98 protein-coding genes, 1 tRNA gene and 1 pseudogene (2 of these 100 running past the window's edge) are annotated in these 114,903 nt (G+C 69.3%); 53 read left to right on the top strand and 47 right to left on the bottom strand.

From position 1 onward, the window contains the following. The 4 genes from H4F99_RS00960 to H4F99_RS00945 form a co-directional block, all read right to left on the bottom strand. Nucleotides 1-64: the start of an ABC transporter permease gene (locus H4F99_RS00960; protein ID WP_182667840.1), read on the bottom strand. 1,262 nt of this gene lie to the left of the window's left edge; 64 of the gene's 1,326 nt are visible here — the first part of the coding sequence; its start codon is at nt 62-64; the stop codon falls past the left edge of the window. A 10-nt stretch (nt 65-74) separates the two neighbouring features. Continuing rightward, the gene (locus tag H4F99_RS00955; RefSeq protein WP_182667839.1) at nt 75-803 is read right to left on the bottom strand and encodes an ABC transporter ATP-binding protein; all 729 of its coding nucleotides are present in this window, start codon (nt 801-803) and stop codon (nt 75-77) included. A 79-nt stretch (nt 804-882) separates the two neighbouring features. Next, nucleotides 883-1,116 (bottom strand): hypothetical protein, encoded by a 234-nt coding sequence (locus H4F99_RS00950; RefSeq protein ID WP_182667838.1) that lies wholly within the window; start codon nt 1,114-1,116, stop codon nt 883-885. A 4-nt stretch (nt 1,117-1,120) separates the two neighbouring features. Next, nucleotides 1,121-2,398: an efflux RND transporter periplasmic adaptor subunit gene (locus H4F99_RS00945; RefSeq protein WP_182667837.1), complete on the bottom strand. Its 1,278-nt coding sequence runs from the start codon at nt 2,396-2,398 to the stop codon at nt 1,121-1,123. 194 nt (nt 2,399-2,592) lie between these two features. On the opposite strand from H4F99_RS00945, the gene glmS reads away from it, so the two are divergent. The 11 genes from glmS (at nt 2,593) to H4F99_RS00890 (ending at nt 9,527) form a co-directional block, all read left to right on the top strand. Then, nucleotides 2,593-4,425, top strand: coding sequence for a glutamine--fructose-6-phosphate transaminase (isomerizing) (glmS, locus tag H4F99_RS00940; protein WP_182667836.1), 1,833 nt, complete (start codon nt 2,593-2,595; stop codon nt 4,423-4,425). A gap of 238 nt (nt 4,426-4,663) precedes the next feature. Next, a complete protein-coding gene (locus H4F99_RS00935) occupies nt 4,664-4,972 on the top strand; it encodes an FAD-binding monooxygenase (RefSeq protein ID WP_182667835.1) in 309 nt (102 codons plus the stop codon). A 147-nt stretch (nt 4,973-5,119) separates the two neighbouring features. Further along, nucleotides 5,120-5,440: a R body protein gene (locus H4F99_RS00930; protein WP_182667834.1), complete on the top strand. Its 321-nt coding sequence runs from the start codon at nt 5,120-5,122 to the stop codon at nt 5,438-5,440. Nucleotides 5,441-5,476: 36 nt separating this feature from the next. Then, nucleotides 5,477-5,965: a RebB family R body protein gene (locus H4F99_RS00925; RefSeq protein WP_182667833.1), complete on the top strand. Its 489-nt coding sequence runs from the start codon at nt 5,477-5,479 to the stop codon at nt 5,963-5,965. 64 nt (nt 5,966-6,029) lie between these two features. Continuing rightward, nucleotides 6,030-6,383, top strand: coding sequence for a hypothetical protein (locus H4F99_RS00920; RefSeq protein ID WP_182667832.1), 354 nt, complete (start codon nt 6,030-6,032; stop codon nt 6,381-6,383). Next, nucleotides 6,380-6,724 carry a hypothetical protein gene (locus H4F99_RS00915; protein ID WP_182667831.1) on the top strand — a complete coding sequence of 115 codons (345 nt, stop codon included), beginning with the start codon at nt 6,380-6,382 and terminating at the stop codon, nt 6,722-6,724. Before H4F99_RS00920 ends, H4F99_RS00915 begins: the two co-directional genes overlap by 4 nt. Next, complete coding sequence (locus H4F99_RS00910; protein ID WP_182667830.1) at nt 6,711-6,914, top strand: Ras family protein; 204 nt, start codon at nt 6,711-6,713, stop codon at nt 6,912-6,914. The genes H4F99_RS00915 and H4F99_RS00910 overlap by 14 nt, the downstream gene beginning before the upstream one ends. Nucleotide 6,915: 1 nt before the next feature. Beyond that, nucleotides 6,916-7,155 carry a hypothetical protein gene (locus H4F99_RS00905; RefSeq protein WP_182667829.1) on the top strand — a complete coding sequence of 80 codons (240 nt, stop codon included), beginning with the start codon at nt 6,916-6,918 and terminating at the stop codon, nt 7,153-7,155. Next, nucleotides 7,152-7,856, top strand: a complete 705-nt coding sequence (locus H4F99_RS00900) for a hypothetical protein (RefSeq protein ID WP_246371177.1) — start codon at nt 7,152-7,154, stop codon at nt 7,854-7,856. Before H4F99_RS00905 ends, H4F99_RS00900 begins: the two co-directional genes overlap by 4 nt. Nucleotides 7,857-7,962: 106 nt before the next feature. Beyond that, entirely contained in the window at nt 7,963-9,075 is a 1,113-nt protein-coding gene (locus tag H4F99_RS00895) for a hypothetical protein (RefSeq protein WP_220480978.1), read from the top strand. Beyond that, on the top strand, nt 9,072-9,527 hold the full coding sequence (locus H4F99_RS00890; protein WP_182667828.1) for a hypothetical protein: 456 nt from the start codon (nt 9,072-9,074) through the stop codon (nt 9,525-9,527). Before H4F99_RS00895 ends, H4F99_RS00890 begins: the two co-directional genes overlap by 4 nt. Nucleotides 9,528-9,554: 27 nt before the next feature. Here H4F99_RS00890 and H4F99_RS00885 read toward each other — a convergent pair whose 3' ends face one another. Continuing rightward, nucleotides 9,555-10,313 (bottom strand): hypothetical protein, encoded by a 759-nt coding sequence (locus H4F99_RS00885; protein ID WP_220480977.1) that lies wholly within the window; start codon nt 10,311-10,313, stop codon nt 9,555-9,557. A gap of 238 nt (nt 10,314-10,551) precedes the next feature. Here H4F99_RS00885 and H4F99_RS00880 point away from each other — a divergent pair, with 238 nt between their 5' ends. From H4F99_RS00880 to H4F99_RS00860, 5 genes are all read left to right on the top strand, one after another. Further along, entirely contained in the window at nt 10,552-11,256 is a 705-nt protein-coding gene (locus H4F99_RS00880) for a response regulator transcription factor (protein ID WP_182667827.1), read from the top strand. 8 nt (nt 11,257-11,264) lie between these two features. Then, the gene (locus H4F99_RS00875) at nt 11,265-13,118 is read left to right on the top strand and encodes a sensor histidine kinase (protein ID WP_182667826.1); all 1,854 of its coding nucleotides are present in this window, start codon (nt 11,265-11,267) and stop codon (nt 13,116-13,118) included. 154 nt (nt 13,119-13,272) lie between these two features. After that, nucleotides 13,273-15,156, top strand: a complete 1,884-nt coding sequence (locus H4F99_RS00870; RefSeq protein WP_182667825.1) for a YadA-like family protein — start codon at nt 13,273-13,275, stop codon at nt 15,154-15,156. Nucleotides 15,157-16,218: 1,062 nt separating this feature from the next. After that, nucleotides 16,219-17,769, top strand: coding sequence for an arylsulfatase (locus H4F99_RS00865; RefSeq protein WP_182667824.1), 1,551 nt, complete (start codon nt 16,219-16,221; stop codon nt 17,767-17,769). A gap of 86 nt (nt 17,770-17,855) precedes the next feature. Then, complete coding sequence (locus H4F99_RS00860; RefSeq protein ID WP_182667823.1) at nt 17,856-18,278, top strand: YidH family protein; 423 nt, start codon at nt 17,856-17,858, stop codon at nt 18,276-18,278. 45 nt (nt 18,279-18,323) lie between these two features. On the opposite strand, the gene H4F99_RS00855 is transcribed toward H4F99_RS00860, so the two are convergent. The 7 genes from H4F99_RS00855 to H4F99_RS00825 form a co-directional block, all read right to left on the bottom strand. Beyond that, the gene (locus H4F99_RS00855) at nt 18,324-19,268 is read right to left on the bottom strand and encodes a formylglycine-generating enzyme family protein (protein WP_246371176.1); all 945 of its coding nucleotides are present in this window, start codon (nt 19,266-19,268) and stop codon (nt 18,324-18,326) included. 60 nt (nt 19,269-19,328) lie between these two features. Continuing rightward, complete coding sequence (locus H4F99_RS00850; protein ID WP_182667822.1) at nt 19,329-20,009, bottom strand: MarC family protein; 681 nt, start codon at nt 20,007-20,009, stop codon at nt 19,329-19,331. A 34-nt stretch (nt 20,010-20,043) separates the two neighbouring features. Next, nucleotides 20,044-20,421 carry a DUF1622 domain-containing protein gene (locus tag H4F99_RS00845; protein ID WP_182667821.1) on the bottom strand — a complete coding sequence of 126 codons (378 nt, stop codon included), beginning with the start codon at nt 20,419-20,421 and terminating at the stop codon, nt 20,044-20,046. Between the two features lie 143 nt (nt 20,422-20,564). Then, nucleotides 20,565-21,698 (bottom strand): zinc-dependent alcohol dehydrogenase family protein, encoded by a 1,134-nt coding sequence (locus H4F99_RS00840; RefSeq protein WP_182667820.1) that lies wholly within the window; start codon nt 21,696-21,698, stop codon nt 20,565-20,567. Further along, on the bottom strand, nt 21,695-22,138 hold the full coding sequence (locus H4F99_RS00835) for a thioesterase family protein (RefSeq protein ID WP_182667819.1): 444 nt from the start codon (nt 22,136-22,138) through the stop codon (nt 21,695-21,697). Before H4F99_RS00835 ends, H4F99_RS00840 begins: the two co-directional genes overlap by 4 nt. Next, entirely contained in the window at nt 22,135-23,514 is a 1,380-nt protein-coding gene (locus tag H4F99_RS00830) for a hypothetical protein (protein WP_182667818.1), read from the bottom strand. The genes H4F99_RS00835 and H4F99_RS00830 overlap by 4 nt, the downstream gene beginning before the upstream one ends. 40 nt (nt 23,515-23,554) lie before the next feature. Further along, a complete protein-coding gene (locus H4F99_RS00825; protein WP_182667817.1) occupies nt 23,555-24,373 on the bottom strand; it encodes an IclR family transcriptional regulator in 819 nt (272 codons plus the stop codon). Nucleotides 24,374-24,622: 249 nt separating this feature from the next. Here H4F99_RS00825 and H4F99_RS00820 point away from each other — a divergent pair, with 249 nt between their 5' ends. From H4F99_RS00820 to H4F99_RS00810, 3 genes are all read left to right on the top strand, one after another. Then, nucleotides 24,623-25,405 (top strand): SDR family oxidoreductase, encoded by a 783-nt coding sequence (locus H4F99_RS00820; protein WP_182667816.1) that lies wholly within the window; start codon nt 24,623-24,625, stop codon nt 25,403-25,405. Nucleotides 25,406-25,407: 2 nt separating this feature from the next. Beyond that, nucleotides 25,408-26,301, top strand: coding sequence for an SDR family oxidoreductase (locus H4F99_RS00815; protein WP_182667815.1), 894 nt, complete (start codon nt 25,408-25,410; stop codon nt 26,299-26,301). A gap of 206 nt (nt 26,302-26,507) precedes the next feature. Next, nucleotides 26,508-29,027, top strand: coding sequence for a TonB-dependent receptor (locus tag H4F99_RS00810; RefSeq protein ID WP_182667814.1), 2,520 nt, complete (start codon nt 26,508-26,510; stop codon nt 29,025-29,027). A gap of 160 nt (nt 29,028-29,187) precedes the next feature. Here the strand turns inward: H4F99_RS00810 and H4F99_RS00805 are convergent, their stop codons facing one another. The 4 genes from H4F99_RS00805 to H4F99_RS00790 are packed head-to-tail and all read right to left on the bottom strand — an operon-like array spanning nt 29,188 to nt 33,977. Continuing rightward, entirely contained in the window at nt 29,188-30,834 is a 1,647-nt protein-coding gene (locus tag H4F99_RS00805) for a long-chain-fatty-acid--CoA ligase (protein WP_182667813.1), read from the bottom strand. 51 nt (nt 30,835-30,885) lie between these two features. After that, on the bottom strand, nt 30,886-31,881 hold the full coding sequence (locus H4F99_RS00800; RefSeq protein WP_182667812.1) for an NADPH:quinone oxidoreductase family protein: 996 nt from the start codon (nt 31,879-31,881) through the stop codon (nt 30,886-30,888). Between the two features lie 28 nt (nt 31,882-31,909). Beyond that, nucleotides 31,910-32,728: an IclR family transcriptional regulator gene (locus tag H4F99_RS00795; protein WP_182667811.1), complete on the bottom strand. Its 819-nt coding sequence runs from the start codon at nt 32,726-32,728 to the stop codon at nt 31,910-31,912. A gap of 22 nt (nt 32,729-32,750) precedes the next feature. Further along, on the bottom strand, nt 32,751-33,977 hold the full coding sequence (locus H4F99_RS00790) for an acyl-CoA dehydrogenase family protein (protein ID WP_182667810.1): 1,227 nt from the start codon (nt 33,975-33,977) through the stop codon (nt 32,751-32,753). A gap of 192 nt (nt 33,978-34,169) precedes the next feature. On the opposite strand from H4F99_RS00790, the gene H4F99_RS00785 reads away from it, so the two are divergent. The 8 genes from H4F99_RS00785 to H4F99_RS00750 are packed head-to-tail and all read left to right on the top strand — an operon-like array spanning nt 34,170 to nt 43,865. After that, nucleotides 34,170-34,892 (top strand): 2-phosphosulfolactate phosphatase, encoded by a 723-nt coding sequence (locus H4F99_RS00785; RefSeq protein ID WP_182667809.1) that lies wholly within the window; start codon nt 34,170-34,172, stop codon nt 34,890-34,892. Further along, entirely contained in the window at nt 34,889-35,944 is a 1,056-nt protein-coding gene (locus H4F99_RS00780) for a phosphotransferase family protein (protein WP_182667808.1), read from the top strand. Before H4F99_RS00785 ends, H4F99_RS00780 begins: the two co-directional genes overlap by 4 nt. A 43-nt stretch (nt 35,945-35,987) precedes the next feature. Next, nucleotides 35,988-38,069, top strand: coding sequence for a 3-hydroxyacyl-CoA dehydrogenase NAD-binding domain-containing protein (locus tag H4F99_RS00775; protein ID WP_182667807.1), 2,082 nt, complete (start codon nt 35,988-35,990; stop codon nt 38,067-38,069). 19 nt (nt 38,070-38,088) lie between these two features. Then, entirely contained in the window at nt 38,089-39,267 is a 1,179-nt protein-coding gene (locus H4F99_RS00770; protein ID WP_182667806.1) for an acetyl-CoA C-acyltransferase, read from the top strand. A gap of 7 nt (nt 39,268-39,274) precedes the next feature. After that, nucleotides 39,275-41,095, top strand: coding sequence for an acyl-CoA dehydrogenase (locus tag H4F99_RS00765; RefSeq protein ID WP_182667805.1), 1,821 nt, complete (start codon nt 39,275-39,277; stop codon nt 41,093-41,095). Next, nucleotides 41,095-41,571, top strand: a complete 477-nt coding sequence (locus H4F99_RS00760) for a MaoC family dehydratase (protein WP_182667804.1) — start codon at nt 41,095-41,097, stop codon at nt 41,569-41,571. The genes H4F99_RS00765 and H4F99_RS00760 overlap by 1 nt, the downstream gene beginning before the upstream one ends. A 25-nt stretch (nt 41,572-41,596) precedes the next feature. After that, the gene (locus tag H4F99_RS00755; RefSeq protein WP_182667803.1) at nt 41,597-42,757 is read left to right on the top strand and encodes an acyl-CoA dehydrogenase family protein; all 1,161 of its coding nucleotides are present in this window, start codon (nt 41,597-41,599) and stop codon (nt 42,755-42,757) included. Between the two features lie 7 nt (nt 42,758-42,764). Further along, entirely contained in the window at nt 42,765-43,865 is a 1,101-nt protein-coding gene (locus H4F99_RS00750) for an acyl-CoA dehydrogenase family protein (protein WP_182667802.1), read from the top strand. 21 nt (nt 43,866-43,886) lie between these two features. On the opposite strand, the gene H4F99_RS00745 is transcribed toward H4F99_RS00750, so the two are convergent. Both H4F99_RS00745 and H4F99_RS00740 read right to left on the bottom strand, forming a co-directional pair. Next, nucleotides 43,887-44,246 carry a TfoX/Sxy family protein gene (locus tag H4F99_RS00745; RefSeq protein WP_182667801.1) on the bottom strand — a complete coding sequence of 120 codons (360 nt, stop codon included), beginning with the start codon at nt 44,244-44,246 and terminating at the stop codon, nt 43,887-43,889. Then, complete coding sequence (locus H4F99_RS00740; protein ID WP_182667800.1) at nt 44,243-44,728, bottom strand: GAF domain-containing protein; 486 nt, start codon at nt 44,726-44,728, stop codon at nt 44,243-44,245. The genes H4F99_RS00745 and H4F99_RS00740 overlap by 4 nt, the downstream gene beginning before the upstream one ends. 39 nt (nt 44,729-44,767) lie before the next feature. Here H4F99_RS00740 and bioD point away from each other — a divergent pair, with 39 nt between their 5' ends. Then, nucleotides 44,768-45,466, top strand: a complete 699-nt coding sequence (bioD, locus tag H4F99_RS00735; RefSeq protein ID WP_182667799.1) for a dethiobiotin synthase — start codon at nt 44,768-44,770, stop codon at nt 45,464-45,466. Nucleotides 45,467-45,559: 93 nt separating this feature from the next. Here bioD and H4F99_RS00730 read toward each other — a convergent pair whose 3' ends face one another. Continuing rightward, nucleotides 45,560-48,715 (bottom strand): efflux RND transporter permease subunit, encoded by a 3,156-nt coding sequence (locus H4F99_RS00730; protein ID WP_182667798.1) that lies wholly within the window; start codon nt 48,713-48,715, stop codon nt 45,560-45,562. Between the two features lie 83 nt (nt 48,716-48,798). Next, entirely contained in the window at nt 48,799-49,989 is a 1,191-nt protein-coding gene (locus H4F99_RS00725; protein ID WP_182667797.1) for an efflux RND transporter periplasmic adaptor subunit, read from the bottom strand. A 339-nt stretch (nt 49,990-50,328) separates the two neighbouring features. Here H4F99_RS00725 and H4F99_RS00720 point away from each other — a divergent pair, with 339 nt between their 5' ends. The 3 genes from H4F99_RS00720 (at nt 50,329) to H4F99_RS00710 (ending at nt 55,316) form a co-directional block, all read left to right on the top strand. Next, a complete protein-coding gene (locus H4F99_RS00720; RefSeq protein ID WP_182667796.1) occupies nt 50,329-51,570 on the top strand; it encodes an efflux RND transporter periplasmic adaptor subunit in 1,242 nt (413 codons plus the stop codon). A gap of 8 nt (nt 51,571-51,578) precedes the next feature. Next, nucleotides 51,579-54,749, top strand: a complete 3,171-nt coding sequence (locus H4F99_RS00715; protein WP_182667795.1) for an efflux RND transporter permease subunit — start codon at nt 51,579-51,581, stop codon at nt 54,747-54,749. Between the two features lie 168 nt (nt 54,750-54,917). Beyond that, complete coding sequence (locus H4F99_RS00710) at nt 54,918-55,316, top strand: phasin family protein (protein ID WP_182667794.1); 399 nt, start codon at nt 54,918-54,920, stop codon at nt 55,314-55,316. A gap of 114 nt (nt 55,317-55,430) precedes the next feature. On the opposite strand, the gene queD is transcribed toward H4F99_RS00710, so the two are convergent. The 7 genes from queD to H4F99_RS00675 form a co-directional block, all read right to left on the bottom strand. After that, entirely contained in the window at nt 55,431-55,784 is a 354-nt protein-coding gene (queD, locus tag H4F99_RS00705; RefSeq protein WP_182667793.1) for a 6-carboxytetrahydropterin synthase QueD, read from the bottom strand. Between the two features lie 4 nt (nt 55,785-55,788). Further along, nucleotides 55,789-57,006 carry a 2-methylaconitate cis-trans isomerase PrpF gene (gene prpF / locus H4F99_RS00700; RefSeq protein ID WP_182667792.1) on the bottom strand — a complete coding sequence of 406 codons (1,218 nt, stop codon included), beginning with the start codon at nt 57,004-57,006 and terminating at the stop codon, nt 55,789-55,791. A 1-nt stretch (nt 57,007) separates the two neighbouring features. Continuing rightward, complete coding sequence (gene acnD / locus H4F99_RS00695) at nt 57,008-59,623, bottom strand: Fe/S-dependent 2-methylisocitrate dehydratase AcnD (protein WP_182667791.1); 2,616 nt, start codon at nt 59,621-59,623, stop codon at nt 57,008-57,010. Nucleotides 59,624-59,965: 342 nt separating this feature from the next. Continuing rightward, complete coding sequence (locus H4F99_RS00690; protein ID WP_182667790.1) at nt 59,966-61,405, bottom strand: sodium:solute symporter family protein; 1,440 nt, start codon at nt 61,403-61,405, stop codon at nt 59,966-59,968. A gap of 5 nt (nt 61,406-61,410) precedes the next feature. Continuing rightward, on the bottom strand, nt 61,411-61,794 hold the full coding sequence (locus H4F99_RS00685; RefSeq protein WP_182667789.1) for a RidA family protein: 384 nt from the start codon (nt 61,792-61,794) through the stop codon (nt 61,411-61,413). Then, nucleotides 61,791-63,260, bottom strand: a complete 1,470-nt coding sequence (locus tag H4F99_RS00680) for an N-acyl-D-amino-acid deacylase family protein (RefSeq protein ID WP_182667788.1) — start codon at nt 63,258-63,260, stop codon at nt 61,791-61,793. The genes H4F99_RS00685 and H4F99_RS00680 overlap by 4 nt, the downstream gene beginning before the upstream one ends. 11 nt (nt 63,261-63,271) lie before the next feature. Next, nucleotides 63,272-64,135, bottom strand: a complete 864-nt coding sequence (locus H4F99_RS00675; protein WP_182667787.1) for a MurR/RpiR family transcriptional regulator — start codon at nt 64,133-64,135, stop codon at nt 63,272-63,274. A gap of 117 nt (nt 64,136-64,252) precedes the next feature. Between H4F99_RS00675 and H4F99_RS00670 the strand changes: the two genes are divergently transcribed. The 4 genes from H4F99_RS00670 to H4F99_RS00655 all read left to right on the top strand — a co-directional run bounded on the left by H4F99_RS00670 (nt 64,253) and on the right by H4F99_RS00655 (nt 70,796). Further along, nucleotides 64,253-65,479, top strand: coding sequence for an amino acid deaminase (locus H4F99_RS00670; RefSeq protein ID WP_182667786.1), 1,227 nt, complete (start codon nt 64,253-64,255; stop codon nt 65,477-65,479). Between the two features lie 82 nt (nt 65,480-65,561). Beyond that, on the top strand, nt 65,562-66,215 hold the full coding sequence (locus tag H4F99_RS00665; RefSeq protein ID WP_182667785.1) for a DUF4136 domain-containing protein: 654 nt from the start codon (nt 65,562-65,564) through the stop codon (nt 66,213-66,215). A 366-nt stretch (nt 66,216-66,581) separates the two neighbouring features. Then, complete coding sequence (locus H4F99_RS00660; protein WP_182668114.1) at nt 66,582-69,125, top strand: glycoside hydrolase family 3 protein; 2,544 nt, start codon at nt 66,582-66,584, stop codon at nt 69,123-69,125. A gap of 111 nt (nt 69,126-69,236) precedes the next feature. Further along, nucleotides 69,237-70,796 (top strand): sodium:solute symporter family transporter, encoded by a 1,560-nt coding sequence (locus H4F99_RS00655; protein ID WP_182667784.1) that lies wholly within the window; start codon nt 69,237-69,239, stop codon nt 70,794-70,796. Nucleotides 70,797-70,857: 61 nt separating this feature from the next. On the opposite strand, the gene H4F99_RS00650 is transcribed toward H4F99_RS00655, so the two are convergent. The 13 genes from H4F99_RS00650 to H4F99_RS00590 form a co-directional block, all read right to left on the bottom strand. Next, complete coding sequence (locus H4F99_RS00650) at nt 70,858-71,868, bottom strand: LacI family DNA-binding transcriptional regulator (RefSeq protein WP_182667783.1); 1,011 nt, start codon at nt 71,866-71,868, stop codon at nt 70,858-70,860. Nucleotides 71,869-71,986: 118 nt separating this feature from the next. Then, complete coding sequence (locus H4F99_RS00645; protein WP_182667782.1) at nt 71,987-73,501, bottom strand: tryptophan halogenase family protein; 1,515 nt, start codon at nt 73,499-73,501, stop codon at nt 71,987-71,989. Nucleotides 73,502-73,503: 2 nt separating this feature from the next. Beyond that, complete coding sequence (locus H4F99_RS00640) at nt 73,504-74,523, bottom strand: cupin-like domain-containing protein (protein WP_182667781.1); 1,020 nt, start codon at nt 74,521-74,523, stop codon at nt 73,504-73,506. Next, on the bottom strand, nt 74,507-75,208 hold the full coding sequence (locus tag H4F99_RS00635; protein WP_182667780.1) for a SapC family protein: 702 nt from the start codon (nt 75,206-75,208) through the stop codon (nt 74,507-74,509). The genes H4F99_RS00640 and H4F99_RS00635 overlap by 17 nt, the downstream gene beginning before the upstream one ends. Nucleotides 75,209-75,219: 11 nt before the next feature. Continuing rightward, nucleotides 75,220-76,773, bottom strand: coding sequence for a tryptophan halogenase family protein (locus H4F99_RS00630; protein WP_182667779.1), 1,554 nt, complete (start codon nt 76,771-76,773; stop codon nt 75,220-75,222). 122 nt (nt 76,774-76,895) lie between these two features. After that, entirely contained in the window at nt 76,896-79,916 is a 3,021-nt protein-coding gene (locus H4F99_RS00625; protein ID WP_182667778.1) for a TonB-dependent receptor, read from the bottom strand. 378 nt (nt 79,917-80,294) lie between these two features. Beyond that, nucleotides 80,295-81,590: a glycoside hydrolase family 2 TIM barrel-domain containing protein gene (locus tag H4F99_RS00620; RefSeq protein ID WP_182667777.1), complete on the bottom strand. Its 1,296-nt coding sequence runs from the start codon at nt 81,588-81,590 to the stop codon at nt 80,295-80,297. Then, complete coding sequence (glk, locus tag H4F99_RS00615) at nt 81,587-82,606, bottom strand: glucokinase (protein ID WP_246371174.1); 1,020 nt, start codon at nt 82,604-82,606, stop codon at nt 81,587-81,589. The genes H4F99_RS00620 and glk overlap by 4 nt, the downstream gene beginning before the upstream one ends. A 225-nt stretch (nt 82,607-82,831) precedes the next feature. Continuing rightward, a complete protein-coding gene (locus tag H4F99_RS00610; RefSeq protein ID WP_182667776.1) occupies nt 82,832-83,731 on the bottom strand; it encodes a 2-dehydro-3-deoxygalactonokinase in 900 nt (299 codons plus the stop codon). Next, complete coding sequence (locus H4F99_RS00605) at nt 83,728-84,630, bottom strand: SMP-30/gluconolactonase/LRE family protein (protein ID WP_182667775.1); 903 nt, start codon at nt 84,628-84,630, stop codon at nt 83,728-83,730. Before H4F99_RS00605 ends, H4F99_RS00610 begins: the two co-directional genes overlap by 4 nt. A gap of 4 nt (nt 84,631-84,634) precedes the next feature. Further along, complete coding sequence (gene dgoD / locus H4F99_RS00600; protein ID WP_182667774.1) at nt 84,635-85,783, bottom strand: galactonate dehydratase; 1,149 nt, start codon at nt 85,781-85,783, stop codon at nt 84,635-84,637. Then, nucleotides 85,780-86,412 (bottom strand): 2-dehydro-3-deoxy-6-phosphogalactonate aldolase, encoded by a 633-nt coding sequence (locus tag H4F99_RS00595; RefSeq protein ID WP_182667773.1) that lies wholly within the window; start codon nt 86,410-86,412, stop codon nt 85,780-85,782. Before H4F99_RS00595 ends, dgoD begins: the two co-directional genes overlap by 4 nt. Then, nucleotides 86,405-87,142, bottom strand: a complete 738-nt coding sequence (locus H4F99_RS00590; RefSeq protein WP_182667772.1) for an SDR family oxidoreductase — start codon at nt 87,140-87,142, stop codon at nt 86,405-86,407. Before H4F99_RS00590 ends, H4F99_RS00595 begins: the two co-directional genes overlap by 8 nt. A gap of 285 nt (nt 87,143-87,427) precedes the next feature. Here H4F99_RS00590 and H4F99_RS00585 point away from each other — a divergent pair, with 285 nt between their 5' ends. The 9 genes from H4F99_RS00585 (at nt 87,428) to H4F99_RS00545 (ending at nt 103,875) form a co-directional block, all read left to right on the top strand. Then, nucleotides 87,428-88,384 carry a LysR family transcriptional regulator gene (locus tag H4F99_RS00585; RefSeq protein ID WP_182667771.1) on the top strand — a complete coding sequence of 319 codons (957 nt, stop codon included), beginning with the start codon at nt 87,428-87,430 and terminating at the stop codon, nt 88,382-88,384. 310 nt (nt 88,385-88,694) lie between these two features. After that, complete coding sequence (locus H4F99_RS00580; RefSeq protein ID WP_182667770.1) at nt 88,695-91,703, top strand: TonB-dependent receptor; 3,009 nt, start codon at nt 88,695-88,697, stop codon at nt 91,701-91,703. A gap of 147 nt (nt 91,704-91,850) precedes the next feature. Further along, a complete protein-coding gene (locus tag H4F99_RS00575) occupies nt 91,851-94,079 on the top strand; it encodes a beta propeller repeat protein (protein WP_182667769.1) in 2,229 nt (742 codons plus the stop codon). Beyond that, nucleotides 94,076-95,989 carry a sialate O-acetylesterase gene (locus H4F99_RS00570; RefSeq protein WP_182667768.1) on the top strand — a complete coding sequence of 638 codons (1,914 nt, stop codon included), beginning with the start codon at nt 94,076-94,078 and terminating at the stop codon, nt 95,987-95,989. Before H4F99_RS00575 ends, H4F99_RS00570 begins: the two co-directional genes overlap by 4 nt. Before the next feature lie 26 nt (nt 95,990-96,015). Continuing rightward, a complete protein-coding gene (locus H4F99_RS00565; RefSeq protein ID WP_182667767.1) occupies nt 96,016-97,719 on the top strand; it encodes a DUF5597 domain-containing protein in 1,704 nt (567 codons plus the stop codon). Between the two features lie 55 nt (nt 97,720-97,774). After that, nucleotides 97,775-100,645, top strand: coding sequence for a TIM-barrel domain-containing protein (locus H4F99_RS00560; RefSeq protein ID WP_182667766.1), 2,871 nt, complete (start codon nt 97,775-97,777; stop codon nt 100,643-100,645). A gap of 3 nt (nt 100,646-100,648) precedes the next feature. Continuing rightward, complete coding sequence (locus tag H4F99_RS00555; protein ID WP_182667765.1) at nt 100,649-103,063, top strand: glycosyl hydrolase family 95 catalytic domain-containing protein; 2,415 nt, start codon at nt 100,649-100,651, stop codon at nt 103,061-103,063. 153 nt (nt 103,064-103,216) lie between these two features. Beyond that, nucleotides 103,217-103,519, top strand: coding sequence for a type II toxin-antitoxin system HigB family toxin (locus H4F99_RS00550; protein WP_182667764.1), 303 nt, complete (start codon nt 103,217-103,219; stop codon nt 103,517-103,519). Then, on the top strand, nt 103,516-103,875 hold the full coding sequence (locus H4F99_RS00545) for a helix-turn-helix domain-containing protein (RefSeq protein WP_182667763.1): 360 nt from the start codon (nt 103,516-103,518) through the stop codon (nt 103,873-103,875). Before H4F99_RS00550 ends, H4F99_RS00545 begins: the two co-directional genes overlap by 4 nt. 200 nt (nt 103,876-104,075) lie before the next feature. Here H4F99_RS00545 and H4F99_RS00540 read toward each other — a convergent pair. Continuing rightward, nucleotides 104,076-104,152, bottom strand: a tRNA-Met gene (locus H4F99_RS00540). A 132-nt stretch (nt 104,153-104,284) separates the two neighbouring features. Between H4F99_RS00540 and H4F99_RS00535 the strand changes: the two are divergent. From H4F99_RS00535 to bfr, 3 genes and pseudogenes are all read left to right on the top strand, one after another. Continuing rightward, a pseudogene (locus tag H4F99_RS00535) lies at nt 104,285-104,738 on the top strand (RNA pyrophosphohydrolase); the annotation flags it as partial. A 284-nt stretch (nt 104,739-105,022) separates the two neighbouring features. Beyond that, on the top strand, nt 105,023-105,223 hold the full coding sequence (locus H4F99_RS00530; protein ID WP_182667761.1) for a (2Fe-2S)-binding protein: 201 nt from the start codon (nt 105,023-105,025) through the stop codon (nt 105,221-105,223). Nucleotides 105,224-105,355: 132 nt separating this feature from the next. Continuing rightward, complete coding sequence (gene bfr, locus H4F99_RS00525) at nt 105,356-105,826, top strand: bacterioferritin (protein ID WP_182667760.1); 471 nt, start codon at nt 105,356-105,358, stop codon at nt 105,824-105,826. 4 nt (nt 105,827-105,830) lie between these two features. Here bfr and H4F99_RS00520 read toward each other — a convergent pair whose 3' ends face one another. Further along, nucleotides 105,831-106,406: a DUF4126 domain-containing protein gene (locus H4F99_RS00520; RefSeq protein ID WP_182667759.1), complete on the bottom strand. Its 576-nt coding sequence runs from the start codon at nt 106,404-106,406 to the stop codon at nt 105,831-105,833. Nucleotides 106,407-106,481: 75 nt separating this feature from the next. On the opposite strand from H4F99_RS00520, the gene H4F99_RS00515 reads away from it, so the two are divergent. The 6 genes from H4F99_RS00515 (at nt 106,482) to H4F99_RS00490 (ending at nt 111,030) form a co-directional block, all read left to right on the top strand. Further along, the gene (locus tag H4F99_RS00515) at nt 106,482-107,276 is read left to right on the top strand and encodes a DUF6776 family protein (RefSeq protein WP_425487983.1); all 795 of its coding nucleotides are present in this window, start codon (nt 106,482-106,484) and stop codon (nt 107,274-107,276) included. Between the two features lie 2 nt (nt 107,277-107,278). Continuing rightward, on the top strand, nt 107,279-107,695 hold the full coding sequence (locus H4F99_RS00510; protein ID WP_182667757.1) for a bactofilin family protein: 417 nt from the start codon (nt 107,279-107,281) through the stop codon (nt 107,693-107,695). A gap of 185 nt (nt 107,696-107,880) precedes the next feature. Beyond that, nucleotides 107,881-108,639 carry a DUF6776 family protein gene (locus H4F99_RS00505; protein WP_182667756.1) on the top strand — a complete coding sequence of 253 codons (759 nt, stop codon included), beginning with the start codon at nt 107,881-107,883 and terminating at the stop codon, nt 108,637-108,639. 48 nt (nt 108,640-108,687) lie between these two features. Beyond that, nucleotides 108,688-109,077: an iron-sulfur cluster insertion protein ErpA gene (erpA, locus tag H4F99_RS00500; RefSeq protein ID WP_182667755.1), complete on the top strand. Its 390-nt coding sequence runs from the start codon at nt 108,688-108,690 to the stop codon at nt 109,075-109,077. Between the two features lie 12 nt (nt 109,078-109,089). Beyond that, complete coding sequence (gene nudC, locus H4F99_RS00495) at nt 109,090-110,028, top strand: NAD(+) diphosphatase (RefSeq protein WP_182667754.1); 939 nt, start codon at nt 109,090-109,092, stop codon at nt 110,026-110,028. A gap of 63 nt (nt 110,029-110,091) precedes the next feature. After that, entirely contained in the window at nt 110,092-111,030 is a 939-nt protein-coding gene (locus H4F99_RS00490; protein ID WP_182667753.1) for a hypothetical protein, read from the top strand. A gap of 35 nt (nt 111,031-111,065) precedes the next feature. Here H4F99_RS00490 and H4F99_RS00485 read toward each other — a convergent pair whose 3' ends face one another. The 5 genes from H4F99_RS00485 to H4F99_RS00465 all read right to left on the bottom strand — a co-directional run. Then, on the bottom strand, nt 111,066-111,344 hold the full coding sequence (locus H4F99_RS00485; RefSeq protein WP_182667752.1) for a CD225/dispanin family protein: 279 nt from the start codon (nt 111,342-111,344) through the stop codon (nt 111,066-111,068). Between the two features lie 24 nt (nt 111,345-111,368). Then, entirely contained in the window at nt 111,369-111,788 is a 420-nt protein-coding gene (locus tag H4F99_RS00480; protein WP_182667751.1) for a DUF2752 domain-containing protein, read from the bottom strand. A gap of 69 nt (nt 111,789-111,857) precedes the next feature. Next, the gene (locus tag H4F99_RS00475; protein WP_182667750.1) at nt 111,858-112,142 is read right to left on the bottom strand and encodes a CD225/dispanin family protein; all 285 of its coding nucleotides are present in this window, start codon (nt 112,140-112,142) and stop codon (nt 111,858-111,860) included. A gap of 106 nt (nt 112,143-112,248) precedes the next feature. Further along, nucleotides 112,249-114,216 carry an MFS transporter gene (locus tag H4F99_RS00470; protein ID WP_182667749.1) on the bottom strand — a complete coding sequence of 656 codons (1,968 nt, stop codon included), beginning with the start codon at nt 114,214-114,216 and terminating at the stop codon, nt 112,249-112,251. A 322-nt stretch (nt 114,217-114,538) separates the two neighbouring features. Further along, a protein-coding gene (locus H4F99_RS00465; protein WP_246371173.1) for a hypothetical protein crosses the window boundary here: on the bottom strand, nt 114,539-114,903 show its 3' portion. Its footprint extends 133 nt past the window's final position; the window shows 365 of its 498 coding nt (coding positions 134-498); its start codon lies off the right edge, out of view — the gene reads right to left on this strand; the stop codon is at nt 114,539-114,541.

The raw sequence follows: 114,903 nt of genomic DNA, 5'->3' as shown, positions 1-114,903 counted from the left end.
GCGCGGTCAGCACCTTGTTGCGCCTGAAGCTGCGCAGGGCGAGGTCGAGGTAGTAGGCGAACATGGCAGTGCCCTCAGGCGTTGCTGGCGGCTTCGTCGCGGGCCGCGCGGGCGACCCGCGCCAGGCTCGGCTCGACCGACACGTCGGTGGCCATGCCGTCGACGATGTGCACGTTGCGCTGCGCGCGGGCGGCCAGCTCGGGGTCGTGGGTCACCATCACGATGGTGGTGCCGGCGGCGTTGATCTCCTCCAGCAGCTCCATCACCCCGCGCGCCATCTGCGAGTCGAGGTTGCCGGTGGGTTCGTCGGCGAGCAGCAGGCGCGGGCTGCCGGCCAGCGCCCGGGCGATCGCCGCGCGTTGCTGCTGGCCGCCCGACAGTTCGGCCGGGTAGTGCTTCATGCGCGAGCCCAGGCCGACGTCGGCCAGCGCCTTCTCGATGCGCTCGCGGCGCTCGGCGGCGGGCATGCCGCGGTAGCGCAGCGGCACGTCGGCGTTGTCGAACAGGTTGAGGTCCGGGATCAGGTTGAAGCTCTGGAAGATGAAGCCGATCTTCCGGTTTCGCAGCTTGCTGCGGGCGTCATCGGACAGGTGGCTGACGTCCTCGCCGTCGAGCAGGTAGGTGCCGCCGGTGAAGGTCTCCAGCAGGCCGGCGATGTTGAGGAAGGTGGTCTTGCCGGAGCCCGACGGCCCGGTGACCGCGACGAACTCGCCGTCCTTCACGTGCAGGTCCAGCGAACGCAGGGCGTGGGTTTCGACGAGTTCGGTGCGGTAGACCTTGGTGACGGCTTGCATGTGCAACATGGCGGGCTCCAACGGATTCAAGGGGCGGTGCGCCGGGGCGCGAGGCGGTGTCGGGGGAGGGGCATCGCGCCCCGGCGGCTCAACGGATGCGGAATCGCTCGGGCAGGGTGCTGGCGGTCGCGTAGCCGGCGCGCGCGTGGCGCCGGAACGAGACCGCCCGGTTGGCGGCGGGCTGCACCAGGTCGGCGAGGCTGCAGACCTCGCCCAGGGTGTCGACCAGGCGCAGGCGGGTGGGCATGGCGGCGGCGAGCTGGTCGGCGTCCCAGTGGAGGCCGAACGGGAACGCCGCGTGGGCATCGATGCGGGGGATCATGGCGTTACTCTCCAGAGATGCGGATCTGTTCGGCGTCGCCGAACTGGTCGGTTCCGGAGACCACGACGCGGTCGCCGGGCTGCAGGCCTTCGAGGATCTCGACGGCGCTGAGGCTGCTCACGCCCAGGCGGACCGGGCGGCGGACGGCGGTGCTGCCGTCCATGACATAGGCGGTGCGGCCACCGCCCTGGTCGACGAAGGGGCCGCGCTCGACCTGCAGCACGTCCTCGCGGGTGTCCAGGGTGATGCGCGCGGACAGGCGCTGGTTCTGGCGCAGGCCGGCCGGTTGTTCGTCGCTGAAGCGGATGCGCGCGGTGACCTCGCCGTTGACGACTTCCGGCGACACCGCCGCCACCTCGGCCGGCAGGGGCTGGCCGCTGCCGCTGGTGACCTGCGCCGGCATGCCGATCGCGAGGTCGCGGGCGAAGCTCTCCGGCACGCGGATCTCGACCTCGAAGCGGGTCAGGTCGACCACGCTGAGGATGGGCGCGTCGTCGGCGACGTTGGCGCGCTGCGCGACCTGCACCTGGCCGACCTGGCCGTCGAAGGGCGCGCGCAGGGTCAGCAGGTCGACCTGGCGCTGCACCTCGTCGACCACGGCCTGCTGGCGGTCGGCCAGCAGCCGCTTGTTGCGGGTGTCGAGGCCGGCGCCCTGGCCCTGCAGCTGGTATTCGCGCTCGGCCTGGGCCAGGCCCAGCTCGGCCTTCTTCAGCTCGTCCTGCGCACGGGCGACGTCGACCTGGGCGACCGCACCGCCTTCGAAGGCGCGCTGGTTGCGCTCCAGGTCGCGCAGCGCCGCGGTGCGGTCGATCCCGGCCTGGTCGAGGTTGCGCCGCGCCTGCGAGCGGGCGATGCGGGCGTCCAGACCGGCGCGGCTGGCCTCGGCTTCGAGGCTCGCCAGGGTCGCCTGCTCCTGCGCCAGTTGGCTGCGCAACTCGGGACTGTCGATCTCGGCCAGCGCCTGGCCTTCCTCCACCGCGTCGCCCGCGACCACCGCCAGCGTGACCGTACCGCCGGCGACGGCGTACAGGGTCGGGCTGTTGGCGGCGATCACCCGGCCGTCGGCGCGGATGTCGCGGACCAGGTCGCCGCGGGTTACCTCGGCGATGCGCACCCGGGCACCGTCCACCGAGCGGCCCCCGGTGCTCCAGCCCACCACCAGCCAGGCCGCCAATACCAGCACGGCGGCGCCCACGCCGATGGCGATCAGCCTGGGGCGGCGCTGGCGGGTGGGGGAGGCGCTGACCTGGCGGTCCTGGCCGGAGGTGTCGCGGATGCTCATGCGGGCGGGGTCTCGGAGAACGGGAAGCTGCCCCTCATCACGCATGAAGCGTGCCAACCATCAAGTGGCTGATTTTCCAATGGTTCTGCGTTCTGTCGTGGGTGTCCGCAACGTCCGGGCCGTGTCCGCCGGACGCTGTCCGGTCCGGTGTGCCGGGCTACACTTACCCCCTTGGTGTCGAGGAGTTGAACTGCATGTGTGGAATCGTCGGGGCGATCGCCGATCGCGACGTGGTACCGGTCCTCGTCGAGGGCCTGAAGCGGCTGGAGTACCGGGGCTATGACTCCGCCGGCATCGCCGTGTTCGATGGCAGCGACGTGCGCCGCGTGCGCCGCACCGGCCGCGTGGCCGAGATGGAGGCGGCGGCCAGCGCCGAGGGCCTGAGCGCCGGCATCGGCATCGGCCACACGCGCTGGGCCACCCATGGCGGCGTCACCGAGGCCAACGCCCATCCGCACGTGAGCTTCAACGAGCTCGCTGTGGTCCACAACGGCATCATCGAGAACCACGACGCCCAGCGCGAGCGCCTGACCGCCGCCGGTTACGTGTTCGAATCGCAGACCGACACCGAGGTCATCGCCCACCTGGTCCACCACCACCAGGCGCAGGGCGCCGACCTGCTGCAGGCGGTGCAGCGCGCCGCGAGCGAGCTCGAAGGGGCCTACGCCATCGCGGTCGTCAGCAAGCACGAGCCCGAACGCCTGATCGCCGCGCGCATGGGTTGCCCGCTGCTGGTGGGCCTGGGCCAGGGCGAGAACTTCGTCGCCAGTGACGTGTCCGCGATCATCCAGGCCACCCGCGAGGTGATGTTCCTCGAGGAAGGCGACACCGCTGAAGTCCGCCGCGACGGCGTGCGCGTGTTCGACGGTGAGGGCCGCGAGATCGAGCGCGAGGTGCACGTCTCGGACGTGTCGCTGGCGTCGCTGGAGCTGGGCCCGTACCGCCACTTCATGCAGAAGGAGATCCACGAGCAGCCGCGCGCGATCGCCGACACCATCGAGGCGGTGATCGACGAAGGCGGCTTCTCGCCGGCGCTGTTCGGCGCCGATGCCGCCGAGGTGCTGGACGGCATCGAGGGCGTGCAGATCCTCGCCTGCGGCACCAGCTACTACGCGGGTCTCACGGCGCGCTACTGGATCGAAGCGATCGCCGGCCTGCCGTGCTCGGTCGAGATTGCCAGCGAGTACCGGTATCGCGCCGCGGTGGCCAACCCGAAGCACCTCGTCGTCACCATCTCGCAGTCGGGTGAAACCCTCGACACGATGGAGGCGCTGAAGTACGCGAAGTCGCTCGGCCACGACAGGACCCTTTCCATCTGTAACGTGCCCGAGAGCGCGATCCCGCGTGCGAGCCGGCTGGTCTACTACACCCGGGCCGGTGCCGAGATCGGCGTCGCCTCGACCAAGGCCTTCACCACCCAGCTGGTTGCGCTGTTCACCCTCACCGCGACCCTCGCCCGGCTGCGCGGCCGCTTGACCGCGGAAGACGAAGCGGGCCACCTCGACGCGCTGCGGCAACTGCCCGGCAGCGTCCAACACGCCCTCAACCTGGAACCGCAGATCGTGGGCTGGTCGGAGCGTTTCGCGCCGAAACAGCACGCGCTGTTCCTCGGCCGTGGCGTGCACTATCCGATCGCGATGGAAGGCGCGCTCAAGCTCAAGGAGATCTCCTACATCCATGCCGAGGCCTACCCGGCCGGCGAGCTGAAGCACGGCCCGCTCGCGCTGGTCGACGCCGAGATGCCGGTGGTGGTGATCGCGCCGAAGGACAGCCTGCTGGAGAAGGTGAAGTCCAACATCCAGGAAGTCCGCGCCCGCGGCGGCGAGATGTTCGTGTTCGCCGACCTCGACAGCCACTTCGGCGAGTCCGAGCAGGTGCACGTGATCCGCACCCCGCGCCACGTCGGCGTGCTGTCGCCGATCGTGCACGCGATCCCGGTGCAGCTGCTGGCCTACCACGCCGCCCTGGCCCGCGGCACCGACGTCGACAAGCCGCGCAACCTGGCCAAGTCGGTCACCGTGGAATAAGCGCGGGGTAGGGGCCGGCACCCGTCGTCCGGCCATCCGCCGAACGAGGCCCGTTCGCTGGATGGCCGGTCGCGCCAGCGCGCCAGCGCGTGCGTGGCACCCCGCCCCGCCGTTACCGCAACACCACCGCGCACGTTGCGGTAACGATACTTACCGGCGGGTGCGCCGCCGCCTAGCCTGTGTCCATCGAAGCGAAGGGCCGACCGGTTCGGTCCTCGCCAGTCCAAGGGAGGGACAGATGGCCGGTGAACTTCCAGAAGATATCGTCCAGGCAATCGCGATCTCGAATGCCAAGTCGATCGGCGAGCAGCCCGCCATCCTGGCGAACCTCGCGCTTGCCCAGCAGATCTTCAACCAGAACATGCAGCAGCAGATCAGCCTGGGCCAGCAGCAGGCCATGAACCAGGTGCAGATGGCCGCGGCCGCGCGCTGCGTGACCATGATCGAGAACGCAGGCGGCTGCAAGAACCAGGAGGCCATCGAGAAGATGGCCCGCGACCTGGAGAAAGTGATCAGCGACATCGGCGCCTGGAAGCCCAGCGGCTGAGCGTCACGTACATGCGCGGCCGTTGCCCCATGCCGGCCGCGCCCGGATCCCACGCGTCCGACCGGACGCGCCGGATGCCCCGACACGGGGCGGTAAGCCAAGCAGCACCCTTACGTACACACCATCCTCAAGGAAAGGAGAAGAACCATGGCTGCACTGCCAGAAGACGTGGTGAGCGCCGTTGCGATCGGCAACCTGAAGGCCATCTCGGAACAGCCCGCGATGCTGTCCAACCTGGCCTACTCGAACACGGTGGCCAACACCAACCTGTCGCAACAGAACGCGGTGGCGAACCAGCAGGCGATGAACGAGCTGGGCATTTCCGTCGTCGCCAAGGCGTCCAACACCGTCAGCAACCTCGGTCCGCTGGAGGCGCGTTCCGCGGTCGACATCCTGACCAACGACGAGCTCGCGCAGACCATCGCCGACATGAAGGCCACGCTCCAGGCCTTCACCACCCGCCAGTAAGCCCGCTCCCGCGGGCATTGAACCGGAGGTCTCGACATGCTTGACCCATCCGTAGTCGGAGCAGTGGTGATCGGCAATCTGAAGGCGATCTCGGAGCAGCCGGCCATGCTGTCCAACCTGGCCTACTCGAACGTGGTGTCCAGCAACAACATCGGCCAGCAGAACGCGGTATCGAACCAGCAGGCCGGCAACCAGCTGGGGACCCCGCTCGTCGCCAAGGCCGTCAACCTGGTCAGCGACATGGGGCCGCTGGCGGCACGCTCGGCGGTGGACGTGTTGTCCAACAACGAGCTGTCCCAGACCATCGCCGACCTGAAGTCCAGCGTGCAGGCCTTCGCCGGCCCGCAGGGTCCGTCACGGCTGCGGCGCCTGCTCGACCTGGGCCTGGAGATCGATGCGAAGGGCCAGCTGGTGGTCCATCCCCCCGTGCCCGCCATCTTCATCCCGGGGAAGGTCGCCCGGGAGGACATCGAGATCGTGCTCAGCGATCAAGGCGTCACCGTCAAGGTGAAGAAGGTCGGCTGATCGGCCAGCAAGGTGAAGGCGGGGCCGGTCCCTGGCCGCCCCGCCTTCACGCGGAGTGCAACGCATGGAAACCGAAACCATCGATATCCGCGTCGAGGATCGGCGCGACACGGGCCATCCCGTCACCGCGGCGATCGCGATCGGCAGCCTGGCCACGATGCAGCAGCCGGCGCTGCTCAGCGACCTGGCCTTCTCCAACCACGTGGTCGGCAACGACCTCGGGGCGAAGTCGCAGCTGGCCCACCAGGACGCGATGAACCGCCTGCGCCAGGGCATCGTCGCCGGTGCCGTCGCACGCGTGCAGGGTCCAGGCCCGGGCACCGCGCGGGCCGCGGTGGACGTGTTGACCGGCAATGCGCTGGCGCAGGAGATCGCCGATCTCAAGGCCGCCGTCGATGCCTTCGGTACGCGGCCATGAACTGGGCGCCCACGTCCTCCCGCGAAGCGGACGACGAAGCGCCGATGGCGCGCTACAACCGGCAGCTCGCCGCGCGCATCGACGCGCAGTTGCAGAGCGGGCTGGAGGCCAGCCTGCACGGGGCGAAGCATTGCGTGGTCAGGACCGGCGTGAACGCGGTGCTGACGGTCCTGCCTGCGGCCACCGGCGGCGACGCCGGGGACGTCGTGTTCGGCCCGGCCCCGTTCGCGGCCTGCATCGCCTACGTCAACACGAACCTGGTGGATCGCGAGGCCCGGCCGCACCGGCCGCCGCATCCGCACCCGGCACCCCAAGGGAGAACGCATGATGAAGACGCCTGAATCGATGGCGCGGATGGGCGAGGTGGTAGAGGACATCGCCGCGTCGATGACGCGGGTGGCCACCCATGTCGCGATGCTCGGTGTCCAGGGCGATGCCGATGAGCAGATGCGGATCATCACCGAGGAGAACAACAAGGTGCTGGACCGGATCCGCGAACTCTACGACCTGCCCCCGGCCCCGGAGCGCTGACGTGGCCGCCACCGGCGCGATCGTCGAACGGCCGCTCGCGACGGCCGCGGCCCTGAACGCGACCGCGCTGCCGATGGCCGAGGCCGGCTACACCTTCATGGTCGAGATCCTCGGCAACGATACGACGCCGCTGATCGTCGGCTCGCTCGCGCTCAGCGCGACGGCGATCTTGGAAGGGCTGGCCGCTTACGAGGCCACCGCCGCCCTTGGCGCGGGCACGGGCGCGGGCACGGGCACGTGACGGCCATCGCCACCTCCGCAGTCCGACTGCGTCCGGTGCCGGAGCGGATCCGGCTGCTGGCCTTCCCCGATGCGGGCACCCGGGATGCGTCCGGGGCCGGCGCGGCGGCAGACCCGGGCGCGTTCTTCATCGTCCAGGCGGACTGCACGGATGTCCGCCTGCCGCCCGACGTGGCCGACTGGCTCTCGCTTTCGCCGCCGACGCCGATCGCCACCGGTCTCAGCCGCGTCGACTACCGGGCGGACGACAACGTGCGCGCCGCCCGGCGGGCGCCGGTCACGCTGACGGTGCGCGGTCGCCCGTACACCGTCACGTTCGAGCAGCAGCCCGGTGACCTCGTGCAACTGGAACTGGTGCGGACGCTCGGATGCCCGCTGAACCTCGACGTGCTGGTCGCCGTCGGCTTCGTCGCCGGATTGATCCAGAAGATCCCGGTGCCCCCGGTCCGGCTTCTGGTCCTGGTCGTGGCGATCCTCGCGCTCATCGCGCTGGGCTTCGTGGTCGCCGCGGTGCGGCACGGGTTCGCGGCGGTGCCGGAACCGCAACCGCTCTCCACCGATACCGGCGGCCTGCCGGTCACCGTTATCCCCGGCGTGGCGCTGGCCCGCGGCCTGCCGCTTCCAGGCGTGGCCGCGGAAGACCAGACGATCGCTTTGCAAACGCTCAAGGCGATCTACTGGCTGATCAAGCAGGTCGCGTGATTCCGCGGAGCGCCCCGCGGCGGGCGAGGCGTTCCGCGCGTGCCCTGCGCCCCGGCGCAGGCACGGATGCCACCCCCGCCGCCACATGTCATGGAGAACACAGACGATGAACATCACAGACGATGTACTGGGACAGGCGCCGTACACCCGCCTGCTGCCGCTGGGCTACATGGTCCCCACGTTCTATCCCACGCCGTCGGGCACCGTGCAGGCGCGGTCCGGTGCGCCGCAGGTGACGTTGCAGGATCCTGACCTGCAGGCGCGCGCCCAGCGCCTGCTCAACGTCCTCTACTGGACCGCCGATGCCTGCAAGGACCAGCAGGGCATGGACGACGCGTCCACCCTGAAGGTCTTCATCGCGCCGGAGTTCTACTTCCGCAAGGCCTCGGCCGACGAGGTCAGCGGCGGTGGTTTCTCGCGCTCCACGAGCTTTGGTGCCTACCCCGAACGCGCACGCCAGGAACTGGCCGAGGCGCTGTACGGGGCCATCCACGACTCGCCGCTGTTCAAGGACTGGGTGATCGTGGCCGGCACGCTCTGCTCGGCCCTCCCGTTCGACCTCTCGGGCCGGATGAACCTGCTCAATACCGCGATCATGCTGCGCGGACAGCGTGCCCAGCCGGATGCCAGCGTGCCGTACATCTTCATGGAGAAGCACTACATCTCCAACATCGACGGACCGGACGGGCGGGACCATGCCAACCTCGACCCGACCACCACGTATTCGTTCCGGCTCAACCCCGACCAGCACCTGGACAACCTCGTCTACTGGGACGGCATGAGCGTGGGCCTGGAAGTCTGCCTCGACCACAGCGAACAGGTGGTCGCCAACGCGATGAACCTGCTGCGCCAGACCCTGGGCCCGCGCGCGGCGTCGCTCGAGCTGCAGCTCGTCACGTCCTGCGGCATGTCGATCGTCCAGCAGGCCGTCGCCGTCGCCGACGGTGCGTTGGTGATGCTGGTGGACGGTTACTCGCACGTGGATTCGGGGCTGCGCGAACCGATCTTCCAGATGGGCCGCCATGACGCCGCGACCGGTTCCACGCACGCCGTGCCCGCCACCAGCTTCCAGCTGAAAGCCCTGCCTGACGGCGCGGACTACCGCGTGACCTACGCTGGCGGGCTGTACACGGGGCGCCAGGGCGTCTGGACCAGCACGCAGCCGCTGGCCTTGAACGCGACGAAGACGCAGGCGACATCGGCGGCGGTCTCGCCATGAACCTCCACGACGTGATGGCCGTGGTGAACACCGAGGCCGCGGCCACCCTCGCCCTGAGCAAGGGCGGCTGGGAAGGCTGGGTGCAGTGCGAGCTCTGGCGGCACCTGACGGTGGTGAAGGGCGAGCCGGCCGAACGGGAGTATCCCTATCCGCGACCCTACCAGCGGCAACGGTGCGACCTGGTCGCCCGGGGCGATGACGGCAGGCCGCTGTGGACCGAGATCAAGGCCTACGGCATCTTCAGGGAAGGGGATGCGGACCGCTTCCTCGACGGCATCGGCGTGGACCTGATGAAGCTCGAAAACCGCCCGCGCGGCACCCGGGCGCTGTCCCTGGTCGTGGTGCCCAAGGCGATCGAGGAGAGCTTCCTGTGGGCCCTGCGGCAGCGCAAGTGGCTCGGCTTCAGCGTCACCAATGGGACCGTGGTGTCCGTCTTCCACATGACGTTCTGAAGCAGGGACGGGGCGGTGGGCCCGGCGTCAGGCCGGGACCACCGCCTTCAATGCGTTGCAGATGGACGCCGCGAGTTCTTCCTGCTCGCGGATGCCGAAACGCACCGAGCGGTCGAACTGCCCGGCCCAGGTGACCCGGCTCAGCGAGGCATCCACCAGCCGGATCGACGTGCGGATCCGCTCCGCGTCGACCCGCACGCTGCCCTCGACCCGGTGCCGCGGCGCCGTGCGTCGGGCATCGCCGTCCCGGCGCTCGGACCCGTTCGCCGCGAGCGAGGTGGACATCCGCATGAATACGTCGTCGAACGACGAGAACAACTGGTTCAGAAGCTCCTCGTACAGTCCATGCGCGAAGGCCTGCCCCTCGCCGTAACCGGCGATATGGCGGATCGGTTCGATCACCAGCGCGCCGCCTCCCGGCGCCGGCGCCACCGGCGGCTCCCCCGGCGAGGAGGCGCGCCGGAACGCCAGCCGGTGCTGGCCCACCGGGATGTGGACCTCGATGCCGCCATGTCCGCGGCGGTCCGCGTAGTAGCGCGCGAGCCGCTGGCGCAGGCGCCCCACCTGGACCCGAACGATCGGATCCTCGGCGGCATAGTCGGTCGGGCGCCGGTCGAACACTTCGATGCCGATGACATATTCGCTCACGTTCCCGGCGTCGCCCGCGAGGGCCTGGTCCACCAGGAACCGGAGCAGGCGCCGCATCCGGTGGGCCTTCTGGAAGTCGCTGCTGCCGAGAATCGCGTCGCAGGCGTCGCGGATCTCGTCCGCATGGAATCCGTCCATGCACCGGGCGTCCTTGTTCACCGTGCGCTTCCCCATCCGTGTCGTTACACCTTCCCTGCGAACGCGTCCTGCGCCCCCGGGTGCCCACCCGATGGACCGGCGATGCCGGCGTCCGCCCGGCGTCCAGTCTCCGCGATCCGCGCTAAGGCCGCGTGCAGGCGGGCGCGAGGAGGGCGGCGCCGGAACGGCCATGCACCTGCGTGCGACCTCTCCTACACTGGCCGGCAGGAGGGATGCCATGGATGCCGAGCCAATCGCGCTGTCGCCCACGCTGGTCGTCGAGGACGACCCGGCGACGCGCCTGCGCCTGCAGGGACTGATGGCTGGCGTCGCGGATGACGGTGCGCGGGTCGCGGCCGTCGGCGACCTGGCGACCGCGCGCGAACGCCTGCGTGAAGGCGACTTCGCGCTCGCGCTGGTCGACGTGCAACTGCCCGACGGCAACGGCATCGGGCTGATCGACTGGATGCAGGTGCATGCACCCCGCACGCAGGCCGTGATCGTGTCGGCCTATGCCGGCGAAGACACCATCCTGGCGGCGCTCCGGGCGGGTGCGGCCGGCTACCTGCTCAAGGATCGAGACGACATCGAGCTCGTGGTGTCCTTGAAGAGCCTGCGCCGCGGGGGCGCGCCGATCGACCCGTCGATCGCGCGCCGCATCCTCGCCCTGCTGCCACCCGGGCCGACGCGCGGCGGGGTGGCCACCGCGGTAGCGGGCAGCGACGGGCCGGGGTCCGGGGCGCCGCCAGTGCCGCTGTCGGAGCGGGAAAGCGAGATCCTCGCGCTGGTCGCGCAAGGGTTCAGCAACCGCGAGATCGCCGAGATGCTGTCGCTGTCGCGCTTCACCGTCGAAGTCCACGCGCGCAACATCTACCGCAAGCTCGCGGTCGGTTCGCGCACCGAGGCGGTATTCGAGGCCCGTGCGATGGGCCTGCTGCGTTGATCCGCCGCATGGTGCGGGGGCTGGCGGTGCTGCTGCTGTCGCTGCTGGCGACGGTGGCCCCGGCGTCGGAGTCCCCGGGTCAGGCCTCCGCCCCCCAGCTCACCACGACGCTCGTGCACGCGGAAGCGGTGCGTTCGGACTGGAACGCCACCGAGCCCCCGGCCACCGGCTGGGTCCCGGTCACCCTGATGGACCAGTGGCAACAACGCTGGCCCGACCACGATGGCGTCGTCTGGTACCGCGTGCGCTGGCGGCAGGACGGCCCGGGCCCCGTGGGGCTGATGCTGGACTACACCTGCCTGGCCGCGGCGGTGTACGTCAACGGCAGCCTGGTCGACCGCGATCCCTCGCTGGTCGAGCCGCTGTCGCGTTACTGGCACAGCCCGCGGTACTACCTCGTCGACGCACCGCTGCTGCGCCCCGGCGGGAACGAACTGCTGGTGCGGGTGTCCGGCCTGGTGGCCTACCAGCCCGCGTTCGGCACCGTCACCGTCGGCGCGCCCGATGCCGTGCAACGCGCCTACCGGGGCGCCAAGCTGGCGCGCCACGACCTGCAGCTGCTCGATGCATCGATCGGCCTGGTGCTGGCGGCGGTGTTCGGCCTGATCTGGCTGCTGCGTCCGCGCGACACCACCTACGGCTGGTACGCGCTCAACGGCCTGTTCGGCATGCTGTACGCCTCCAACTACATCGTCACCCGGCCCTGGCCGTTCCCCACCACGCACGGCTGGCAGGCCTTCATCGCCGCCTGCTTCGTCGCCGCGGCGGTGACCTACGCGCTGTTCCTGCTGCGCTTCGCCGGCCTCCGCTGGCCGCGCTTCGAACGGAGCCTGCTGGCGCTGGGCGCGCTGGTGTTCGCAGCCGCCCTGCTGTTCCCCGGCTGGATGGGCCCGCACCGCAACGCGTACGTGGTGCCGATGATCGGCTTCGCCTACCTGATGAGCCTGGCGTTCGCGGTGTTCGCGTTCCGCCACGGGCGCGCGGAACACAAGGTGCTCGCACTGTGCGCGCTGGTCCCGGTGCTGGTGTCGCTGCACGACCTGTCGGTGTACCTGGGCTGGTTCCGCGGCTCGGCCTACCTCGGCGCGTTCGGCTCGCCGATCACCCTGCTGGGCATGGGCTTCGTGCTCGCCTACCGGTTCGCCAGCACCATGAAACGGGTCGAGGGCTTCAATGCCGAACTCAGGCACGAGGTCGAGGCCGCCACCACCCGGCTGGCGGACACGCTGGGCCGGCAGCATGCGCTGGAACTCGCGCACGGCCGGGCCGGCGAGCGCCTGCAATTGGTGCGGGACCTCCACGACGGCTTCGGCGGCACCCTGGTCGGCGCCATCGCGCGCCTGCAGCAGTCGCCGGCCGACATGCCCAACGCGCGGGTGGTCGACCTCCTGCGCGAGATGCGCGATGACCTGCGCCTGGTGATCGACTCCACCGCACGCGAGCATGCCGACCTCGCCGAACTGCTGGTGCCGCTGCGGCACCGCGCGACCCGCCTGCTCGAGGCCGCCGACATCGACGCCCACTGGCACCTCACGGGACTGGAAGGCGTCGACCTGGGCAGCGGCCGCAGCCTCGACCTGCTGCGCCTGCTGCAGGAGGCGCTGACCAACGTGTTCAAGCACAGCGGTGCCGGGCGCGTCGATGTCCACGTCCAACGCGACGGTGCCGTGCTGCGCGTGGGGGTCCGCGACGACGGCGTGGGGCTGCAGGCCGGCGAGGCGGCACGCGCGGCAGGCGGCGAGTGGGGTACCGGCCTCGCCAGCATGCGCCTGCGCGCGCAGCGCCTCGGCGGCCGGCTGCAGGTCGAGACGGCGTCCGACGGCGGAACCGCCCTGCGCCTGGAACTGCCGCTGGCGGCCTGAGGGCGACGGCGCGACGCCCGCCACCCGGTGCTCGCCACTACCTGATTTCAGGGATACGTCCTCCCCGGAGCTTGCTTGACACTGCGCACATTCCGCTTGGGGGGCGGACGGACCTCCGGGCCTCCCGACAGCGGCTTGCCGAGAGGACCTCTCCATGTCGAACCGAACCGCCCTGCCGCCACGCCCGCTTGCCCTGGCCGTCGCCCTGTGCGTGGCCACTGCCGCCCTGCCAACCGTCGCCGCGCCGCCCTGCGACGACGCGGATGCCGTCGACGCTGCGGATGCGACGAACGCTCCGGAGCACACGGGTGCCGTACGCGCGACGACGACCAGGATCGGCGACGCGGATGCGCTGGCCGATGCGGCCTGCCTGCAGGACGGTGCCGCCGACGCTACCGCCGCCAACGCTCCTGCGGCCACCGAATCCTCGTCTCCGTCGGCGGCGTCCCTCCCGGCATCGGCGAAGGCCCCGGCATCCACGCAGGCCGCGGACGTGGTCGCCGCGGGCGCCGAATCCCTCCCCTTCGTGGCCGTCAGTCCCGCGGCAGCGGACATCGGCACCCAGGATGCGCAGGCGCCGCGGCTGGGCTCGATCGCCATCGGCAGCAACGCGATGGCCAACACCACCGGCAACAACTACGGCATCGCGATAGGCGCGGGGGCCCAGGCGCAGGGCTACAGTTCGGTCGCCATCGGGCCGGTGGCGACGACCGGTTCCGCCGCATTCGGCTCGGTCGCGCTCGGCCTGTACGCGGTTGCCAATGAGAGCGGCGTGGTCTCCTTCGGGTACGGCGCGGGGGACTCGGTCCTGCTGCCGGGCACCAACCAAACGGTCACCTTCACGACCGAACAGACCCGCCGCCTGATCCACGTCGGTGCCGGCCGTGCCGACACCGACGCGGTCAACCTGTCGCAACTGCATCCGTTGGCCATCGCCCTGGGCGGCGGTGCGAGCTATACAGGCGGGGTGTTCACTGCGCCGGCGTATGGAATCCAGGGGGGCAGCTACGCGACAGTGGGCGATGCCTTCGCCGCGGTGGACGTGCGCCTGGACCAGTTGCAGGCCAGCATAGATGGCATCGCGCTGACGCCCGGCCCGGCGGGTCCAGAGGGTCCGGCGGGCCCCGAAGGTCCGGCGGGCCCCGAGGGTCCGGCGGGTCCCGAGGGTCCGGCAGGCCCGGAAGGTCCGGCAGGCCCGGAAGGTCCGGAAGGTCCGGCAGGTCCGGCAGGCCCGGAAGGTCCGGCAGGCCCCGAAGGCCCCGAAGGTCCGGAGGGCCCCGAAGGGCCGGCAGGTCCAGATGGCCCGGCAGGTCCAGACGGCCCGGCAGGTTCGGGCAGTGACCTGGCGGTGGAGTACGACGGCCACGATGCGGATGCGATCACCTTGGCAGGCGACAACGGCACGCGGATCGCCAATGTCGCCGACGGTGTCGATGCCGGCGATGCCGTCAACAAGGGCCAGATGGACGCCGGCGATGCCGGCACGCTGCGCGCCGCGACCACCCACGCCGATACCGGTGATGCCGCCACTCTGGCCGCCGCGACCGGCCACACCGATGCCCGCGAAGCGGCGATCCGGGGCGACATGGCGGCGGGCGATGCTGCCACGTTGCAGGCGGCGAACACGCACGCCGACGCCGGCGACGCGGCCACGCTGCAGTCAGCCCGCAGCTACGCCGATCGCACGGCGGCATCGACGCTGGACTCGGCACGCGCCTACACGGACCAGGTCATGGCCTCGTTCGGGGCGGACCTGGAGGCGTTCCGCAGTGATGTCGACGACCGCTTCCACCAGCAGGACCGGCGTATCGACCGCCAGGGGGCGATGGGCACGGCGATGATGAACATGGCGATCAACGCGTCCGGGACCCAGAGCCCGCGCGGGCGCATCGCGGTCGGCGCGGGCTTCCAGGGCGGTGAGCAGGCGCTCTCGATCGGCTACGGCGTGAAGGTCGGCGAGCGCGCATCCTTTTCGCTGGGCGGCGCGTTCAGCGACGGCGAGAGCTCCGCCGGCGTGGGCTTCGGCTTCGACCTCTAGGGCGCGCGCCGTCGGCTGGGGAAGCCGAGGTGTCGAACTCGAAGCGTCGGGGTTCGAGCTCCGGGCGTCGAGGTCTTTACCTCGAAGCGTCGAGGTTTGAGCTCCGGGCGTCGAGTTCACCACCCTGAAGCGTCGAGGTTCAAGCTTCGGGCATGGAGGTCTCTCACTTGAAGCGTCGGGGTTCGAACTCCGGGCGTCGAGGTCTCCCACTCGAAACGCCAAGGTTTGAGCTTCGAGTATCGAGGTCTTCACTCGAAGCGTCGAGGTTCGAGCTCCAGGTGTCGAGGTCCATACCTCGAAGCGTCACGTTTCCGACGGGAGTGTCTGATTTTTCGTGTGCAGGGCGATGGTCAGCTGCCTGCTGCGGCGGAGCTGGGGATGCCGACGTCCGGTGCCCTCGGGGGCGAATGTCCCCCGGCCTCGGCCAGGCCGAGGCCTCCTCCTTGATTTCGCCCCCAAGGGCACCGGACGTCGGCATTGCCCGAGGCCAGCGGTGTCCCGGCACTCTTCCTTTGCACCCTCCACCTGCACGATCCGACGGCGTCGGGGTGGCCGGGTAGGCTTCGGGGCGAAATCAAGGAGGAGGCCGCCGCAGGCGGCCGGGGGACAGTCGCCCTGGAGCCTGCCGGGTCGCCCCGGCGCAGCCCCACCCGGCCGACGCCCCCAACGCCCACCGACGCGCCCCAATGCCCACCCCGACGTCGCGTGCGACACGCCCCCATGCGGGATTCAATGCCCACTCGCTTCCTGCTCGTCGCTGACATCGCGCACGCTGTCCGGGCGGCTCTGCTCACGAGCAACAGACATGCCTGCATGCATCGCATTGTCTCCCCTTTCTTTGCGTCGCCCCGCGTCGCGTTGCGCTGCAGCAATTCATCAAGCCGACTTCCCAGCTGCACGGAACGTTAACGGATGCGGGTCTAGGTTCGACGTGGGCCGTCGCAACGACGCTCCCTTCGTATTCCTGCTACTCGAAGCCGACCTTCACGGGGGAGGGATCACCTGTCTTCGAACGCCGGATTTGCAGTCGAACCGATACAGACCCTCACACCGGAGTGGATCATGGCAAAGGCAGCAGCAAAAGAAGACAAGACCGCGAGCAAGAAAGGCACGAAGAAACAACCGAACTTCCTGATCCTCTGGGGCGATGACATCGGCCAGTCCAATCTCAGCGCCTACACGCACGGGCTGATGGGCTACAAGACGCCGAACATCGACAGCATCGCCCGCGACGGCGTGATGTTCACCGACTACTACGCCGAGCAGAGCTGCACCGCCGGCCGTGCCTCCTTCATCACTGGCCAGTGCGGCCTGCGTACCGGCCTGACCAAGGTGGGCCTGCCGGGCGCCGAGCTGGGCATGCGCGCCGAAGACCCGAACATCCCGGAGCTGCTGAAGGAGCACGGCTACGCCACCGGCCAGTTCGGCAAGAACCACTTCGGCGACCGCGACGAGCACCTGCCGACCATGCACGGCTTCGACGAGTTCTTCGGCAACCTGTACCACCTGAATGCCGAGGAAGAACCAGAGCTGCCGGACTATCCGAGCGACAAGGACTTCCCGCAGTTCAAGAAAAAGTTCGGCCCGCGTGGCGTGATGCACTGCTGGTCGGACGGCAAGGGCGGCCAGAAGATCGAGAACACCGGTCCGCTGACCAAGAAGCGCATGGAAACCTGCGACACCGAGTTCCTCGCCGCGGCCAAGAAGTTCATCAAGAAGGCGAACAAGGAAGGCAAGCCCTTCTTCGTCTGGTTCAACACCTCGCACATGCACTTCCGCACGCATATCGAGGACCGCATCCGCGGCCAGGCCGGGCGCTGGCAGTCCGAGTATCACGACTGCATGATCGAGCACGACAAGCACATCGGCGAGATGCTGGCACTGCTGGAGGAGCTGGACATCGTCGACGACACGATGGTCATGTACAGCACCGACAACGGGCCGCACATGAACTCCTGGCCCGATGCTGGCATGACCCCGTTCCGCAACGAGAAGAACTCGAACTGGGAAGGCGCGTTCCGCGTGCCGTGTATGGTGCGCTGGCCGGGCGTGGTCGAGCCGGGCACGGTCTGCAACGAGATCGTCAGCCACCTCGACTGGTTGCCGACCATCGTGGAGGCGGCGGGCGACGCGGACGTCAAGGAAAAGCTCAAGAAGGGGCACAAGGCCAACGGCAAGAAGTTCAAGGTGCACCTGGATGGCTTCAGCCTGGTCCCGTACTTCACCGGAAAGGCCAAGAAGCACGAGCGCAAGGGCTTCTTCTACTTCACCGACGATGGCGACCTTGCGTGCCTGAGGTACGACAACTGGAAGGTCGTGTTCATGGAACAGCGGTGCGCGGGCACGCTGCAGATCTGGGCGGAACCACTGGTGACCTTGCGGGTGCCGAAGATCTTCAACCTGCGCACCGACCCCTACGAACGTGCCGACATCACGTCGAACACCTATTACGACTGGCTGCTCGATCACGTGTTCATTCTGGTCCCGGCGCAGAACGGCGTGGCGGAGTTCCTGGGTACCTTCAAGGAGTTCCCACCGCGACAGAAGGCGGCGAGCTTCGGGATCGACGAGGTCGTGGCCAAGATGGAGACGGCGGCCGCCGGCGGCGGCTGATCGCGCAGCGGGGTGAAAGCGGCCGCGCATCGGAGTGATCCCGGTGCGCGGCCTTCATGTTGGATGGAAGCCCACGAGGGAATACCTTGAATACCAGCGTCGATGCCACCGGCCCGGACCACAGCACCCAGTTGTCGGAAAAGCGGACCACACTTTCGCTCGAGCGCAGCTTCCTGTCGTTCGAGCGCACCCTGATGTCGTGGCTGCGGACCTCGCTGTCGCTGATCAGCTTCGGCTTCACCCTCGCCAAGTTCTTCCAGTACCTGTCGGAACAGCGCGGCGAGCCGGTCCGTGGCGCCTTCAACCAGACCTGGGCCTCGGATACCGTCGGCCTGGCGATGATCACCATCGGCACGACCGCGCTGTGCATGGCGGTGGTGCAGCATCGGCGCCGGGTGAATGCGCTGCGCGAGATGGGCCTGCAGGGTCAGTGGAACCTCGCGCTGTGGGTCTGCGGGATGGTCGCGATCCTGGGCGTGTTCGCGTTTGTCAGCCTGGTGATCTGGTAACCGTCGCCGAGCCGCCGTCCGCGCGGTGGCCCCGCTTCGCGGCGCTCAGTCCGCCACGCACCTGAAGCCGAGGTGGCAGGTCGAGGTATCGACCGGCTGCGCCATGCGCGCCGCGGGGCGATAGCGGCGGCAGTAGTTCGGCGCGCACAGGTGGGAGCCGCCCTTCATGACGCGACGCGGGATCCTGACCGCCGGGTTGCGCGGGTCGATGCTGGCCTCGGCGGTGCCGCCGCGCGGGTTTTCCAGCGTGCAGCAGGCGTGCTGTGGAATCGCGGTGTGCTCCTGGTACCAGTCGGTGGTCCACTCCCAGACATTGCCGGCCATGTCGAACAGGCCGTGTCCATTCGGCGGGAAGCTGCCGACCGGCGCGGTCCCGGCATGGCCGTCTTCCTCCAGGTTCTGCCACGGGAACTCGCCCTGCCACGTATTGGCCATGTGCGCGCCGCCGGGCACGAAGTCGTCGCCCCAGCAGAACTCGGCGGCATCCAGGCCGCCGCGCGCGGCGAATTCCCATTCGGCTTCGGTGGGCAGGCGCTTGCCGGCCCAGGCGGCATAGGCGGCGGCGTCCTCGAAGGCGACATGCACCACCGGGTGGTCGCCCTTGCCGTCGACCGAGCTGCCCGGACCGTGCGGGTGGCGCCAGTCGGCGCCGGCCACGTAGTGCCACCAGTGGTAGTGGTTGCGCAGGTCGACCGGCCCGGGCGTGGGGATGAAGACGACGGAGGCGGGCGCCAGCAGGGCCGGGTCGGCGCCCGGGTAGTCGGCGGGATCGGCCGGTTGCTCGGCCTTCGTCACGTGGCCGGTGGCCTCGACGAAGCGCGCGAACTCATCGTTGGTCACGCAGTGGCGGTCGATCCAGAAGCCGCCCACCGAAACCCGGTGCGCAGGCGCCTCTTCGGGGTAGTGCTGGTCGGAGCCCATCAGGAAGGCACCGCCCTCGATCCAGGCCATGCCCGGACGCTCGGCCGTGGGGGAAGTCTCGTTCTGCATCGTCGGGGACGGGTCCTTGGGCGGAAGGTCCACTCTACGCGAGCGCGTCTTCAGCCGGGGTCAGGGCATGGCGCGGAGCATCTGCCCGACCGCATCGATGATGAGCTGCGTGGCCAGCGCGACCTGCAGGATGCCGAGTACCGCGCTGACGATCTTCAGCGGGACCGGTCCGATCCACTTCATGATGAAACGAACGCCAAGGAACGCCAGCAGGTCCAGGACCATCACCGCGACCGCGAGTCCCAGCACGGACGCCGAGCGCGAAGCGTCCTGGCTCAAGGCCATCGCGGCGATCACGGCGGCAATGCCGTACGGCGTCACCGTGACGGGGAATACCAGGTGCATCAGCGGCGACGAGGTGGCCTGCTCCGGCGACGGGGCCGCCGGTGCGCGGTACTGCACCAGTACGAGCTGGATCGCCACCAGGAAGAACACCAGCCCCGCCACCAGTTGCATGACAGCAACGTCGATCTGCCATTTGGCCAGGATCGCCGCGCCGATGCTGCCGGCCAGCAGGATCGCGATGACGCTGAGCCCGAACATCTTCAGCCCCAGCCGGCGCACCGCCGGGGCGTCGAGCGTGCGGGTCGCGGCGAAATAGGCCCCCATCGCCTTGAATGGCCCCAGCATGATGAAGAAGAGCAGGAACAGCTCGTCGTAACCGAACCGGTAGCCCGTGCCCGCCAGCGGCAGGCCCGGGGCGGCGGCGATCAGCACGACGGCGAGCGGGACGGTCTGCATGGCGACACCTCCTTCCGGTGGGGCGGCGGTGGGTTCAGGACAGCTCGGCCGGCACCGGCTCGACCTTCTTCTTCTCGTCCATCTCCTCCGCGGCATCGAGGTCGCGTTCGAGGAAGTAGTTGAGGAAGGTGCGGATGACCGCGATCGCGGCCAGTTGGCCGATGTCGTTCCAGTCGGGCGAGATCACCGTGCGGACGATGTCGGCGGCGAGCATGAACTCAAGGCCCAGCAGCAGCCAGCGGGCGAGGCTCAGCCAGGCCGCGCGCCGCGCGCCGTGGCTGCCGCGCCGAACGCGCAGTGCAGGGGCCATGCGGAGCAGGGCGTCGATCGCGCCGACGAGGACCGTGAGCACGGAAAGGGCTTCCAGTGCGAGGGCGATGTATTCGCTGGCCTCGCGGAGCATCTCTTCCATCATCCACCTCGCTGTTGGCGACGCCGGCCCGCGGCCGGGTCATGGACGGTGGCCGAACGGCCGTGGGCCGCTGCGGCAATCCCCGGCGCCACTCTGAAGGTCGCCTGAGGAAGACCTTGTGAAGAACGTGCGACGGTCCCGGGTCAATCCGGCGCGAGTTCGACCACCTGGCGGATCGCCTCGCCGCGCGCGAGGCGGTCGAAGCCGGTATTGATCTCGTCGAGCGCCAGCGTGTGGGTCAGCAGGCGATCCACCGGCAGCCGGCCCGCGCGGTACAGGTCGATGTAGCGCGGGATGTCGCGCGAGGGCACCGCCGAGCCCATGTACGAGCCGCGCACGCTGCGCTCTTCGGCCACCAGGCTGACGGCCGGCACGCTGAACATGCGGTCCGGCGGCGGCAGGCCCACGGTGATCGTGCTGCCGCCCCGTCGCGTCGCCGCATAGGCCTGGGCCAGCACGCGTTCGTTGCCTACCGACTCGATGACATGCAGGGCACCGCCGCCGGTGGCCTCGCGGATGGCCTCGACGGGGTCGCCATCGCGGGCGTCGATGCAGTGGGTGGCACCCAGTTCGCGCGCGAGCGCCAGCTTGTCGGGCTGCACGTCCACCGCGACCAGCGGGTGCGCCGAGGCGGCCACCGCGCCAATCAGCGCCGCCAGGCCGACCCCGCCCAGGCCGAACACCGCCACGCTTTCGCCCGGCCGCACGCGCGCGGTGTTGACCACCGCGCCGACGCCGGTCATCACCGCGCAGCCGAACAGCGCGGCGGTGCGCGGCGGCAGGTCGGCGTCGATGCGCACCGCCGAGCGGGCCGACACCACGGTGGCCTCGCTGAAGCAGGACACGCCCAGGTGGTGGTGCAGCGGTCCGGTGCCGTCGCGCCAGCGCAGGCCGCCGGCCAGCAGCTGGCCGCCGGCATTGGCCACCGCACCCGGCTCGCACAGCGCCGGGCGCCCTTCGGCGCAGGGCGCGCAGTGGCCGCAGGTCGGCACGAAGGAAAACACGACGCGGTCGCCGGGCTGGAAGCCGGCTGTCCCAGGTCCGACGTCGATCACCTCGCCGACTGCTTCGTGGCCCAGCACCATCGGCATCGGACGCGGGCGCGTGCCCTCGATCACCGACAGGTCGGAGTGGCAGAGGCCGGCGGCGAGGACACGCACCCGCAGCTCGCCGGGGCCCGGGTCGGCGAGTTCGAGGGTTTCGATGCGCAGCGGCCGGGATTCGGCATAGGGGGCGGGGAGGGCCATCCCGCGCAGCACGGCGGCGCGGACCTTCATGTCGAACTGCCTTCGTCGGTCGCTTCGATACGGATGCGCTCCAGGCAGTCCCGGATGCGTTGCGGAATCGGCTGCGACCGGCGTGTCTCGCGGTCGACGAACACATGCACGAACCAGCCCTCGGCGGCCGGTGCTTCGCGCCCTTCGCGGAACAGGCCGATGCCGTAGCGCACGCTGGAATTGCCGAGGTGCTCGACGCGCAGGCCGGCCTCCACGGTTTCCGGGAAGGCGATCTCGCTGGCGAAGCGGCAGTGCGATTCCGCGCACAGGCCTATCGTGTCGCCGCGGTGGATGTCGAGCCCGCCTTCGCGGATCAGCCAGGTGTTGATGACGGTGTCGAAGTAGCTGTAGTACTCGACGTTGTTGACGTGGCCGTAGACGTCATTGTCCTTCCAGCGCGTGGGGATCGGCAGGAAGTGCCGGTAGGCGTCGCGGCTCACGGGGCCTCCGGGGTGGACGCGGGGGTCGGCGGGGTCTCGCGCCCGACCAGCAGCACGCAGGCGGCGATGCCGACCAGCAGACCGACCCAAGGCGCGAACAGCGCCAGCGCGGCACCGGTCAGCAGCGCCGCGCCGCGGGCGATGTTGTCGCGCGGGATTGCCATGCCGATGTAAGCGCAGGCGAAGCCGGTCAGTACGAGCGTCAGCGACAGCGCGATGCCGAGCAGCGGCTTCAGCGCGGTCAGCAACGGCAGCAGGAAGTAGATGAAGGGCAGGCCCATCAGGTAGTAGGACATCAGCCCGCTGTGCAGGTCGCGCATGGCGCGCGGTCCCTGCTTCCAGCGGTTGGCGACGATCACGTGCACGCCGGTCCACAGCGTGCCCTGGGTGGTGAAGAACGGCGCGACCAAGGCGGACGCGGCGTTGCGGATCGCCAGCACCAGGTGCGAGCGGCCCGGGTTGATGTCGACCGGATCATCGGGGCGCGACGGCTGGGCCTCGCGCAGCACTTCGTTGCCGGTCACCCAGTCGCCGAACTGGATCACATAGGTGATCAGGACCAGCGGCAGGCCGGCGAGGTACATCTCCATCGGCGGCCAGCCGATGCTGAAGGGCGACATCTTCGCCACCGCGTCACCGACCGGCGGCAGCAGGAGGCCCCATTCGACCTCGTACTGGACCTCGCCGACCAGCGGGCCGACGATGGCTGCGGTGAGGAAGCCTGGCAGCAGTCCCAGTGCGGCGAGCACGCCCAGTGAAGGCCGCCGCTCGATCAGTCGCCGGAACGGCAGCGAGAACACGCAGACCAGGCACACCAGGCAGGCGACGGTGGTGGTGATCGGCTGCGCCATCAGGAACTTGCCGGCATCGTCGACGAAGACCTGCTTGAATGCCGACAGTGCGGCGCCGAGCAGGATGCCCGCCTTCAACGTCGCCGGCATCCACGCCATCAGGCGCGCGCCCAGTCCGCTGACGCCGAGGAACAGCACCAGCGCGGCATACGTCAGCGTCAACGCGGTCATCGCCTGGAAGCGCGCCACCGGATCCGGGAAGCCGCCGATCACGTAGGCCAGCGCGAGCGGCAGCGCGGCGGTGGTCCAGCCCGGCGCATACGGTTCGCCGAACACGTAGAGCGAGATGACCAGGAACACGCTGTACAGCAGCACGCAGGCGACGGCTTCCTCGAAGCCCATGCCGAAATAGCCGCCCAGCACCGGCACCAGCGCCAGGCCGGTGGCGGTCGCGACCAGGGTGCCCTGCAGGAATTCCGGCCACAGCAGTTTCGAATGCAGGAAGGGCAGGCGGAACACGAAGGGCCCCCAGCGCCAGCCCGGCGTGGGCGTGGCCTGCGTGACGGCGTGGCGTGCATCGGACATGCGTGCTTCCCCTTGGTTCGGGCCACGGGGCCCGGTGGATTCAGAACCGCCCTTCGACCTTCTCGAACACGGTGTTGCGAAGTGCGACCAGGCGTGGACCGAAGTCGCGGATCAGGCGGTCGCGCGTCATCACCGAGATGCGCCCGCTGCAGTTGAAGGCGAGCACGCGGCTGCGGTCGGCCGACACCATCGGCACGCCGACCGCGAACACGTCGGGGTTCCACTCGCCCATCGAGAAGCAGAACCCGTAGGTCTCGTATTCCTCGCGCGCGCGCAGGATGCCGTCGCGGATGCGCGGCCAGTCTTCCGGCTCGATCTCGCCTTCCAGCTCCCGGAGGCGGTGCTGGAACACGTCGAGCGGACGCGAGGCCAGGTCGGCGCGCCCCAGCGCGGTCGAGCCGTGCGGCACGCGCGCCCCGGGCGACAGGTTGAGCTGGAAGGTCGGGTCGCCCTGGCAGACCTCCAGCACGACCATGCGCAGTCCGTCGGCGGCGCCCAGCATCACCGCGGACTGGGTGTACTCGGCCAGTTCGCGCATCAGCGGGCGCGCGACCGAGACCACGTCGTTGTTCTTCATGTAGGCGTGGCTGAGGGCCAGCACCGCGGTGCCGAGCGCGTACTTCTCCAGCGTCGCGGAATACTCCAGGTAGCCCATCGAGGCCAGGGTGAAGGTAAGCCGCGACACCGTCGGCTTCGGCAAGCCGGTCTCGCGGGCGATCTCCTGGTTGCCCAGGTAGCGCTCGCCATGCTGGAAGCAGCGCAGGATCGAGAACGCCCGCCCCACCGCATTCACGAACTGCGGATGCGTGGCATCGATCGGCAGGCTGAAGGTCTGGCTGTCGCGTTTGGGGCTGCCCATCGAGGCTCCGGTCGGTTCGGCGGCCGGGTGGGTGCATCCTTGATATCCACCGTATTCCGCAATATGGAACTATGTTCCGAATTACAGAAGGATGGTAGGACGCCGTCGTGCGGTGATCAAGCCCCTTGAGAGCCTTGATATATGTTGCTTTGCACAACAAGTCCCATGCCCTGGGGTATTGAATGGGCGGCGGAGTGCAGCTAGATTGGATTCAATTTTAGAAACTAAGTTTCATAATACAAAATATAAATGGATACGCGACGTACCCTGTTCAATCTTGATGGCCGCACCGCGCTGGTGACCGGCGGTTCCCGCGGCCTGGGCCTGCAGATCGCCGAGGCGCTCGGCGACTACGGCGCACGTGTGCTGGTATCGGCGCGCAAGCAGGCCGAGCTCGATGCGGCGGTGGCCCACCTGCGCGGGCGTGGCATCGATGCCGACTGCTTCGCCGCCGATGGCGCGAACCCCGAAGGCGTGGAGGCCCTGGCCGAAGCCGCGATGGACCGGCTCGGCCAGGTCGACATCCTCGTCAACAATGCCGGCACCAGTTGGGGCGCGCCGGCCGAGAGCCATCCGGTCGAGGCCTGGGACAAGGTGTTCAACCTCAACGTGCGCGGGCTGTTCCTGCTCTCGCAGCAGGTCGCGCGCCGTTCGATGATCCCGCGTGCCCACGGCCGCATCATCAACGTCGCGTCCATCGCCGGCCTGCGCGGCAACCCGCCGGGGGCGATGAAGACCATCGCCTACAACAGTGCGAAGGGCGCGGTGGTGAACTTCACCCGTGCGCTCGCGGGTGAGTGGGGCGTCCATGGCATCACGGTCAATGCATTGGCGCCGGGCTTCTTCCCGTCGAAGATGAGCGAGGTCCTGATCGAGAAGCTGGGCGAAGACGCGCTGATGGGCAACGCGCCGTTGCGGCGGCTGGGCGGCGACGAGGACCTGAAGGGTGCCGCGCTGCTGTTCGCTTCGGACGCGGGCGCGCACATCACCGGGCAGGTGCTGGCCGTCGACGGCGGCTACACGGCGGTATGACGATGGACGACCTGCGCGGCAAGTCGGTGGTGATCACCGGGGCGGGCTCGGGCTTCGGCCGCGCGTTCGCGCTGCGTGCGGCCGCCGAGGGCATGAAGCTGGTGCTGGCCGACATCCAGGCCGACGCGCTGGACGCGACCTGCGCGCTGTTGCCCGCGGACACCGAGGTACTCGCGCGGGTCGTCGACGTGGCGGACGGTGCCGCGGTCGAGGGCCTGGCCACGGACGCGGTCGCCGCATTCGGGCCGGTCCACCTGGTGTTCAACAACGCCGGCGTCGGTGCCGGTGGGCTGCTGTGGGAAAACAGCGAGGCCGACTGGGCCTGGGCGCTGGGCGTGAACCTGTGGGGGGTGATCCACGGCATCCGCGCCTTCGTGCCGCGGATGCTGGCCTGGGCCGATGCGGATCCCGCTTATCGCGGCCACGTGGTCAACACGGCGTCGATGGCCGGCCTGCTCAATCCGCCGCTGAGCGGCGTCTACAACGTCAGCAAGCACGCGGTGGTGTCGCTGTCGGAAACGCTGCACCACGACCTGGCGCTGGTCAGCGACCGCGTGCATGCCTCGGTGCTGTGCCCCTATTACGTGCCGACCGGCATCGCCCATTCCGCGCGCAACAGGCCGACGGGCCAGGCCTGCGATGCCACCCGTTCGCAGAAGGTCGCCGAGGCGCTGGTGGAGAAGGCGGTGGAGTCCGGTCGCGTCAGCGCATCCGATGTCGCGGCGTTGACGTTCGAGGCAGTGCGCGAAGGACGTTTCTACATCGTGTCGCACCCCAAGGCGCTGGGCGCCGTGGTGCAGCGCGCGGAAGCGCTTGCCGCACTGGCGCCGCCGGACGACCCGTTCGCCGGCCGCGCCGGCCTGCGCGAGTCGCTGCGAGAGGCATTGGCGGGATGAACACATTGGACAGGGTCGGTGCGGGATGCGATGACCGGGGAAGTGGCAACACGCAGGGGAGTGCGAGCGCGGGATGGCCGGCATGGACGATGACGGTCGACTGCACGAGGCATCGGTAGGTTTCAACCAGACGCGCGATCGTCCAACCGGCCGGAACAGGCCCGGACATGCGGTCGCAGGCTTTTCATCCTTGGGAGGGATGCATCATGGTTCAAGCAGTCACCAGACGTACCGCGCGGGGCGCCGGTCCCGGCCGCACCACCCTGTCCCTGTCGATCGTGCTGGCATTGGCGATGCCCGCCATGCCGGTGTTCGCGCAGGCGGCATCCGACGCCGATGAGGCGACCACCCTCGACCGGATCACCGTGACCGCCCAGAAGCGCGAGGAAGTGCTGCAGGACGTGCCAATCTCGCTGACGGTCGTCCCCGAGCAGGTCATCCAGGACGCCGGCATCCGCGACATCAAGGACGTCCAGTTGCTGGTGCCGGCGTTGAACGTCAGCAGCACCAGCAACGAAGGCCAGACCACCGCGCGCATCCGCGGCGTCGGCACCGTCGGCGACAATCCCGGCCTCGAATCCTCGGTCGGCGTGGTGATCGATGGCGTGTACCGGCCGCGCAACGGCGTTGGCTTCGGCGACCTCGGCGAGGTCGAGCGCATCGAGGTGCTGAAGGGGCCGCAGGGCACCGTGTTCGGCAAGAACACCTCCGCCGGCCTGATCCAGGTCATCACCAAGCGTCCGCACTACGAGCAGGAGGCGGAAGGCGAGATCACCGTCGGCAATTACGGTGCGATCGGCCTGGCCGGCGCCTACAACGACAACCTCGGCGACAACGCCGCGTTCCGTGTCTACGCGGTGAAGCGCGCGCGCGACGGCGTGACCGACGTGGTCACCGGGGCCGGACCGCGTACCGAGGACGAAGACGGCAACATCAACTTCCACTCCGTGAGGGGACAGTTGCTGATCGAGCCCTCGGACAGCGTCGACATCAACTTCATCGCCGACTTCACGTCGCGCGACGAGAACTGCTGCGTCGGCGTGACCACCACGCGCGGCCCGGCGGCGGCGATCGTCGACGCGCTGGCGGGCGGCGAGGGCACCCTCCCGTCGCCGGATCCTTCCGCACGTGTCGCCTACAGCAATCTCGGCACGCGGACGGACACCGTCGACAAGGGCCTGTCGATGGAGATCAACTGGGACACGCCGTGGTTCGGCGATGCCACCTTGACCTCCATCACCGCCAGTCGCAGCTGGGATTCGACCAACGAATCGGATATCGACTTCTCCACCGCGGACATCTGGCGTCGCGAGTACGGCGACGATCTGAACTCGGTCACCTTCGATACCTTCAGCCAGGAGTTCCGGCTGACCGGTGCCACCGATCGCCTGGACTGGATGGTCGGCCTGTTCTACAGCGACGAGGACGTCATCCGCCGCGACTCGATCAAGATGGGCAGCGTGTACGAGCCCTACCTCTCGATTGCGTTGCTGAACAACATCGCCGCCTCGTTCCCGCCGGGCCTGGTGAACACCGCGGGCGGCGCGACCTTCCTCGCGGAGGCGGGTGGCCAGCCCTACGGCACCAGCTTCGCGGGTCGCGGCTCGCACGACCGCTTCGACCAGAACGCCAAGAGCACCGCCGCGTTCACCAACATGACGTTCCATGCGACCGATGCGCTCGACCTGACCCTGGGCCTGCGTTACACGCAGGAAAAGAAGGAGGTCGACAGCCTCTACTCGAATCCCAACGGCAGCCCCAGTTGCACCGCCGGCTTCACCAACCCCAACCAGGTCGCACAGGCGCTCATCGCGCGGGGCGTACCGGCACAGTTCGTGGGCGGCATCGTGCCGACCGTGATCGGTTACATGTGCCTGCCGTGGGCCAACACGCTGTTCAATGGCCTGTCGACCCACCAGGAACGGGAAGAGAAGGAGTGGTCCGGCACGTTCAAGGCGGCATACCGCTGGAACGAGGCGCTGATGACCTACCTGTCGGCGTCGCGCGGCTACAAGGCGGGTGGCTTCAATCTCGATCGCGTGCAGATTGGCATCACCCCGAGCACCGATACCGCGTTCCCGGGCGAGTTCGTGGATGCGTACGAACTGGGTGCGAAAGCGACGCTGCTTGACGGCAACCTGCTGCTCAACGCCGCGTACTTCAAGCAGGATTACAGCGACTTCCAGCTCAACAGTTTCCTGGGGTCGAGCTACGTGGTCCGCTCGATTCCGGAGCTGAATACCTACGGCATCGATACCGACGTGATCTGGCAGACGGGCGTGGACGGCCTGACCCTGCAGGGTGGCCTGACCTGGCTGCAGGCGGAGTATGGCGACGATCCGTTGCCGGATGCCGCGCTGTCGCGCCTGCCGGGCGCCACGCCGGGCTTCGCCCCGGAGTGGCAGGGCAGTGCGGCGGTCAGCTACGAGTGGGGCTTCACCGACAACCTGATCGGTCGGCTGTTCCTCGGTGCGAAGTACACGTCCGAGCAGAACACCGGTTCCGACCTGGCGCCGCAGAAGAACCAGGAGGCCTACACGCTGGTGAGCGGACGTTTCGTCGTCGCCCAGGCCGACGACCACTGGTCGGTGGAACTGTGGGGCCAGAACCTGACCGACGAGACCTACAAGCAGGTCGGTTTCGATGCGCCGCTGCAGACCGGTTCGTACAACGCGTTCATCGGCGCGCCGCGGACGTACGGCGTGACGTTCCGCGTGAAGTACTGATCGGCCAGCTCCGGGAGGAGGCGCCACCTGCCGGGATGGGGGTGGCTCCGCCCTTCTGACGACGTCCTGTCTCTAAGTCGGGTCGCCGGGCGTCCTGCCCGGCTCTCCGCCACCCCCATCCCGGCAGCCGTCGCCTTCGCGACCAGCGCGAGGATCCCAGCTATTCGCGCGCCCGCTCCCGCGCCTGCAGTTCCCGCCACTGCACCTTGCCGGTGCCGCTCTTGGGCAGGCGATCGACGAACTCCACGACCTGGGGGGCCTTGTATGCCGCCATGTGCGCGCGTGCCCAGGCGATCACTTCGGCCTCGGTCGTCGACTGGCCTTCCGCCAGTACCGCCACCAGCTTCACCCCTTCCCCGCGCTGCGGATCGCGGATCCCGATCACGCAGGCTTCCTGGATCGCCGGGTGCGCGAACATCAGGCTTTCGACCTCGGCTGGCCACACCTTGTAGCCCGACGCATTGATCATCCGCTTCAGCCGGTCGACGATGAAGAAGTAGCCCTCGTCGTCCACGTAGCCCAGGTCGCCGGTACGGAAGAAGCGCTCGCCTTCGATGTCGACGAAGGCCGCGGCGGTCGCCTCCGGGTGTTGCCAATAGCCCCTGAAAACCTGCGGGCCACGGATCAGGATCTCGCCGACCTTCCCAGGCGGCAGGATCGCCAGCGTGTCCGGGTCGACGACGACCGCATCCGTGTTCTGTACCGGGATGCCGAGGCACTGTGCCTTGGGCCGGTGCACCGGGTTGGTATGGGTGGTCGCCATGGTTTCCGACAGGCCATACCCCTCCACGTAGGGAATGCCCCACAGGGCCTGGATCCTCTCCGCCACCGCCTTCGGCATCGCCGCGCCGCCGCCGCTGAGGAGGGTGATCGAGGACAGGTCGCGCTCCGCGAGCCCGGGCTGCGCGAGGAAGTCGAACAGCATGGTCGGGATGGCGGTCCAGCTGGTGACCCGGTAGCGCTCGATCAGCATCGCCGCGCACTGGCGGTCCCAGCGGGTCATCACCACCATCGTCGAACCGTCGTGGATGACCGCGTTGACACCGGTCTGCAGGCCGGTGACGTGGAACATCGGCAATGCGCACAGGGCGATCTGGTCCTTGGGCAGGCGGCAGTACTCGCGACAGCCGATGGCCGAAGCCAGCACGCTGCGGTGCGTGTGCATGCAACCCTTCGGCGCGCCGGTGGTGCCGGACGTGTAGACCAGGAAGGCGAGGTCGTCGGGCGCCACATCGACGGGTCGCACGGGCATTGAACCGGATAACGCGTCAGTCCAGGGTGTCGCGCCGTCCACTGCGATCGGAGCCTGAGAGACGGCATCGGGGACCGGCAGGTCGGTGTCCGGCGCAAGGTAGTCGCGGTAGCAGGCCACCACCGCGTGTTCGATCCCGTGGCCGAGCAGGGGCATCATGTTCGGCGCGAGTTCCTGCGAGAACAGCGCCACCTTCGCGCTGCTGTCGACTGCGACGTGACGGACCTCCTGGACCAGGTTCATCGTGTTGACCGGCACGACCACGCCGCCGATGCGGAGGATCGCGTAGGTGGCGATGACGAACTGCGGGCAGTTCTGCATGTACAGCAATACCCGGTCGCCCTTGGCGACGCCGCAGGCGTGCTGCAGGTGGTCGGCCAGGCGTTCAACCTCGTCCAGGAGGCGGTCGTAGCGGATCTCGCTGCCGTAGTAGGCGATCGCGGTGCGCCCGGGGTAGCGGGTGGCGGCCACCTCGAGGTTGTAGCCGATCGATGTCTCTGGAATGGCCATGTCCGGCGGCAGGCCGGGCGGCCAGTGCGTGGCGTTCTTGTGCATGCGTCCCCTCCCGTGGCGTCTGGCGCGCCCTGTAGTCGTTACGGTGATGTGTCAGTCGTCCGCGCCCGGGATCACGACCAGCTTGCCCACCGCCTCGCGGGCGAGCATCGCGTCGAGCGCCTCGGGCGCACGCGCAAGCGGGTAGCGGCGCGAGATCAGCGGACGGATGCGGCCCGCGGCGAGCCAGTCGAACAGCTGCTTCATGTTGGCCACGTTGTTCGCCGGTTCGCGCTTGACGAACTCACCCCAGAACACGCCCACCAGTGCGCTGCCCTTGAGCAGCAGCAGGTTGATCGGCACGCGTGGGATGTCGCCGGCGGCGAACCCGACGACGAGATGGCGGCCGCCCCAGCCGACGCAGCGCAGCGCGGTCTCGGTCGTTTCGCCGCCGACCGGGTCGTAGACCACGTCGACACCGCGGCCGCCGGTCAGGGCCTTGATGCGATCGCGCAGCTGGCCCTCGGTGTAGTCAATGGCGTCGTCGGCACCGTGGTCGAGCGCCGCCTGGCGTTTCGCCTCACTGGAGGCGGCGGCGATCACCCGCATGCCCAGAAGCTTGCCGATCTCGACCGCTGCGAGGCCGACGCCACCCCCTGCGCCGAGCACCAGCAGGGTTTCCCCTTCGCGAACCGCCGCGCGGTCCTTCAGCGCGTGTAGCGAGGTGCCGTAGGTCAGCACGAAGCTGCCGGCGATCTCCAGCGCGGCGTCGTCGATGCCCGCCGGCAGCGGGATCACGTTGCGTGCATCCACTGCGACCTCTTCCGCATAGGCCCCGAAGGGTGCGATCGCGGCCACCTTGTCACCGACCGCGATGCGTTCGACGTCGCTGCCGACCGCGATCACTTCACCGGACAGCTCACCGCCCGGGGAGAACGGGAAGGGCGGCTGGAACTGGTACTTGCCGGCCACGATCAGTGCGTCGGGATAATTGACCGCGGCCGCGCGCGTGCGCACGACCACCTGGCCGGGTCCCGGCTGGGGCGAGGGGAGCTCGACCAGGCGCAGCGAGGACGGCGGTCCCCAGGCTTCGCAGACAATGGCTTTCATGCGGGTCTCCTTGGCGGTTCGGGCAGGCTCAGAAACGGCCTTCGGTGATCTCCAGGACCTTGTCGCGCAGGGCGACCAGGCGTGGGCCGAAGTCATCGATGATCTTTTCCCGGGTCATCACCGACACCCGTCCGCTGCAGTTGAAGGCGAGCACCCGGCTGCCATCCGCGGACGCCATCGGCACCCCGATCGCGAACACGTCCGGGTTCCAATCGCCCATCGAAAAGCAGAAGCCATGGTGCTCGTAGTCCTGTCGGGCCCGGACGATGCCCGAGCGCAGCCGCGGCCAGTAGCCGGGCTCGCATTCGCGTTCCAGTTCGACCATCAGGCGTTCGAACACCTCGGGCGGGCGCCCGGCGAGATCGGCACGCCCCAGTGCGGTGGAGCCGTGCGGCACCCGTGCGCCGGCCGCGAGCTTCATCTCGAACATCGGGTCGCCCTGGGCGATCTCCAGCAGGACCATGCGGCCGCGGTCGGCCTCGCCGAGCATGACCGCCGAACGCGTGTGTTCGGCCAGCTCACGCATCAGCGGGCGCGCGACCGAGAGCACGTCGTTGCCGCGCATGTAGGCGTGCGCGAGCGACAGCACCGAAGTGCCGAGCGCGTAGTTCTCGTGCTTCTCCGAGTAGGACAGGAACCCCAGCGCGGCCAGGGTGTAGGTCAGCCGCGACACGGTGGCCTTGGGCAGGCCCGTCTGCAGGGCCAGGTCGCGGTTGCCGAGCCGCCGGTCGCCGTGCTCGAAGCAGCGCAGGATCGCCGCGGCGCGGCCGATGGCATTGACGAACTGCGGGTGGTCCTCGTCGATGGCGAGGCTGAGAGTGTCGATCTTGCGCTTGGGATTGCCCATCATGCGGTCCAGTGGTGGCGGTTCAGGCCGCCGTGTCGTGCCGGCGCAGCTCCAGCCGCGCGACGGTGCCGCAGTGCACTTCGTCCGGCCCGTCGGCCAGGCGGAGCGTGCGGATCGAGGCATAGGCGCTCGCCAGCGGGAAGTCGTCGCTGACGCCGGCGCCCCCGTGGGCCTGGATCGCCCAGTCGAGGATCTGGCAGGCCATCTGCGGGGCGACGATCTTGATCATCGCGATCTCGCCGCGCGCGACCTTGTTGCCGACCGTGTCCATCATGTGTGCGGCCTTGAGCGTCAGCAGCCGCGCCTGCTCGATCATGCAGCGCGACTGGGCGATGCGTTCGTGCCAGACGGAGTGGTCCGCGATCGGCTTGCCGAAGGCCACCCGGGACTTCAATCGGGTGCACATCAGTTCGAGCGCGCGCTCGGCCATGCCGATGGTGCGCATGCAGTGGTGGATGCGGCCGGGCCCCAGGCGCGCCTGGGCGATCTCGAAGCCGCGGCCTTCGCCCAGCAGGACGTTGGACGCGGGTACGCGCACGCCGGACAGGGCGATCTCCATGTGACCGTGCGGGGCATCGTCGTAACCGAACACCGGCAGGTGGCGGATGACCTCGAGGCCCGGCGTGTCCGCCGGCACCAGGATCATCGACTGCTGCCGGTGGAGTTCGGCGCCGGGGTCGGTCTTGCCCATCACGATGTAGAGCTGGCAGCGCGGATCGCCGGCGCCCGAGGCGAACCACTTGCGGCCGTCGATCACGTACGCGTCGCCGTCGCGGCGGATCGCGCACTCGATGTTGGTGGCGTCCGCCGAGGCGACCGCGGGCTCGGTCATCAGGAAGGCGGAGCGGATGCTGCCGTCGAGCAGGGGTTCGAGCCAGCGCGACTTCTGCGCATCGGTGCCGAAGCGCTCGAGGATCTCCATGTTCCCGGTGTCAGGCGCCGAGCAGTTAAACACCTCGGGCGACCACGGCACCCGCCCCATGATTTCGCACAGCGGCGCGTATTCCAGATTGCTCAGGCCTTCGGGGGCGCGAGGCGAGTCGGGCAGGAACAGGTTCCACAGACCGGCCTCGCGGGCGCGGGGCTTCAGCGCTTCCACGGTTTCCATCGGCTGCCAGGGGTTGCCCGCGGCCTGGTGGCGCCGCTGCTCGTCGAGGTATACGGCCTCGGCCGGCAGGATCCACTGGTCGAAGAACGCCAGCAGGCGCTCCCGGAGAGTCTCGACCCGCTGGCTGTGCGCGAAATCCATGGTGTTATTCCGATTCCCGTGATTTAGTTCCATTAAATGGAACTTTACAAGTGGTTGGCAGGATCCATCGTAATCACGCTTTCAGCGGTTGACAATGGGGTAAATATTCGATTCCATCGACACCCGTACGGATTGATTTCCATAATTCATTCAATAAGTTCCATTAAATGGAACTTTATGGGGCGAATGCCGATGGCGGCGCTGCACGTGCTGGTCAAACGGGAGGAACTCGAGCAGGCGCGTCTGGGCGGCAAAGTCGTCGTGGTGCTCGACGTGCTGTTCGCGACCTCGACGATCGTCCATGTGCTGGCCCACGGCGCCGCCGGGGTGTGGCCTGCCAGCGATGCGGACGACGCGCGTCGGATCGCGGCTGGGCTGCCGGGTGCACGCCTTGCGGGCGAGCACATGGCCCGGCCGATCGACGGGTTCGGCCCGGCCACGCCACTGGCGTTGGCGGCCGACGGCCTGGACGGTGCCCGTTTCGCCTATTCCACGACCAACGGGACCGTTGCGCTTGCCGCATTGCACGGGGCCTCGCACGTCTATGCGGCGGCGCTGCTCAATGGCGCCGCTGTGGCGCGGCACGTGGCCTCGGCCCATCCCGGCATGACCGTCCTGCTGGTGTGCGCCGGCTCCGCCGCGCGCTTCAATCTCGAGGACTTCTACGGCGCCGGACACCTGGTGGCGCACTTTCGCCGGCTGGGCGCGGGCGGCTACGCGCCCACCGACGCGGCGATCGCGGCCTTCATGCTCGCGGACGGCACCGATGCGGCGACGGCGCTGGGGCGCTCGCGGGTCGGGCGCCACATGGCATCGGTCGGGCTGCAGGCGGAAGTCGCGTGCGCGGCACGGCTGGACGTGCATGACGTCGTGCCCCAACTGATCGACGGGTGCCTGCAGGCGGTGGCGGCATGAGCGAAGCGAATGCCCGGACCCTGCCGGACGCGGAGATCCAGGCGCTGGATGCGTGGCTGGCCGGCCATGTCGACGGCTACGCCGGGCCGCTGACCGTCTCGCGCTGCAAGGGAGGACAGTCCAATCCCACCTGGCGCCTGCACACGCCTGGTCGCGACTACGTCATGCGCGCCAAGCCCGCGCCGAAAGCGAAACTGCTCCCGTCCGCGCACGCGATCGAACGCGAGTACCGGGTCCAGGCGGCGCTGCAGGGCAGTGGCGTGCCGGTCGCGCGCATGTGCGGCCTGTGCGAGGACGAATCGGTGATCGGCCGCGCCTTCTATGTCATGGGGCACGTGGAAGGGCGGATCCTTTGGGACCCGACCCTGCCCGGGATGGACGCGTCCGGTCGCGCGGCGATGTACGACGAGCTCAACCGCGTGATCGCGGTGCTGCATACCGTGGACCACGCGGCGCTGGGCCTGGCCGACTACGGCAAGCCCGGCAACTACTTCGAACGCCAGGTCGCGCGCTGGACGACACAGTACCGCGCGAGCGAGATCGACCGCATCGACGCGATGGAGCGCCTGATCGACTGGCTGCCGCGCCACGTGCCCGCGCAGTCCGAAGACGACGTCTCCATCGTCCATGGCGACTACCGGCTGGACAACGTGATCTTCCATCCCGACGAGCCGCGCATCCTGGCGGTGATCGACTGGGAGCTCTCCACGCTCGGCCATCGCACCGCCGACTTCGCCTACCACATGCTCACCTGGCACATGCCGCAGGGGCTGTTCCGCGGGCTCGGCGGCGTTGACCTGGCGTCGCTCGGCATTCCCGGCGAGGACGCCTACGCCGCGGCCTATGCCCGCCGTACCGGGCGCGACGCCACCGGCGACTGGAACTACTGTCTCGCCTACAACGTGTTCCGCCTCGCCGCGATCATGCAGGGCATCGCCAAGCGTGCCGAGGCCGGCATCGCCAGCAGCCCGCAGGCGCTGGAATACGGCCGCCAGGTCGCGCCGCTGGCTGACCTGGGCTGGCGCTTCGCGCAGCGCGCAGGTGGCGCATGACCTTCCCACCGCTTCGCCATCCCGAATCCATGGAACCTCTCGCATGTCCGTGAACACCGAAGTGCGCGACGACGTCGCGATCATCACCCTCGCGAATCCGCCAGTGAACGGCCTGGGCCTGTCGACGCGCCAGGGTCTGGTCGACGCGCTCGACACCGCCGTCGCCGACCCCGCGATCCGCGGGATCGTTGTAACCGGTGGTTCGCGCGCCTTCTCCGGCGGCGCCGACATCCGCGAGTTCGGCACGCCGCAGGCGACGCAGGAGCCGAGCCTGCCGACCGTGATCGAGGCGTTCGAGCGCAGCCCGAAGCCGGTGGTCGCGGCGATCGAAGGGATGGCACTGGGCGGTGGCTTGGAACTGGCGCTGGGTGTCCACCATCGCATCGCGGACGCCCGCGCCCAGATCGGCCTGCCGGAAGTGAAACTGGGATTGTTGCCGGGGGCGGGCGGCACCCAGCGCTTCCCGCGTGCGGTCGGCCTGGAAACCGCGATCAACATGATCGTCTCCGGCGAACCGGTCGCGGCCGCACAACTGGCTGGTACGGCCCTGTTCGATGCCGTCGTCGACGGCGGTGCGGTGGACGCGGCGGTTGCGCTCGCCCGCGAGGCCGCCACTCGGGAGGGCCCGCACCCCCGCCTGCGCGACCGCGAGGTCGGGCATGCGGATGCCGAGGCCTTCATCGCCTGGTCGCGCCTGACCGTCGGTGCGATGTCGAAACAGTTCCCGGCGCCGCTCAAGTGCCTGGACGCCATCGAAGCGGCGGTGAAGCAGCCGTTCGACGCGGGCCTCAAGGTCGAACGCGAAGCCTTCGCGCACCTGATGCAGACCCCCGAGTCCGCCGCGCTCCGCCATGCCTTCTTCGCCGATCGCGCCGCGTCCAAGGTCGAGGGCATCGACGCATCCACGCCACGGCGCGAGGTGCGCTCGGTCGGCGTGATCGGGGCGGGCACCATGGGCGGCGGCATCACCATGAACTTCCTCAATGCCGGTATCCCGGTGACGCTGCTGGAGACCGGGCAGGAGGCGCTGGATCGCGGACTTGCCACCATCCGCCGCAACTACGAGAACAGCGCGAAGAAGGGCAAGCTCACCGTCGAACAGGTCGAGCAACGGATGGCCCTGGTCGCGCCCACCCTGGACTACGCGGACCTGGGCGACGCCGACCTGGTCGTCGAAGCGGTCTACGAGGAGCTGGGCGTCAAGGAGCAGGTGTTCGGGGAACTCGACGCCGTCGCGAAGCCCGGCGCCATCCTCGCCAGCAACACCTCGACGCTCGATGTCGACGCCATCGCCGCGTTCACCGGCCGGCCGGGTGACGTGCTCGGCACGCACTTCTTCAGCCCGGCCAACGTGATGAAGCTGCTGGAAGTGGTGCGTGGCGCGAAGACCACGCCGGATGCGTTGGCGACGGTGATGGACCTGTCGAGGAAGATCCGCAAGACCGCGGTGGTGTCCGGTGTCTGCGATGGGTTCATCGGCAACCGGATGATCGAGCAGTACAGCCGGCAGGCGACCTTCCTGCTGGAGGAAGGCGCGCTGCCGCAGCAGATCGACCGCGCCATCGAGGCCTTCGGCTTCGCGATGGGCCCGTTCCGCATGGGCGACCTGGCCGGCAACGACATCGGGTGGGCGATCCGCAAGCGGCGTTATGTGGAGCAGCCGGAGATGCGCTACAGCCGTACCGCCGACCGGCTCTGCGAGCTGGGCCGCTACGGTCAGAAGACCGGCGCCGGCTGGTACGACTATGCGCCCGGTGACCGCACCGCGCGTCCATCGCCGGTGGTCACCGACATGCTCCGGCAGCATGCCGCGGAGCTGGGCGTGCCCCAGCGGCGCGTCAGCGACGAAGAAATCGTGCAGCGCCTCGTCTACGCGCTGGTCAACGAGGGCGCGCGGATCCTCGAGGAAGGCATCGCCGCCAAGGCGTCGGACATCGACGTGGTGTACCTGACCGGGTATGGCTTCCCGGTCTGGCGCGGCGGTCCGATGTTCCACGCCGACCAGGTCGGCCTCTACAACGTGCTGCGGGCCATCCGCGGCTTTGCTTCCGGCCACGAAGGCGGGGCGTGGGAACCGGCCCCGCTGCTGGTCGAGTTGGCCGGATCCGGCCGCACCTTCAACTGACCCGACCGGGAGCGCCTCCATGAAAGAAGCCGTCATCGTTTCCACCGCGCGCACCGGCCTGGCCAAGAGCTGGAAGGGCGCATTGAACCTGACCCATGGCGCCACCGTCGGCGGCCACGTGGTGAAGCATGCCGTCGAACGCGCGGGCATCGATCCCGTCGAGGTCGAAGACGTGCTGATGGGCTGCGCCTGGCCCGAAGGCGCCACCGGCAGCAACATCGCCCGACAGATCGCCTTGCGGGCCGGCCTGCCGGCGAGCGTCCCTGGCGCCACCGTCAACCGATTCTGTTCTTCGGGCCTGCAGACCATCGCGATGGCGGCGCAGCGCGTCATCGCCGGTGAAGGCGAGGTCTTCGTCGCCGGTGGCGTGGAGTGCATCTCCACGGTGCAGAACACCATCAACACCCACATGCTCGAAGACACGTGGATGAAGGCGCACGTGCCGGCGATCTACATGCCGATGCTGCAGACCGCGGAGAACGTGGCGAAGCGTTACGGGATCGACCGCGAGCGCCAGGACCGCTATGGCGTGGAAAGCCAGCGCCGCGCCGCCGAGGCACAGGCCGCCGGGCGCTTCGACGACGAGATCGTGCCGATCACCGTGCGGGCCGCGACCGCCGACCCCCGGACGCGCCAGATGCTCACGCGCGAGGTCACGCTCGATCGCGATGAGGGCATCCGGGCCGACACCACCTACGAAGGCGTCGCGGCGATCCGCACGGCCGTGCCGGGGGGCGTCATCAACGCCGGCAACGCGAGCCAGTTCTCGGACGGTGCCTCCGCGTCGGTGGTGATGGAGGCGGAAGCCGCGCGCGCCCGAGGCATCACGCCCCTTGGCTATTTCCGCGGCTTCGCCGTGGCTGGCTGCGAGCCGGACGAAATGGGCATCGGCCCGGTGTTCGCGGTGCCGAAGCTGCTGGAACGCGCGGGCCTGTCGGTGGACGACATCGGCCTGTGGGAACTCAACGAGGCCTTCGCCGTGCAGGTGCTCTACTGCATGGACCGGCTGGGAATCCCGCACGACCGCCTGAACGTCAACGGCGGCGCCATCGCCGTTGGTCATCCCTATGGCGTCAGCGGCGCGCGGCTGGTCGGCCATGCGCTGATCGAGGGCAAGCGCCGCGGCGTCCGACATGTCGTCGTTACCATGTGCGTCGGCGGCGGGCAGGGCGCCGCCGGCCTGTTCGAGATCGCCTGAGGCCCGGATGGAATCCTTGCTGCTCTCGCGCCGTGACCTGGAGTTCCTGCTGTACGACTGGCTGGACGTCGAGGCGCTGTGCCATGCGCCGCGCCACGCCGACCATGGCCGCGAGACCTTCGACGCCGCGCTCGATACCTGCGAGCGTATCGCCACCGATCTGTTCGCGCCCCACTACCAGAAGGCCGACCGCGAGGAGCCGCGCTTCGACGGCACTGCCGTTGAGCTGATCGAAGAGATTGGCCCCGCGGTGCGGGGGTTCGCCGATGCCGGGCTGTTGGCGGCCACGCTGGACTACGACATGGGTGGCATGCAACTGCCGCACGTGGTTGCCAGTGCCGGCATGGCCTACCTGTACGCCGCCAACGTCGCGACCGCAGCATATCCCGTCCTGACGATGGGCAACGCCAGCCTGCTGCTGGCCCACGGTACGCCGGCCCAGATCGAAGCTTTCGCATTGCCCGAACTGCAGGGGCGCTTCCTCGGCACCATGTGCCTGTCGGAGCCCCAGGCCGGTTCGTCGCTGGGCGACATCCAGACCCGTGCCGAGCCCGACGGGGAGTCGCTACTGGGCCCGCGCTACCGGCTGACCGGCAGCAAGATGTGGATCTCCGGCGGCGACCACGAATTGGCCGACACCATCGTCCATCTGGTGCTGGCCAAGGTGCCGGGCGCCGACGGCAAGCTGCCGCCGGGCACGCGGGGCATCTCGCTGTTCATCGTGCCGCGGCACCTGGTCGACGCCGACGGCACGGTCGGTGCGCGCAACGACGTGCAGCTGGCCGGCATCAACCACAAAATGGGCTACCGGGGCACCGTCAACTGCCTGTTGGCCTTCGGCGAGGGAACGCGATTCCGCCCGGAGGGCCGCGCCGGTGCGATCGGCTACCGGGTTGGCGCGGAAGGCGAAGGCCTAGCCGCGATGTTCCACATGATGAACGAGGCGAGGATCGGCGTCGGCCTGGGGGCGACTGCGCTGGGCTATACCGCCTACCTGCATGCGCTCGACTATGCGCGCACCCGGCCGCAGGGCCGGCCGTTGGCCGAGCGCGATCCGTCGCAGCCGCAGGTGCCGATCATCCGGCACCCGGACGTGCGTCGCATGCTGCTTGCGCAGAAGGCCTATGTCGAAGGTGCGCTCGCTTTCAGCCTGTACTGCGCCAAGCTCGTCGACGACGCATCGCTTGCGACGGATGACGACGAACGCCGTCGACTCGGCCTGCTGCTCGACCTGTTGACCCCGATCGCCAAGAGCTGGCCGTCGCAGTGGTGCCTGGCGGCGAATGACCTCGCGATCCAGGTCCACGGCGGCTATGGCTATACCCGCGAGTACAAGGTCGAACAGCTGTACCGCGACAACCGGCTGAACCCGATCCACGAAGGCGCGCACGGCATCCAGGCGCTGGACCTGCTGGGCCGAAAGGTCGCCGCGGGCGGTGGCGAAGCGCTGGCGCTTTTCGCGGCCCGCGTTGAAGCGACCATGGTGGAGGGGCGGGCGACCAGCACCTGGTGCGATGAGGCCGATGCGCTTGGCGCCCGACTTGCACGCCTGGTCGCGGTCACCCGCGATCTGCATGCCAGTGGCGACCCCGGGGCGATGCTGTCCAATGCGACGCCTTACCTGGAAGCTTTCGGCCACGTCGCGCTTGCCTGGACGTGGCTCGGACAGGCGCTCGCGACCAGCGATCGTGACGACGACTTCAGCCGCGGCAAGCAACAGGCCGCACGCTGGTTCTTCGGTTGGGAACTGCCGAAGGTCGATGTCGCGCTCGCCCTGCTGGAACGCAACGACGGCACGGTCCTGTCGATGCAGGAGGCCATGTTCTGATGGATGCCACGCCCCGAATCATCGACGGCCTCGAGGCGCTCGCCGCCTGCGTCGGCCAGGAACTCGCCTGCAGCGACTGGCAGACCGTCGACCAGTCCCGCATCGACGCCTTCGCGAATGCCACCGGCGACCACCAGTGGATCCATGTCGATGTCGAACGCGCACGACTGGAATCCCCGTATGGCATGCCGATCGCGCATGGCTACCTGACCCTGTCGATGCTGCCGGCACTGATCGCGTCCTGCCTGCGTATCGACGGCATCGCGATGGCGGTGAACTACGGGCTCGACCGCGTGCGCTTCCCCGCACCCGTACCCGCGGGCCGCCGCATCCGCGTACGGGTGGTGCTTGCATCGATCGAGCCGGTGACCGGCGGCATGCAGGCAGCCTGGGACGCGACGGTCGAGATCGAAGGCGGCGAACGCCCCGCCTGCGTCGCCCGCATGCTCGCCCGCTACTACCCCACGACTCCCTGACTTCCACGAAGACGACCGGACCGCCATGGACCTCAGCTTCACGCCCGAAGAAATCCAGTTCCGCGACGAGGTGCGCGCCTTCCTCGCCGACGCGCTGCCTGCCGACATCCGCGAGCGCGTGCGGACGCGCGACGAGCGCCACGTGCGCGAGGACATCCTCGCCTGGCAACGCATCCTGCACGCGAAGGGCTGGGGCGCGTCCATGTGGCCTGTCGAGTTCGGTGGCACCGGCTGGGACAAGACGCGACAGTACATTTTCGAGAACGAGTGCGCCGCCGCCGACGCCCCCGCGCAGCTGCCGTTCGGCCTGAAGATGGTCGCCCCGGTGATCATGCGCTTCGGTTCGCCCGAGCAGCAGCAGCGCTTCCTGCCGGGCATCATCGAAGGGCGCGACTGGTGGTGCCAGGGCTACTCCGAGCCGGGCGCCGGCTCCGACCTCGCCTCGCTGAAGATGCGCGCCGAGCGCGACGGCGACCATTACGTGCTCAACGGCCAGAAGGCCTGGAATACCCTGGGCCAGCACGCCGACTGGATCTTCTGCCTGGTGCGCACCGATCCGGAGGCCAAGCCGCAGAAGGGCATTTCCTTCGTCCTGGTCGACATGAAGTCGCCAGGCATCACAGTGCGTCCAACGCGCCTGCTCGACGGCACCTGCGAGGTCAACGAGGTCTGGTTCGACGACGTCCGCGTGCCGGTCGCCAACCGCATCGGGGACGAGAACGCCGGCTGGACCTACGCCAAGTACCTGCTGGGGCACGAGCGGACCAACATCGCCGGCATCGGCGCCTCGCGGCGCGAACTGCGCCGGCTGCGCGATATCGCGACCACGCCGCGCGCGGACGGCACGCGGATGATCGACGACCCGTTGTTCGCCACCCGCGTCGCCCAGGTGGAGCTCGAGCTGCGCGCGCTGGAGGTCACCAACCTGCGGGTGATCTTCGACGAAGCCCGCAACAAGGCGCCGGGGCCGGAGGCCTCGATGCTGAAGATCCGCGGCACCGAGATACTGCAGCGCATCTCCGCCCTGCAGGTCGAGGCCCACGGTCGCGACGCGCTGGCGTACTCGGTCGAGGGGAGCGGATCGCAGGCGGCCGCCGGCTACATGAACCTGCGCAAGCTGAGCATCTACGGCGGATCCAACGAGATCCAGCGCAACATCATCACCCACCTGATCCTTGGACTCTGAGGCGCGCATGGACTTTTCCTTCAGCGAAGAGCAGCAGATGCTGCAGGACATGACCGAGCGCTTCGTCGCCGGTCGCTATGGCTTCGAGGCACGCGAGCGCATCCGCGCATCCGCGGCGGGCTGGTCGCCGGATCTGTGGCGCGAGCTGGGCGAGCTTGGGTTGCTCGCACTGGCTGTCCCCGAGGCCGATGGCGGCATCGATGCCGGTCCGGTCGGCACCATGCTGGTCGCGCGCGCGATGGGTGCGGGCCTGCTGCTGGAGCCCTTCATCGCCAGCGCCGTGGTCGCCACCACCGCGGTGGCGCGCTGCCCGGCGGGCGAGGGCCGCGACGCACTGCTTGCCGCGATGCTGGCCGGCGAGCAGCTGGTGGTGCCCTTGGACGAAGTTCTGCCGACCCCGGGCACGATCGCCGCGACGCAGGAGGACACGGGCTGGCGCCTTCGTGGCCGCAAGCCCGTGGTTTACCACGCGCCGATCGCCGACGTGCTGCTGGTGGCGGCCCACCACGACGGGCGCACCGCGTTGTTCGCCGTGCCACGGACGGCAACGGGCGTCGAGATCGAATCGTTCCGGACCCTCGACGACGCAGTCGCCGGCCGCGTCACGCTCGACCTGGTGGTCGGCATGGACGCCTGCCTGTCGACCGATGCCGGGGAGGCGCTGGGCGAGGCATTCGACCGCGGGTTGGCGGCGTTCTGCGCGGACGCGCTTGGCTCCATGGAACGTGCGTTGCAGGCGACGCTCGAGTACGCGCGCTCCCGCGTGCAGTTCGGCGTGCCGATCGGGCGCTTCCAGGCCCTCCAGCACCGCCTGGCCGACATGCTCGTGCAACTGGAGCAGGCGCGATCGATGACCTACCTGGCGACCAGCAGCCTCGACGAGGCCGATATCACGGACCGCCGCGCGGCCCTGTCCGGCGCCAAGGCCCTGGTCGGACAGGCGGCCCGCGCGATCGCGCAGGAATCGGTGCAGCTGCATGGCGGCATGGGGATGACGGACGAGCTCGACGTCAGCCACCACTTCAGGAGGCTCACCGCGTTCGAACTCCGCCATGGCAGCACCGACGCGCACCTGCGCGCCTGGCGTGAGCATTCGCTGGGCACCTGAGGCGATGCCCGCCGTCGCGCTTCAGGCGTCCTCGTCGTACCCGTCGGGACGCGGCGCCACTGTGTCGGCGGTGTGCACGGTCGTGCGTACCGGCGCCGCCGCCGGCTTGTAGCGTGGCGGTGGCAGCTGGCCGATGGCGGCCTCGGCCTCCGCGACCAGTTGCTGGCGCCGCGCATCGGGTACGTCCTGCCAATGGCAGTCGCACAGCGCACCCTCGATGGCGTAGAGCAGGTTCATCGTCGGCTTGAAGCCGGCCCGCTTGATGCGCATGAAGGCCTCCACCGGCCCCGCGGCTTCCAGTTCCTCACGCGTGTGCAGGCCGACCTGCTTCAGCCAGGCCGCGCTCTTCGGACCGATGTTGCGCAGCTTGGCGGTGCTCATGTCAGCGAGCCCTCGTACAGGCGGGCCAGCGCTTCGATGCCGGCCTGGTCGTCGGCGTCGAAACGTTCGCGCAGCGGACTGTCGATGTCGAGCACGCCGAGCAGGCGGCCTTCCGGGTCCTGCAGCGGCACCACGAGTTCGGACCGGGAAGCCGCATCGCACGCGATGTGGCCGGGGAACGCATCGACATCATCGACGCGCTGGGTCTTGCCGCTTGCGGCCGCGGTCCCGCAAACCCCGCTGCCGATGGCGATCCGTACGCATGCGGGCAGGCCCTGGAAGGGCCCCACCACCAGCTCGTTGCCATCGAAGAAATAAAAGCCCACCCAGTTGAGGTCGGGCAGGGAGTGGTACACCAGTGCCGCCAGGTTGGCGGCGTTGGCGACGCGATCGTGTTCGCCATGGAGCAGGCCGCGCGCCTGCTCGGCCAGCTGCACGTACTGGTCCGGCTTGTTGCCGGTAAGGGGGGTTGCGGCGAACATGGGCCGAGTCTACCAGCGTCGGAGCAGGTTGTAGCCGCCATGCAAACGGGAAGCGTGTTCGTGACAGGGACCGATACCGGGATCGGGAAATCGGTGGCCAGTGCCGCGCTGCTGCACGCGCTGAGGCGGGCGGGCGGGACCGCGGTTGGCATGAAGCCGGTCGCCAGCGGTTGCGAAGCCACGCCGCTCGGACCGCGCAACGAGGATGCCCTCCTGCTGCAGGCGGCCAGCGATCCGCGCCCGGACTATGCAAGCGTGAATCCGTACGCCCTCACCGCCCCCCTGGCGCCGGAGCTGGCCGCGGCCGACGAGGGCGTCCACCTCGACCTCGCCGTCATCGCAGGTGCGTTCGCCACGCTCGCCCGCAGCGCAGACCGCGTGGTGGTGGAAGGTGTCGGCGGCTGGGCGGCGCCCCTGTCGGCATCGCTGGACCAGGCGGATCTCGTCCGGGCGCTCGAGCTGCCGGTCGTGCTGGTCGTCGGCTTGCGCCTTGGCTGTATCAACCATGCCCGCCTGACGGCCCGCGCGATCCTGTCGGACGGCTTCCACCTCGCCGGCTGGATCGCCAACGGCATCGATCCGACGATGGCACGCGCCGACGACAATGTCCGGATCCTCCGCGAACGGCTGCCGGTACCGTGCCTGGGCCGCATCGCGTGGCTTCGCGACCTGGACGAACTGCCTTCCACGCGACTGGATGTATCGCCCCTGCTCGGGCCGGCCACCGCTCGCGGGTGAACGCCCGCGCCTGCCGAGGTCGGGCGGGCGTCAACTGGGCGGCGGGACGGACGCGTCGATGCGCCCGCCCCGCCGGTGCCGGGTTCCGGCGCCTCAGGCGTCCGGTGCGGCCAGCGCCCCGGCGCCTTCCGCTGGCGGCCTGGCCGAATGGTCCCGTGCCAGGTACAGGTAGAACGCCGGCAGCACGAACAGCGTGAACATCGTGCCGATCGTCATGCCCGAGGCGATCACCATGCCCATCGAGAAGCGCGACGCCGCACCGGGCCCGCTGGCGATCAGCAGCGGCACCATCGCGAACACCAGCGCGGCGGTGGTCATCAGCACCGGTCGCAGGCGGATGCCGGCGGCTTCTTCGATCGCTTCCCGCTTCGACAGGCCCTTCTCCGCCTGCAAGGTGTTGGCGAACTCCACGATCAGGATGCCGTGCTTGGAAATCACGCCGACGAGCGTCACCAGGCCCACCTGGGTGTAGATGTTGATGCTCATCCCGGGGAAGGCCTCGATGCCGGAGAAGCTCAGGATGTTGGACACCAGCGCGAACACGTTGAGCGTCAGCAGCGCCCCGCAGATCGCCATCGGGACGGTCAGCAGCATGATCAGGGCGTCGCGGAAGCTCTCGAACTGCGCCGACAGCACCAGGAAGATCACGATCAGCGCGAGCCCGAGCGTCAGCAGCATCGCCGATCCTTCCTGCTTGAACTGCCTGGACTCGCCTGCGTAGTCGACGCTGTAGCCCTGCGGCAGTACCTCGTTGGCGGCCTGTTCGAGGATCTCCAGCGCCTCCCCCTTGCTCACGCCCGGGCGCGGCGCGAAGGTGATCGCCACCGCGTTGAGCTGCTGGAAGCGCTTGAGCGACTGCGGCTGCGTGCTTTCCTTGAGCGTCACCACCGTGGACAGCGGGATCAGCTCCCCGTCGCGGGTCCGCGTGTAGTACTGCTCGAGGTCGCTGGCATTCAGGCGGTCGCTGCGCTGGACCTGCGGGATCACGCGATAGGAGCGGTTCTGCATCGCGAAGCGGTTGGTATAGCCGCCCGAGAGCAGGGCGGCCATGTCCGCGGCAAGCGTGCGCATCTCGATGCCGAGGCTGGCCGCCTTGTCGCGGTCGATGGCAACTTCGATGCGCGGCTTGTCGATCTTCAGGTCCTTGTCGAGGAAGATGAAGCGCTTGCTTTCGTATGCCTTGGCGAGGATCTCGTCGGCCAGCTCGGAGAGCTGGCTGAGCTCGCCGACGCCGCCGATCACGAACTCGCCGCCGCCATCGCCACCCGCGCTGGGCAGCGAGGGCGGGACCAGGGCGAACACGTTCAGCCCGGTCACCTGGCTGATCTGCGGCTGCAGCGACTGCTGCAGGACCTGGTTGGTGGAGCGGTCGCGCTCGCTCCAGGGCTTGAGGACGAAGCCCGCCATCGCCGACGGGCTGGCACCGCCGCCGCCGCCGAATCCGCCGTTGAACAGGAAGTAGCCGTCGACCTCGGGCACGTCCTTGGCGATGCGGGTGATCTCCTCGGTGTAGCGCTCCACGTAGTCGAGCGTCGCGTAGGGATCGGCGCTGGCGATCGAGAAAATGAAGCCCTCGTCTTCGACCGGAGCCGGTTCCTTCGGCGCGCTGGTGTACAGGAACACGCACGAGACCAGCACGATGAGGCCGAACAACGCGACGACTGAACGGGTTTCCAGCGTTCCGTGCAGGCGCCGCTGGTAGCCGGCCTGCAAGGCTGCGAACTTGCGGTCCAGCCAGCCTTCCAGCCCGCCCTTCTCGTGGTCCGGATCATGCGGCTTGAGGATCTTCGCGCTCATCATCGGCGAGAGCGTCAACGCGATCACGCCCGACAGCAGCACCGCGCCGGCGAGGGTGAAGGCGAACTCGCTGAAGAGCACGCCGGTCAGTCCGCCCTGGAAGCCGATCGGCACGTAGACCGCGACCAGCGTGGTGGTCATCGCGACCACCGGCCAGGCCAGCTCGCGCGCGCCCTTGATCGCCGCCGCATGCGGCGTCATGCCTTCCTCGATGTGGCGATGGATGTTCTCCAGCACGATGATCGCGTCGTCGACCACGATGCCGATCGCCAGCACCATCGCCAGCAGGGTCAGCAGGTTGATGGTGAAGCCCATCAGCAGCATCAGGAACAGCGCGCCGACCAGCGACAAGGGGACCGTGATCGCGGGGATCAGGACGCTGCGCAGCGAGCCCAGGAACAGGTAGATCACCACGATCACGATGATCACCGCCTCGATGATGGTGCTGACCACCTCGTCGATGGCCTCCTGGATCGACTCGGTGCTGTCGTAGGGAATGGTGCCGTTGATGCCCTCCGGCAACTGCGGGACGATCTCGCCATCCCACAATTCGCGTACGTCGCGGATCACGTCCAGTGAGTTGGCGTCCGGCGACACGAACACGCCGACGAAGGTGGCGGCCTCGCCGTTCATCCGCACGGACGTGCCATAGCTTTCGGAGCCCAGCACCACGTCGGCGATGTCACCCAGGCGGACGATCGCGCCGCCTTCCTCGCGGATCACCAGCCGGCGGAACTCCTCCGGCGTGCGCAGGTCGGTCTGCGCGGTCATGTCGATCGCGACCATCTGGCCCTTGGTCGAGCCCACCGCCGCCAGCACGTTGTTGGCCTGAAGCGCGTTGGACACGTCGCTGGCCGTGACCTTGAGCGCGGTCATCCGGTCCGGCTTCAGCCACACGCGCATCGCGAAGCTGCCGGAGCCCATGATGTCGGCACGCTGCACGCCCTCCACCGTCACCAGCTTGGGCTGGATGACGCGCGTCAGGTAGTCGGTGATCTGGTTGTTGTCGAGCGACTCGCTGGCGAAGGACAGGTACATCGCCGCGATCTGCTGGCCCTGCTGCAGGTCGATGACCGGGTCCTCGGACTCCGGCGGCAGCTGGCCGCGCATCTTGTTGACCTTGGCCGCGATCTGGGTCAGCGCCTCGTTCGGGTCGTAGTCCAGGCGGATGTACGCCGAGATGCTGCTCACCCCCGCCGAACTGGTCGAGGTCATGTAGTCGATCCCCTCGGCACTGGCGATCTCGCGCTCGAGCGGCGTGGTGATGAAGCCCTCGATCAGGTCCGCGTCGGCGCCGAAGTACGTCGTGTTGACGGTCACGACCGCGTTGCGGAGCTCCGGGTACTGGCGCACGTTCAGCTCGCTGTACGCACGCAGGCCGAACAGCAGGATGAACAGGTTCAGGACGATCGCGAGGACCGGCTTGTTGATGAAGACGTCGGTGAATTTCATCGCTGGGCATCTCCGCCTCGCCGCGTGGCGAGGGCAGGGTGGGACGGGGGCTTGCACGCCCCCGTGCGATCAGGCGTGGGCCATCAACGGTTGGCCGGCGCGGGTTCGGCGTCGGCGGAGGGCGTGATCGAATTGTTGATGGTGACCTCGGCTTCGTTGCGCAGTTTCAGCAGGCCGCTCGTCGCGACCTCCTCGCCCGGCGCCAGGCCTTCGGTCACTTCGATCAGGTCGCCCCGGGTCGCCCCGGTCTGGATGAAGCGCTGGGTCACCGTCAGCTTCTCGCCGGTCAGGGGATTGCCCTGCATGTCGGTCTCGCCCTCCGGGCGCGGCGAACGGCTGATGACGAACACCGCATTGCCGTAGGGGTTGAAGCTGATCGCGGTCTGCGGCACCACCACCACCTCGCGTTCCGCGCCGAGCGCGAAGTCGATCTTGGCGAAACTGCCGGGACGCAGGCGCCCGTCGGGGTTGGCGAAGGTGGCCTGCAGGGCGAAGTTGCGGGTGTTGGGGTCGACCCGCGGCTCGATCGCGGTGACCTCCCCTTCGAACACCTCGCCCGGTTGGGCGTCGACCGTCGCGCGCACCGTGGTGCCCTCGGCCACCTTGCCGGTCATCTGCTCGGGCAGGGTGAAGTCGAGGTGGATCGGGTCGAGCTGCTGCAGGCTGACGATGGCGGTGCCGGGTGCGACGTACTGGCCGAGATTGACCTTGCGGATGCCGAGTACACCCCGGAACGGGGCGCGGATCGTTTTCTGGGCGATCAGCGCGCGCTGGGCCTCGACCTGGGCCCGCGCGGTGGACGCCTCGGTCGCGTACTGCTGCGCTTCGATCTCGGACACCAGCTTCTCGCGGACCAGCTGCTCCCAGCGGTCGCGGCGCGTGTTGGCCAGGCGGGCAGTGGCCTCCAGGGCTTCCAGCGTGGCCTGCTCGTTCGCGGTGTTCAGGCGTACCAGGACCTCGCCGGCGCTCACCGGCTGCCCCGCGTCGAACTCGATGGACCGCACCACGCCGCCGGACTCGGTGGTCACGTCGGTGCCGTTGACCGCAGTGAAGGTGCCCACCGCCTCGCCGGCTGCGTCCCAGCGTCGCGTTTCGGCGGCCTGGGCACTGATCGCCACCGCCGGCTGCGGCATGTCATCGAAGAATGCGTTGGTCTGTGCCGCGAAGAAGGCCTTGACCGCGAAGACGCCCCCGAATACGACGAGGGCGCCGATCAGCATCAGGATCATCCGCTTGGAGGTAGAGGGGGACGGCTTGCCTGCAGGGGTCGGCATGGGGGACCTCGGGGCGGCGCGGAGGCCGGTAGGAGTGGAAAGGCGGGAATGGTCGGCCCGGCGTGGCCCGGCCGCTACCCCCATAAGTTTATTGAACCGCGAAGTGCACGTATCAGGCGGGGGTGGCGGGCGGCCCCGGGGGCCGATGACGGTCCGTGGACGCCACGCTTCGTAGGCTGGGCCGTTGCCGCTCACCTTGCGGCGCTTGGCGGTTCGTCCCTTTCGCCGGACATGAACGGTGGCGTTCAGATCCGGGGCAATACTATACTGCGCAGTACACGAATTTGAAGAAGCCCGGCCCCCGGTCGGGATCGAAGCTGGTTTCTGGAGTCCAAACCCATGGTCAACCCCTTCCGTTCGCTGGCATTGACTGTCGCGCTGCTCACCCTCACGGCCGCCTGCGGGGGCGACGGGGAATCCCAGGGTGAGGCACCGCCACCGGAGGTGGGCGTGGTGACCGTCGAGCCGGGCAACGTTCCCCTCGAGAAAGACCTGGTCGGTCGGTTGGCGCCGTTCCGCAGTGCGGACGTGCGTGCGCGGGTTCCCGGCGTGGTCAAGCGGCGCACGTACGAGGAGGGCTCGGACGTCAAGGCGGGACAGGTGCTGTTCGAGATCGACCCCGACCAGATGCAGGCCGCCTTCGGACAGGCCCAGGCGAGCCTGGCCTCCGCCCGGGCGTCATATGCGAATGCGAAGGCGAATGCCGACCGCGCGCGTCGCCTGGCGCCCGAGAAGTTCGTTTCCCAGGCCGACCTCGACAATGCCCTGGCGGCCGAGCGCAGTTCCGCGGCGGCGGTCCAGCAGGCCGAAGCAGCGCTGGCCGATGCCAGCATCAATCTCGGTTACGCCACCGTGGTGGCGCCGATCGACGGTCGCGCCAACAAGCAGATGGTCACGGAAGGCGCGCTGGTGGGGCAGGGTTCGGCCACCCTGCTCACCACCGTCGACCAGATCGATCCGCTCTACGTGAACTTCTCGCTCAGCGTGTCCGAGCTGGACCAGATCCGCAGGGCGCTGTCCGGGCACGACCGAGATGAAGTGGAGGTCGACGTCTTCCTGCCCGATGGCACCCGTTACGAGCACACCGGCATGCTGGATTACTCCGGCACCGTGGTGGACCCGGCAACCGGCGCGGTCGCGATGCGCGCGCGCGTCCCCAATCCGGACCGCGCCCTCCTGCCGGGCACTTACGTGACCCTCAAGGCGATCATGGGTGAGCAGGCGAATGCCTACCTGGTGCCTCACGCCGCGCTCCAGCGCGACGCCAAGGGTCCGTTCCTGATGGTCGTGGGCGCGGACGGCAACGTGGTTCGCAAGGACGTGGTCGCAAACCGGACGCAGGGCAGCGACTGGGTGATCGCGTCCGGCCTCGAAGCGGGGGACCAGGTGGTCGTCTCGGGCCTGCAGCGCGTGCAGCCGGGCAAGCCGGCGAAGGCGGTGCCTGCCGAACCTGCCGGGTCCGGGGAGCCGTCGGGCGAACCGGCGGCGACCGACGCGGCTGCCCCGGCCGATGTGCCCGGGACCGCGGGTGCGAGCGCCGATGATGCGGCCGAGCCGGTCCCGGCTCCCGTCGAGGACTGAGCGCCGCCATGCCCAGATTCTTCATCAACCACCCGGTCTTCGCCTGGGTCGTCGCCATCCTGATTTCACTTGGCGGCGTACTGTCCATCTACAGCATGGGCGTGGAGTCCTATCCCGACATCGCGCCGCCGCAGGTCACCGTGAGCGCCAGCTATCCCGGCGCCAGTGCGGAGACCGTGGAAAGCGCGGTCACCCAGGTCATCGAGCAACAGTTGACCGGCATCGACAACCTGGACTATTTCAGCGCGTCCTCGAGCTCGACCGGCACCGCCAGCATCACCGTTACGTTCCAGCCCGGTACCGACCCGGACATCGCACAGGTGCAGGTACAGAACAAGGTGTCCCTGGCGACCCCGCGCCTGCCCTCCGAGGTGGTGCAGCAGGGCGTCGTGGTGGCGAAGGCCAACTCCGGCTTCCTGATGGTCGTCGCGGTGCGGTCCGACAATCCGAACTACGACCGGAACGCGCTCAACGACCTGATCGGCTCTCGCGTGATCGACCAGATCTCACGCGTGCCCGGCGTCGGCACCACCCAGCAGTTCGGCAGCGAGTACGCGATGAACGTCTGGCTGGACCCGGACAAGCTGCGAGGGTACGGGCTGTCCTCCAGCGAGGTGATCGCCGCGGTGCGCGGGCAGAACGTCCAGTTCGCCGCCGGCTCGATCGGTTCCGAGCCGGCTCCGCGCGGGCAGGGATTCACCGCGACGGTCTCCGCCGAGGGCCGGTTCAGCGAGCCCGGCGAGTTCGAGCAGATCATCCTGCGGGCCAACGAGGATGGCACCACGGTCCGCCTCGCGGACGTTGCCCGCGTGGAACTGGGTGCGCAGTCGTGGGGCTTCGACAGCCAATGGAACGGTGCGCCGACCGGTGCGTTCGCCGTGCAGCTGGCGCCGGGTGCGAATGCGCTGGGCGTGGCCGAGGCGATCAAGGCCCGCATGGACGAGCTGGAGGCGAGCTTTCCTTCCGGTGTCACCTGGTTCTCGCCGTACGACAGCTCCACCTTCGTCGAAGTCTCGATCGAGGAGGTGGTGCACACGCTGTTCGAGGCGATCGTCCTGGTCTTCCTCGTGATGCTGATGTTCCTGCAGAACTTCCGCGCCACGATCATCCCGACCCTGGTGATCCCGATCGCCCTGCTGGGCACCTTCATCGGCATGAAGCTGATCGGCTTCACCATCAACCAGCTCAGCCTGTTCGGCATGGTGCTGGCGATCGGCATCGTGGTCGACGACGCGATCGTGGTGATCGAGAACGTCGAGCGCATCATGACCGAGGAAGGCCTGTCCGCGAAGGACGCCACGATCAAGGCGATGGGCCAGATCAGCGGCGCGGTCGTGGCGATCACGGTGGTGCTCGCGGCGGTGTTCATCCCGTCGGCCTTCCAGGGCGGTTCGGCCGGTGAGATCTACAAGCAGTTCGCGCTGACGATTGCGCTGGCGATGGCGTTCTCCGCGTTCCTCGCGCTGGGGTTCACCCCGGCGCTGTGCGCGAGCATGCTCAACCATACCGACCATGCCAACAAGAACATCGTGTTCCGCGGCTTCGAGAAGGTGTACGGCAAGGTGGCCAACACCTATGTCGGCCACATCACGGGTGCCATCCGGCACGCCCCGCGCTGGATGATGGTGTTCGTGGTGATCGTCGCGGTCACCGGCTTCCTGTTCACCCGCCTCCCGGGCAGCTTCCTGCCGGAGGAAGACCAGGGCTACGCGATCGCGCTGGTGCAGTTGCCGGCCGGGGCGACGCTGCAGCGTACGCAGGACGTGTTCGTGGACGTGCGCGAGACGCTGGAGCAGCAGGAGGGCTACGAGGGCATGATGCAGGTCGCCGGCTTCAGCTTCGTCGGCCAGGGCGAGAACGTGGGCCTGGCCTTCATCCGCCTGAAGCCCTGGGACGAGCGCGACATCACCGCGATGGAGTTCATCCAGAACGCGAACCAGGCGCTCTACGGGATCCGCGACGCGCAGGTGTTCGTGATCAACCTGCCGACGGTCAGTGGCCTGGGTGCCTTCGGCGGTTTCGACATGTACCTGCAGGATCGGGCGGGCAACGGTCGCGATGCACTGATGCAGGCGCGTAACACGCTGCTGGGCAAGGCGGGACAGGATCCCGCATTGACGGCGGTGCGTCCGAACGAGCTCGAACCGGCGCCGCAGCTGAAGCTGGACGTCGACCGGGTACAGGCCCAGGCAATGGGGCTCTCGGTCAGCGACATCTACACCAGCATCCAGCTGATGCTGGCACCGGTGTACGTGAACGACTTCACCGACCAGGGCCGCGTCAAGCGCGTGACCATGCAGGCCGAGGGGCAGTACCGCACCGGGCCCGAGTCGCTGTCCAGCTTCTATACGCCCAGCCCCCGTTTCAGCGAGTCCGCGGGGGACGATGGCACCACCAGCGCGATGATTCCGCTGTCGAACGTGGTCAGTACCCGCTGGGAAATGGCATCGCCGTCGCTCAACCGCTACAACGGCTACTCCGCGATCGAGATCGTCGGTTCGCAGGCGCCGGGGCACAGTTCGGGCGAAGCGATGGAAGCGATGGAAGCGATCGTCAGCGAGGAACTCCCCGAAGGTTTCGGCTACGACTGGACCGGTCAGTCCTACCAGGAAATCATCTCCGGCAATCAGGCGCCCATGCTGATGGCCCTGTCGGTGCTGGTGGTTTTCCTGTGCCTGGCGGCCCTGTACGAGAGCTGGTCGGTGCCGGTGGCGGTCCTGCTGGTGGTGCCGCTCGGCATCCTCGGCGCGGTGTTGTTCACCCTGTTGCGGCCGGGCCTGTCCAACGACATCTACTTCAAGATCGGCCTGATCACGGTGATGGGGCTGGCGGCGAAGAACGCGATCCTGATCGTGGAGTTCGCGATCGAGCAGCGGCAGGCAGGCATGACCCTGCGCGAGGCGGTGATCGAGGCCTGCAAGCTGCGCTTCCGTCCGATCCTGATGACCTCGTTCGCCTTCATCCTCGGCGTGGTGCCGCTGGCGATCTCCTCGGGCGCGGGCGCGAATGCCCGCCACGCGATCGGCACCGGCGTGATCGGCGGCATGGTGTTCGCCACCTTCCTCGGCGTGCTTTTCATCCCGATCTTCTACGTGGTGGTGCGCCGCCTGCTGGGCGACAAGATGGACGAGAAGCCGGTCCTGGAGGCCAGTCCAGGGGGGCATCGCGACGCCCACTGATCGCCCCCGGCGATGCACGGAGGGAAGGGGTCGGGCACGCGCCCGGTCCCTTTTCCATGAACGTCACCGGACTGAAATGGCTCTGTTGTTGCAATGCAACAAAAGACGGGTTATGCTGCACCGCACAAAGACCGGCATCCCGTCGGCGAATCGTGCAGGAGACGCATCATGTACACGCAGTTCAATGAGCAGTTCACTGCCGCGACCCGCCAGTTCGCGGACACCGCTTCCCAGGCCGGCCGCCTGGCCCTCGAGAATGCCGAGGCCCTGTTTGGCCTGCAGCTGGCCGCGGTCGAGGATCGTGCCAACGCCACCTTCGCGTTCTTCGGCGAGGCCGCCGAGGCCCGTGATTTCGACGCCGCAAAGACGCTGCTGCCGAAGGGCATCCAGGTCGCCCGCGAGAACGTCGAGCGCGCCGTGACCACCGCGCAGGAGGCCTTTGGGCGCACCCTGAAGACCAACGAGGCGATCGCCGAGCTGGCCAAGGGCCAGTTCGAGGCTGCCACCAAGACCGCGCAGGCCAACGTCGAGAAGGCCACCAAGGCCGCTGCGAAGGCCGCCAAGTAAGCGAAAGCGTTTCACTGGCAAGACCGCCAGGCCCCATCTACCCTCCCACTGGGGCCTGCCGATGTCGCCCGATCACCGCATGGTGGTCGGGCTTTTTTATGTCTGGCCGCCGCCTCAGCCGCGGTAGCGGCAGCCCGAGGTGCAGGTCTCGTGGACGACCACTTCGCTGAGCAGCGGCAGGGCCGGCTTGAGCTGGTTCCAGATCCAGACCGCGAGGTTCTCGCTGGTCGGGTTCTCGAGTCCCTCGATGTCGTTGAGGTAGTGGTGGTCGAGCCGGTCGTACAGCGGCTGGAAGGCGTGCTTCACGTCGGCGAAGTCCATGACCCAGCCGGCGTGCGGGTCGATGTCGCCCGACACATGCAGTTCCACCCGGAAGGAGTGCCCGTGCAGGCGCGCGCACTTGTGGCCCTCCGGCACGTTGGGCAGCCGGTGCGCGGCTTCGAGGGTGAAGGCCTTGAAGATGTCCATGGCGTTATTGTCCCACGCCTTCGAACACGTCGGCCGGCACCCGCACCGTACCTTCCATCAGTACGCGCGCGCTGCGGCTCATGACCGCCTTGGTCGCGACCCACTGGCCACCGGCCTCGCCGACTTCGGCGCCGACCCGCAGCGTGCCGGACGGGTGGCCGAAGCGGACGACGTCGCGCGTCCCGCCGCCGGCGGCGGCGTTGACCACCGTGCCGGGCACTGCGGCGGCAGTGGCGATCGCCACCGAGGCAGTGCCCATCATCGCGTGGTGCAGCTTGCCCATCGAGATCGCGCGGGCGAGCAGGTCGATGTCGGCCGCGTGCACCGGCTTGCCGCTGGACGAGACGTAGTCCCTCGGCGGGGCGACGAAGGCGATCTTGGGCGTCAGCGGGCGGGCCGCGGCCTGGGACGCGTCCTGGACCAGGCCCATGCGCACGGCGCCGGCGGCGCGAATCGCTTCGAGCTTCGCCAGCATCGCCTTGTCCTCGTTGATGGCGGGCTGCAGTTCGGTGCCGTCGTAGCCGAGGGCAGCGGCCTCGAGGAACACCACGGGCACGCCGGCGTTGATCAGGGTCGCACGGAACGTACCGACGCCTTCGACGATCAGGTCCTCGGCCGCGTGTCCGGTCGGGAACATGGCCCCGCCGTCCTCGCCTTCATCGGCCGGATCGAGGAATTCCAGCGCGATCTCGGCGGCCGGGAAGGTCACGCCGTCGAGCTCGAAGTCGCCGGTTTCCTGCACCTCGCCGCCGGTGACCGGCACGTGGGCGACGATGGTCTTGCCGATGTTCGCCTGCCAGATGCGCACGGTGCAGGTGCCGTCCGCCGGCACCCGACCGGCGTCCACCAGCCCGTGTGCGATCGCGAACGGGCCGACCGCCGAGCTCAGGTTGCCGCAGTTGCCGCTCCAGTCGATGAAGTTGCCTTCGATCGGCACCTGGCCGTACAGGTAGTCGACGTCGTGGCCGGGCACGGCCGACTTCGAGATGATCACGACCTTGCTGGTGCTGGAGGTCGCGCCACCCATGCCGTCGGTGTGCTTGCCATACGGGTCGGGCGAGCCGATCACCCGCACGAGCAGGGCATCGCGCGCCGGGCCGGGCCTGCGCGCGGCCTCGGGCAGGTCATCGAGCTGGAAGAACACGCCCTTGGACGTGCCGCCGCGCATGTAGGTGGCGGGTATGCGCAGCTGCGAGCGGTGGATTCGGGTCGGCGCGTTCATGTCAGGCGGCCTTCGATGCTTCGAGGAAGTCCTGCGCGAAGCGCTGCAGGACGCCGCCGGCGTCGTAGACGGATACCTCGTCGTCCGAATCGAGGCGGCAGGTGACCGGTACCTCGACCGTCTGGCCGTCCTTGCGGTGGATCCGCAGGGTCAGGGTGGCGCGCGGCGCACGCTCGCCTATGACGTCGAAGGTCTCGGTGCCGTCGATGCCCAGGGTCAGGCGGGTGGTGCCGGGCTGGAACTCCAGCGGCAGCACGCCCATGCCGATCAGGTTGGTGCGGTGGATGCGTTCGAAACCCTCGGCGACGATCGCCTCGACGCCGGCCAGGCGCACGCCCTTGGCGGCCCAGTCGCGCGAGGAGCCCTGGCCGTAGTCGGCGCCGGCGATGATCACCAGAGGCTGCTTGCGCGCCATGTAGGTCTCGATCGCCTCCCACATGCGCATCACCGTGCCGTCCGGCTCCACGCGCGCCAGCGAGCCCTGCTTCACCTCGCCGCCGATCACCGCCATCTCGTTGACGAGCTTCGGGTTGGCGAAGGTCGCGCGCTGTGCGGTCAGGTGGTCACCACGGTGGGTCGCGTAGGAATTGAAGTCCTCTTCCGGCAAACCCATCTTCGCCAGGTACTCGCCGGCCGCGCTGGACGCGAGGATCGCGTTCGACGGCGACAGGTGGTCGGTGGTGATGTTGTCGCCGAGCACCGCCAGCGGCCGCATGCCACGCAGCGTACGCTCGCCGGCGAGCGCGCCCTCCCAGTAGGGCGGACGGCGGATGTAGGTGCTCTGTGGGCGCCAGTCGTACAACGGGTCCGTGTCGCCGGTGCGTTCGAGCCGTGCCGCGAACATGGGGTCGTAGACGCGGCGGAAGAACTCGGGCTTCACGTGGCGGCCGATGACCGCGTCGATCTCTTCGTCGCTCGGCCACAGATCCTTGAGCGTCACCGGCTGGCCATCGGCGTCGTGGCCCAGCACGTCCTTCTCGATGTCGAAACGCACGGTGCCGGCAATCGCATAGGCGACGACCAGCGGCGGCGAAGCCAGGAAGGCCTGCTTGGCGTAGGGGTGGATGCGGCCGTCGAAATTGCGGTTGCCCGACAGCACCGCGACCGCGTACAGGTCACGATCGATGATCTCCTGCTGGATCACCGGGTCGAGCGCGCCGCTCATGCCGTTGCAGGTGGTGCAGGCGAAACCGACGATGCCGAAGCCGAGCTGCTCGAGTTCCGGCAGCAGGCCGGCATCCTCCAGGTAGAGCTCGACGGCCTTGGAGCCGGGCGCCAGCGAGCTCTTCACCCAGGGCTTGCGGACCAGGCCGCGCGCGTTCGCGTTGCGCGCCAGCAGCCCGGCGGCAATCACGTTGCGCGGGTTGGACGTGTTGGTGCAGCTGGTGATGGCGGCGATGATCACCGCGCCATCCGGCATCCGGCCATCGGCCTCGTCGCCATGGCCCGATGCGAGCTTGGCCTCGTCGGCGATGCCGCGTTCGGCCAGGGCATCGGTCGGCAGGCGGCGGTGGGGGTTGGACGGCCCGGCCATGTTACGGCCCACGCTGGACAGGTCGAACGCGAGCGTGCGCTCGTATTCGGCCCCCGCCAGGGCGTCGGCCCACAGGCCGGTGTGCTTCGCGTAGGTTTCGACCAGCGCGACCTGGGCGTCGTCGCGGCCGGTCAGGCGCAGGTAGTCGAGGGTGTTGTCGTCGATGAAGAACATCGCCGCGGTGGCGCCGTACTCCGGCGCCATGTTGGAAATCGTCGCGCGGTCGCCGACGGTCAGGGTCGCCGCACCTTCGCCGCGGAACTCCAAGTAGGCGCCGACGACCTTCTGCTGGCGCAGGAACTCGGTGAGCGCGAGCACGACGTCGGTGGCGGTGATGCCCGGCCTTGGGCGTCCCGTCAGTTCGACGCCGATGATCTCGGGCAGGCGCATCCAGGACGCACGCCCGAGCATCACGTTCTCGGCTTCCAGTCCGCCGACGCCCACCGCGATCACGCCCAGCGCATCGACGTGCGGGGTGTGGCTGTCGGTGCCGACGCAGGTGTCGGGGAATGCGACGCCGTCCTGCACGTAGATCACCGGCGACATTTTCTCCAGGTTGATCTGGTGCATGATCCCGTTGCCCGGGGGGATGACGTCGACATTGCGGAACGCGCGCTTCGTCCAGTTGATGAAATCGAAGCGGTCGGCGTTGCGGCGGTCCTCGATGGCCCGGTTGGTATCGAAGGCGGCCTTGTCGAAGCCCGGCGCTTCCACGGCGAGGGAATGGTCGACGATCAGCTGGGTCGGCACCACCGGGTTGACCTGGGCAGGATCGCCGCCCATGTCGGCGATGGCGTCGCGCAGGCCGGCGAGGTCGACCAGCGCGGTCTGGCCGAGGATATCGTGGCAGACGACGCGGGCCGGGAACCAGGGGAAGTCGAGGTCGCGGCGGCGTTCGACCAACTGGCCGAGGTAGGCGTCGATCCGCCCGGGTTCGGCACGGCGGACGATGTTCTCGGCATGCACGCGCGCCGTGTAGGGCAGGCGGTCCCAGGCGCCGGGCTGGAGCGCGTCGACCGCGGCGCGGGCGTCGAAGTAGTCCAGGTCGGTGCCTGGAAGCGGCTTGCGATGATCGGTGTTCATGGCTGGCTCGTGGTCAGGGGGCGGCCCGGTGGGCGGCACGGCCGTGCGCGCGGCACGCGCGAAGGCGGCGGATCCGTCGACCATTCTAGTGGGTCGGGCAGCCGGAAGCCGAAGCGCGGCTTCGTGAAGTCCCGCGAAGTGCGAGGTCTGCTTGCGAGGGAGGTGGGCCTCCATGCCCATGTGGAACACGCCGTAAACCCATCCATGGGGCTCGGACGCGGCATCCATGCCGCGTACGGTTCCACATGGGCATGGGGGCCCACCTCTTCATACCTCGTCGCGACCGGACGGTGGCAGGGGCGGCGAGATCGCGGACGAAGGTGAGCCCGGGCCGCGGAGGCGCTAGTCCCGCTCCATCCGCGCCCGCTCCGCATTGATGCGCGCCAGGGCGGATTCGTGGCTGACCGGGTTGGGGGGCGACAGCAGGCTGCCGGCCAGGCCTAGGCCGAAGGCACCGGCCAGCGAGGGCAGGATCGGGTTGCCCCAGGTCGCCATCGCGCCGGGCGTGAGGATCACCAGCAGCGAGGCCGCGGCGCCGCCGAGCAGGGCGGCGAGCGCCCCCTGCCATGTGAAACGTGGCCAGAAGCGACCGAGCAGGCCGCAGGCGAACAGGCCCGACATCAGGGTGGCGATCATCGCCGTGATGTAGCCGATGATGTCGTCGGAGAGCAGTGCGAGCGCGAGGGCCACGCCGACCACGCCCACGAGGCCCAGCCGCGACAGCCGCACCACGCGCGCCCGGTCCGGCGTCCGGCCGGTCGCCATCGCATGGATGTCGCGGAGCAGGATGGTCACGCCGGCGATCGCGTCGGAGCTTGCGCTCGACAGCGTGGCCGACAGGCCGGCGACCACGACGACCAGGCCGGCCGCCAGCGGCAGCACTTCCATCGCCAGGAACGGGAAGGCGAAGTTGCGGTTGTCGAGCGTCGGGTCCAGTGCGAACGCGCTCATGCCGATCACCGCCGGAACCAGCGAGAACAGCAGGTACAGGCCGCCCGACCACGCGAACGAGCGCCGGGCGGCGGAGACGCTGTCGGCCGAATAGATGCGCTGGCGATACGAGGGCGTGGCCAGGACGCCGACCGCGACGACCACGGCCAGTGACACGGCCGGCAACAGGCCGATGGGTGCGAGCGCCGCGGCATCATGTGCGGCCATGACCGACGCCCAGCCGCCGGCGCGGTCCACGGCAAGCCATGCCATCAGCAGGAAGCCGGCGAACAGCACCATCGCCTGCAGCGTGTCGGTCCACACCACCGCGCGGTAGCCGCCGATGATCGAAAAGAGTCCGAAGCCCGCTGCGACCAGCAGCTTGGCGCTGGCCGTGTCGATGCCGGCGATCCACGCCAGGTACATGCCGCCGCCGATGATGTGCGCGCCCAGCCAGCCGATGCAGGCGAGCAGGATGATCACCGCCACGGCGTTGCGCACCGCGGGGTGCGCGCCGACGTAGTACGCGAGCTCCTCGCTCATGGTCATGAAGCGCAGCGCCCGTACCGGTGCGAACCACCAGGCCGCGAGCAGGATGCCGACCGCGCCACCGATCCCGTAAAGCGCGCCGGCCCAGCCGTGTGCGTAGCCGAACCCGACCGCGCCGATCGACGAACCGGTCCCGACCATGGTAGCGACCGTAGTGCCCAGCACCAGCAGCAGCGGGAGGCCGCGCCCGGCCAGCAGGAAGTCATCGCCGTCGCCTTCATGGCGGCGCGACACACGCCAGCCGATCGCCACCAGCACTCCGATCCAGGCGAGGAAGGCGACCAGGAAGGCGCTGGCGTGCATCCCGGTCAGCCCTTGAAGCAGGTGACGCCGACTTCGACCTTGCAGTCGACCACCAGGTCGCAGACCGAGCAGATCCGCGCGGGCGGGTGTGCGCCGAAGACCTCCTTGAACACCTTGTTGAACGAGCTGAAGTAGCGTGCGTCGGTCAGGATCACGGTGACATGGACGACGTGCTCCAGGCCGAAGCCGGCCTCGCGCATGATCGCCAGGCAGTTGTCGATGGCCAGCCGCGACTGCTCGACCACGCTGCCCTCGACGACCTCGCCGTCGCGCATGGGGGTCTGGCCCGAGACGTACAGCCAGCCGCCGGCTTCGACCGCGCGGGAGAAGGGCAGGTGCTGGCCGCCAGTGCCGGTGCCGCCTTCGGCGCCGATCCGCTTGATGCTCATGGGGAATGCCTCGTGGAGTGGAAGGTCGGAGAAGGGCCGCGGCGCAGCAGGCGTCCGGCGCGGCCGGGGGTGTCGATGTCGGGACGGTGGCTGGGGATGCCGTTGACCCACACTTCGACGATGCCGTCCGCGGGCTGTGTCGGCGCCTCGTAGGTGGCACGGTCGCGGATGCGCGCAGCGTCGAACAGGACCAGGTCGGCATGGAAGCCGTCCGCGATCCGGCCGCGCCGTTCGAGGCGCAGCCAGTCCGCCGACAGGCCGGTCATGCGGTGGATCGCGGTGGGCAGGTCGAACAGGCCCAGTTCGCGGCTGTAGTGGCCGAGCACGCGCGGGAAGGTGCCCCACAGCCGCGGATGCGGGCGCGGGTCGGCGGGCAGGCCGTCGGAGCCGATCATGGTGCGTGGATGCACCAGGATCGCCTGCACGTCGGACTCCTGCATGCAGTGGTACACCGCGCCGCCGGGCATCAGGCGCCGGGCCGCATCGACTTGGGACATGCCCCAGTCGGCGGCGATGGCGTCGAGCCCGCGCCCGGCCTGTTCCGGGTGCGGCGTGGACCCGCTGATCCACACCGTGGTGCCCGGTCGTACCTGCTCCGGATCGATGGTGCTGGCGCTGGCTGCGTAGGGGTAGCAGTCGCAGGCGACCGGTTGTCCGGTCGCGCCGGCGTCGAGCTGGGCCAGCAGTTCGCCCGACCGGCCCCAGGTGCCGGCGCCGGCGCACTTGAGGTGCGAGACCAGCAGGCGCACCCGGCCGTGGGCGGCGGTGTCCAGCGCTTCCCGGATGGCATCGAACACGCCTTCGAACTCCGTGCGCAGGTGCGTGGTGTAGAGCGCGTCATGCGTCGCCAGTTCCACGACCAGGGCCATGACCTCGGCCGTGGGCGCGGCGCGCGCGCTGTCATAGGCAAGACCCGAACTCAGGCCGATCGCGCCCTCGTCCAGCGCCTCGCGCAGCTGCCGGCGCATTGCGTCGATCTCGCCCGGCGTCGCTGCACGGTCGAGCCGTTCGAGATGGTTGGCGCGCAGCGCGGTGTGGCCGACGAGGGCCGCGACGTTGGCGTTCGGTCGCGCCTGCTCGATCGCGGCGGCGTAGTCGGCGAACCGCGGGTAACGGAAGGCGTCGGCACCGCCCAGGAGGTTCATCGGGTTGGGAGGTGCGCCGCGCAGGGTCACCGGGCTGGCGCTGATGCCGCAGTTGCCGACGACCACCGTGGTCACGCCCTGGCTGAGCTTGGCGCGCATGGCCGGGGCCGTCACGGCCACGGTGTCGTCATGGGTATGGATGTCGATGAAGCCGGGCGCGAGGTGCAGACCGGCGGCATCCACGGTCCGCGTGGCCTTGCAGGATGCGCCGGGCGCGAGCACTGCGAGCCGGTCGCCGATGATGCCGACGTCGAGCGCGCGCACGTCACCGCCGCTGCCGTCGACCACCCGGGCGCCCCGGATCAGGGTGTCCACGCGCATGCCGGCGTGCCTCAGTCGCCCAGCGGCTGGCGGTCGCCGCCGCCGCGGTGGGCATCGAGGTGGTGCTTGAGCCGGCGCAGCATCTCCCGGCTGCGCTGCGGATGCGCCTGCGCGAGCTCGGTGACCAGCACGTCGATCATCGCCAGCATGGCGAAGCGCCCGGTGCTCGGCGTGTAGATGTCGTCGGTCTCGTGCAGCTCGATCGGCAGCAGCCGGTCGGCCGCGGCGGCGAGCGGACTTCCCCCCGGCGTGATGGCGATGCAGTGGGCGGCATACTCGCGGGCAATCGACGCGGCTTCCACGACGTCATCGCCATGGCCGCTGAGGGAGAGGCACAGTACGGTGTCCTGGGCTTCCAGGGTCGCCGCGGCCATGCGCATCAGCATCGGGTCCGAGTAGGCGGTGGCGGCGATGCCGAAGCGGAACAGGCGGAACTGGCACTCCATCGCCAATGCGGTCGAACCGCCACCGACGCCGAACACCAGGACCTGTCGCGAATCGCCGAGGCGACGGGCCGCCGCCTTGATGGCCTCCGGGTCGAGCAGGCTGGCATTGAGGCGCAACGTGGCTTCGATCGCCGCGTGCACGCCCGACGGCCCGACCGCGCGGTCGCGGTCCTCGATGAACCGCTCGCCGACCGCCAGCGATTGCGCCAGCTGGAGTTTGAGGTCGCGGACGTCGCGGCAGTCCAGGCGGCGGGCGAAGCGGGTGACGCTGGCGCCGCCGACGCCAGCGCGGCGCGCCAGACTGTCCAGGCTTGCGTGCGCGGCGAACGCCAGGTCGCCCAGCACCACGTCGGCGAGCTTGCGCTCGCTGTTCGGTAACTTCGGGTATCGCGCGCGGAGCCGGTTGACGATGTCGGGGCGGTGGCCCATGACGGCAGGTCCGGAGGGTTGGTATTAACTACCAACAGGTTCTACCATTTCCGGGTGTTATTACCAAGTCCGCGGGCGCGCCACACTGCGATCCCCGCCACTTCCGGGAGACCTGCCATGTCCGCATCCACCAAGGGCGCCGTCGATCCCGCCGCCGGGGATCGCCCCGGCCTGCTCGAGGGCGCGCTCAGCCTGCCCGCGGCCGTGCTGCGGGACGACGCGCTGCGCCACAACCTGCGCTGGATGCAGGCCTTCGCCGACCGCCATGGCGTCCGCCTCGCGCCACACGGCAAGACCACGATGTCGCCGCGACTGTTCCATGAGCAGGTCGAGGCCGGCGCCTGGGCGATCACCCTGGCGACCGCGCCGCAGGTGGCCGCGGCCGCCGCGCACGGGATTCCACGCGTGCTGATGGCCAACCAGCTGGTCGGCGAACGCAACATGGCCGTGGTCGCCGACGCGATCGCCGGTGGCATGGACGTGTATTGCCTCGTCGACTCGGTCGCCAACGTCGAGGCGCTGGCCCGTTTCTTCAGCGCCCGCGGCCAGGTGTTGCAGGTGCTCGTCGAGATCGGCATTGCAGGCGCACGCTGCGGGTGTCGCTCCGTCGACGCGGTCCGCGATGTCGTCGCGGCCGTGCGTGCGGCCCCGCCATTGCGACTGCGCGGCATCGAGACGTATGAAGGGGTGGTCCACGCCGAAACGCCGGCCGCCGCCGCGACCGAGGTGACCGCCCACCTGCGCCGCGTCCGCGACATCGCCCACGTCCTGCTCGACGAAGCGGCCTTCGACGAAGGCGAGGTACTGCTGAGTGGCGCGGGCTCGGCCTGGTACGACCTGGTGACCGGCGTGTTCACGGAATCGCCGAGGGACCGGGTCGTCCCGGTCATCCGGCCGGGCTGTTACCTGATCCACGACCACGGCCTGTGCATGCACGGCCAGGCGCAGGTGATGGCGCGAAGTTCGGATGCAATGGGGATGGTCGGGGACCTGCGGCAGGCGCTGGAGGTATGGGCCCACGTGCAGTCCATTCCCGAACCCGGGCACGCCATCGTCGGCATGGGCAAGCGCGACGTCGCCTTCGATGCCGGCCTGCCCGTGCCGCTGCGGCACCATCGACCGGGGCGCGAGGGCGGTCCGCGCGAGGCGGGCGCGGACTGGCAGGTGGTGTCCATGATGGACCAGCATGCGGTGATGCGGTTCGATGCCGGCGCGGACCTGCGCATCGGCGACATGCTGGGCTTCGGTACCTCCCACCCCTGCCTGACCTTCGACAAGTGGACGCAGCTCCATCGCGTCGACGACGACTACCGGGTCATCGATACGCTGCGCACCTGCTTCTGAGCCACGCTGGCGGGTACGGACGCATGGGGGATAATGCCGGCGACCTTCGCCCGGACGCCCGGGCCCTCTATCTGGAGTCGCCATGTCCGTTTCCGTCCCCTCCCGCGTCCCGTCCCGCCGCCTGCGTTGCGCGGCCCTGGCCCTTCTCCTCCCGATCGCGCTGGCCGCCTGCTACAGCGTGCCCGCGCCGGAAGGCCCGCGGGCCCACGTGACGGTGCGGGTGCCGGCGGCGACCCTGCCGGGCGCGACCTATGCCTGGGTCGACATGCCCGCGCAGTTGCAGGCCGAGCAGGATGTGCGCGTACAGGACCCGGCGTTCCGTGCCCACCTGCAGGCGGCGTTCGACGAGGCGCTGGCCGCCAAGGGCTACGCCCCGGCCGGCGATCCCGCCACCGCCGATTTCATCGTGGCCTTCCGCGTCGGGGTCCGTGACGTCCAGGAAGTGTCCTCCGTGTCCGGCGTGCGTGGCGAAGTCGATGAGCGCGAAGCCGGATTCGAGTGCAGCGGCGGCAGCTGTTCACAGCTTGTGACCCGATCCGACGACGGGCTGCCGGTGTTCAAGATGAAGACCGCCGCTGCGGTCGAGGGCGGGCTGCTGGTCGAGGCGCTGGAGCCGCGCAGCGTGCGCGTGCTGTGGAGTGCCTACAACCGCGGCACGATCGAGCGCGATCTCTCGCGCGATGCCGGCCTCGAGGCCGTCGCCCGCGACACCCTTGCGGCCCTGCCGGCACGCTGATGCACGTCGGGTTGCGGGCCCGGATCAGGGGCCGCGATCGCGGACATCGCGCAGCCGGATGCTGTCCTGCAGCATCCGGTGCCTGCGTCACGTCGCGCGCTCCTGAACGTTGTGGTCACCCCATGACGGGTTGAAATCTCTTCCGGATCATGGGCTTGCCGGTGTCGAGCGGGTTTCGCGCGACGTTCGGACGAGGCGTGTGCCGGATCCCCGTGACGCGGACCGTGACCGTCTTCCGGCGCCGTTTGACAGCGCTGCCATTATTCGGGACGGTACGCCGTCGGCAGCGTGTGGGCTGCCCTTGGACCATCACGACGCTCGGGGAGGAACGCAGTGCGGATCAAGTTGGCAGGTGACGTGGGGGCCATGCGCCCGTTGGGGCTGGCGGTGGCGCTGAGTCTGGCATGCGCGCTGGTGGCATGCAGCAACGCCCCGGGCGATGACGCCCCGCTCGCGGCCGAAGCCGCCGGCGAGGCGGGATCGCCGTGGCCCGAAGTGTCCTGGCCGCTGGCGGAGGATCCCGCGATCGAGGCCCGCATCCAGGCGTTGCTGGCCGACATGAGCGTCGAAGAGAAGGTCGGCCAGCTCATCCAGGGCGACATTTCCACGATCACTCCGGACGACGTGCGCACCTACCACATCGGCTCCGTGCTGGCCGGCGGCAACTCCGATCCGGGCGGCCGCTACGACGCATCGCCGGCCGACTGGCTGGCGCTGGCGGATGCCTTCCACGAAGCGTCAATGGACACCGCCGACGGTGGCCACGCGATCCCGGTGATCTTCGGCATCGACGCCGTGCATGGCCAGAGCAACATCGTCGGTGCGACCCTGTTTCCGCACAACATCGGACTCGGTGCGACCCGCGACGCCGAACTGATGCGCCGGATCGGCCGCGTCACCGCCATCGAGACCCGCGTGACCGGCATGGAGTGGGCCTTCGCGCCGACCGTGGCGGTCCCGCAGGACGACCGTTGGGGCCGTACCTATGAAGGCTATTCCGAATCGCCCGAGGTGGTCGCCGAGTTCGCGCCGGCGGTGGTCGAAGGCCTGCAGGGCAAGGTCGGCGACGAGGACTTCCTCGACGACGCGCACGTCATCGTCTCGGTCAAGCACTTCCTCGGCGACGGCGGCACCACCGCCGGCAAGGACCAGGGCGATACCGCCGTGGACGAAGCCACGCTTGCGCGCGTGCACGGTGCCGGCTATCCACCGGCGATCGCCGCCGGGGCACAGTCGGTGATGGCGTCTTTCAACAGCTGGAACGGCGAGAAGATGCACGGCAACCGGTATCTCTTGACCGATGTACTGAAGGACCGGATGCAGTTCGGGGGCTTCGTTGTCGGCGACTGGAACGGCCATGGCCAGGTCCAGGGCTGCAGCAACGAAGATTGCCCGGCCAGCATCAACGCCGGCCTCGACATGCCGATGGCGCCGGACAGCTGGAAGGGCATGTACGAGAACACGCTGGCGGCGGTGAAGTCGGGCGGGATCGCGACGGAGCGACTGGACGACGCCGTCGCCCGTATCCTGCGGGTCAAGATGCGGCTGGGCCTGTTCGAGGCCGGCAAGCCATCCGAACGCGCACTGGGAGGCAAATTCGAACTGCTGGGCGCGCCGGAACATCGAGAAGTGGCGCGCGAGGCCGTGCGCGAATCACTGGTGCTGCTCAAGAACAATGGCGGGGTCCTGCCGCTGTCGCCGAAGCAGCGCATCCTGGTCGCCGGCGATGGCGCCCACAACATGACCAAGCAGGCGGGCGGCTGGACGCTCAACTGGCAGGGCACCGGTACCCGCCGCGAGGACTTCCCGAACGCAACCACGATTTTCGAGGGCATCCGCGACCAGGCCAGGGCGGCCGGGGGCGAGGCGGTGCTCTCGGTGGACGGCCACTATGAGGCCCGACCCGACGTCGCCGTGGTCGTGTTCGGCGAAGACCCGTATGCGGAGTTCCAGGGCGATATCCCGAACCTGCTCTATCGCAATGGTGACACCACCGACCTCGACCTGCTGAAGAGGCTCAAGGCCGATGGCATCCCGGTGGTGTCGGTGTTCATCAGCGGCCGGCCGCTGTGGGTCAACCGCGAGATCAACGCCTCCGATGCATTCGTCGCCGCCTGGCTGCCGGGTTCCGAGGGCGAGGGCGTCGCCGACGTGCTGTTGCGCGATGCGGGAGGCGAGGTCCAGCACGACTTCGAGGGCACGCTGTCCTTCAGCTGGCCGCGCACGGCGGTGCAGTACGCCAACAACGTCGGCCAGGAGGGTTACGACCCGCAGTTCGCCTTCGGCCATGGCCTGACCTATGCCTCGCCCGAGGAACTCGCGCCCCTGCCCGAAGAGGCCGGCGTCGATGCCGGCGGCGGCCAGCGCGGCCTGTGGTTCGCGCGGGGTACCCCCGCCCTGGGCGTCATGCACGCCTTCGAGGGGACCGATGGCGGCCAGCAGTCCATCCACGACCTGCCCGCGGCGTTGCCCGACGGCAGCCTGCGCATGACCGCGGTCGACCACGGGGCGCAGGAGTCGGCGCGACGCATCGAATGGGCGGGCGCGGGCGCATGGCGCCTCGAGCTCAACACGCCGACCGACATCAGCCGGGAAAGCAATGGCGACCTCACGCTCCAGTTCGAGGCCCGCGTCGACGACTCCCCGGAGGGCGAGGCCACGCTCGGAATCGGTTGTGGCGACGGCTGCGGGGGCGAGGTCGCGATAGGGAACCTGCTGCGGTCGCTGCCCGGGGGCGAGTGGACCACGCTGGCCGTCCCGCTCGAATGCCTGGCCACGGCCGGTGCCGACATGACGAAGGTGGCCATGCCCGCGCGGCTGGCTTCCGACGGCCCGATGGTGCTGTCGGTGGCCAAGGTGTCGCTTGAATCCGCGAACGCCGCCGCCCACACCCTGGACTGCACGCGCTGACCGCGGCACGGCGGGGCTACCCGAAGGGCCCCGTCCCCGCTCCATCCACGCCGCGCCGATGGCAGGGGGCCGCCGGCGCCATGACATGAACCGGAACACCCTGGGGGCAACGTGAAACTCGAGACATTGGACCTCGCGATCCTGGTCGCGTACCTGGTCGGCATCTTCCTGCTCGCGCAATGGGTGTCGCGCGAGAAGGCCGGGCACCGCAAGTCGGCGGACGACTACTTCCTCGCCGGCAAGTCGCTGCCGTGGTGGGCCATCGGCGCCTCGCTGATCGCCGCCAACATTTCCGCCGAACAGATCATCGGCATGTCGGGTTCGGGCTATGCGCTCGGGCTGGCCATCGCGTCCTACGAGTGGATGGCGGCGGCCACGCTGATCATCGTCGCCAAGTTCTTCCTGCCGGTGTTCCTGCGCAACGGCATCCACACCATGCCGCAGTTCCTCGAAAAGCGGTATGGCGGCAACATCCGCACGCTGATGGCGGTGTTCTGGCTGGGCCTGTATGTCTTCGTGAACCTGACCTCGGTGCTCTGGCTGGGCTCGCTGGCGATCGCGCACGTCTCCGGCATCGGCCAGTTCGAGGCCCTGGTCGGACTGGCCCTGTTCGCGCTCGCCTACCAGCTGTACGGCGGCCTGAAGGCCGTCGCGCTGACCGACATCGTGCAGGTCGTCCTGCTGGTGCTCGGCGGGTTGTTGCTCGTCGCCATCTGCCTGGACCAGGTGTCCGGCGGCAACGGCATGTGGGCCGGCTTCCAGCGCCTGGTGGACGAGAGCCCGGACCACTTCCACATGATCCTCGGCCCGGAAAGTCCGTTCTACAAGGACCTGCCCGGCATCAGCGTGCTGATCGGCGGCATGTGGGTCATGAACGTCAGCTACTGGGGTTTCAACCAGTACATCATCCAGCGGGCGCTCGCGGCGAAGGACATCGCGGAGGCGCAGAAGGGCCTGATGTTCGCGTCCTACCTCAAGCTGTTGATGCCGGTGGTCGTGGTGGTGCCCGGCCTGGCCGCCGTGCTGCTGGCGCCGGACCTCAGCCGACCCGACGAGGCCTATCCGTCGATGATGGCGCTGCTGCCCACCGGCATCCTGGGCCTGGTGTTCGCGGCGCTGATCGCGGCCATCGTGTCTTCGCTGGCGTCGATGTCGAACTCGGTGTCGACGATCTTCACGCTCGATTTCTACAACCGGAACAAGGACCGCGACGGGCGCCACCTGGTACGCGTCGGGCGCATCGTGTCGGCGGTGGCGATGGTGGTCGCCGTGCTCGCGGCCAAGCCGCTGCTGGGCAGTTTCGACCAGGCCTTCCAGTACATCCAGGAGTACACCGGCTTCTTCACCCCGGGCATCGTGGTGATCTTCCTGCTGGGCGTGTTCTGGAAGGGCGCCAACGAAGCCGGCGCGCTGGCCGCGGCGATCGGTTCCTTCCTGCTGTCGATCGTTCTGAAGCTGGCCTGGCCGTCGCTGCCCTTCATCGACCGCGTCGGCCTGGTGTTCCTGCTGGCGCTGGCGCTCGCTGTGGTCGTTTCGAAGCTGGCACCGCAGGCGAACGGCCGGGACTTCATCCGCACCGACGACGTCAGCTACCGCACCACCGGCGGCTTCAATGTCGCCGCGATCGGCGTGGTCGCCATCCTGACCGCGCTGTACGCCGTCTTCTGGTAACCGGCATGGAGGGGCGGCGGTCCGAGCGGCCGTCGCCTTTCCGGCAACCGCTCGCGGCCGCTCAGGTGCCCGGTGCAGGCCCGGTCGATTGCCGGGCCTGGAGCGCATAGGGCAACTGGACCAGGGTGCCGGACGCCGGGTCCTTGATCGCCTTGATGAGCTGCAGCGTCGCCTCGTGCGCCATCTCGCGGACCGGCTGGTGGATGGTCGTGAGGGCGGGGAAGACCTGGCGGGAAATCGGCGTGTCATCGAAACCGCATACCGAGATGTCGCCCGGGATCGACAGGCCGCGCTCGTGCAGCACGCCCATGACCCCGGTGGCCATGTCGTCGTTGGCCGCGAAGATCGCCGTGGGCCGCTCCGGCAGGGCCAGCAGCGCCTCGGCCGCGGCACGGCCCGAGTCGAAGGAGAATTCGCCGTCGATCACCAGCGCCGGGTCGTAGCGCAGGCCGGCGCGGCGCAGTCCGCTGCGGTAGCCCGCCAGCCGCCAGTCGCTGGCGCCATGCGCGGAGTGGCCCTTGATGTGGGCGATGCGGGTGTGGCCAAGTTCGACCAGGTGGCTGACCATGTCCTGCGCCGCGTCATGTTCCTGCAGGGTGACGCCGATGCCGCCGCGCCGGTTGTTCGGCGAGATGCAGGAATGCGGGATGTTGAGCTCGTCCAGCCGGTCGAGCAGGGCGGTCATGTCGGTCAGGGGCGGGGTGAGGATCAGCCCGTCGATCTTGGAGATCGCCACCAGCGACTCGATGCCCGCGATCAGCTCCGGGTCGGTGTAATCCAGCGGCTGGACCATCATGCCGTAGTGGTGGGCCTGGCAGGTCTCGACGACGCCTTCCAGCGCTTCCATGACGTAACTCGCCGACGGGTTGTCGTACAACAGGGCCACCAGGTAGGAACGGCGGCCGGCGAGCCGGCGCGCCGAGGGGTCCGGGCGGTAGTTCAGCGCCTTCGCCGCGGCCTGCACGCGTTCGCGCGTGGCGTCGCGCACGGTGGGCTCGTTGTTGAGCACCCGCGACACGGTCTTCATCGACACGCCGGCGGCCTTGGCCACGTCTTCAATGCGCACGCGCATCAGGGAGGTCCTTCCAGGAAAGGGTGCGAACGCGCGACACGGTGGCCAAGCGTTGTCATGCCGGCCAATCTAGGCAGGCATGCCGGGCACTTCAAGCACGGGATCGGGCGGTTGGCCGTCATGGCGCGGGCGCGGGGCAGTACTGCCGCAGGTAGTCGCCGTGGCGCGGCAGGCCATCGACCGTACGCCGCGCCTGGACCTGCACGTCCCGCAGGAAGCGCGCCAGGTCCGGCGGGCTCATCACCCGGGCCGCCGGGTGGAACTGGCGGGGCTCGATGCCCTGGCCCATCATCACCTGGATCCAGGAGTTCTCCGCGAACAGCTCCATCGGCACGTGGAAGACGTTGCCGGTCTCGCGGAACAGGTCGATGCGTGCCTGCAACGACGCCGGCAGGTCCATCGTGGCGACCGTCCGCCAGTAGTCGGTGTCGCGCCGCCCGGTCGCGTGGTAGTGCAGGATCACGAAATCGCGCACGTGCTCCATCTCGCCGGCGAGCTGCGCGTTGTAGGCGTCGATGCCCTCGGGCGTGATCACGTCCGGGAAGCTCTGCAGCAGTCGCACGATGCCGCGCTGGATCATGTGGATCGTGGTCGATTCCAGCGGCTCGACGAAGCTCGCGGCCAGGCCGATCGCCACGCAGTTCCGGTGCCAGTAGCGCTGGCGCTGCCCAGGCCTGAAGCGCAACTGGATCGGGTCCCGCAGCGGCTCGGCGTCGAGGCTGCCCAGCAGGGTGCTGCGTGCGGTGTCGTCGTCCATGTGCCGGCTGGAATAGACGATCCCGTTGCCGGCGCGGTGCTGCAGCGGGATGCGCCACTGCCAGCCGCCTGCCTCGGCGATCGAGCGGGTATAGGGCACCGGGTCGCCGGCGAGGACGGTCGGGACGGCAAACGCGCGGTCGTTGAGCAGCCAGTGCGACCAGTCCTCGAACGCCACGCCGAGCGTCTGCCCGATCAGCAGCGCACGGAACCCGGTGCAGTCGATGAAGAGGTCGCCTTCGATCCGCTGCCCATCGGCCAGCGTGATCGCCTCGATGAAGCCGGTCGTCGCATCGGTCAGGACGTCGACGATGCGGCCTTCGATCCGCCGCGCGCCGAAGCTTTCACTGAAGCGGCGCAGGTAGCGCGCGTACAGGGTGGCGTCGAGGTGGTAGGCGTAGTTGACCCCGTTGCGGGGCAGGTGTGCGAAACGGTTCTCCAGCGCGGCCAGCAGTTCCACGCAGTACTGGTCGTAGTCCTCGGCCACGCCTTCCTCGCGGCCGCGCCGCCAGAAGTGGACGAAGTTCGCCATCCAGTGGTCCTTCCCGGTGGTGCCGAAGGAATGGAAGTAGCGGTGGCCGACCTGCCGCCAGTTGTCGAACTGGATGCCCAGTTTGACGGTCGCCTGGGTCGCGGCCATGAACGCCTGCTCCTTGATGTCGAGCAGGCGGTGGAACGTCATCAGCGTCGGGATGGTCGCCTCGCCGACGCCGATCGTCCCGATTTCCTCCGACTCGACGAGGACGATCTCGACGGCCTTGCCCAGCGCCCGCGACAGGCCGGCCGCCGCCATCCACCCTGCGGTGCCGCCACCGGCGATGACGACGCGCCGCACGGGACGTGTCGGGAAAGGCAAGGCATCGTGCGGGGTGGGCATGGTCAGCGGTCCAGTCGGTTCCTGAGCCACTCGCGCAGCTCTTTGGCGCGCCGTTCGTCGAACGGTCCGAGGCTGCGGCGCGCGGTATCGGGGATGTGGCCGGCGGTGGCGTCGCCGGGTTCGAACACGTAGTGGTTGAAGGCGTCCTGCCAGGCCGCGCGCTGCGCGGGTGGCAGGTCGCGCACGGTCGCCAGGGCCAGCATCAGCGCGTTCATCGGCGTGTCCATCCAGGCCGGCGTGCGTCGCCACCAGTAATTCACCAGTACGTTGAACGCATCCAGCGCCTCGATCTGGTGCCACCACAGGCTGGGGATGAAGATCGCATCGCCGGCCTGGAGTTCGACGACGCGCGCATGCGCCATGGCCTCCGCGAACCGGGGGAAACGCTCGAGGTCGGGTGCGTCCAGGTCCACGAGGCTGATCGGCTGCCCCGCGGGCGTGAAGTCCAGGGGGCCCACGTAGAGGTTACGCAACTGCTCCGGCGGGAACAGGGTGAAGCGCCGCCGGCCGGCGACCACGCAGGCGAGGTTGTCCGGCACGTCCTGGTGGGGCGCAATCCGCGTGCGGTTGCCGATCCAGATGCTGGCGAGCGGGTCGCGCGGACCGAAGTCGAGCGCGTTGTCGCTGCGAAAGCCCGGCAGCCAGGTGTCGATGCTGGTCGAACCGACGTAGATCGCCGGTGGCGCCGGGTCGGTCTCGTACTTCAAGAGTGTGCCCAGCACGACATGCAGCGGCACCTGCTCCTGCCGGAAATTGAACCCGCTCAGGTCATCGTTGTAGAAGAAGCGGCCCTGGATCGAAGGTGGGCCGACCGTCGCCACCACCGGCGGCGCGTCTGCACGGCGGAACCCGTTGAGGTAGGCGGCCGCATCGCGTGCCGGGCCCCGTGATGCGCCGACCATCGGCCAGTGCGCGACGGCGCCGCGCAGCACGACCGGGCGGTCGCCGTCGAGCACCTCGTCCGGCAGTTCGCCCGCGGCGAGCCCGTGGCGCTCTTCGATGGCTTCAGCGGGCGCGAGCATGGCCCCGTGCCCGTTCGATCAGCGCCCGAAGCTGGCCCAGCGAGGCCAGGGCCATGTAGGCGGCCTCCAGCCAGCCCTGCGCATGCAGGCGTCCTGCCGTTTCCGGTGCCAGCGACCGCAGGTGTTCCTCGTGGATCGCGTAGAAGCCCGACAGCCGATGCTGGCTGCCGTCGTCCAGTTCGACATCGAGGACGAAGGACTCCAGCAGGTCATGCTCGAGCAGCGTCGCCACGAAGGCGGCGTTCGACTGCAGGCCCTCGTGCAGGGTCCGCAGGACCGCGATCGCCCGTTCGAGGGTGGGCGTCGCCTGGCCGCCGGCATCGAACAGCGGCTCGCCGGTCGCCGCGCCCACGCGCGGGCTGTCGAGGTCGACGTGCACGCTGGGCTCCGCGCCGCTGCCGATCAGGAATGGCTGGCGTTCGACCGCCAGCGGCAGGTAGCCGGCCTCCCAGCGCGTGCCGTCGAGATACAGGTTCTGCCCTGGCCCGAAGCCGAACAGCGCGACTGGCTGGAAGCGTCCGGCGGCATCCTTGTGGAACACGATCGGGTAGTGCGCCTGGACGTTGCGGAACTCGGCCGGGAAGGTCGGCGCGAACATCAGGGCGTCGCCCAAGGCGGCGCCCCGCGACATGTCGACGCGCAGGTCGCGGTGCAGGGCGGGGTCGAGTGCGGCGTGCTGGCTCATCGTATCCAGGGTCAGAGGCGGGGCAGGCCCTGCGAGCGGGCGTGCTTGAGCAGGGCGCGGTGGTCGGGCAGGCCGGCCAGCATGCGACGGGCCAGCGTTGCCGCTTCAGCGAAGTATCCTTCCGCGGGCCGCGGGTCGTCCATGCGGCGGCGGGTGGCACGGGGCTCCGGCCTGAAGCCCATCCCGTACAGGACGTACTGGTAGCTCGCAGAGGGGAACACCTCGTCGACGCGCGGCAGGTCGTATCGCGACGGCGGCTGGTGCCGCCAGAGTGCCAGCAACTCCTGCAGCCGCGGCGGTACCGACGCCGCGTCGCGATGGGCGCGCCAGTAGTCTTCCCCGCGTCGCGACAGCACGTAGTGCAGCTTGAGGAAGTCGACGACGCGGTCCCACCGGTACTCGAACGCCTCGTTGAACCGCTTCGAGATCGTATCCATCGCCGCGCGGGTGGCCGGCATCTGTTCGCTGAGCAGGGTGGCCGCCAGTTCGACCAGCACCAGGGACGACGACTCCAGCGGTTCAACGAAGCCGCTGGACAGGCCGATGGCCACGCAGTTGCGGTGCCACTGGCGGCGACGGAAGCCCGGGTCGAAGCGGATCACCCGCATGGATGCCGGGTCGGGATCGGCCCCACCGGTCGCGACGACATGGCGCCGCAGCGTCTCGGCGGCCAGCGCGTCGTTGCAGTGTGCACTCGAGTAGACGTGGCCCACGCCACGCCGGGTCTGCAGGCCGATGTCCCAGATCCAGCCATGCGGACAGGCCGTCGACAGGGTCTGGCAGGCGATCGGCGTGTCTTCGGTGGCATACGGCACCTGCACCGCGATCGCACGGTCATTGAACAGCGTATCGCCGCAGGACTCGGCCGCCACCTTGAAATGCTCGCCGATCAGCAGGGCGCGCAGGCCGGTGCAGTCGACGAAGAGGTCGCCTTCGACCAGACCGTGGTCGCGCGTCTGCAGGCCGCGGATGTCGCCGCCCGGGTGGCTCTCGACCGCGGTGACATGGTCCTGGATGTGGCGGACGCCCAGCCGCTCCACGCAATGGCGGCGCAGGAAGGCGCCGAGCTTGCCCGCGTCGAGGTGGTAGGCATAGTTCGCAACGGCGGCGAATTCCGGCGTGGCGAACTGCTTGGGGGCGCGACCCGCCTCGCACAGGTGCGGCTGCGGCGACACCAGCGACGCAAACTCCGTGCCCGGCCGGGCCTGCCAGGCCCCCACCAGGTCGGCCTCCAGGTAGCCCTGCGGCAGCATGAAAGGGTGGTGGTACTGGTCGCCGGCACGGTCCTCCGCCCAGCGCATGAACTTCGAGCCCTGCTTGAACGCGGCATCGCATTCGCGGACGAAGTCGCTCTCCGACACGCCAATGCGGCGCAGGGTGTCGCGCATGGTCGGCCAGGTGCCTTCGCCGACCCCGATGGTGGCGACGTCCGGCGACTCGATGAGGGTGACGGCCAGGCCGGCCCCGGAGGCGGTGGCATGGTCGGCGGCGATCAGGCCGGCGACCAGCCAGCCGGCGGACCCGCCGCCCAGGATGACGATGTGGCGTACGGCTTCTTCTGACAAGGGACGCTCCGCGCGCGGATCAGGCGCCCAGCATAGGCGGTGGTGCCGGCCCCTGCTGGGAGCGTTTCACGGGGCAGGGTGCCCGGCCACCGGGCCGGGCACCTCCACCGATGCCAAGGGCATCAGAACTGATAGCGGAACCCGAACATGTAGCGCGGCCCGGTCTGCGTCGCGTAACGCAGCTGGTTGGTGTGCCGCGCGAACACGCGCTGCGTCTCGTCGGTCAGGTTGATGCCTTCGGCGAACAGCATCCAGTGGTCGTTGACCTGGTAGCTGACGTTCATGTCGAGCTGCCCGTAGGCCTCGGTGTAGTTCGGGTTCGGACCCTGGCCACCGATGCCGTTGAGGAACTCGTCGCGCCAGTTGTAGGCCGCGCGGACCTGCCAGGCATTCCTGTCGTAGAACAGCACCAGGTTCGCCGAATCGCTCAGGCCCACCATCGGGTACTGGTCGCCCAGGCTCATGTTGTCGAAGACCAGGCCGGAGTCGACGATGGTGTAGTTCGCCGCCACGCCGAACCCGCTGCCGCCGAACATGTGCTGCAGGTTGAATTCCCAGCCGTCCAGGGTGTCGGAACGCTGGTTGGCCGGCTGGGTGATGTCGAACGTCGCGATCGGGTCGCCCGGCTGGCCGACGATGCTGCCGGTCAGCTGGCCCGCGGCATCGGTGCCGGTCACTGTCACGCCCGGATCGCCCGCGTGATTGGTGAAGATGTAATTGCGGATGCAGACCATGTCGGTGGCCGGACAGCCTGCCGCGAGGGCGTTGTTCCAATACGTGCCGCCCACCGGCGTGTTCAGGTTGAACGGCGTCCCTTCGACGATGGTGTTGCTGATGAAGTTGGTGATGTTCTTGCGGAAGTAACCCACCGAGAGGTAGCTGGCGTCACCGTAGTACCACTCGAACGACAGGTCGAAGTTGTCGGATTCGAGCGGTGACAGCGCCGGGTTGCCCGCCGAGCCGTCGCCGCCGTCCACGCGCACGATGTTGGCGAGGCGCTGGCCGCCCTGGATGTCTTGCCAGCCCGGCCGGCCGATGCTCTGGCTGTAGCTGCCGCGCAGGATCATGCTGTCCGTCAGCTCCAGCGCGAGGTCGACCGACGGCAGCCAGTAGTCGTACTCGCCGGTGAGCTTGGTGAAGCCCTGCTGGTCGGCATAGGTGACGTAGAGCTCGTTGGCGGCATCCCAGGAGATGCCGGTGCCGATCCGGACCAGTGCCTCCGAGACGACTTCGGTCTCTTCGTAGCGCACGCCGACCGCGGCATGCAGCGGCATCGACCAGTCGAAGGTCTTGTTCCATTGCAGGTACGCGCTGTAGCTCTTCTCTTCGGTGCGAAGGTCGTCGGTGAACTGCGTCGGTGCGCGGTACCAGTCGTCGCGCCCCGTGAAGCCAGCCACGGCATCGCGCAGGCGGTTGAAGTCGAACACCAGGAAACGGTCGGTGAAGTTCGGGCTGTCGTGGCCCGACCAGGCGCCGAAGTAATCGCCCATGTAGTCGCCGAAGAACAGGTCGTCGTCGTAGTCCGCGGGCGTGCCCACGCCGCCCCAGGTATCACGCTGCATCACCGCCGCGGCGGTGCGGTTGTTGACTTCCGTCGAGGCAATGCCGAAATCCAGGCCCGAGTAGTCCTCGAACCGGAACTGGCCGTGCGCCTGGAACTGCTCGACCTCGGACTTGTTGTAGCTGTTCTGGAACACCGAGCCCGTCACCACGGCATCCGACGGCTCGATCTGGGTCACGCCGGCCGGAAGCTGGATGTTGAGGATCGGGAAGTCGTTGCTGAAGTCGACGGTGGTGGTTCCGCGCAGGAAGGCGGCGATGCCCAGCACGCCCGCCGAACCCCACGGGCTGTCCGGGCGCGCCTCGGCCGTGGAGTTGTGGTAATCGAACTCGAGGTCGAACGCGTCGTTGACTTCCCAGGCGACGTTGAAGCCGAGCGAGTCGCCCTGGTAACGGGTGCCCAGGTTCATGCCGCCCATCGAGATGTCAGCGTTTCCGGCCGGGATGTCCTCGGAGTACACCAGCGGGCCGGCGATCGGGCCGTCGGTCCAGGAGCTGGTACCCGGCGCGTAGTTGAACCACACCGACAGCTCGTTGCGCTGCTGCTGGATCTTGTTCTCGGAGTAGGTGTAGTCCAGCGTGGTGGTGACGCGGTCGGTCGGCGCGTACTGGAAGGTCAGCTGGCCGTTCGTGCGCTGGCGCTGCACGCCGTTGACGCTCAGGCCGAAGTTCTGCGGGCGTCCGTAGATGGTGTCGGGGCCGGGCCGGTTGGTGATCTGGTCGTAGCCCGGCTCGCCGGCCTGAGGCAGGCGGTTCCAGCTGTTGGTGTCGTCGCCGCGGAACATCGCCCAGCCGTCGGCCACCGCGGCCTGGCTGAAGGCCGAGTCGCGCTCCTGGTAGCTGGCGGTCAGCGACAGGCCGAAGCGGCCATCGCCCCAGGTGTTGCTGAAGATGCCCGAGATCTCCGGCGTGACGGACTCGCCCGGGTACAGGTCCGGCGTGTTCTCGACCGAGGTGTCGTGCACGCCCTTGACGCCCACGCTGGCCAGCATGCCCGGGTTCTCGAGCGGACGCGTCGTCTTGATGTTGATCGTCGCGCCGATGCCGCCGGTCGGGGTGCTGGAGCGGCTGGTCTTGAACACTTCGATCGCGGACACCGCCTCGGAGGCGACGTTGGCGAAGTCGAACGCTCGCGAGTTGCTGGTGCCGCCGCCGCCCGGGCCGAGGTTGGCGGCGGGCATCTGGCGGCCGTTGAGCAGGACCAGGTTGAAGTCGGGGCCGACGCCGCGGACGGTGACCTTGGAGCCTTCGCCGCTGGAGGTGCGATCGATCGAAACGCCGCTGATGCGCTGCAGCGACTCGGCGAGGTTGGTGTCCGGGAACTTGCCGATGTCCTCCGCGACGATGCCGTCCATGATGCCCTGGGCATCGCGCTTGAGGTTCATCGACGACGTCAGGCTCTCGCGGATGCCGGTGACGACGATCTTGTCGAGCTCGGCGACTTCATCGGCTTCGGTGGCCGGCTGGTCGGCCGTCGTGCTGGACGGTGGAGCGGTCTCCTGCGCGGCGACCGGTCCGGCGAGTGCGACAAGCAGGGCCGACGTGAGCAGGCGTTGCTTGGGCACGTGATTGCCTCGGTTCATTCTCTCCCTCCCCTTTGAAGGATGCATGGCGTTCGCGACGGCAGGCGCGCGGGTGCGGCGGGCACGCCTGCCTTGCGGCGCATTCCACGTCGTTGTGACAGCGTTGTCAAACTTCTCGATGGAGAAATCTCAAGTAACTGAAAACAAAAGATTTGCATCGCCGGAAATGCTGCGGTGCACGAAAATCGGGGCGCGCCGGGGGACCGGCACATGGCGGCGCTTTCGCACCGTCCCAGAGAGCAGCGGGCGAGCTGGAGCGTGCGGAAAACACGGCGTTCGCAACCCGGCGTGGGATTTCGTGCCGCGTGTGTCCCTGTCCGCTCCGGCGTACGTGGGCAGGCGCGTGCTGTCGCACGCTGTCCATACCATGAAGTACGTTCAGTCGACGACGCGGAACGGCAGGTTGGCGTAGGCCGCGCGGTCGCTGCCGTCGTCGATTTCGACGAACAGGCGGTAGTGGCCGGGACCGGTCGGGGCGGCGAAACGCACCTCGCCGGCGCCCATGGGCTCGAACGCGAGGTCGAGGATCCGGGGGGTAGCCTCGGGATCGCCGCCCACGGAGGTGGCCTCGCTTTCCTGCATCACCCGCCAGGCGTGGCGCAGTGGGTCGCCGTCGGGATCGGATGCCGCGATCGACGCCACCACCTCCTGCCCGGGGACGAGGGTGATGTTGGCGTGGGCATCCTGCCCATCGATGCGCAGCGGGCCGGTGGCGGGCGCGCGGCGGCTGGGCCAGCGGCCGGTCCAGATCCGTTCCATGGCGTCGACCGCCGGCGTCGCCTTGCCGTCCGGCAGGAGCAACCCGTACCAGGTCGGGGTACGTTCCTGCTTGTCGCCCCAGAGGAAGACGAAGTCGCCGAGGCCGGACGCGTGGTCCGGCCCGAGGTTCATGGCGTGCCGGCCCAACAGCAGTTCCGCCTTGCGGGTCGCGGTGTCCTCGATGGGCGCGCCCCATGCGGTCAGCGGGCTTTCCCAGTGGCCGGTCGGTCCCCATTCGGTCACGACATAGGGACCGTCCCAGCCCGCGGCCCGCAGGCGGGCCGGGAACCCGCCCAGGTCGCCGTACAGCTGCACGGCCAGCAGGTCGAGGGACGGCACCCGGGCCTTGACCTCGCCGATCAGCGCCTCGTCGAAGCCCGCCAGCGTGGTGGTGACCGGGTGGTCGGGATCCAGTGCATGGATCATCGAGGCCACGGTTTCGACCGCGTCCCAGACCGCCGGGTCTTCGTTGTGCAGGTTCAGTTCGTTGCCGACCACCCACATCAGCAACGCCGGATGCCCGCGCCAGCGCCGTACCTGCTCGCCGAGACGCGCCTGCTGGGCGGCCACCGTGGCCGGATCGCCGTAGTCGAAGCCGCGACGCGGCGGGACCATGTCCAGGCCCAGCGCAACCTTCAGCCCCAGGCGCTCCGCTTCGTCGAGCAGCGCCCGTGCTTCGCCGGGGTCCGCCGGGATGCGCCACGTCCGTACCGCGTTGGCGCCGCGCCCCGCCAGCCGAGCCATCGGGCCGTCGCCCAGCCCCGCGCCCCTGATGCGGAACGGCGTGCCGTCCACCTCCAGCCGATGGCCGCCGGTGGTTTCAACGACGCGCACCTCCGCCGCTCCGGCGGTGGCCAGCGTCGACAGCACCGCCAATGCGGTGAATGCCGTGGTACGACGACGGCGCGCGATCATCGATCCCTGGCCCGGGTCGCCACGCTCATCGCGGCGGCACCCAGCAGGCCCGGCTGGTGGTGGACCACGGCGATCGCCGGCACCCGGGACAAGGCGGGCGCCAGTCGACCTTTCTCCTCGAAGCGCGAGCGGAACGCGGACCCAGGCAGCCAGGGCATCAGGCGCGGTACCAGTCCGCCGGTCAGGAACACGCCGTCCCAAGCGCCGAGGGTCAGCGCGAGATCGCCGGCCACTGCGCCGAAAATCGCGCAGAAGACCTCGATGGAATGGAGGCACGCAGGGTCGCCGGCGGCGGCGCGGGCGGTGATGTCGCGGGGCTCGAGCACCTCTGGAGCGCGCCCATGGACGTGGCTGAGTGCGCGGTGCAGGTTGACCAGGCCGCTGCCGCTGAGCAGGCGCTCGTTGGACACGCGGGGGAACGCCCCGGCGAGGTACCGCAGGACTTCGATCTCCTCGTCATTGCAGGGCGCGAAGCTCGAATGGCCGCCCTCCGTCTGCAGTGGATGGTAGCGGCCGTCGCGGCGCAGCAGGCCGCCGACGCCCAGTCCGGTACCTGCGCCCAGCACCGCGTAGGTGTGATCGCCGCCCGCCTCGAGGCCGCCCCAGGCGGCTCCTCCCAGCGACACGGTGTCGCCCGTTGCCAGGGCGGTGACCGCCATTGCCTGCGCGGTGAAGTCGTTGACCAGTTCGACCTCGTCCAGGCCGAGCGCGTCGCGCATGTCCGTTGCCGAGATCGTCCACGGATGGTTGGTGATGCGGGCTTCCCCGTCCTCGATCGGCCCGGCCACCGCGAACACGCCACGCCGGGGCATCGCGTCCATCTCCGCCAGGTAGTGGGAGGCGGCCTCGGCCAGCGACGCGAAACCGGCGACCGGATGGATACGCATGCTGCCGGCCATGATGTCGGGGTGCGCCGCGTCGGGCGAGGCCAGCGCGAAGCGTGCGTTGGTGCCTCCGATATCGGCTAGCAGGGCGCCGCAAGGCTCGAATCGTGGCAAGGAAGCAGGCATTGGCATCAATGAGGTATCCCGGATCGCTCCACGGACGCAGGGCGCCGGGTGGAAGCGGTGCTCATGTCGGTTGCATCGGCGGGCCATCGCCCGCGTTCCGCGCCCCCGGCGACGGTCCCTCTCCCCCGGGTGCCCGTGCCGGGCGCAAGGCTGGACGGCGTTGCCGGAGGGGACTGTAGCCGAATTCCGACACGGATGTCATGCGCTGTCATTTTCGTTCAGGCTTGCAGGTCATGGTGATGACGCCCTCCGTGCCCAGATGCCGTGCAGGCCGCGCGCCACCAGGTCCTCGGCATGCCGTTCGACCTCCATGCCCTGCCGCGCCAGGGCGCGGGCATAGGGCTCGAGGGTCTGCTGGCTGCCCACCAGGTGCACGGGACCGCGGCCCGCCGAGCTGCCTTCCAGGGTGCCGCGGAGTTCGTGTCCGATCAGAAGGCCCGAAAGGAACGAGGACAGGGACGACGGTGGAAGGCGGTCGAACAAGGCGGCGGTGCGGACCTCGAACACGTGCCGAAGCAGGCCGCCCGGGCTGCGCGCGCGTTCGAGGCCGAGGTCGAACGCGTCACCGTCCAACGCATCGTCTCCGGCAGGCATCAGGCGCCCGAGCACGCTGCGGTGGCGGAGCAGGGCATAGACCTCGCCGGTCATCGAGGTGGAAAAGCCGAGGATGCGGCCGTCGCGGACACGCACCCACTTGCAATGGGTGCCCGGGAGGCAGACCCGGAACTCGCCAGCGGGCATGGCATCGAGCAGGGCCGCCAGTTGCGATTCTTCGCCGCGCATCACGTCGGGCGTGGCGTTGCCTTCCGCGCACCGCAGGCCGGGCACCAGCCATGCGTCGCGCCCGTCGCTGGTCCCGCCCGGCAAGCGCTGGAGTCCCCGTGCGATTTCGTCGATGCCGATGGGACAGGCGAGGTAAGGCATCTCATGCCAGCCGCCGCGGGCGCCGATCATGCCGCACATGACCACCGCGGAGTCGTCCCAGTCGCCAAGGGTGGCGACCAGCACTTCGTCGAATCGCTGTCCACATTCCAGCGCCCCCCATGCCCCCTGTCGCGAGGCGAGGACGTTCCCCTGGCCATCCAGCCGATAGGCGCGCAGGCGGCTGCCGCCCCAGTCGACCGCGATCATGGCAGCACCACGCGGTCGGTGGGGCGCGAGGGCAACGATCCGGTCGCGACCTCGAACAGGCCGCCCGCGCCCGGCCACGCTGCCAGCGCCGCCTCGCCCATGCCAACGCGGGCACTGGTGACGTAGAGCCGGCCTCCGCCAAGGACGCAGCAGGTGACGCGTGGCGCCGGTATGTCGACCACGCGCTCGACGCGGCCGTCCTCGAGGTAGCGCACCACCCGGCCCGCGCCCCACTGCGCATTCCAGAGCGCATCCTCGCCGTCGACGGTGGCGCCATCGGGCTCGGCGTCGGGGTCGTCCAGCGCCGCGAACACGCGTATCGCCGACACCGAGGCGGATGCCGCATCGTAGTCGCAGCACAGGATCCGCGGGTCGACCGAATCGCAAAAGTACATCCGGGTACCGGCCGCGTCGAAGGCGATCGCGTTCGGAATGGCGCTGGCCGGCAGCGCGAGCGTGCGCACGCCATGGCGCGCGGAATACTGGTGGAAGCGGCCGATCCGACGGCCGTCCGGATGTTCGCTCTTGGTGCCGAACACGAAATTGCCGTTGCGGTCGGCGCGACCGTCGTTGAGCCGCGTCATCGGCACGTCCGGTTCCACGTGCGCGAGTACCTCGCCGATCGACAGCGCTTCCCGGCCCAGCTGCGATTCCACGTCGCAGGCGTGCAGGCCCTTGGCCAGGCCGAGCAGCAGGCGGCCGTCGGTCGCCGGCGCCAGGCAGGCGAGTCGGTCCGGCAAGCGCCAGGCCTGCGTGGCGCCGCTGTCGGGCGCATGCCGCCACAAGCGGGCGCCGTTGATGTCGGTCCAGTACAGCACGCGCAGCCGGTCGCACCAGACCACGCCTTCGCCCAGCTCGCAGCGGCTGTCGACACGCAGCAGGGCCGGCGTGCCGCTCATGTCGTCACCACTCCGCGACGCTGCCATCGCGGTGTCGCCAGGACGGATTCCGCCAGCGTGGCGGCGCCGCGGCAGCGGCGATCAGCCGCTCTTCGTCGATCTCGACGCCAAGCCCCGGGGCGACCGGCGCCGCGATGTAGCCATTGGCGCAATCGAACACCGACGCATCGGACACGTAGTCGAGCAGGTCGGCTCCCTCGTTGTAGTGGATGCCGATGCTCTGCTCCTGCAGCATCGCGTTCCAGCACACGAAGTCCACCTGCAGGCAGGCCGCCAGTGCGACCGGGCCCAGCGGGCAGTGCGGTGCCAGCGCCACGTCGTAGGCCTCGGCCATCGCGGCGATGCGCAGGCACTCGGTGATGCCCCCCGCATGCGAGAGGTCGGGCTGCAGGATCGAGATGCCACCCGCCTCGAGCACGTGCTTGAACTCGGTGCGCGAGTACATGCGCTCCCCCGCCGCCAGCGGGATCGAGGTGCCGTCGGAGAGCCACCGGTAGCGCTCCCAGAACTCCGGGAGCACCGGCTCCTCCACGAACAGCGGACGGTAGGGCTCCAGCTCGCGGAGCAGCACCCGGGCCATCGGTACGCCGACGCGGCCATGGAAGTCGATACCGAAGTCGATGCTGTTGCCGAAGGCCTCCCGGATCTCCGCGATCCGCGCCACCACCGCATCGATGCGGGCATTGCTGTCGACGAGCGCGAGCTCCTCGGTTCCGTTGAGCTTGAACGTGTCGTAGCCCAGTGCCTGGAGCCGGCGGATCTGCGCGATGACGTCGGCCGGGCGGTCGCCACCCACCCAGCGATAGGTCTTCATGCGCTCCCGCACGCGCCCGCCGAGCAGTTCGTGCACCGGCACGCCGAGCGTCTTGCCCCTGATGTCCCACAAGGCCTGGTCGATGCCGGCGATCGCGCTCATCAGGATCGCGCCACCACGATAGAAGCCACCCCGGTACAGGGTCTGCCAGAGATCGTTGATGCGGCGCGGGTCCTTGCCGACCAGTTCGTCGGCGAACTCGCGTACCGCGGCCTCGACCGTATGTGCCTTGCCTTCGATGACCGGCTCGCCCCAGCCATGCACGCCTTCGTCGGTCTCGATCTTGAGGAACAGCCAGCGTGGGGCTGCATGGAACGTCCGCAGGCGGGTGATCTTCATGCGGCATGCTCCTGCCAGGCGCGGACGAAGGCATTGGCCGCGCCGCGCGTGCGCGATACGTCCTGGCCGGCGCGATACAGTTCACCGCCGAGCCCCGCGCCCGCGCAGCCGGCGTCCAGGAAGGCGGGAAGCGAGGCGGGGGTGATACCGCCGACCGCCAGCAACGGGACCGGCGGCAGCACGGAACGCAATGCGCGCACCATCCCCGGCCCGTACACCGATGCGGGGAACAGCTTCAGCATCCGCGCCCCCGCGGCGAGCGCGGCGAAGGCTTCGGTGGCCGTGCCGATGCCGGCGATCACGTCGATGTCGAGTCCCGCTGCGTGCGCGATCACGGCCGGGTCGGTGTTCGGCGTGACGATGAAGTCGATGCCCGTGGCATGCAGGGCGTCGATGTCCGCGCGGGCGAGCACGGTGCCGGCGCCGAAGCGTGCCCGGCCACCGAAGGCTTCCCGCGCTCGCGCGATGCTGTCGAACGTGCCCGGCGAGTTCAGCGGGACTTCGATCGCATCGTAGCCGGACTCGACCAGGGCCTCGACGTGCGCCAGCACGTCGTCCGGGGTGATGCCGCGCAGGATCGCGACCAGCGGCAGGCGGAACGGCAGCGCGCCGCCCGGGGGCTCAGTCATGGTAGACCTGCGAACGCCCGCCATCGACCAGGATATCGGTGGCGTTGATGAAGCGTGCTTCGTCGCTGGCGAGGAACAGCGCGGTATAGGCGATCTCCTCCGGCGTGCCGATCCGCCGGGGCGGCAGCAACGCGGTCTGTTCCTCGCGACGCCCGGGCTCGCGCTCGAACCAGGCTTCGATGCGGGGCACCAGGACCAGGCCCGGCGAGATCGAGTTCACCCGGATGCCGCGATCCGCGTACTCGATGCCCAGCGAGCGGGTCAGGCCCAGCAGGCCGTGTTTGGCGACCGGGTAGGGGAAGGCGCCGCGGATGATCCGGTGCGCGTGCACGGAGGCGATGTTGACGATCGATCCCGCGCCCTGCGCGAGCATCGCCGGCAGCACCGCGCGCGCCATGTGCCAGGCACCCTTGAGGTTGAGCGCCATGCAGCGCTCCCAGTCGGCGTCGTCGAGTTCGAGCGGTTCCGAGAAGACGTCGGTACCGGCGTTGTTGACCAGCACGTCGATGCGGCCTTCCCGCGCCAGGATGGCCGCCACCGCCGTTTCCACCGCCGCGGCGTCGCGGATGTCGATGACGGTATGGGCATGGACCGCGCCGGCGGAGGCGGGGAGCAGGTCCAGCCCGTGCACGCACGCGTCGTGCCCGGAGAAGAGGCGTGCGGTCGCCGCGCCGATGCCGCCGGCGGCGCCGGTCACCAGCGCGACCTTGCCGGCCAGTCGCCCATTCATGGAATCGGACCCCGTGCGGCGGGCCTGGCAGGGCCTGCCAGCGCAAACCTGTGATGTGCCACCACCCCTCCTGCCGTCTTGCGGGAACCGTCGCGGCGCGGACGCTCTGGCTGGCGGCCTGCGCCGTCCATGTCGTCGCGGCGGACGTCCTGTCGGACGCACCGGACCCCATGGAAGCGACTCCTAGCCTTGCCCGCAAGGCTATGTTCTTCAAATGAAATTTTCTGCATATTCTATTCGTTGCTGGAATAGCTTGGGGACGGAGCATCCCGGGGAGGGGAACGCATGAACCTGCCGTCGAACGTCAACTGGTCGAGCGCGTCGCGCCTGAAGACACGCCAACTGCTGCTGCTGCTGCACCTGTACGAGCAGGGGTCCGTGCTGCGGGCGGCGGAGGCGGCCAACATGACCCAGCCCGCCGCGTCGAAGCTGCTCGCCGAGATGGAGGGGCTGCTCGGCGTGCAACTGTTCGAGCGCCATGCGCGCGGCGTCGAGCCGACCTGGTACGGCAAGGTGCTGGTGCACCGGGCCCGTTCCGCCCTGTCGGAAATCGGCCGGGCACAGGACGAGATCGCGGCGATGCGCAACGGCCGAATGGGCCGGGCGTCGATCGGTACCGTGGTCAATCCCGGCACCAACCTCGTGCCCCAGGCCATCGCCGCGGTCAAGCGGGCGTATCCCGACATCCTGGTGCGGGTCGAGATGGACTACAGCCGGCCGCTGGTCGAGCGTTTGCTCGACGGCCAGCTCGATATCGTGGTCGGGCGCATCATGGGGCCGGAGGGCGCCGGCGACCTCGACTTCGAGCCCCTCGCGGACGAGCCGCATTCGGTCATCGCGCGTGCCGGCCATCCGCTGGCGGAGCGGGACGACCTGGCCCATGCGGACCTGGCGGCGTTCGGCTGGATCGTGCCACCGGTCGAGAGCATCCTGCGATCCCGCCTCGACGCCGCGTTCCTCGACCACGGCGTGCCGCAACCGCAGAACCTGATCGAAACCTCGGCGCTGCCGGTCATCACCAACCTGTTGCGCTCGAGCGACCTGCTGGCCTCGCTGCCGGTGGCGTCGGTGATGCCGCACGTGCAGGCGCGGCAGTTGACCGTCCTGCCGATCGAACTGGGCGTGTCGATGGAGTACTTCGGGATCATCCGTCGCCGCGGCCATGTGCTGTCGCCTGCCGCGGGTCGCATCCTCGATGCCCTGCGGTCCGTCGCGTCGGAGCTTTACGCATCGGCGAACTGAGGCAACGGGTGTCCCGCGGATGCTGCGGGACAGCATCGGAATGTATTCCGTATGCATATCGATGGATGTTTATTTTTCATTGGAACGGAATGGCAGCGCTGTGCATGCTCGGCTCGTTCCGCCCTGGCCGGGCGGGATGCCATGCCAGGCCGTGGTGCCACACGAGAGAAGAGGCCAGTCCGGGACCCATCCGGCAACGCACATCTTCCGGCAGAGCCACGGGCGGCAGGCAGCAGGGGTAGGCCGCGGATCCGCCATCGGGTCCGACAACCAGACACCACATCGTGGATGTGTCCTCGGGAGGGATCATATGTCGATGTACCAACGCCGCTCGCCGGCATCGGCTGCCATGGGCGGCCGCCTGCAAGCCTCGATCAGGCATTCCGCCATCGCCCTCGCCATCGCCGCGTGCCTGGCTGGGCCCGCCATGGCGCAGGATGCCGCCGTCCCGAGCGACGAAGAGGAGACCGCGACGGCGCCGGAGGAGGAGGACGTCACCCGGCAGCAGTCGGTCGAGGACGAGATGACCACCCTCGACAGGGTCGAGGTCACCGGCATCTACGGCAGCCTCACCAAGGCCCAGATCATCAAGGAAACCAGCGACCAGATCGTCGATTCGGTGGTCGCCGAGGACATCGGCAAGCTGCCCGACAACAACGTGGCCGAGGCTCTGCAGCGCATCACCGGCGTGCAGATCACCCGCAACAAGGGCGAGGGCAGCAACATCGCCATCCGCGGCCTGACCCAGGTGCGCAGCGAGCTCAACGGGCGAGACATCTTCACCGCCAACGCCGGGCGCGCGCTGAGCTGGGAGGACGTCCCGGCGGAACTGCTCGCCGGCGTCGACGTGTACAAGAACCCGAACGCGGAACTGATCGAGGGTGGCCTCGGCGGCCTGGTCAACCTGCGCACGCGCATGCCGTTCGACTACGACGACACCCTGATCAGCGGGAGCTTCACGCTCAACCGCTGGGACCTGCGCGACTCCACCCGGCCCTCGGGTTCGATCCTCTTCAGCAACCGCTTCGACACCGGTGCCGGCGAGTTCGGCGTGCTGGTCCACCTCGCGCACCAGGAGGGACAGTACCGCGAGGACCGCATCAACATGGGCTCCTACCTGGTCGACACCGACGTGCCCGGCTACGAGGGGCAGGAAGTGGTGGTGCCGAGCGAAGTCGGCATGTACAGCCATTTCGGCGACCGCGAGCGCGATGGCCAGTACCTCGGCCTGCAGTGGAAGCCCAACGACGACCTGGAGTTCCATGCCCAGGCGCTGCGTTCCGACTACAAGTTCCGCAACCGGGAGTACAGCGTCCGCACCGGCAACCTCAACAACAACACCGACGACCTGGTGAACTGGAGCGGCAACGGCTGGGGCTATGTGTCGCCGGACATACCCGGCTACGAGAACTTCACCGACCCGTTCGGCTTCGACGCCAACGGCGAGTTCCAGTACGGCACCTTCAACAACGCGCTGGTCACCACCACCGCGCGAATGGACTGGCGCAACTCGATCACCACCGACTACAGCCTGGGTGGCAAGTGGCAGGCCAGCGACCAGCTGTTCCTGTCGACCGACTTCCAGTACATCGACGCCACCACCGAGGGCGTCAACTACTGGGTCGACCTGCTGGCGGGCCAGGTGGACCCGGACGACTGGCGTGGCTGGTCGGGCCTCTCGGCGGTGCCGCCGGTACGGGTGGACCTGACCGGACGCTACCCGACCACCACGGTGCTCGACCCGGCGACGGGCCAGCCGATCCCGGGCTACATGAGCGATATCGCCAACTACGGCGGCTGGTACTCGCACCTGGACAAGCGCGACGACAACGACGGCGACCAGTTCTCCTGGCGCGCCGACATGCGCTGGGACTTCATCGACAGCAGCTTCCTGCGCGACATGCGCTTCGGCGTCCGCTACACCGACCGCGACGCAATCACCCGCAGCTCCACCTGGAACTGGCAGAAGATCCCGCCGCCGGGCGACCCGAACGGCGCCTGGGCCACGTTCCGCCCGGTGCCCTTCGACCAGTACCCCGACGGCTGCTACCGGCTGTTCCCGTTCACCGATCACTTCCGCGGCGAGAGCGGACTCCCCTCTGGCTACGTCGCCTGCGACGAGATGGTCGCCGACTACGAGGACACCGTGCGGATGTTCGGCCACGATCCGGTCACCTACAACGGCCCCACCGACATCCGCGAGTACGGCGAGAACACCTACGCGCTGTACGGCATGTTGCGTTTCGGCTCCGACGCGGGCCGCTTCCCGTGGGATGCGAACGCGGGCGTACGCGTGGTCCGCACGGAGTCGACGGTGAACGGCTACGAGCTGCAACAGGACGACCCGACCAACGCGGTGCTGCCGGTCAGCGTGGAGCATGCCTACACCGACGTCCTGCCGAGCTTCAACTTCCGGATGTTCCTGCGCGACAACCTGCAGTGGCGCGTGGCCGCGTCGCGGGCGATGTCGCGCCCGAACTTCGACCTGCTGGACCCGTACGTCTACCTCAACAACACCTTCTTCGACTTCAATACCGGTGGCGTCTCCTACGCGAGCCGCGGCAACCCCTACCTGGAGCCGATGTACGCCAACCAGTTCGACACCTCGCTGGAGTGGTACTTCGGCCAGGGCTCGATGCTCTACGGCACGGCGTTCTACAAGCAGGTCGAGGGCTTCTACTACTACGACACGGAAACCGCGAACTACTACGACGCCGGCTTCACCGTTCCGCTCGAGGGCGGCAACCCGGGCGAGACCCGGCCCTGCGCCGGCGCGGAGTGCGTGCGCCCGTTCCAGCTGCAGACCCGGTCGAACGGCGACGACGGCAGGATCAAGGGCATCGAACTGGGCTACCGGCAGATCTTCGACTTCCTGCCCGGCCCGCTGGATGGCCTGGGCCTGGAGGCCAACTACACCTACGTCGACAGCAGCGCGCCCGCCCCGGACGCACTGAGCACGGACGGCATCCAGGTGGCGCAGCTTCCGCTCGAAGGCCTGTCGAAGAACAGCTACAACGTGGTGCTGATGTACGAGAAGGAACGCGTGTCGTTCCGCGCGGCGTACAACTGGCGGGATGCCTGGCTGGTCACCACGCGCCCGCCGAATGCCGGCCACGTGCCGCAATACCACGACGAGACCGGCCAGCTGGATGCATCGCTACGCTTCAACATCGGCGAGGTCTGGTCGGTCACGCTGGACGGCACCAACCTGCTCGACGAGACCCGGTTCGACTATTACGGTAACGAGAGCCGTCCCAATGGCTGGTACATCAACGACCGTCGCTATGGGCTGACTTTCCGGGCGATCTTTGATCTCTAAGCGCCCGACCGCGACCGTGGCCGCGCCCTGTCCGCCGGACGGGGCGCATCGCCCCTGGCCCGCTGCTCCCGGGCCGGCCGTCGCGGCCGCGGAACCTGCACGCCCCCGGCATGCCGGGGGTGGGGAGCGGCGACGAACCCCGTGACCATGCCTTTCTTCCGACTCCGGCGCGCATGCGCCATCGCGCTGTGCCTTGCAGGACTGGCCGCGAGCCCGGCGACCGCGGTGCCGGCGCCCACCCAGGCGTATGCCTGGAAGAACGTCGCCGTCGGCGGTGGCGGCTTCGTGACCGGCCTGGTCTTCCACCCGTCCGAACCCGGGCTGCTGTATGCGCGCACCGATATCGGGGGTGCCTACCGTTGGATGCCGGAGACACGGCGCTGGCGGCCGCTGCTCGACTGGATGGGCCCCGGCGACCAGGGGCGCTTTGGCGTCGAGAGCCTGGCCCTGGATCCCTCGGATCCCGATCGCCTCTACCTGGCCGTGGGGACCTATCTGCATGAACGCGGCAGCGACGGCGCGATCCTGCGCTCGCGCGACCGGGGTACCACCTTCGAACGCACGGCGCTGCCGTTCAAGCTCGGCGCCAACGCGCAGGGGCGGGGCAACGGCGAACGCCTGGCGGTGGACCCCAACGACGGGGATATCCTCCTGTTCGGCACCCGGGCGGACGGCCTGTGGCGCAGCGACGACGCCGGCGTACGGTGGGCGAAGGCAGACGGATTCCCGGCGTCGGCCGTGGGCCCCGGTGCCGCTACGCAGGGCTGGAACGGGCCGCAGCCGGTGGGCATCGTCTTCGTGGTCTTCGATCCCGCGAGCGGCGGGAACGGCCGGCCGTCGCGTACCGTCTACGCCGGCATCGCCACCGGTGGCACCTCCCTGTTCCGGTCGACGGACGGCGGGCTCCGCTGGAATGCCATCCCCGGCCAGCCCACCGGGCTGCGGCCGAACCACATGGTGCGCGATGCCCGCGGCCGCTACCTGCTGAGTTACGGGGACGAGCCGGGGCCGAACACCATGAGCGACGGCGCGGTCTGGCGCTTCGATCCGTCCGATGGCAGTTGGACCGACATCACCCCCGTCGCCCAGGACACCGATGGCGAAGGCGACGGATTCGGCTGGGGCGCGGTGGCGGTCGATGCCGGCGACCCCGATGTCATCGTCGCCACGACCTTCAACCGGTTCTCGCCGCACGACGAGCTGTTCCGCAGCACGGATGGCGGGAAGCACTGGCGGCCGATGCTGGAGGACGCGCGCTTCGAGCGCGACACGGCGCCCTGGACGGCGGATGCGCGGCCGCACTGGATGGCCGACGTGGAGATCGATCCGCACGACCCGGACCGGACCTGGTTCGTGACCGGCTACGGCATCTGGGCATCGACCAACGCCCACGACCGGGGCGTGGGCGAGCCCGTGGCGTGGCGCTTCGAACAGGCCGGCTTCGAGGAGACCGTGCCGCTGGCATTGGCCAGTCCGCCGGAGGGCGCACACCTGGTGTCCGGACTCGGCGACATCGACGGTTTCGTCCACGACGACCTGGATGCGTCGCAGGCACGCTTCGCCGGCGTGCGCTTCTCCAACACCGAGAGCCTGGCATTCGCCGGCCAGCAGCCCGGGGTGATGGTCCGGACCGGACATTTCCATGACAGGCCGGAAGGCGCGGTGCGTGGCGCATGGTCCGAAGATGGCGGCCGCACCTGGACCGCATTCACCAGCGAGCCGCCCGATGGGGAAGGCGCCGGTCGCATCACGATCGCCGCCGACGGCCATCGCGTGCTCTGGTCGCCGCGCAGGGGCGGGCACTGGCTGAGCCTGGATCGCGGACGGCACTGGCAGGAGGTGGTCGGCCTGCCGGAGACCGCCGTGGTGGAGGCGGACCGTGTCGCGCCGGCGCTCTTCCATGGCTACGACCCGGCGACGGGCAGGCTCTATGCCAGCGGTGATGGCGGTGCTTCGTTCGAAGTGGCCGACGTGAGCGGGGCGGGCAGGGCGGCGGTCGGCGACGGGCATCGCGTGGAGATCGAGGCGCATCCCACGCGGCCGGGCGAGGCCTGGATCGCCGCCGGCGGGCGAGGCTTGCTGCGCTGGAAGAGTGGGCGGCTGCGCGCGCTGCCGGGCATCGAGCGCGCCGACTCCATCGGCGTGGGCGCACCCGTACGCGAGGGCGGGCCACTGGCACTGTATCTCGCCGGCCAGGTCGACGGCCGGCACGGGCTGTTCCGCTCGGACGACGATGGCGCGCACTGGGTGCGCATCGATGACGACCGCCTGCGCTTCAGCGGCATCATCCGCCACGTCACCGGCGACCCGCGCATTCCCGGCCGCGTCTACTTCGGCACGGAAGGACGCGGCATCTGGTACGGAGATCCACGATGAAACGACTTGGCATCCTGTTCGCGACCGCCCTGGGCATCGCGCCCACGACGGACGCGGCGGAACTGCCGCGGATGTTCTCGGACGGCATGGTGCTGCAACGCGACACGCCGATCGTGGTCTGGGGCCGGTCCACGCCCGGTGCGGGCGTCCGCGTCGAGTTCGACGGCGACGTCGCGCACGCCGACGCCGATGCTTCGGGCCACTGGCGCCTGCAGCTGCCGGCGCGAGGTGCCGATGACAGGCCGGAAGTGCTGCGCGTCGAGGACGATGAAGGCAGGATCGATATCCGCGACGTGCTGGTCGGCGACGTGTGGCTGGCCTCGGGGCAGTCGAACATGGAGTGGCCGATCGTCCGCTCGGCGGACGCCCGGGCCGAGATCGCGCGGGCCACCGATCCCCTCATCCGCCACTTCAAGGTGCCGAAGTCCTGGGGCGGAGCGCCTCGATGGCAGCTAGCGGGCGGGACGTGGATCGCGTCTTCCCCGGGTGTCGCCGGCGACTTCTCCGCGGTCGCGCATTTCTTCGCAAGGGAGATGCGTGAGCTCGCCGGCGTGCCGATCGGCATCATCGACAGCACCTGGGGCGGCAGCCGCATCGAAGCCTGGATGGACGCGGAGGCACTGGGGATGGACCCGGCCCAGGTCGCTGCACGCGGCCGCGAACTGCGCGCCTCGGACGAACGGCGGCTGGCGGAAACGCGCCGCAACCTCGCCCGATACGGGGACCTGCCGGCCGACGACGCCCACTGGCAGGATCCCGCGCACGATGCATCCGGGTGGTCGACCGCCACCGTGCCGGCCCTGTGGGAAACCACGGGCTGGGCCGGGATCGATGGCGTGGGCTGGTATCGGACATCGTTCTCCCTGACACCCGACGAGGCCGCGGGCGGATTGTGGCTCGGCGTCGGCCGGATCGACGATACCGACACGACCTGGGTCAACGGCGAGCGCGTCGGTGGGCTCCGCGGCCAGTACAACGTGCCCCGGCGCTACGCCGTGCCCGCGGCGGTCCTGCGACCGGGGCGCAACGTGGTCGCGATCCGGGTCGTGGACGACGGGGGTGGCGGCGGGATCCACGGCGGGCCCGACGAACTGTTCGTCCAGCCGGAAGGCGGCGTCGCGCGCCTGTTGGACGGGCCCTGGGTGTTCCGGCCGGCCCGGGTGGACATCGGCCTGGTGGAGGACAAGAACCAGTTCCCCACGCTCCTCTACAACGCGATGGTCCATCCGCTGCAGCCGTACCCGCTGAAGGGCGTGATCTGGTACCAGGGGGAATCCAACGCGGGCAGCCTCGAGGATGCCGCCCGTTACCGCCAGCAGTTCCCGGCGATGATCGGCCGGTGGCGCGCGCAGTGGGAACGGCCCGCCATGCCCTTCCTGTGGGTGCAGCTGGCCAGCTTCGGTTCCGGCGTGGATTCGCCTTCGGGCAGCCCGTGGGCGGTGCTGCGCGAATCGCAGTCGGCGGCGCTGGCGCTGCCGGCGACGGCGCAGGCGGTGGCCATCGACGTCGGCGACGTCGATGACATCCATCCAGCGGACAAACAGACCGTCGGGAAGCGGTTGGCCCTGGCGGCCCGCCATGTCGCGTTCGGCGAGGACCTGCCCTGGCACGGGCCGGTGCCGGGCGACGCCGACGTCGCGGGGAGCGAGGTCACCCTGGCCTTCGAAAGCGGTGCCGGCGCGCTCGTGGCGCGCGGCGGTGGCGCCGTGCGCGGCTTCGAGCTGGCGGGCGACGACGGCGTGTTCCATGCCGCGCAGGCACGCGTCGAAGGCGACGTCGTGGTGCTCAGGGCCGACGGGGTTCCCCACCCGGTCGAGCTGCGGTACGCATGGAAGGACGCGCCGGTGGACGCCAACCTGATGAACGACGCCGGCCTGCCGGCCTCGCCCTTCCGACAGCCGTTGCGCTGAGCATGCGATACGAGGAACCGCCCCACATGCACGCGATCGATCCTTCACGTCCCGCTCGCCACGGCTTTGCGGGCCTGCTGGCGGCGGCCTTGCTGCTCGCCGCCTGCGCCGGGCCCGGGGGGGCACCGGAACCTGCCGCATCGGGGCCCGCCCACGCCGGTCCGGGCGCACCGGAGGCGGCGGCCTCCGGAAGCGCACCCGTCCCCGAAGTCGTGACCCGCGACGGTCGCCACGCCTTGCTGGTCGATGGCGAACCGTTCCTGATCCTCGGCGCCCAGGTCAACAACTCCAGCAACTGGCCGCATGCCCTGGAGGATGTCTGGCCCGCGATCGAGGTCGTCGGGCCGAACACCGTGATGGTCCCGGTGGCCTGGGAGCAGGTGGAAGCGGTGGAGGGCACCTTCGATTTCACCTTCGTCGACACCCTGCTGGCGCAGGCGCGCGAGCGCGACCTCAGGCTGATCCTGCTGTGGTTCGCGACCTGGAAGAACAACGCGCCCCATTACGCGCCCGCCTGGGTGAAGCTCGACAACGAGCGCTTCCCGCGCGTGGTGACCGCCGACGGGCGGACGATCAACTCGCTTTCACCGCATGGCGAGGCCACGCTTGAGGCCGACCGCAAGGCGTTCGTCCGGTTGATGCGCCACCTGGCGGAGGTCGATCCGCAGCGCACCGTGATCATGGTGCAGCCGCAGAACGAGCCGGGGACCTACGGCAGCGTGCGCGATTTCTCTCCCCTGGCGCAGCGGGCCTTCGATGCTCCGGTCCCGGCGGCGCTGCTGGACAGGCTGGGCAAGCCGCCCGGCCACTGGCGCGAGGTGTTCGGGGCGGACGCCGACGAGTTCTTCCACGCCTGGCACATCGCCCGCTACATCGACCAGGTCGCGGAAGCGGGCAAGGCGGAGTATCCGCTGCCGATGCTGGTCAACGCGGCCCTCCGCGGTCCCTTCAACCCCGGCCAGCCCGGCCAGTACGCAAGCGGCGGCCCCACCGACAACGTGCTTGACGTCTACAAGGCGGCCGCACCGCACATCGACCTGCTCGCGCCCGACATCTACATGCCGGAGTACCTGCACTACACGACCGTGCTCGACCGCTACTCGCGCGCGGACAACCCGTTGTTCGTCGCCGAGACCGGCAACCGCGCGGAGTATCCCCGCTACTTCTTCTCCGCGCTCGGCCACCAGGCCATCGGCTGGTCGCCGTTCGGCATCGACTTCTCGCGCTACTCCAACTGGCCGCTGGGCGCCAAGCACCTGGACGAAGCGGCGCTGGAGGACTTCGCGCTGAACTACCGCCTGGTATCGCCCGCGGCACGGGTGATCGCCCGCGCGAGCTTCGAAGGCAACGTCCGCGCCACCGCGGAACAGCCCGGCGAACCGGTGCAGGTGCTGCCGATCGACGAACGCTGGAACATGGTCGTCACCTATGGCGTGCCGCAGTTCTGGTTCCAGGGCGAGCCGCCCGGCAACCCCGAGCCCACCGGCCGTGCCCTGGTCGCCCGGCTCGGGCCGGACGAGTACCTGGTCACCGGCGCCCATGCGCGCGTGGAGATCGTCGCGCGCGACCCCGCCGTCGCCGCCAGGCAGATGTTCGAGTACGTCGAGGAAGGCACCTACGTCGATGGCGAGTGGGTGTTCCGGCGTCGCTGGAACGGCGACCAGACCGACTACGGACTCAACTTCTCCAGCGCCACGCAGCTGTTGCGGGTGAAGCTGGCGACCTGGTGACACACCTGGACATGGCAGGTCGTGGCGAACGCGCCGCGACGCAGAGGAGGAAGGAATGCAAGTGAACCTGAAGACCGCGCGGGCGTGGAATGGCGCCGGGCTCGCCCTGCTGGCAGTGGCGGTGTCCCTGGTCGGTGTCGGCGAAGCGCTGGCGTCGGACTGGGAGCGCTCCAACGCCGGCATCACCGTCCGGCCTTCGGCCGAAGGCGCCGCCGACGTGCGCCTGGAGGTGGTCGATGCCGGCGTGATCCGCGTGCTGGCCGACCCGGACGGCCGCTTCGAACGCTCGCCGAGCCTGATGCGCATCGCCGACGGTGACGGACCGCCGCCCTACGAGGTGAGCGAAGGCGATGGCGTGGTCCGCCTGCAGGCGCCGCGCATCTCCGCCGAGGTATCGACGGTGGACGGTCGCGTCGCCTTCTTCGACGCCGCCGGCCAGCCACTGCTCGCCGAGTCCGCCCGCCACTTCGAGCCGGTGGAGTTCGAGGGCACGTCCTACTACGGCATCCGCCAGCGCTTCCTTTCCCCGGACGACGAGGCGTTCCATGGCACCGGCCTGCACCAGCAGGGCTGGATGAACCTCAAGGGACGCGACATCGAACTGCTCCAGCACAACATCGACAACGCCATCCCCTACCTGGTCTCCACCCGCAACTACGGGATCCTCTGGGACAACAACTCGATCACCCGCTACGGCGACCCGCGCGGCCTCCGGCCATTGGGCGAATCCTTCTCCCTGTACGATGCCGACGGCCGCGAAGGTGCCCTGACCGCGACCTACAGCGTGGGCGGCGAGACCAGGGTCGTCCGTCGCGAGGACGCCATCGACTACCAGTTCCTCAGCGACCTGCCGCGCTTCCCCGAGGCGGGCAAGAACCTCGAGGAGGGCGGTCGCAGCCGGGTCGCCTGGGAAGGCGAGATCGCCGCCCGCACCGACGGCCGCCATACCTTCTCGATGTACAACAGCGAGTACGCCCGGTTGTGGATCGACGGCGAGCTCGTCCTCGACCGCTGGCGGCAGAACTGGAATCCCTGGTACCACGAGACCGCGCTCGACATGAAGGCGGGCGAGCGCCATTCCATCCGGCTGGAGTGGGACCGCATCGAGCCCGCGTACCTGGCCCTGCTGGCGCGCGACCCGCTGCCCGCCGAAGAGGCACGCGACCTGTCGATCTGGTCCGAGGCGGCGCAGCTCATCGACTACTACGTGGTCGCCGGCGACGACATGGATGCGCTGATCGCCGGCTACCGCGGCCTGACCGGCAAGGCGGTCATGCTGCCGAAGTGGGCCTACGGCTTCTGGCAGAGCCGCGAGCGCTACAAGAGCCAGCAGGAACTGACCGACGTGCTCGACGAGTACCGCCGTCGCCGGCTTCCGATCGACAACATCGTGCTGGACTGGTCGTACTGGCCCGAGGACGCCTGGGGTTCGCACGACTTCGATCCGGTGAACTTCCCCGATCCCGCCGGCATGGTCGAGCACGTCCACGACCGCGACGCGCAGATCATGATCTCGGTCTGGCCCAAGTTCTACCCGACCACCGCGCACTTCAAGGAGTTCGATGCCAAGGGCCTGATGTACCGCCGCAACATCGAGGTCGGCGAGCGCGACTGGATCGGCGAAGGCTACCTCAGTTCGTTCTACGACCCGTATTCGAAGGAGGCCCAGGACATCTTCTGGCGGCAGGTCAACGGGAAGCTCAACAGCAAGGGCTTCGACGCCTGGTGGCTCGACGCCACCGAACCGGACCTGCACGGCAACCTCGACACCGACGAACGCAAGGCACGCACGACGCCGACCGCGCTGGGATCGTCGGTGGAGTACTTCAATTCGTATCCACTGGTCCACTCCGAAGGCGTCTACCGCGGCTCCCGCGAGGTCGACCCGGACAAGCGCGTCTTCATCCTGTCCCGCGCCTACTTCGCGGGCCAGCAGCGGGCCGCGGCCGCGTTCTGGAGCGGCGACATCGTGCCGCGCTGGGACGACATGCGCGAGCAGGTCTCGGGCCTGGTCAATGCCTCGATGGCCGGCGCGCCCAACGTCAGCTTCGACATCGGCGGCTTCTCGCCGGAGGTGCGCTATGCGACCCAGGACCCCGCGCACCTGCCGGAGTGGCGCGAGCTCAACCTGCGCTGGTTCCAGTACGGCACCTTCGTGCCGATCTTCCGCCTGCACGGCCAGTACCCGTACCGCGAGATCTGGAACATCGCGCCTGAAGGCACCCCGCACTACGACAGCTTCGTCTATTACCTGAAGCTCCGCTACGCGCTGATGCCCTACATCTATACGCTTGCCGCCGATACCTGGCACCGCGACGGCACCATGCTGCGCGCGCTGACGATGGACTTCCCGGGCGACGCCCGGGTCGCCGACATCAACGACCAGTACCTGTTCGGCCCCGCGTTCCTGGTCGCGCCCGTGACCGGGTTCGGGGCCACCCGCCGCGAGGTCTACCTGCCGGCGGGCACGAGCTGGATCGATTTCCACACCGGCCAGCGCCACCGGGGCGGACAGTCGATCCAGGCGGCGGCCCCGCTCGAGCGAAGCCCGCTGTTCGTGCGCGCCGGCGCGATCGTGCCGCGCATCACCGTGCAACAGCATGTCGACGAGGTGCCGGATGCGCCGCTGACCATCGAGGTCTACACCGGTGCCGACGGCGTGTCCTCGATCTACGAGGACGATGGCCGCGACTACGGCTACGAACGCGGCGAGCACAGTCGCATCCCGCTGTCATGGAACGAGGCCACCGGCGAGCTGACCCTGGGCGAGCGCGTCGGCAGCTGGCCCGGCATGGTGGAATCGCGGGAGGTGCGCGTGCGCTGGATCGACGGTCCGCGCGTCGATGCCGGGGCGCTGGAACCGGCCGCCGACGCGACCGTGCGCTACGAAGGCAAGGCGATCGTCGTGACGCGCACGGGACGCTGACCCATGCAGGGTGGTTCGCCGCCATTCGACCCCGGCCGCCGCGATGCCCTGCGCGCGGCCGTCGCTTCGGCGATCGCGGCGGGTGCCAGCGCGTTGCCGACGGCGTCGGATGCGCAGGCCGGGGCCCGCATGGACGCGTCCCTCGCGCCTCCGTCGGCCGGGGTCGACTGGTCCGCGTTCCGGCTCTGGTATCCCCGGCCCGCGACCCAGTGGGTCGAGGCGCTGCCGCTGGGCAACGGCCGGCTGGGCGCGATGGTCTGGGGCGGCGGCAAGCACGAGCGCCTGCAACTCAACGAAGACACGCTCTACGCGGGCGGCCCGCATGACGCGACCTCGCCCGACGCACTCGCGGCCCTGCCCGAGGTCCGCCGGCTGATCCTGGCCGGTCGCCCTGCCGAAGCGGAGGCCCTGGCCGACCGGGCCATGATGGCCCGCCCGATCAAGCAGATGCCGTACCAGCCGCTGGCGGACCTGGTGCTGGACGTCCGCAACGTCGCCGAGCTGGACGACTACCGGCGCGAGCTCGACCTCGACGGCGCGATCGCCCGCGTGTCGTTCCGCAGCCGCGGCGTGTCCCACCAGCGCGAGGCCTTCGTTTCCGCACCGGCGCAGTGCCTGGCGGTGCGACTGCAGGCCGGACGGGCGGGTTTCCTCGACCTGCGCGTCGGCCTGGACAGCGAACAGGACGTCGAAGTGACTGCCCGCGACGACGAGCTCCTGCTGCGCGGCCGCAACCCCGCCCGCAGCGGTGTTGCCGGGCGTTTGCGCTTCGCCGCACGGGTGAAGGCCATCGCCCGGGGCGGCGAGCTCCGCGCGGTCGACGGGCGCATCGAAATCTCCGGCGCGGACGACGTCCTGCTGCTGCTGACGGCGGCCACCAGCTTCCGCCGTTACGACGATGTCGGCGGCGACCCCGAAGCGGACACCCGGCGCAGGCTGGATGCCGCCGCCGCCCTGGGGTGGGACGGATTGCGGTCGGCCCACCAGGCCGAGCACCGCCGGCTGTTCCGGCGCACCGCGCTCGACCTCGGCAGCACGACCAACGCCTCGCTGCCCACCGACGAGCGCGTGCGCCGTTTCGCGGACGGGGCCGATCCCGCGCTGGTCCCGCTGTACCACCAGTTCGGCCGCTACCTGCTCATCGCCAGTTCGCGTCCCGGTACCCAGCCGGCCAACCTGCAGGGGATCTGGAACGACCTGATGGATCCGCCGTGGGAGAGCAAGTACACGATCAACATCAACACCGAGATGAACTACTGGCCGGCGGAGGCCAATGGCCTGGCCGAATGCGTCGAACCGCTGGAGCGGATGCTGGTGGAATTGTCCGAAACCGGCGCGCGCACCGCGCAGGCCATGTACGGCGCACCCGGCTGGGTCGTGCACAACAACACCGACCTCTGGCGGCAGGCGTCGCCCCCGGACGGCGCGAAGTGGGCGTTGTGGCCGATGGGCGGGGCATGGCTGCTGCGCCAGTTGTGGGACCGTTGGGACCACGGGCGCGACCTGGATTTCCTCGGGCGCGTCTATCCGCTGTTCAAGGGCGCCGCGCGGTTCTTCTCGGCCACGCTGGTCGAGGACCCGCGCAGCGGTGCGATGGTGACCGTGCCCTCGTTGTCGCCGGAGAACGTGCATCCCCATGGCGCCTCGCTCTGCGCCGGCCCCTCCATCGATGCGCAACTGCTGCGCGACCTGTTCGCCCAGTGCATCGAGGCCGCCGGCCTGCTCGGCGTGGATGCCGATTTCGCCGCCCGGCTCTCGGCCCTGCGCGAACGGTTGCCGCCGCATCGCGTCGGCAAGGCCGGCCAGCTGCAGGAATGGCAGGAGGACTGGGACATGGAAGCGCCGGAACCCCACCACCGCCACGTCTCGCACCTGTACGCCCTGCACCCGTCCAGCCAGGTCAACGTACGCGACACGCCAGCGCTCGCGCGGGCGGCGAGGCGTTCGCTTGAACTGCGTGGCGACGAAGCGACGGGCTGGGGCATCGGCTGGCGGCTGAACCTGTGGGCCCGGCTGCGCGACGCCGAACGCGCCCACGCCGTCCTCACCCGGCTGCTCTCGCCCGACCGCACCTACCCTAACCTGTTCGACGCGCACCCTCCGTTCCAGATCGACGGCAACTTCGGCGGCGCGGCGGGCATCGTCGAAATGCTGGTGCAGAGCTGGGGCGGATCGATCTTCCTCCTGCCCGCGTTGCCCCGTGCCTGGCCCGCCGGGCGCCTGTCGGGTGTCCACGTCCGCAATGCCGCCACGGTCGACCTGGACTGGGCCGGGGGCGTGCTCACCGGCGCGACCCTGCGGTCCAGTCGGGGAGGGCGATACCGCGTCGTCCACCGCGACGTCGGGCTCGACCTGGACCTCGGGGCTGGCGAAAGCGCCACCCTCCGTTTCGACGCCGGGCGACTCGTGCGCGCATGAACGCAAAAGCCCCGCTCGATGGCGGGGATTGGTCATGGTGGCGGCTTTGTTGGCCGACTTGGGAAGGATGGCGGGAGCCAATTCGAGTCCGCGAATCGGCTTTGAATCCTTGGGCAGTTGTCACGGTCCCAATTTGGGACTATGGTGCGTTCGATGAAGGTAATCGCCATCAGCACCTTGAGGGGCTTCTGGAAACGCCATCCGGACTCCGAACAGCCCCTGAAGGCTTGGTACGACGAAGCCAAGCACGCTGCCTGGACCACGCCACAAGACATCAAGAATCGCTACGCCAGTGCCAGCTTTGTCGGCAAGAACCGAGTGGTGTTCAACATCAAGGGCAATGACTACCGACTCATCGTCGCGGTCGCCTATCGGTTCCAGGCCGTATACATCAAGTTCATTGGCACCCATGCCGAGTACGACCGGATAGATGCCGCCACCGTGGAGGATCCATGAACATTCACCCCATCCGCACCGAGGGCGACTACAAGGCCGCGCTGCGCGAGCTGTCCGCGTACTTCGACAACGAGCCGGAGCCGGGTACCGAGGATGGCGATCGCTTCGAGGTCCTTGCCACCCTGGTCGAGGCCTACGAGGGCAAGCACTTCCCGATAGGGGCTCCTGATCCCATCGAGGCAATCCGTTTTCGCATGGAGCAGGGCGGATTGACGGTGAAGGACCTCGTGCCCTCGATCGGTCAGCCCAATCGAGTCTATGAGGTGCTGAACCGCAAGCGCGGCCTCACCATCGAGATGATCCGCAACTTGCATCGGAACCTGGGCATCCCGGCGGAAAGTCTGATTGGCGCCTGATGGTTCGTCGGACGGAGCGCGGACCGTCAAGGCAACAACGGACCGTCAAGGCAACAAGAAGGAATGCCACAGAGTCGATCAACAATGTGGCTGCGACGGGCTGCCATCAGGAGCGCTGCTGAACTCGGATTGTTTCCTTCAGGAGCGACGGGCAGGCCCCGGAATGCAAAAGCCCCGCTCGATGGCGGGGCTTCTTCGTATGGTGGCTATGGGTGGACTCGAACCACCGACCCCAGCATTATGAGTGCTGTGCTCTAACCGGCTGAGCTACATAGCCACGGGGTGAACCGCGAATTTTCCCCGGATACCCTTTCCCTGTCAATGACATTTGCGGTGGCTTGTGGCCGTCCGGGGGGCATGGCAGAGTCGGAACCAGCGACGCAAGTCGAAGAATCCAGGAGTCCGCATCGTGATCGATCCGGACGGTTACCGGCCCAATGTCGGCATCGTGCTGATGCACCCCGACGGCCGCCTGTTCTGGGCGCGCCGGGTCCATCGTGATGGCTGGCAGTTCCCGCAGGGCGGGATGAACAGCGACGAAACCCCTCGCGAGGCGATGTACCGCGAGCTCCGGGAAGAGACGGGCCTGCTGCCCGAGCACGTCGAACTCCTTGGCGAGACCCCCGGCTGGCTGCGTTACCGGCTGCCCCCGCGCGCGATCCGGCGCCATGACCGGCTGGTCTGCATCGGCCAGAAGCAGGTGTGGTTCCTGCTCCGGCTGGTGGGGGGAGAGTCGGCCTTGCGGCTGGACCTGACCGACAAGCCGGAGTTCGACCATTGGCGCTGGGTCGATTACTGGTATCCGGCCGAGCACGTGGTGGTATTCAAGCGCGGCGTCTACGCGCGTGCGCTGATGCACCTCTCGCAGTTCACGCAAGGCATCCCGGGCGTGCAGCAGGAGCCTCCGGTGGAGGTGCTGCGCCGCAGCCAGGGCCGCGATCGCGACCGCAGCTGGCGGGGAACCCGGCCCCGCCCGCGGCCCCAGGGCGCACGCGACGACGGGGCCGGCAGCCGCCGCGGCGGCTCCGCCTGAACGCCAGCGCGCCAGGCCGGCGCCCCCGCCCCGCGATACATTGACAATCATTCTCATTCGTGGTGGAATGAACCTGCAGCCGGTCCGGCTGCGCCGCCAGGCCCAGCCCACCGCATGTACGTCTGCATCTGCAACGGGGTCACCGACCAGGACATCCGCCAGGCCGCCGAGGCCGGTTGCGGGAGCGTGTCGGAACTGACCATGCGGACCGGCGCAGGCGCCAACTGCGGCAGCTGCCTGGACATCGCCGCGCAGATGCTGGATTCGCACCGCCCGCGCGAGATGCCGCTGCCGCTGTTCTCGCAGGCCGCCTGAGGCCCGTCGCCCCGCCCGGGGCCGCCCTTCCGTGACAACGATTCGCGTCCGCAGGCGCAGGCGATTCGTGTTTCGTCATGCCGCTTCGCGAGTCGCTAGAGTGCTCCCATAGCCGCCATACGGAGCACCGCCATGAAAGGCGACAAGAAGGTCATCGAGTACCTCAACAAGGCGCTCTACAACGAGCTGACCGCGATCAACCAGTACTTCCTGCACGCCAAGATGCTGAAGAACTGGGGGCTCAAGGAGCTCGCCGACCACGAGTACCACGAGTCCATCGACGAGATGAAGCACGCCGACAAACTGTCGGATCGCATCCTGTTCCTCGAGGGGCTGCCGAACTTCCAGGCGCTCGGCAAGCTGAAGATCGGCGAGACCCCGAAGGAGGTCCTCGAGTGCGACCTCGCGCTGGAGAACGAGGCCGTGCCCCTGCTGCGCGAGGCCATCGCCTACTGCGAGTCGACCTCGGACTACGTGAGCCGCCAGCTGCTGTCCGACATCCTCGATTCGGAAGAGGAACACATCGACTGGATCGAGACCCAGCTCGCCCTGATCGAGCACATCGGCGAGCCGAACTACCTCGCGCAGAAGCTGGAGGACTGAGGCCTCAGGCGGGACGCGGCTGTCGGCGGAACAGCCGGCGCCACACCCACCAGAGTACGAGCCCGATCGCCAGGCTGATCAGCACGACCAGCCCCAGCGTGACCCACGGGTAGGCGAACACCAGCCCGAGCAGGCCCACCACCGCCACGTCCTCACCCACCGAGGCGGTCCAGTTGGTCACCGGCTCGGGCGAGGTGTTGAGCATGGCCCGCGTGCCCGACTTGAGCAGGTGGCTGCCGAGCGCGACGCCGGCGCCGGCCACCATCGCGCCGGTGCCCAGTTCGCCGTCGGGCGACAGCGTCGCGGCGGCGAGGAACGCGCCGGCCGGGACCCGCAGCAGGGTATGCAGCAGGTCCCAGCCCGAATCCACGCCGGGGATCTTGTCGGCGAAGAACTCCGCGATCGCCAGCGCGCCGGACACGCCCAGCACCCAGGGCGACTCGGTGGCCTGCAGGGCCTGCGGCAGGTCCAGCCAGCCCAGCGCACCGGCCAGCCCCACCCCGAACACGGTCAGGTAGACGCGTACGCCGGCCAGCCAGGCCAGCACCACGCCAATTGCGAACAGGTGCGCATCCGTCATCGCCGCGACCCCGCTAGAATGGCCTTCGAGTATATCCAGAAGGCCGACGCGGACCCGGGTGTCCGCGACCGCAGCATGAACGACGTCCCCCACCCCGCGCCACCGCCGCGCTACCGCATCGTCCGCGACGGCCCCGACCGGCGCCGGCTGTGGCAGGTCCTGCTGGCGCTGGCCTGGGCGGGCAGCGTGTTCGCGGCCTGGCAGGTGTCCCGCAGCGTGTTCGCGCCGGGCCTGCCCGAGATCAGCGGTGCACTGGCGTCCTCCCGCCAGACGGTCAGCGCGCAGCGCGACGAGCTCGACCGGCTGCGCCAGCGCGTCGCGATCCTCGAAACCTCCGACGGCATCACCCGCGACGCCAACAAGCAGGTCCAGCGCACCCTGGCCGAGCGCGAGGACGAGATCGCCGGCCTGCGCGAGGACGTCGCGTTCTACGAGCGACTGGTCGGTGCCACCTCGCCGCGCAAGGGCCTTAACGTCCATTCCGCCCAGTTCATGCGGGAGGTCGGCGGCACCTGGCGCTACGAGCTGGTGCTGACGCAGAACCTCAACCGCGGCGCGGTCAGCCGCGGGGCGCTGCGTTTCTCGATCGAAGGCGTCGACGGCGGCAAGCTGGCCAGCATCGACTGGAACCGGCTCCACCAGCGCGAGGCGGCGCCGGCGCAGGCCTATTCGTTCCGCTATTTCCAGCAGCTGAGCGGCAGCGTGATGCTCCCGGAGGGGTTCACCCCGCAGCACGTGAAGATCCGGCTCGATACCGGCGAGCGGACGCTGGACCAGACCATTGCCTGGCAGGCCGGGGAGGCCGCGCCCGGTGCCGCGGATTCGGCCGTCACGGCCGTCGCGGTCCACGAAAAGAAAGGGGAGTCCTGACCATGTTGAAGAAGAAATCCGAACAGTTCGACGGCAGCGTCGATACCCTCATCGGCCCGCAGGTCGTCATTCGCGGGGACCTGGAGTTCAGCGGCGGCCTGCACGTCGAGGGCCGGATCATCGGCAAGGTGATCGCCACCGAAGGGGGCAAGGCCATGCTGACGCTCGCCGAGGGCGGCGTCATCGAAGGCGAGGTGCATGCGCCGATCGTCGCCCTCAATGGCAGCCTGACCGGCGACGTGCACGCGTCCGAGCGCGTCGAGCTGGCGCCCAAGGCGCGGGTGCGCGGCAACATCCACTACAAGGTGGTTGAAATGTGTGCCGGCGCCACCCTCACCGGCCGCCTCATCCACGTGGACAGCCTGCCGGCCGAGCACGTGGTCGAGGGCGGGCGCGAGGCGCTGGTCGAAGCCGCCTGAACCCGGCCTGCGGGGCGATGCCGCCCCGACGGTACTGGCTGAACCGGCGCAGCGACCCATGACCCCGGTGCCTTGACGGTCCCGGTGCGGCCTCCTATACCGGGGACATGGATGCCCCACCGCCCGACCGGCCCGAACCGTCCGGCCCTGCCGGCCCCGACGCCGGCGCGTCTTCCGGACCCCAGGTGCCCCCGTTCCCGCTGCCGCCCCGCCTGCGGCGTGCGGCGTGGGGCCTGGCCGGCGTGATGGCGGTGGCCCTGGCGTTCGGCGCCTGGGGCCTGTGGCGCGTGGTCGCCCCGGCCGGGGAGGACGTCCAGGCGCGTCTCCAGGCCAGTGAAACCGCGCGCGAAGGCCTGGAGGCCCGGGTCGACGACCTGTCCCAGCAGGTCGCCACGCTCGGCCGTTCGGACCAGATCAGCCGCGACGCCAACCTCGACCTGCAACGCACGCTCGCCGAGCGCGACGAGGAGATCGCCGGCCTGCGCGCGGATGTCGCGTTCTACGAGCGCCTGGTCGGCGCCACCGCCCAGCGCCGCGGCCTCAGCGTGCACGCGATCCGCTTCGAGCCCATGGGCGACACCGCCTGGCACTTCACCTCCACGCTGACCCAGAACCTCAACCGCGGCGCGGTCAGCCGGGGCGTGCTGCGGGTCGCGATCGAAGGCACCCGCGACGGCAAGCGCGAGGTCCTGTCCTGGGCCCTGTTGCGCCAGGACGAGGGCGCGCCCGGCGTTGCGTACTCGTTCAAGTATTTCCAGCAGGTCGAGGACGACATCTTCCTGCCCGAGGGTTTCGAACCGGTGCGGGTGCGGGTGCAACTGCAACCCGAATCGGGCCGTGCGCTCGAACAGGGCTTCACCTGGGCCGACGCCACCCGCGGCAGCCCGCCCAATGCCGAGACCGGTGCCGAAGCGGACACCGGCGCCGCGCCTGAGCCGGGATGAGCCCGCCCGTGGCTTGAAAGGCGCCCGTTCGCCCCCCATCCTGCACGCATGGATATCACCCCGCTGCCCACCGCCCAGGACACCGCTGCGCCGGACTACCAGTCCCTCGGCCAGGCATTGGCCTTCACCTCGGCCGCGGCGGCGAAGGTACGCGAACTGATCGCCGAAGAAGGCAATGACGCGCTGAAGCTGCGGGTCTACATCCAGGGCGGCGGTTGCTCCGGCTTCCAGTACGGCTTCGAGTTCGACGAAGCCCAGGCCGAGGACGACCTCGCCGTGCAGACCGACGGCGTGACCCTGCTGGTCGACCCGCTCAGCCTGCAATACCTGATGGGCGCCGAAGTGGACTACACCGAGAGCCTGCACGGCGCGCAGTTCGTGATCCGCAACCCCAACGCCAAGACCACCTGCGGCTGCGGCTCCTCGTTCTCCGCCTGAGGCCGCCGCGCCATGGGCCACGACGGAACCCCGCCGTTCGCCTTCATCCCCGACGTCGACGGGCGCGCCACGCTCGACCGTGCCGACCGCCTGCGCGCCGACAGCGCCGCCCTCGACCGCCTGTGGGCCGACGCGCGCGTGGTCCTGCTCGATGCCGACGGCCGCGCGCTGGCCGATGACGACGGCATGCTCGCTGCGCCGACCGGCCGCGAACTCAGCGGCGGCAACGGCGGCAGCGGTGTCTCCACCTTCCTCGGCCTCGACGACGACGGCCAGGCCTGGTTCTCGCTCGACGCCGCCCGCACCGCCTTCGTCGCCCCGCGTACGGTGGACCTGCGCAGCGCCGGCGCCCTCTGGCCGCAACGCGAGGCCGCGGTCTTCGCCGAGGCGCGCGCCCTCCAGCACTGGCACCTCCGCCATCGCCATTGCGGCGCCTGTGGCACCGGCACCGAGATCCTGCGTGGCGGCTGGCAACGCCACTGCCCGGGCTGCGGTCTGGACCACCATCCGCGCACCGATCCCGCGGTCATCGTCGCCGTCGCCGACGGCGAGCGCCTGCTGCTCGGCCGCCAGGCCAGCTGGCCGGCGCGGCGCTGGTCGGTGATCGCGGGCTTCGTCGAGCCGGGCGAATCGCTGGAGCAGGCGGTCGCCCGCGAAGTGCTGGAGGAAACCGGCCTGCGGGTCGAGCGCTGCCAGTACCGGGCCTCCCAGCCCTGGCCCTTCCCGGGACAACTGATGCTCGGCTTCGACGCCGAGGCCCGCGGCGAGCCGCAGCCCAGCGACGAACTGGAGCAGGTCGCGTGGTTTGACCGCGAAGCCATTGGCGCCGCCCGCCAGCGCGACCTCGACGACGACGGCGAGGGCGTCCTGCTGTCGCCGCCGCTGTCGATCTCGCGCTGGCTGATCGAGCGCTGGTGGGCGCGCACACCGGGTGGGGCTTCACGCGGCTGAACCCGTCGCGCGTGCAGGCTAGAATCAAGGCCATCACCCGCGCAGCGCCGGAGCCCGCGTTCCATGTCCGTCACCCTGATCGCCACCGTCGTCGCGCTCGTGCTGGGCCACCTGGCCCCTTCACTGGCGAATGCGGTCCGCAGCCACGGCTGGTTCACCGACTGGCTGCGCTGGCTCGACGGCCGTTTCGACGAAGGCAGTTTCTGGCGTGGCCCCTGGGGCGTGCTGGTCGCCCTCGCGCCGCCGCTGCTACTGGTCGCCATCTTCCAGGCCGCCGTCGATGGCGCCATGTTCGGCCTCGCCGGACTGCTGTTCGGCATCGCGGTGCTGTTCTATGCGTGGGGCCCGCGTGACCTTGACGTGGACGTCGACGCCGTCGTGCAGGCCCCGGATCCGGCCAGCCGTCGTGCCGCCGCGGAGCGCCTGTGGCCGGACGACAGCCCCCCTTCGCTGGCCAGCGGTCCGCTGGTGGATGCGGTGTTCCAGAGCAGCGTGCGCCGCTGGTTCGGCGTGCTGTTCTGGTTCCTGCTGCTCGGCCCGTTCGGCGCGCTGCTGTATCGCCTGACCGCACTTGCCGCCCACGGCGACGCCGCGCGGCAACTGCCCGCCGGTACCGTCCAGGGCGCGCGCACCCTGCTGACCGCACTGGAATGGCCGGTCGCGCAACTGGTGAGCCTCGCGCTGGCGATCGTCGGCAACTTCGACACCGTCCTGGCGGCCTGGAAAGAGAACGGCGGGGCCAGCCTGGCCTTCGATACCCGCTTCCTCGGCGCGGTCGGCCGGGCCAGCGTCCGCAGCGAACTGGCCGAAGAGGCGGGCGACTACGCGGTCGCCGGCGAGCCCGACGAGACCGAAGCCGGCGGCAACCGCAGCGTGGCGGCCATCCCCGCGCTCACGGGCGATTTCCCGGAACTGCGCGACGCGATGAGCCTCGTCTGGCGCGTCCTGCTGGCCTGGCTCGCGGTGATCGCGCTGTTCGTGATCGCCGGCTACGTGAACTGAGGGCGGCCGGCCCGGGTGGCCGGCGGGGTGCGGCGTCAGTGGGTGCCGAACAGGGCGCCCAATAGGCTGAGGCCCCCCATGAACATCATCCACGCCAGGACCAGCACCGGCATGATGATGGCGGACGCGAGCGCCCAGTTCCACGCGGATCGCGAGGCGGCCCGCGCGGCTTCGACATTCCCCGATGCACGCAGGCCATCGACCTTCGCGGCGTAGACGATCGACACGATGCCCAGCGGCATGCAGCAGAACAGGGTGGTGAGGATGGCCCAGACCAGGTTGTTCGGGACGTACTCGCCGTGCGGTGCGCTCATGTCAGGCTCCAGTGGGGAACGCGGTCAGCCCGGCGCCAGCCAGGTAAAGGGCCACCAGGGCAGGTTGCGGGCAATCCAATAGCCGACCAGCAGCACCAGCCACGGCAGCGGCGCGGCGAGGCGGGGCCACAGCCCGGCCAGCGCGGGCGGCTGCCAGCCGGCGGCATTGAGCGCCATCAGGACGAGGACCGGCGACAGCAGCACGGCGAGCGGATTCATCGCCATCGCATGCCCAAGGTCGCCGTGGACCAGCGCATGTAGGGCGCGGGTGCTGCCGCATCCCGGGCACAGCAGGCCGGTCATCCAGGTCAGCGGGCACCCCGGCAAGGGGCTGTCCGCGGCGTTCGGGTCGACGTGCAGCAGGACGGCGACGGCCACCAGTCCGCCCAGGGCCAGCAGCAGGGTGGGCAGGGCTTGCAGCCACCGGGCGGGCAGGGCGGACATCGACGGGCGGGCGGCCAACGCGGGCGGGGCGAACGGGCCGCAGCGAAGGCGCGGCCCGTTGCCGTTCGATCAGTAGCTGCCGGTCATCGCGCCGGACATCATGCCCATGCCCACCAGGCCGACGTAGATCAGGACGCCCGCGATACCCACGCCGAACGCGACCCACGCCCAGGTCTTGGCCTTGTTGGACGCGTCCTGCGCACCGGCGATGTCGCCCGCGGCCAGCTTGCCGTTGACCTGCGCGGCGTAGACGATCGACACGATGCCGGCCGGCAGGCAGCACAGGATCGTCGACAGGATCGCCCACACCAGGTGGTTCGGGACGTGGGCGTTGACGGGTGGCGGAGTGCTCATGGATTCCCCTTTCAATTGACGTGACGTGCGATGTAATGCCGGCCAGGGCCGGTCCCCGCCGTCATCGTAGCAACATGTCGCGTCGGGGTGGTGTCCGGTGTTCCGTTCACGCGTCCTCGCCCCGCAGCGCGCGGATCCGCGCTTCCAGCGTCGCGGCATCGACGCTCGCGCCGTCCAGCGGTGCATCCGCCACCACTTCGACATGCGCGCGGAAGCGACGCGGCACGCGCATGCGGCCCAGACGGGTGTCGCGCCGGCTCCACATGCTCGACCACATGCCCTTCAGTGCCATCGGCACCACCGGGACGTCCTGACCACGCGCCGCGGCGCGCTCGAGGATGTGCTCGACGCCGCTCTTGAACGGCGCGATTTCGCCGTCCTTCGTCAGCGCGCCTTCGGGGAAGATGCCGACCAGTTCGCCCTCGGCCAGCGCCGCGTCGATCTCCGCCATCGCGCGGCGCAGCAGTTCGGGGTCTTCCTTCGCGCTGGCGATCGGGATCGCCTTGGCGTGCTTGAAGATCCAGCGCATGATCGGGATGTTGAAGATCCGGTAATACATGACGAAGCGCACCGGCCGCGGGATGCTCGCCGACAGGATCAGCGCGTCCATGTAGCTCACGTGGTTGCAGGTGATGAGCGCCGCACCCTCGTCCGGCACGTGCCGTTCGACGCCGCGCACCTTCAGCTTGTACAGCACGCGCACCAGCAGCCAGCTGAGGAAGCGCATCAGGAACTCGGGCACGATCGTGAAGATCCACGCCGCCACCAGGGTGTTGAGCACCGCCAGCGCCAGGAACACCTGCGGGATCGTCCAGCCCAGGAGTTTCTGCGCCGCCAGCGGCAACAGCGCACCGGCGACGATGAAGCCGGAGTTCTGGATGTTCAGGCCGGCGAACACCCGCGACAGCTCCTGCTTCGGCGTGCGGCTCTGGATCAGCGCGAACAGCGGCACCACGAAGAAGCCGGCGAACACGCCGATACCGGTCAGGTCCATCACGATCCGCCAGCTGCCCGCGCTGCGCAGGAAGCCCAGCACGTCCAGCCCGGTCGCCGCCGGCAGCGCGTGGCGGGCGAAGTACAGGTCGAGCACGAACGCGCTGATGCCGAACGCGCCCAGCGGCACCAGGCCGATCTCGACGGTGCGGCCGGACAGCTTCTCGCACAGCAGCGAGCCGGCGCCGGTGCCAACCGAGAACAGTGCCAGCGCGAAGATGTAGAGCGTCGCGCCGCCGCCCAGCCAGGTTTCGGCATAGACCGGCAGCTGCGAGGTCAGCGCAGTGCCGATGAACCAGAACCACGACACGCCCAGCACCGAATTGCGCACCGCCACCTGCCGCCGCGCCAGACGCAGCATGTGCACGGATTCGGGGATCGGGTTCCAGTTGATGTTGAGGTCGGGCGCGCCGGCATCGACGCGCGGGATCAGCCGGCTGACGACATTGCCGAGCACCGCCAGCGCGATCACCGTGCCGCCCGCGGCCCAGGGGCCGAGCTCGCCGGTCAGCTTGAACAGCAGGCCGCCGAGGATCATGCCGAGCAGGATCGACATCGAGGTGCCCATCTCGACCAGGCCGTTGCCGCCGGTGAGTTCCTCGGGGCGCAGCACGGCCGGCAGGATCGAGTACTTGACCGGGCCGAACAGGGTCGACTGCACGCCGGTGCAGAACAGCGCGACCAGCAGCACCGGCAGGCTCTGCAAGCCGAAGCCCACCGCTGCCAGCGACATGATCGCGATCTCCATCGCGGTGGTGATGCGGATCAGCCGGTGCTTTTCGAGCTTCTCGGCGACCTGGCCGGCGAGGCCGGAGAACAGGAAGTAGGGGAGGATGAACACCGCCGGCGCCAGGCTGGCGTACAGCGCCTTGTCCTCGCTGCTGGCGCCCAGCCAGTACAGCATGCCGATGATGGCCTGGCGGAAGACGTTGTCGTTGAAGGCGCCCAGCGCCTGCACGAGGAAGAAGGGCAGGAAGCGCCGCTGCCTGAGCAGCCCGAACTGGCTGCGGGCGACGGGCAGGCCGGCATGCGGGTCGGGCACGGCGGCCGTCGTCGTGGTGTCGGGCGTTTCCGGTGCCATCGTCGCTCCCCAGGTGTCGAGGCCGGAGTGTAGCGGGTCGGGGTTTCGGGGCTGGCGTCGTTGGGCACGCGTTATCGGGTGCATGGCGAGCCGGGGCGCGGGCATGCGTCGTGACCGTGGGGGTGCGCCGCAGACCCGGGGTGGGCTTCCTTGCGATCGTGGGGTCCCGCCACGAACCGGTGGTCTTCGCGGCGAATGTCCCCCGGCCTTCGGCCTCCTCCTTGATTTCGCCGCGAAGGCCCCCGGCCCGGGGCGGGGTGGTCGGGAGGCGGACCAAAAAGCCCCGCGTTGCCGCGGGGCTTGCTTCAGCGCGAGGCCGGTTTCAGTTCTCGACCGGGGAAGGCTTCTGGGGTGGCGACGGCGGCGCGTCCGGCCGCGTGCCGTTGCCTTCGAAGCGTTCGCCCAGCAGCTGGCGCAGGGCATCCACGCCCTCGCCCCGCGCTGACTTCAGGAACTGATAGCCGCGCAGGGCCGCCATCATCGCGTCGCTGCCCAGCGCGGTGTCGGTGTGGTGGATCTTCTCCATCGTCTGGGTCAGCCGCACCGCCCGCGTGTGCAGGGCGTCGTGCGAGGCGACGTCGCGGCGCATTTCCTCCAGGTCGAAGTTGCGCGGCAGCAGGTCGAGGTTCTCCGCGAATACGTCCAGCGACTTGCGGACGAAGGCCTCGGATCCGTCGCCCATCTTCA

The organism is Marilutibacter penaei (assembly GCF_014145395.1).
Lineage (GTDB): Bacteria > Pseudomonadota > Gammaproteobacteria > Xanthomonadales > Xanthomonadaceae > Marilutibacter > Marilutibacter penaei.
The sequence above is the reverse complement of the archived record's forward strand: the minus strand, read 5'-3'. Positions and strand labels throughout refer to the sequence as shown.

Bases quoted from the DNA above. Each gene is read 5' to 3' on its own strand.
- H4F99_RS00665 (WP_182667785.1), top strand. From the start codon at position 65,562: ATGTCCGTTTCCGTCCCCTCCCGCGTCCCGTCCCGCCGCCTGCGTTGC.
- H4F99_RS00805 (WP_182667813.1), bottom strand. From the start codon at position 30,834: ATGCACAAGAACGCCACGCACTGGCCGCCCGGCCTGCCGCCGGACATG.
- dgoD (WP_182667774.1), bottom strand. From the start codon at position 85,783: ATGAAGATCACCCGCCTGCGGACGTTCCATGCAGCCCCACGCTGGCTG.
- H4F99_RS00575 (WP_182667769.1), top strand. From the start codon at position 91,851: ATGCCTTTCTTCCGACTCCGGCGCGCATGCGCCATCGCGCTGTGCCTT.
- H4F99_RS00810 (WP_182667814.1), top strand. From the start codon at position 26,508: ATGGTTCAAGCAGTCACCAGACGTACCGCGCGGGGCGCCGGTCCCGGC.
- H4F99_RS00690 (WP_182667790.1), bottom strand. From the start codon at position 61,405: ATGCACGCCAGCGCCTTCCTGGTCGCCTTCCTCGCCTGGATCGGAGTG.
- H4F99_RS00895 (WP_220480978.1), top strand. From the start codon at position 7,963: ATGAACATCACAGACGATGTACTGGGACAGGCGCCGTACACCCGCCTG.
- H4F99_RS00510 (WP_182667757.1), top strand. From the start codon at position 107,279: ATGTTGAAGAAGAAATCCGAACAGTTCGACGGCAGCGTCGATACCCTC.
- acnD (WP_182667791.1), bottom strand. From the start codon at position 59,623: ATGAACACCGATCATCGCAAGCCGCTTCCAGGCACCGACCTGGACTAC.
- H4F99_RS00470 (WP_182667749.1), bottom strand. From the start codon at position 114,216: ATGGCACCGGAAACGCCCGACACCACGACGACGGCCGCCGTGCCCGAC.
- H4F99_RS00485 (WP_182667752.1), bottom strand. From the start codon at position 111,344: ATGAGCGCACCGCACGGCGAGTACGTCCCGAACAACCTGGTCTGGGCC.
- H4F99_RS00745 (WP_182667801.1), bottom strand. From the start codon at position 44,246: ATGAGCACCGCCAAGCTGCGCAACATCGGTCCGAAGAGCGCGGCCTGG.
- H4F99_RS00480 (WP_182667751.1), bottom strand. From the start codon at position 111,788: ATGTCCGCCCTGCCCGCCCGGTGGCTGCAAGCCCTGCCCACCCTGCTG.
- H4F99_RS00715 (WP_182667795.1), top strand. From the start codon at position 51,579: ATGCCCAGATTCTTCATCAACCACCCGGTCTTCGCCTGGGTCGTCGCC.
- H4F99_RS00565 (WP_182667767.1), top strand. From the start codon at position 96,016: ATGCACGCGATCGATCCTTCACGTCCCGCTCGCCACGGCTTTGCGGGC.
- H4F99_RS00750 (WP_182667802.1), top strand. From the start codon at position 42,765: ATGGACTTTTCCTTCAGCGAAGAGCAGCAGATGCTGCAGGACATGACC.
- H4F99_RS00640 (WP_182667781.1), bottom strand. From the start codon at position 74,523: ATGCTCGCGCCCGCTGAAGCCATCGAAGAGCGCCACGGGCTCGCCGCG.
- H4F99_RS00625 (WP_182667778.1), bottom strand. From the start codon at position 79,916: ATGAACCGAGGCAATCACGTGCCCAAGCAACGCCTGCTCACGTCGGCC.
- H4F99_RS00780 (WP_182667808.1), top strand. From the start codon at position 34,889: ATGAGCGAAGCGAATGCCCGGACCCTGCCGGACGCGGAGATCCAGGCG.
- H4F99_RS00720 (WP_182667796.1), top strand. From the start codon at position 50,329: ATGGTCAACCCCTTCCGTTCGCTGGCATTGACTGTCGCGCTGCTCACC.
- H4F99_RS00880 (WP_182667827.1), top strand. From the start codon at position 10,552: ATGGATGCCGAGCCAATCGCGCTGTCGCCCACGCTGGTCGTCGAGGAC.
- H4F99_RS00595 (WP_182667773.1), bottom strand. From the start codon at position 86,412: ATGACTGAGCCCCCGGGCGGCGCGCTGCCGTTCCGCCTGCCGCTGGTC.
- H4F99_RS00785 (WP_182667809.1), top strand. From the start codon at position 34,170: ATGGCGGCGCTGCACGTGCTGGTCAAACGGGAGGAACTCGAGCAGGCG.
- H4F99_RS00685 (WP_182667789.1), bottom strand. From the start codon at position 61,794: ATGAGCATCAAGCGGATCGGCGCCGAAGGCGGCACCGGCACTGGCGGC.
- H4F99_RS00555 (WP_182667765.1), top strand. From the start codon at position 100,649: ATGCAGGGTGGTTCGCCGCCATTCGACCCCGGCCGCCGCGATGCCCTG.
- H4F99_RS00790 (WP_182667810.1), bottom strand. From the start codon at position 33,977: ATGGATTTCGCGCACAGCCAGCGGGTCGAGACTCTCCGGGAGCGCCTG.
- H4F99_RS00740 (WP_182667800.1), bottom strand. From the start codon at position 44,728: ATGTTCGCCGCAACCCCCCTTACCGGCAACAAGCCGGACCAGTACGTG.
- H4F99_RS00530 (WP_182667761.1), top strand. From the start codon at position 105,023: ATGTACGTCTGCATCTGCAACGGGGTCACCGACCAGGACATCCGCCAG.
- H4F99_RS00610 (WP_182667776.1), bottom strand. From the start codon at position 83,731: ATGATCGCGGTCGACTGGGGCGGCAGCCGCCTGCGCGCCTATCGGCTG.
- H4F99_RS00815 (WP_182667815.1), top strand. From the start codon at position 25,408: ATGGACGACCTGCGCGGCAAGTCGGTGGTGATCACCGGGGCGGGCTCG.
- queD (WP_182667793.1), bottom strand. From the start codon at position 55,784: ATGGACATCTTCAAGGCCTTCACCCTCGAAGCCGCGCACCGGCTGCCC.
- H4F99_RS00775 (WP_182667807.1), top strand. From the start codon at position 35,988: ATGTCCGTGAACACCGAAGTGCGCGACGACGTCGCGATCATCACCCTC.
- H4F99_RS00760 (WP_182667804.1), top strand. From the start codon at position 41,095: ATGGATGCCACGCCCCGAATCATCGACGGCCTCGAGGCGCTCGCCGCC.
- H4F99_RS00930 (WP_182667834.1), top strand. From the start codon at position 5,120: ATGGCTGCACTGCCAGAAGACGTGGTGAGCGCCGTTGCGATCGGCAAC.
- H4F99_RS00875 (WP_182667826.1), top strand. From the start codon at position 11,265: ATGGTGCGGGGGCTGGCGGTGCTGCTGCTGTCGCTGCTGGCGACGGTG.
- erpA (WP_182667755.1), top strand. From the start codon at position 108,688: ATGGATATCACCCCGCTGCCCACCGCCCAGGACACCGCTGCGCCGGAC.
- H4F99_RS00825 (WP_182667817.1), bottom strand. From the start codon at position 24,373: ATGGGCAGCCCCAAACGCGACAGCCAGACCTTCAGCCTGCCGATCGAT.
- H4F99_RS00915 (WP_182667831.1), top strand. From the start codon at position 6,380: ATGAACTGGGCGCCCACGTCCTCCCGCGAAGCGGACGACGAAGCGCCG.
- H4F99_RS00730 (WP_182667798.1), bottom strand. From the start codon at position 48,715: ATGAAATTCACCGACGTCTTCATCAACAAGCCGGTCCTCGCGATCGTC.
- H4F99_RS00490 (WP_182667753.1), top strand. From the start codon at position 110,092: ATGTCCGTCACCCTGATCGCCACCGTCGTCGCGCTCGTGCTGGGCCAC.
- H4F99_RS00670 (WP_182667786.1), top strand. From the start codon at position 64,253: ATGTCCGCATCCACCAAGGGCGCCGTCGATCCCGCCGCCGGGGATCGC.
- H4F99_RS00820 (WP_182667816.1), top strand. From the start codon at position 24,623: ATGGATACGCGACGTACCCTGTTCAATCTTGATGGCCGCACCGCGCTG.
- glmS (WP_182667836.1), top strand. From the start codon at position 2,593: ATGTGTGGAATCGTCGGGGCGATCGCCGATCGCGACGTGGTACCGGTC.
- glk (WP_246371174.1), bottom strand. From the start codon at position 82,606: ATGCCAATGCCTGCTTCCTTGCCACGATTCGAGCCTTGCGGCGCCCTG.
- H4F99_RS00590 (WP_182667772.1), bottom strand. From the start codon at position 87,142: ATGAATGGGCGACTGGCCGGCAAGGTCGCGCTGGTGACCGGCGCCGCC.
- H4F99_RS00605 (WP_182667775.1), bottom strand. From the start codon at position 84,630: ATGAGCGGCACGCCGGCCCTGCTGCGTGTCGACAGCCGCTGCGAGCTG.
- H4F99_RS00925 (WP_182667833.1), top strand. From the start codon at position 5,477: ATGCTTGACCCATCCGTAGTCGGAGCAGTGGTGATCGGCAATCTGAAG.
- H4F99_RS00855 (WP_246371176.1), bottom strand. From the start codon at position 19,268: ATGCAGAACGAGACTTCCCCCACGGCCGAGCGTCCGGGCATGGCCTGG.
- H4F99_RS00830 (WP_182667818.1), bottom strand. From the start codon at position 23,514: ATGTCCGATGCACGCCACGCCGTCACGCAGGCCACGCCCACGCCGGGC.
- H4F99_RS00580 (WP_182667770.1), top strand. From the start codon at position 88,695: ATGTCGATGTACCAACGCCGCTCGCCGGCATCGGCTGCCATGGGCGGC.
- H4F99_RS00650 (WP_182667783.1), bottom strand. From the start codon at position 71,868: ATGCGCGTGCGCATTGAAGACGTGGCCAAGGCCGCCGGCGTGTCGATG.
- H4F99_RS00910 (WP_182667830.1), top strand. From the start codon at position 6,711: ATGAAGACGCCTGAATCGATGGCGCGGATGGGCGAGGTGGTAGAGGAC.
- H4F99_RS00920 (WP_182667832.1), top strand. From the start codon at position 6,030: ATGGAAACCGAAACCATCGATATCCGCGTCGAGGATCGGCGCGACACG.
- H4F99_RS00935 (WP_182667835.1), top strand. From the start codon at position 4,664: ATGGCCGGTGAACTTCCAGAAGATATCGTCCAGGCAATCGCGATCTCG.
- H4F99_RS00865 (WP_182667824.1), top strand. From the start codon at position 16,219: ATGGCAAAGGCAGCAGCAAAAGAAGACAAGACCGCGAGCAAGAAAGGC.
- prpF (WP_182667792.1), bottom strand. From the start codon at position 57,006: ATGAACGCGCCGACCCGAATCCACCGCTCGCAGCTGCGCATACCCGCC.
- H4F99_RS00755 (WP_182667803.1), top strand. From the start codon at position 41,597: ATGGACCTCAGCTTCACGCCCGAAGAAATCCAGTTCCGCGACGAGGTG.
- H4F99_RS00475 (WP_182667750.1), bottom strand. From the start codon at position 112,142: ATGAGCACTCCGCCACCCGTCAACGCCCACGTCCCGAACCACCTGGTG.
- H4F99_RS00675 (WP_182667787.1), bottom strand. From the start codon at position 64,135: ATGGGCCACCGCCCCGACATCGTCAACCGGCTCCGCGCGCGATACCCG.
- H4F99_RS00890 (WP_182667828.1), top strand. From the start codon at position 9,072: ATGAACCTCCACGACGTGATGGCCGTGGTGAACACCGAGGCCGCGGCC.
- H4F99_RS00620 (WP_182667777.1), bottom strand. From the start codon at position 81,590: ATGATCGCGCGCCGTCGTCGTACCACGGCATTCACCGCATTGGCGGTG.
- H4F99_RS00550 (WP_182667764.1), top strand. From the start codon at position 103,217: ATGAAGGTAATCGCCATCAGCACCTTGAGGGGCTTCTGGAAACGCCAT.
- H4F99_RS00800 (WP_182667812.1), bottom strand. From the start codon at position 31,881: ATGAAAGCCATTGTCTGCGAAGCCTGGGGACCGCCGTCCTCGCTGCGC.
- H4F99_RS00795 (WP_182667811.1), bottom strand. From the start codon at position 32,728: ATGGGCAATCCCAAGCGCAAGATCGACACTCTCAGCCTCGCCATCGAC.
- H4F99_RS00870 (WP_182667825.1), top strand. From the start codon at position 13,273: ATGTCGAACCGAACCGCCCTGCCGCCACGCCCGCTTGCCCTGGCCGTC.
- H4F99_RS00950 (WP_182667838.1), bottom strand. From the start codon at position 1,116: ATGATCCCCCGCATCGATGCCCACGCGGCGTTCCCGTTCGGCCTCCAC.
- H4F99_RS00725 (WP_182667797.1), bottom strand. From the start codon at position 49,989: ATGCCGACCCCTGCAGGCAAGCCGTCCCCCTCTACCTCCAAGCGGATG.
- H4F99_RS00845 (WP_182667821.1), bottom strand. From the start codon at position 20,421: ATGGAAGAGATGCTCCGCGAGGCCAGCGAATACATCGCCCTCGCACTG.
- H4F99_RS00850 (WP_182667822.1), bottom strand. From the start codon at position 20,009: ATGCAGACCGTCCCGCTCGCCGTCGTGCTGATCGCCGCCGCCCCGGGC.
- H4F99_RS00770 (WP_182667806.1), top strand. From the start codon at position 38,089: ATGAAAGAAGCCGTCATCGTTTCCACCGCGCGCACCGGCCTGGCCAAG.
- H4F99_RS00520 (WP_182667759.1), bottom strand. From the start codon at position 106,406: ATGACGGATGCGCACCTGTTCGCAATTGGCGTGGTGCTGGCCTGGCTG.
- H4F99_RS00560 (WP_182667766.1), top strand. From the start codon at position 97,775: ATGCAAGTGAACCTGAAGACCGCGCGGGCGTGGAATGGCGCCGGGCTC.
- bfr (WP_182667760.1), top strand. From the start codon at position 105,356: ATGAAAGGCGACAAGAAGGTCATCGAGTACCTCAACAAGGCGCTCTAC.
- H4F99_RS00840 (WP_182667820.1), bottom strand. From the start codon at position 21,698: ATGAAGGTCCGCGCCGCCGTGCTGCGCGGGATGGCCCTCCCCGCCCCC.
- H4F99_RS00585 (WP_182667771.1), top strand. From the start codon at position 87,428: ATGAACCTGCCGTCGAACGTCAACTGGTCGAGCGCGTCGCGCCTGAAG.
- H4F99_RS00645 (WP_182667782.1), bottom strand. From the start codon at position 73,501: ATGCCCACCCCGCACGATGCCTTGCCTTTCCCGACACGTCCCGTGCGG.
- H4F99_RS00570 (WP_182667768.1), top strand. From the start codon at position 94,076: ATGAAACGACTTGGCATCCTGTTCGCGACCGCCCTGGGCATCGCGCCC.
- bioD (WP_182667799.1), top strand. From the start codon at position 44,768: ATGCAAACGGGAAGCGTGTTCGTGACAGGGACCGATACCGGGATCGGG.
- H4F99_RS00955 (WP_182667839.1), bottom strand. From the start codon at position 803: ATGTTGCACATGCAAGCCGTCACCAAGGTCTACCGCACCGAACTCGTC.
- H4F99_RS00710 (WP_182667794.1), top strand. From the start codon at position 54,918: ATGTACACGCAGTTCAATGAGCAGTTCACTGCCGCGACCCGCCAGTTC.
- H4F99_RS00635 (WP_182667780.1), bottom strand. From the start codon at position 75,208: ATGAGCCAGCACGCCGCACTCGACCCCGCCCTGCACCGCGACCTGCGC.
- H4F99_RS00885 (WP_220480977.1), bottom strand. From the start codon at position 10,313: ATGGACGGATTCCATGCGGACGAGATCCGCGACGCCTGCGACGCGATT.
- H4F99_RS00945 (WP_182667837.1), bottom strand. From the start codon at position 2,398: ATGAGCATCCGCGACACCTCCGGCCAGGACCGCCAGGTCAGCGCCTCC.
- H4F99_RS00680 (WP_182667788.1), bottom strand. From the start codon at position 63,260: ATGCGCGTGGACACCCTGATCCGGGGCGCCCGGGTGGTCGACGGCAGC.
- H4F99_RS00545 (WP_182667763.1), top strand. From the start codon at position 103,516: ATGAACATTCACCCCATCCGCACCGAGGGCGACTACAAGGCCGCGCTG.
- nudC (WP_182667754.1), top strand. From the start codon at position 109,090: ATGGGCCACGACGGAACCCCGCCGTTCGCCTTCATCCCCGACGTCGAC.
- H4F99_RS00515 (WP_425487983.1), top strand. From the start codon at position 106,482: ATGAACGACGTCCCCCACCCCGCGCCACCGCCGCGCTACCGCATCGTC.
- H4F99_RS00765 (WP_182667805.1), top strand. From the start codon at position 39,275: ATGGAATCCTTGCTGCTCTCGCGCCGTGACCTGGAGTTCCTGCTGTAC.
- H4F99_RS00660 (WP_182668114.1), top strand. From the start codon at position 66,582: ATGCGCCCGTTGGGGCTGGCGGTGGCGCTGAGTCTGGCATGCGCGCTG.